Annotated in this window: 83 protein-coding genes and 1 pseudogene (1 of these 84 running past the window's edge); 37 read left to right on the top strand and 47 right to left on the bottom strand. The window is 61.1% G+C overall.

Annotated elements, in window-relative coordinates; genetic code table 11:
• Nucleotides 1-230, top strand: the end of a protein-coding gene (locus AB4Z20_RS13005) for an alpha/beta hydrolase family protein (protein ID WP_253478558.1). It extends 808 nt beyond the left edge of the window; only the last 230 of its 1,038 coding nucleotides appear in the window; the start codon falls outside the window, past its left edge; the stop codon is at nucleotides 228-230.
• A gap of 722 nt (nucleotides 231-952) precedes the next feature.
• On the opposite strand, the gene AB4Z20_RS13000 is transcribed toward AB4Z20_RS13005, so the two are convergent.
• The 3 genes from AB4Z20_RS13000 to AB4Z20_RS12990 all read right to left on the bottom strand — a co-directional run bounded on the left by AB4Z20_RS13000 (nucleotide 953) and on the right by AB4Z20_RS12990 (nucleotide 4,776).
• On the bottom strand, nucleotides 953-1,081 hold the full coding sequence (locus tag AB4Z20_RS13000) for a hypothetical protein (protein ID WP_301300454.1): 129 nt from the start codon (nucleotides 1,079-1,081) through the stop codon (nucleotides 953-955).
• Nucleotides 1,082-1,267: 186 nt separating this feature from the next.
• Nucleotides 1,268-2,461 (bottom strand): MFS transporter, encoded by a 1,194-nt coding sequence (locus AB4Z20_RS12995; RefSeq protein ID WP_028237511.1) that lies wholly within the window; start codon nucleotides 2,459-2,461, stop codon nucleotides 1,268-1,270.
• A 725-nt stretch (nucleotides 2,462-3,186) separates the two neighbouring features.
• Entirely contained in the window at nucleotides 3,187-4,776 is a 1,590-nt protein-coding gene (locus tag AB4Z20_RS12990) for an ABC-F family ATPase (protein ID WP_003181279.1), read from the bottom strand.
• Nucleotides 4,777-5,179: 403 nt separating this feature from the next.
• On the opposite strand from AB4Z20_RS12990, the gene lpxO reads away from it, so the two are divergent.
• Nucleotides 5,180-6,079, top strand: a complete 900-nt coding sequence (lpxO, locus tag AB4Z20_RS12985) for a lipid A hydroxylase LpxO (protein WP_442090049.1) — start codon at nucleotides 5,180-5,182, stop codon at nucleotides 6,077-6,079.
• 142 nt (nucleotides 6,080-6,221) lie between these two features.
• Here the strand turns inward: lpxO and ligD are convergent, their stop codons facing one another.
• Entirely contained in the window at nucleotides 6,222-8,189 is a 1,968-nt protein-coding gene (gene ligD / locus AB4Z20_RS12980; RefSeq protein ID WP_442090048.1) for a DNA ligase D, read from the bottom strand.
• 32 nt (nucleotides 8,190-8,221) lie between these two features.
• The gene (gene ku, locus AB4Z20_RS12975; RefSeq protein ID WP_253475222.1) at nucleotides 8,222-9,112 is read right to left on the bottom strand and encodes a non-homologous end joining protein Ku; all 891 of its coding nucleotides are present in this window, start codon (nucleotides 9,110-9,112) and stop codon (nucleotides 8,222-8,224) included.
• A gap of 261 nt (nucleotides 9,113-9,373) precedes the next feature.
• Here ku and AB4Z20_RS12970 point away from each other — a divergent pair, with 261 nt between their 5' ends.
• From AB4Z20_RS12970 to AB4Z20_RS12955, 4 genes are all read left to right on the top strand, one after another.
• A complete protein-coding gene (locus tag AB4Z20_RS12970; RefSeq protein ID WP_442090047.1) occupies nucleotides 9,374-9,715 on the top strand; it encodes a hypothetical protein in 342 nt (113 codons plus the stop codon).
• Nucleotides 9,716-9,762: 47 nt separating this feature from the next.
• On the top strand, nucleotides 9,763-10,911 hold the full coding sequence (locus AB4Z20_RS12965; RefSeq protein WP_442090046.1) for a PQQ-dependent sugar dehydrogenase: 1,149 nt from the start codon (nucleotides 9,763-9,765) through the stop codon (nucleotides 10,909-10,911).
• Nucleotides 10,912-11,237: 326 nt separating this feature from the next.
• Nucleotides 11,238-12,245, top strand: a complete 1,008-nt coding sequence (gene ilvA / locus AB4Z20_RS12960) for a threonine ammonia-lyase, biosynthetic (RefSeq protein ID WP_442090045.1) — start codon at nucleotides 11,238-11,240, stop codon at nucleotides 12,243-12,245.
• 389 nt (nucleotides 12,246-12,634) lie between these two features.
• Nucleotides 12,635-12,916, top strand: a complete 282-nt coding sequence (locus tag AB4Z20_RS12955) for a DUF1652 domain-containing protein (RefSeq protein ID WP_072346769.1) — start codon at nucleotides 12,635-12,637, stop codon at nucleotides 12,914-12,916.
• 98 nt (nucleotides 12,917-13,014) lie between these two features.
• Here the strand turns inward: AB4Z20_RS12955 and AB4Z20_RS12950 are convergent, their stop codons facing one another.
• The 10 genes from AB4Z20_RS12950 to AB4Z20_RS12905 form a co-directional block, all read right to left on the bottom strand.
• Nucleotides 13,015-13,953, bottom strand: coding sequence for a carbohydrate kinase family protein (locus AB4Z20_RS12950; RefSeq protein WP_253475207.1), 939 nt, complete (start codon nucleotides 13,951-13,953; stop codon nucleotides 13,015-13,017).
• A 12-nt stretch (nucleotides 13,954-13,965) separates the two neighbouring features.
• Entirely contained in the window at nucleotides 13,966-15,453 is a 1,488-nt protein-coding gene (gene xylB / locus AB4Z20_RS12945) for a xylulokinase (RefSeq protein WP_258688209.1), read from the bottom strand.
• Between the two features lie 259 nt (nucleotides 15,454-15,712).
• Nucleotides 15,713-17,194, bottom strand: coding sequence for a mannitol dehydrogenase family protein (locus tag AB4Z20_RS12940; RefSeq protein WP_253475201.1), 1,482 nt, complete (start codon nucleotides 17,192-17,194; stop codon nucleotides 15,713-15,715).
• A gap of 15 nt (nucleotides 17,195-17,209) precedes the next feature.
• Entirely contained in the window at nucleotides 17,210-18,313 is a 1,104-nt protein-coding gene (locus AB4Z20_RS12935) for an ABC transporter ATP-binding protein (protein ID WP_442090044.1), read from the bottom strand.
• 138 nt (nucleotides 18,314-18,451) lie between these two features.
• On the bottom strand, nucleotides 18,452-19,282 hold the full coding sequence (locus AB4Z20_RS12930) for a carbohydrate ABC transporter permease (protein WP_214510254.1): 831 nt from the start codon (nucleotides 19,280-19,282) through the stop codon (nucleotides 18,452-18,454).
• A 10-nt stretch (nucleotides 19,283-19,292) separates the two neighbouring features.
• Nucleotides 19,293-20,225: a carbohydrate ABC transporter permease gene (locus AB4Z20_RS12925; RefSeq protein WP_442090043.1), complete on the bottom strand. Its 933-nt coding sequence runs from the start codon at nucleotides 20,223-20,225 to the stop codon at nucleotides 19,293-19,295.
• 163 nt (nucleotides 20,226-20,388) lie between these two features.
• Nucleotides 20,389-21,699 (bottom strand): ABC transporter substrate-binding protein, encoded by a 1,311-nt coding sequence (locus tag AB4Z20_RS12920; RefSeq protein WP_442090042.1) that lies wholly within the window; start codon nucleotides 21,697-21,699, stop codon nucleotides 20,389-20,391.
• Nucleotides 21,700-21,891: 192 nt separating this feature from the next.
• Complete coding sequence (locus AB4Z20_RS12915) at nucleotides 21,892-22,797, bottom strand: AraC family transcriptional regulator (RefSeq protein ID WP_253475190.1); 906 nt, start codon at nucleotides 22,795-22,797, stop codon at nucleotides 21,892-21,894.
• Between the two features lie 70 nt (nucleotides 22,798-22,867).
• Nucleotides 22,868-24,160 (bottom strand): glycosyltransferase, encoded by a 1,293-nt coding sequence (locus AB4Z20_RS12910; protein WP_442090041.1) that lies wholly within the window; start codon nucleotides 24,158-24,160, stop codon nucleotides 22,868-22,870.
• Between the two features lie 76 nt (nucleotides 24,161-24,236).
• The gene (locus tag AB4Z20_RS12905) at nucleotides 24,237-24,611 is read right to left on the bottom strand and encodes a response regulator (RefSeq protein ID WP_253475184.1); all 375 of its coding nucleotides are present in this window, start codon (nucleotides 24,609-24,611) and stop codon (nucleotides 24,237-24,239) included.
• Nucleotides 24,612-24,870: 259 nt separating this feature from the next.
• Here AB4Z20_RS12905 and AB4Z20_RS12900 point away from each other — a divergent pair, with 259 nt between their 5' ends.
• The 5 genes from AB4Z20_RS12900 to AB4Z20_RS12880 are packed head-to-tail and all read left to right on the top strand — an operon-like array spanning nucleotide 24,871 to nucleotide 31,408.
• Complete coding sequence (locus AB4Z20_RS12900; RefSeq protein WP_442090040.1) at nucleotides 24,871-28,353, top strand: response regulator; 3,483 nt, start codon at nucleotides 24,871-24,873, stop codon at nucleotides 28,351-28,353.
• The gene (locus AB4Z20_RS12895; RefSeq protein WP_253475179.1) at nucleotides 28,353-29,168 is read left to right on the top strand and encodes a CheR family methyltransferase; all 816 of its coding nucleotides are present in this window, start codon (nucleotides 28,353-28,355) and stop codon (nucleotides 29,166-29,168) included. The genes AB4Z20_RS12900 and AB4Z20_RS12895 overlap by 1 nt, the downstream gene beginning before the upstream one ends.
• Nucleotides 29,165-29,752, top strand: coding sequence for a chemotaxis protein CheB (locus AB4Z20_RS12890; RefSeq protein WP_253475176.1), 588 nt, complete (start codon nucleotides 29,165-29,167; stop codon nucleotides 29,750-29,752). The genes AB4Z20_RS12895 and AB4Z20_RS12890 overlap by 4 nt, the downstream gene beginning before the upstream one ends.
• A gap of 5 nt (nucleotides 29,753-29,757) precedes the next feature.
• Nucleotides 29,758-31,038, top strand: a complete 1,281-nt coding sequence (locus AB4Z20_RS12885) for a hybrid sensor histidine kinase/response regulator (protein WP_253475173.1) — start codon at nucleotides 29,758-29,760, stop codon at nucleotides 31,036-31,038.
• Nucleotides 31,031-31,408, top strand: coding sequence for a response regulator (locus AB4Z20_RS12880; RefSeq protein ID WP_014338183.1), 378 nt, complete (start codon nucleotides 31,031-31,033; stop codon nucleotides 31,406-31,408). The genes AB4Z20_RS12885 and AB4Z20_RS12880 overlap by 8 nt, the downstream gene beginning before the upstream one ends.
• A 165-nt stretch (nucleotides 31,409-31,573) precedes the next feature.
• Here the strand turns inward: AB4Z20_RS12880 and AB4Z20_RS12875 are convergent, their stop codons facing one another.
• The 7 genes from AB4Z20_RS12875 to AB4Z20_RS12845 form a co-directional block, all read right to left on the bottom strand.
• Nucleotides 31,574-33,247 (bottom strand): response regulator, encoded by a 1,674-nt coding sequence (locus tag AB4Z20_RS12875; protein WP_258688195.1) that lies wholly within the window; start codon nucleotides 33,245-33,247, stop codon nucleotides 31,574-31,576.
• Nucleotides 33,244-34,746, bottom strand: coding sequence for an ATPase domain-containing protein (locus AB4Z20_RS12870; RefSeq protein ID WP_442090039.1), 1,503 nt, complete (start codon nucleotides 34,744-34,746; stop codon nucleotides 33,244-33,246). The genes AB4Z20_RS12875 and AB4Z20_RS12870 overlap by 4 nt, the downstream gene beginning before the upstream one ends.
• A 246-nt stretch (nucleotides 34,747-34,992) precedes the next feature.
• Nucleotides 34,993-36,051, bottom strand: coding sequence for a tetratricopeptide repeat protein (locus tag AB4Z20_RS12865; protein WP_214510263.1), 1,059 nt, complete (start codon nucleotides 36,049-36,051; stop codon nucleotides 34,993-34,995).
• Nucleotides 36,052-36,377: 326 nt separating this feature from the next.
• Nucleotides 36,378-37,799 carry an efflux transporter outer membrane subunit gene (locus AB4Z20_RS12860; RefSeq protein WP_003202299.1) on the bottom strand — a complete coding sequence of 474 codons (1,422 nt, stop codon included), beginning with the start codon at nucleotides 37,797-37,799 and terminating at the stop codon, nucleotides 36,378-36,380.
• A complete protein-coding gene (locus AB4Z20_RS12855; RefSeq protein ID WP_253475167.1) occupies nucleotides 37,796-40,975 on the bottom strand; it encodes an efflux RND transporter permease subunit in 3,180 nt (1,059 codons plus the stop codon). Before AB4Z20_RS12855 ends, AB4Z20_RS12860 begins: the two co-directional genes overlap by 4 nt.
• Nucleotides 40,976-40,990: 15 nt before the next feature.
• Nucleotides 40,991-42,244 carry a multidrug efflux RND transporter periplasmic adaptor subunit MexE gene (mexE, locus tag AB4Z20_RS12850; protein WP_092142931.1) on the bottom strand — a complete coding sequence of 418 codons (1,254 nt, stop codon included), beginning with the start codon at nucleotides 42,242-42,244 and terminating at the stop codon, nucleotides 40,991-40,993.
• 359 nt (nucleotides 42,245-42,603) lie between these two features.
• The gene (locus tag AB4Z20_RS12845; RefSeq protein WP_442090038.1) at nucleotides 42,604-43,368 is read right to left on the bottom strand and encodes a substrate-binding periplasmic protein; all 765 of its coding nucleotides are present in this window, start codon (nucleotides 43,366-43,368) and stop codon (nucleotides 42,604-42,606) included.
• A gap of 447 nt (nucleotides 43,369-43,815) precedes the next feature.
• On the opposite strand from AB4Z20_RS12845, the gene AB4Z20_RS12840 reads away from it, so the two are divergent.
• Nucleotides 43,816-45,753, top strand: a complete 1,938-nt coding sequence (locus tag AB4Z20_RS12840; protein WP_258688190.1) for a GGDEF domain-containing protein — start codon at nucleotides 43,816-43,818, stop codon at nucleotides 45,751-45,753.
• A 34-nt stretch (nucleotides 45,754-45,787) separates the two neighbouring features.
• On the opposite strand, the gene AB4Z20_RS12835 is transcribed toward AB4Z20_RS12840, so the two are convergent.
• Nucleotides 45,788-46,675 carry a LysR substrate-binding domain-containing protein gene (locus AB4Z20_RS12835; protein ID WP_253475158.1) on the bottom strand — a complete coding sequence of 296 codons (888 nt, stop codon included), beginning with the start codon at nucleotides 46,673-46,675 and terminating at the stop codon, nucleotides 45,788-45,790.
• Nucleotides 46,676-46,776: 101 nt separating this feature from the next.
• On the opposite strand from AB4Z20_RS12835, the gene AB4Z20_RS12830 reads away from it, so the two are divergent.
• The gene (locus AB4Z20_RS12830; RefSeq protein WP_018601473.1) at nucleotides 46,777-47,202 is read left to right on the top strand and encodes a VOC family protein; all 426 of its coding nucleotides are present in this window, start codon (nucleotides 46,777-46,779) and stop codon (nucleotides 47,200-47,202) included.
• A 37-nt stretch (nucleotides 47,203-47,239) separates the two neighbouring features.
• Here the strand turns inward: AB4Z20_RS12830 and AB4Z20_RS12825 are convergent, their stop codons facing one another.
• The gene (locus AB4Z20_RS12825; RefSeq protein ID WP_253475153.1) at nucleotides 47,240-48,178 is read right to left on the bottom strand and encodes an AraC family transcriptional regulator; all 939 of its coding nucleotides are present in this window, start codon (nucleotides 48,176-48,178) and stop codon (nucleotides 47,240-47,242) included.
• Between the two features lie 118 nt (nucleotides 48,179-48,296).
• Here AB4Z20_RS12825 and AB4Z20_RS12820 point away from each other — a divergent pair, with 118 nt between their 5' ends.
• The 4 genes from AB4Z20_RS12820 to AB4Z20_RS12805 all read left to right on the top strand — a co-directional run bounded on the left by AB4Z20_RS12820 (nucleotide 48,297) and on the right by AB4Z20_RS12805 (nucleotide 52,266).
• Nucleotides 48,297-49,175 carry an NmrA family NAD(P)-binding protein gene (locus tag AB4Z20_RS12820; RefSeq protein WP_053180084.1) on the top strand — a complete coding sequence of 293 codons (879 nt, stop codon included), beginning with the start codon at nucleotides 48,297-48,299 and terminating at the stop codon, nucleotides 49,173-49,175.
• Nucleotides 49,176-49,372: 197 nt separating this feature from the next.
• Nucleotides 49,373-49,993, top strand: coding sequence for a TetR/AcrR family transcriptional regulator (locus AB4Z20_RS12815; protein ID WP_003202289.1), 621 nt, complete (start codon nucleotides 49,373-49,375; stop codon nucleotides 49,991-49,993).
• A gap of 170 nt (nucleotides 49,994-50,163) precedes the next feature.
• On the top strand, nucleotides 50,164-50,943 hold the full coding sequence (locus AB4Z20_RS12810; protein ID WP_442090037.1) for a thioesterase family protein: 780 nt from the start codon (nucleotides 50,164-50,166) through the stop codon (nucleotides 50,941-50,943).
• A 51-nt stretch (nucleotides 50,944-50,994) separates the two neighbouring features.
• On the top strand, nucleotides 50,995-52,266 hold the full coding sequence (locus AB4Z20_RS12805) for an OmpP1/FadL family transporter (protein WP_442090036.1): 1,272 nt from the start codon (nucleotides 50,995-50,997) through the stop codon (nucleotides 52,264-52,266).
• A 67-nt stretch (nucleotides 52,267-52,333) separates the two neighbouring features.
• Here the strand turns inward: AB4Z20_RS12805 and AB4Z20_RS12800 are convergent, their stop codons facing one another.
• Nucleotides 52,334-53,119, bottom strand: a complete 786-nt coding sequence (locus AB4Z20_RS12800) for an SDR family NAD(P)-dependent oxidoreductase (RefSeq protein ID WP_258688181.1) — start codon at nucleotides 53,117-53,119, stop codon at nucleotides 52,334-52,336.
• A gap of 63 nt (nucleotides 53,120-53,182) precedes the next feature.
• Nucleotides 53,183-54,643: an efflux transporter outer membrane subunit gene (locus AB4Z20_RS12795; RefSeq protein WP_442090035.1), complete on the bottom strand. Its 1,461-nt coding sequence runs from the start codon at nucleotides 54,641-54,643 to the stop codon at nucleotides 53,183-53,185.
• A 209-nt stretch (nucleotides 54,644-54,852) separates the two neighbouring features.
• Between AB4Z20_RS12795 and AB4Z20_RS12790 the strand changes: the two genes are divergently transcribed.
• The 9 genes from AB4Z20_RS12790 to acuI all read left to right on the top strand — a co-directional run bounded on the left by AB4Z20_RS12790 (nucleotide 54,853) and on the right by acuI (nucleotide 69,815).
• Entirely contained in the window at nucleotides 54,853-55,962 is a 1,110-nt protein-coding gene (locus AB4Z20_RS12790; protein ID WP_442090034.1) for an efflux RND transporter periplasmic adaptor subunit, read from the top strand.
• Entirely contained in the window at nucleotides 55,959-59,039 is a 3,081-nt protein-coding gene (locus AB4Z20_RS12785) for an efflux RND transporter permease subunit (RefSeq protein WP_442090033.1), read from the top strand. Before AB4Z20_RS12790 ends, AB4Z20_RS12785 begins: the two co-directional genes overlap by 4 nt.
• 53 nt (nucleotides 59,040-59,092) lie before the next feature.
• On the top strand, nucleotides 59,093-60,379 hold the full coding sequence (gene fabF, locus AB4Z20_RS12780; RefSeq protein ID WP_442090032.1) for a beta-ketoacyl-ACP synthase II: 1,287 nt from the start codon (nucleotides 59,093-59,095) through the stop codon (nucleotides 60,377-60,379).
• An 853-nt stretch (nucleotides 60,380-61,232) separates the two neighbouring features.
• Nucleotides 61,233-62,948: a type I secretion system permease/ATPase gene (locus tag AB4Z20_RS12775; protein WP_442090031.1), complete on the top strand. Its 1,716-nt coding sequence runs from the start codon at nucleotides 61,233-61,235 to the stop codon at nucleotides 62,946-62,948.
• Between the two features lie 19 nt (nucleotides 62,949-62,967).
• Entirely contained in the window at nucleotides 62,968-64,278 is a 1,311-nt protein-coding gene (locus AB4Z20_RS12770) for an HlyD family type I secretion periplasmic adaptor subunit (protein WP_250886112.1), read from the top strand.
• Nucleotide 64,279: 1 nt separating this feature from the next.
• On the top strand, nucleotides 64,280-65,587 hold the full coding sequence (locus AB4Z20_RS12765) for a TolC family protein (protein WP_442090030.1): 1,308 nt from the start codon (nucleotides 64,280-64,282) through the stop codon (nucleotides 65,585-65,587).
• A gap of 122 nt (nucleotides 65,588-65,709) precedes the next feature.
• Nucleotides 65,710-67,530, top strand: a complete 1,821-nt coding sequence (locus AB4Z20_RS12760) for a M10 family metallopeptidase C-terminal domain-containing protein (RefSeq protein ID WP_442090029.1) — start codon at nucleotides 65,710-65,712, stop codon at nucleotides 67,528-67,530.
• A gap of 381 nt (nucleotides 67,531-67,911) precedes the next feature.
• Complete coding sequence (locus tag AB4Z20_RS12755) at nucleotides 67,912-68,745, top strand: oxidoreductase (RefSeq protein WP_442090062.1); 834 nt, start codon at nucleotides 67,912-67,914, stop codon at nucleotides 68,743-68,745.
• An 83-nt stretch (nucleotides 68,746-68,828) separates the two neighbouring features.
• Nucleotides 68,829-69,815 (top strand): acrylyl-CoA reductase (NADPH), encoded by a 987-nt coding sequence (acuI, locus tag AB4Z20_RS12750; RefSeq protein WP_442090028.1) that lies wholly within the window; start codon nucleotides 68,829-68,831, stop codon nucleotides 69,813-69,815.
• Between the two features lie 240 nt (nucleotides 69,816-70,055).
• Here acuI and AB4Z20_RS12745 read toward each other — a convergent pair whose 3' ends face one another.
• From AB4Z20_RS12745 to AB4Z20_RS12735, 3 genes are all read right to left on the bottom strand, one after another.
• Nucleotides 70,056-70,619, bottom strand: a complete 564-nt coding sequence (locus AB4Z20_RS12745) for a cytochrome b (RefSeq protein ID WP_442090061.1) — start codon at nucleotides 70,617-70,619, stop codon at nucleotides 70,056-70,058.
• 98 nt (nucleotides 70,620-70,717) lie between these two features.
• A complete protein-coding gene (locus AB4Z20_RS12740; RefSeq protein ID WP_442090027.1) occupies nucleotides 70,718-72,172 on the bottom strand; it encodes an aldehyde dehydrogenase family protein in 1,455 nt (484 codons plus the stop codon).
• A 45-nt stretch (nucleotides 72,173-72,217) separates the two neighbouring features.
• Nucleotides 72,218-73,591: an aspartate aminotransferase family protein gene (locus tag AB4Z20_RS12735; RefSeq protein WP_442090026.1), complete on the bottom strand. Its 1,374-nt coding sequence runs from the start codon at nucleotides 73,589-73,591 to the stop codon at nucleotides 72,218-72,220.
• Nucleotides 73,592-73,805: 214 nt separating this feature from the next.
• On the opposite strand from AB4Z20_RS12735, the gene AB4Z20_RS12730 reads away from it, so the two are divergent.
• From AB4Z20_RS12730 to AB4Z20_RS12715, 4 genes are all read left to right on the top strand, one after another.
• On the top strand, nucleotides 73,806-74,774 hold the full coding sequence (locus tag AB4Z20_RS12730; RefSeq protein ID WP_253475113.1) for a helix-turn-helix domain-containing protein: 969 nt from the start codon (nucleotides 73,806-73,808) through the stop codon (nucleotides 74,772-74,774).
• Nucleotides 74,775-74,832: 58 nt separating this feature from the next.
• On the top strand, nucleotides 74,833-75,573 hold the full coding sequence (locus AB4Z20_RS12725) for an IclR family transcriptional regulator (RefSeq protein ID WP_442090025.1): 741 nt from the start codon (nucleotides 74,833-74,835) through the stop codon (nucleotides 75,571-75,573).
• A gap of 206 nt (nucleotides 75,574-75,779) precedes the next feature.
• Nucleotides 75,780-77,228, top strand: a complete 1,449-nt coding sequence (locus AB4Z20_RS12720; RefSeq protein WP_442090024.1) for an APC family permease — start codon at nucleotides 75,780-75,782, stop codon at nucleotides 77,226-77,228.
• Nucleotides 77,229-77,341: 113 nt separating this feature from the next.
• On the top strand, nucleotides 77,342-78,064 hold the full coding sequence (locus AB4Z20_RS12715; protein ID WP_442090023.1) for a haloacid dehalogenase type II: 723 nt from the start codon (nucleotides 77,342-77,344) through the stop codon (nucleotides 78,062-78,064).
• A gap of 224 nt (nucleotides 78,065-78,288) precedes the next feature.
• On the opposite strand, the gene AB4Z20_RS12710 is transcribed toward AB4Z20_RS12715, so the two are convergent.
• Nucleotides 78,289-79,203 carry a LysR family transcriptional regulator gene (locus AB4Z20_RS12710; RefSeq protein WP_072405519.1) on the bottom strand — a complete coding sequence of 305 codons (915 nt, stop codon included), beginning with the start codon at nucleotides 79,201-79,203 and terminating at the stop codon, nucleotides 78,289-78,291.
• A gap of 257 nt (nucleotides 79,204-79,460) precedes the next feature.
• Here AB4Z20_RS12710 and AB4Z20_RS12705 point away from each other — a divergent pair, with 257 nt between their 5' ends.
• From AB4Z20_RS12705 to pgm, 4 genes are all read left to right on the top strand, one after another.
• Complete coding sequence (locus tag AB4Z20_RS12705; RefSeq protein WP_003202189.1) at nucleotides 79,461-80,486, top strand: zinc-dependent alcohol dehydrogenase family protein; 1,026 nt, start codon at nucleotides 79,461-79,463, stop codon at nucleotides 80,484-80,486.
• 678 nt (nucleotides 80,487-81,164) lie between these two features.
• Complete coding sequence (locus AB4Z20_RS12700; protein ID WP_253475092.1) at nucleotides 81,165-82,655, top strand: hypothetical protein; 1,491 nt, start codon at nucleotides 81,165-81,167, stop codon at nucleotides 82,653-82,655.
• A 96-nt stretch (nucleotides 82,656-82,751) separates the two neighbouring features.
• Entirely contained in the window at nucleotides 82,752-84,149 is a 1,398-nt protein-coding gene (locus tag AB4Z20_RS12695; RefSeq protein WP_442090022.1) for an aminotransferase class I/II-fold pyridoxal phosphate-dependent enzyme, read from the top strand.
• A 91-nt stretch (nucleotides 84,150-84,240) separates the two neighbouring features.
• On the top strand, nucleotides 84,241-85,887 hold the full coding sequence (pgm, locus tag AB4Z20_RS12690) for a phosphoglucomutase (alpha-D-glucose-1,6-bisphosphate-dependent) (RefSeq protein WP_442090021.1): 1,647 nt from the start codon (nucleotides 84,241-84,243) through the stop codon (nucleotides 85,885-85,887).
• 70 nt (nucleotides 85,888-85,957) lie between these two features.
• Here pgm and AB4Z20_RS12685 read toward each other — a convergent pair whose 3' ends face one another.
• The gene (locus AB4Z20_RS12685) at nucleotides 85,958-86,653 is read right to left on the bottom strand and encodes a pirin family protein (RefSeq protein ID WP_053180015.1); all 696 of its coding nucleotides are present in this window, start codon (nucleotides 86,651-86,653) and stop codon (nucleotides 85,958-85,960) included.
• A gap of 237 nt (nucleotides 86,654-86,890) precedes the next feature.
• Between AB4Z20_RS12685 and AB4Z20_RS12680 the strand changes: the two genes are divergently transcribed.
• Together AB4Z20_RS12680 and AB4Z20_RS12675 are read left to right on the top strand one after the other, a co-directional pair.
• A complete protein-coding gene (locus tag AB4Z20_RS12680) occupies nucleotides 86,891-89,377 on the top strand; it encodes a UvrD-helicase domain-containing protein (RefSeq protein ID WP_442090020.1) in 2,487 nt (828 codons plus the stop codon).
• A 311-nt stretch (nucleotides 89,378-89,688) separates the two neighbouring features.
• Nucleotides 89,689-91,038 (top strand): hypothetical protein, encoded by a 1,350-nt coding sequence (locus AB4Z20_RS12675; protein ID WP_442090019.1) that lies wholly within the window; start codon nucleotides 89,689-89,691, stop codon nucleotides 91,036-91,038.
• Between the two features lie 160 nt (nucleotides 91,039-91,198).
• Here the strand turns inward: AB4Z20_RS12675 and AB4Z20_RS12670 are convergent, their stop codons facing one another.
• Complete coding sequence (locus AB4Z20_RS12670) at nucleotides 91,199-91,636, bottom strand: Lrp/AsnC family transcriptional regulator (RefSeq protein WP_018601377.1); 438 nt, start codon at nucleotides 91,634-91,636, stop codon at nucleotides 91,199-91,201.
• Nucleotides 91,637-91,769: 133 nt separating this feature from the next.
• Here AB4Z20_RS12670 and AB4Z20_RS12665 point away from each other — a divergent pair, with 133 nt between their 5' ends.
• Complete coding sequence (locus tag AB4Z20_RS12665) at nucleotides 91,770-92,663, top strand: DMT family transporter (protein ID WP_253475077.1); 894 nt, start codon at nucleotides 91,770-91,772, stop codon at nucleotides 92,661-92,663.
• A 19-nt stretch (nucleotides 92,664-92,682) separates the two neighbouring features.
• On the opposite strand, the pseudogene AB4Z20_RS12660 reads toward AB4Z20_RS12665, so the two are convergent.
• The 15 genes and pseudogenes from AB4Z20_RS12660 to AB4Z20_RS12590 form a co-directional block, all read right to left on the bottom strand.
• Nucleotides 92,683-94,230 (bottom strand): annotated as a pseudogene (locus tag AB4Z20_RS12660) (NADP-dependent glyceraldehyde-3-phosphate dehydrogenase); the annotation flags it as partial.
• An 80-nt stretch (nucleotides 94,231-94,310) separates the two neighbouring features.
• Nucleotides 94,311-95,228 carry an autotransporter domain-containing protein gene (locus AB4Z20_RS12655; protein ID WP_253475071.1) on the bottom strand — a complete coding sequence of 306 codons (918 nt, stop codon included), beginning with the start codon at nucleotides 95,226-95,228 and terminating at the stop codon, nucleotides 94,311-94,313.
• A 294-nt stretch (nucleotides 95,229-95,522) separates the two neighbouring features.
• Nucleotides 95,523-97,946, bottom strand: coding sequence for an autotransporter family protein (locus AB4Z20_RS12650; RefSeq protein ID WP_442090018.1), 2,424 nt, complete (start codon nucleotides 97,944-97,946; stop codon nucleotides 95,523-95,525).
• Nucleotides 97,947-98,126: 180 nt separating this feature from the next.
• Nucleotides 98,127-98,927, bottom strand: a complete 801-nt coding sequence (locus tag AB4Z20_RS12645) for an endonuclease/exonuclease/phosphatase family protein (RefSeq protein WP_253475065.1) — start codon at nucleotides 98,925-98,927, stop codon at nucleotides 98,127-98,129.
• A 200-nt stretch (nucleotides 98,928-99,127) separates the two neighbouring features.
• Entirely contained in the window at nucleotides 99,128-99,892 is a 765-nt protein-coding gene (locus AB4Z20_RS12640; RefSeq protein WP_258688136.1) for a PIG-L deacetylase family protein, read from the bottom strand.
• A 250-nt stretch (nucleotides 99,893-100,142) separates the two neighbouring features.
• Complete coding sequence (glgX, locus tag AB4Z20_RS12635) at nucleotides 100,143-102,302, bottom strand: glycogen debranching protein GlgX (RefSeq protein WP_253475059.1); 2,160 nt, start codon at nucleotides 102,300-102,302, stop codon at nucleotides 100,143-100,145.
• Between the two features lie 243 nt (nucleotides 102,303-102,545).
• Complete coding sequence (locus AB4Z20_RS12630; RefSeq protein ID WP_320388672.1) at nucleotides 102,546-102,890, bottom strand: DUF2934 domain-containing protein; 345 nt, start codon at nucleotides 102,888-102,890, stop codon at nucleotides 102,546-102,548.
• Between the two features lie 20 nt (nucleotides 102,891-102,910).
• Entirely contained in the window at nucleotides 102,911-105,697 is a 2,787-nt protein-coding gene (locus AB4Z20_RS12625; protein ID WP_253475053.1) for a malto-oligosyltrehalose synthase, read from the bottom strand.
• The gene (gene malQ, locus AB4Z20_RS12620) at nucleotides 105,694-107,772 is read right to left on the bottom strand and encodes a 4-alpha-glucanotransferase (protein WP_223473300.1); all 2,079 of its coding nucleotides are present in this window, start codon (nucleotides 107,770-107,772) and stop codon (nucleotides 105,694-105,696) included. Before malQ ends, AB4Z20_RS12625 begins: the two co-directional genes overlap by 4 nt.
• A complete protein-coding gene (gene treZ / locus AB4Z20_RS12615; RefSeq protein ID WP_253475049.1) occupies nucleotides 107,769-109,571 on the bottom strand; it encodes a malto-oligosyltrehalose trehalohydrolase in 1,803 nt (600 codons plus the stop codon). Before treZ ends, malQ begins: the two co-directional genes overlap by 4 nt.
• Before the next feature lie 7 nt (nucleotides 109,572-109,578).
• Entirely contained in the window at nucleotides 109,579-111,150 is a 1,572-nt protein-coding gene (gene glgA / locus AB4Z20_RS12610) for a glycogen synthase GlgA (protein ID WP_214510334.1), read from the bottom strand.
• 634 nt (nucleotides 111,151-111,784) lie between these two features.
• Complete coding sequence (locus AB4Z20_RS12605; protein WP_442090017.1) at nucleotides 111,785-112,747, bottom strand: D-2-hydroxyacid dehydrogenase family protein; 963 nt, start codon at nucleotides 112,745-112,747, stop codon at nucleotides 111,785-111,787.
• An 11-nt stretch (nucleotides 112,748-112,758) separates the two neighbouring features.
• Nucleotides 112,759-113,790 (bottom strand): alpha/beta fold hydrolase, encoded by a 1,032-nt coding sequence (locus tag AB4Z20_RS12600; protein ID WP_253475043.1) that lies wholly within the window; start codon nucleotides 113,788-113,790, stop codon nucleotides 112,759-112,761.
• Nucleotides 113,791-113,875: 85 nt separating this feature from the next.
• Complete coding sequence (locus AB4Z20_RS12595; RefSeq protein ID WP_057450667.1) at nucleotides 113,876-114,310, bottom strand: YqaA family protein; 435 nt, start codon at nucleotides 114,308-114,310, stop codon at nucleotides 113,876-113,878.
• Nucleotides 114,310-114,756 carry a DUF411 domain-containing protein gene (locus tag AB4Z20_RS12590; protein ID WP_320388664.1) on the bottom strand — a complete coding sequence of 149 codons (447 nt, stop codon included), beginning with the start codon at nucleotides 114,754-114,756 and terminating at the stop codon, nucleotides 114,310-114,312. The genes AB4Z20_RS12595 and AB4Z20_RS12590 overlap by 1 nt, the downstream gene beginning before the upstream one ends.
• Nucleotides 114,757-115,343: the final 587 nt, after the last annotated feature.

Raw genomic sequence — 115,343 nt, 5'->3', positions numbered from 1 at the left:
GCAAGCTGCCCACTGCACCGGACTTCAAGACCCTGGCCGGTGCGGGGCATTTTGTTTTCCTGGCACCGTGCACCGACGAGCAGATCGCCGCGATGCCGGCGCTTTGCACGGATGCTGACGGTGTCGACCGCAAGGACATCCACCGCACCATGATCTCCGAGGCCAGCCGCTTCTTCGGCGAGGCTTTGGGCAAGCCGACCCGGGCGGGGATGAGGACGGCTGATCAATAAGCTGTTCACTTAAGCGTTCCCGGAGATTCTGATCTTCTGTTCCGAGGGGCATGGTTTTTACGTAAGGATGGTGTGTATATCCATTTCTGCGGTAACGGCGGCTTAGGGTTCCGCCCTGACGGCGGGTCACTTTTGAGAAGCGCAAAAGTAACCAAAACGCTTCTGCCCCACCACTCGGTGCCTCGCTTAGGCTCGGCATGCCTGAACGAAGGCATTGCTCCGTGGGCCGCCGCGAAGGGCCATCCATGGCCCAGCGCGGCTAACCCGGCATCCATGCCGGGTTGCCCACTGCGCAATACCTTCGTTTAGCCAGCGTGGTTAACGGGGCGCCGAGATCAACGTCAACCGCGAGGCGGCCTAACAGCCGACCTGACTCTTGATGGAGACCGCGTTTCTCCTGTGGGAGCGAGCCTGCTCGCGAAGGCGAAGTATCAGTTTGCGGCGATGTTGGATGTACCGGCCTCATCGCGAGCAAGCTCGCTCCCACAGGTGATCTTGGGTGTTTATGAGTCTTGTGTTCATCACAGGCCCCACAGGTTTTGCGGTGCACATGGATTTTGTATCTGATGAAGATCCAATGTGGGAGCGAGCTTGCTCGCGATGGCGGTGGCTCAGCTACATAGATGCTGGACGTGTCGCGCTCTTGCTTTGCTTTGCTTTGCTTTGCTTTGCTTTGCTTTGCTTTGCTTTGCTTTGCTTTGGATCTTGATCTGGACGCCCCGTTAAACCACGCTGGCCGAACGCAGGCATTGCGTAGTGGGCACCTCGGCATGGATGCCGAGGTAGCCGCGCAGGGCCATGGATGGCCCTTCGCGGCGGGCCCACGGAGCAATGCCGGAGTGAGGGCACACCGAGCCTAAGCGAGGTGCCGAGTGGTGGGGCAAAGCGCTTTTGGTTACTTTTGGCGCTTTTCCAAAAGTGACCCGCTGTAAGAGCGGAACCCTAAGCAGCCGTTACCGCAGCAACGGATATACACACCAGAGCAAGTAATACCGAGCCTAATCAAAACAAAAAAACGGCAGTGAACAGTATTACGATCAATAAGGTGCGCTTACGGCTCGGCGACGCAGCAGCAGAGTCAGACCCAGCCCGGTAAGGGACAACAAGGCAGCACAGAAGAAGATCGACGAATAGCCCAGGTTCAACGCTACTGCCCCCATCAACGGACCGGCAATCGCCAGCGCCAGGTCAAAGAACACCGCATAGGCGCTCAAGCCGGCCCCCCGGCTGGTGTTAGGCACTTGCTTGATGGCCTCCACCCCCAGCGCCGGGTATACCAACGATAGCCCGAAACCGGCCAGCCCGGCACCGACCAGGGCGAACGCTGTGGACGGCGCCAGCCATAGCAATACCAGCCCGAGGGTTTCGATGCTCATGCAGGCAATGGCCGAGTTGAAGCCGCCGAAACGGGCGATGCTGGAAATGAACAGCAACCGCGCCAGGATGAAGCAGACACCGAAAACTGTCAGGCACCAGGCCGCCCCGGTCCAGCCGCGACTGATATAGAACAGCGTGATAAACGTGGTAAGCGTGCCGTAGCCGATCGACGCCAGGCTCAGGCCCGCCCCGAACGGCGCAATGCGCCCAAACACCGCCCAGAAAGGCAAGCGCTCGCCACGAATGACCGGCACCGACGGCTTGTTGCGAATGATCAACAGTGCCGCCCCGGCCAGAAGCGACAACGCGACGCCCAGGCTGGCGAACCCCAGTTCACCGACCATCACCACGCCCAGCGGGGCACCGATGGCGATGGCTCCGTACGAGGCGATGCCGTTCCAGGAAATCGAGCGGGCGGTGTGCTCCACACCCACCTGGCCCATGCACCAACTGATGGTGCCCACGCCAATCAGCCCTTGGGCCACGCCAAGCAGCAAGCGCCCAACAATCAGGATCAACAGGCTGGGCAGGGGGAAGCTTTGCAGCAAGGTCGAGAGCAGCGTCAGCACGCCGCTGAGCACAATTCCCGACAGCCCGTAGACGATTGCCCGCTTGGTGCCAACGCTGTCCGATAGCCGCCCGGCCATGGGGCGGCTGAGCAGGGTCGCCAGGTACTGTGAACCGATGGTCAACCCGGCCACCACCGCGCTGAAGCCCAGCTGTTCGTGGACATACCCGGGCAACACGGCAATCGGCAGGCCGATGCAAAGAAAGGCGATGAAGGTGTAGAAAACGATGGAGACGATCTGCAGGGTGATCGACAGGGAGCTGGAGGCAGGTGAGGGCGTGGGCATAGGGCTCGTTCGCGGGCAGCGGTAAGAGAGCCTCATCATGGCGCGAGGAGGGGATAAAAGAAAGCAGGCTAACTAAATGTGCTTGGGGACCCGGATGTGCAGTTTCAATTGAGGTTGTATGCACCGGCCCCTTCGCGAGCAAGCTCGCTCCCACAAGGGATTGGGTTCACCAGGGAGAAACAGGTCGGCTGTAAGGCCGTCTCGCGAGCAAGCTTTGCTCCCACAGGTCCAGCTCAAACAGAGCTGATGGGTGTACGACTGCAAGAGCCAGGTCGGCTATCAGGCCGCCTCGCGGTGGACGTTGATCTCGGCGCCCCATTAACCACGCTGGCCGAACGCAGGCATTGTGGAGTGGGCATCCCGGCATGGATGCCGGGATAGCCGCGCTGGGCCATGGATGGCCCTTCGCGGCGGGCCCACGGAGCAATGCCGGAGTGAGGGCACACCGAGCCTGGGCGAGGTGCCGAGTGGTGGGGCATGAGCGCTTTGGTTACTTTCGACTGGGCCGGCTTCCGGGCTTTTCGAAAGTGACCCGCTGTAAGAGCGGAACAATAAGCCGCCGTTACCGCAGCAATGGATATGTACCCCGCCAACAAAATCCTGGTCGGCTGTCAGGCCGCCATCGCGAGCAAGCTCGCTCCCACAGGTCTTTACCCTTGGAATACAAAAAGCCCTGTCACAGTGGACAGGGCTTTGCTTTTGCAGCGAACAGCCAAGGGCTGTCCTTAGAACACCACACCCTGGCTACGCAGGTAGTCGTCATAGGTGCCGCTGAAGTCGACCACGCCGTCGGCGCTGAGCTCGATGATGCGGGTGGCCAGGGAGGAAACGAACTCACGGTCATGGCTGACGAAGATCAGCGTGCCCGGGTAGTTTTCCAGCGCCAGGTTCAACGCTTCGATCGATTCCATGTCCAAGTGGTTGGTCGGTTCGTCCATCACCAGCACGTTGGGTTTTTGCAGGATCAGCTTGCCGAACAGCATGCGGCCTTGCTCACCACCGGAAATGACCTTGACCGACTTGAGGATCTCGTCGTTGGAGAACAGCATGCGGCCCAAGGTGCCACGAACCAGTTGTTCGCCGCCCTGGGTCCACTGGCCCATCCAGTCGAACAGGTTGACGTCGTCTTCGAAGTCGTGGGCATGGTCCTGGGCGTAGTAGCCCAGTTCCGCGGCGTCGGTCCATTTTACGGTACCGGCATCGGGTTCCAGCTCATTGACCAGGGTGCGCAGCAAGGTGGTCTTGCCGATACCGTTCGGGCCAATGATCGCCACGCGTTCACCGGCTTCGACGGTGAAGCTGAAGTCCTTGAACAGCGGCTTGCCGTCAAACCCTTTGGCCATGCGCTCGACAATGACCGCCTGGCGGTGCAGTTTCTTGGTCTGCTCGAAGCGAATGAACGGGCTGACGCGGCTCGATGGCTTGACCTCGGCCAGTTGGATCTTGTCGATCTGCTTGGCGCGAGAGGTGGCCTGCTTGGCTTTCGAGGCGTTGGCCGAGAAACGGCTGACGAACGATTGCAGTTCGGAAATCTGTGCTTTCTTCTTGGCGTTGTCCGACAGCAGTTGCTCGCGGGACTGGGTCGCCACGGTCATGTACTCGTCGTAGTTGCCCGGGAACAGGCGCAGCTCGCCATAGTCCAGGTCCGCCATGTGGGTGCAGACGCTGTTCAGGAAGTGACGGTCGTGGGAGATGATGATCATCAGGCTCGAACGCTGGGTCAGCACGTTTTCCAGCCAGCGGATGGTGTTGATATCCAGGTGGTTGGTCGGTTCGTCGAGCAGCAGCACTTCCGGGTCGGAGAACAGTGCCTGGGCCAGCAACACACGCAGCTTCCAGCCTGGCGACACTTCGCTCATCGGGCCGAAATGCTGTTCGATGCCAATCCCCAGGCCCAACAGCAGTTCACCGGCACGGGATTCGGCGGTGTAGCCGTCCATCTCGGCAAATTCGGTTTCCAGCTCGGCCACGGCCATGCCGTCTTCTTCGGTCATTTCCGGCAGCGAATAGATGCGATCGCGCTCGGCCTTGACCTTCCACAGCTCTTCGTGACCCATGATCACGGTATCGATCACGGTGAATTCTTCGTAGGCGAACTGGTCCTGGCGCAGTTTGCCCAGGCGCACGTTCGGCTCGAGCATGACCTGGCCGCCGGACGGCTCGAGGTCGCCGCCGAGGATTTTCATGAAGGTCGACTTGCCGCAACCGTTGGCGCCAATCAGACCGTAGCGGTTACCCGCGCCGAATTTGACAGAGACGTTTTCGAACAGTGGCTTGGCGCCGAACTGCATCGTGATGTTAGCTGTAGAGATCAAAGGTTTATCCTGCGGAACATTCAGAGTAGCTAAGGGTGCGGCAGTACCTGTTCAGTACCTGTTTGCGCACGTCCCGACCGCGCAAAGGCGTCGCGGTCGCAAGCGCAAGGGTCCATCCGGCATAAGAGGACAGCAGCATACGTAGCGCCTGGCCCGGTAGACGTGCACCGAAGCCGCGTTTGCGGTATCGGCCAAAGGGGGCGCGTAATAGTGGCGGCGATTGTACTGGTCTGGCCGCATAAACGATAGGGTATTGCCCGGGCAAGACAGTTTTTCACAGTTGGAGGATAACTTTCGGTTACAAACTGTGGCTAGAATGCCATCTCACCCTATGCCATCTCCCTTGCCGCTTGGCTGGCCCGGGTAAACAATCCAGTTCACCCCAGAATTGTGACGGTTTTTCGTGAAACTCATTATTGTCGCGCTCTACGTCTTCTCCATTGGCTACGTTCACCTGCGCGGTCGCGTGCGGCATAAGTTCGGACGTCAGCTGAGCGATCATTCGTCGTTTCTCGCGCCGATCAATTGCCTGCTTTACCTGTGCTCGAAACTGCCCAACAGGCCGTTCCTGAGCCCGGCGCAGTTTCCGGACCTGAGCCCGTTGCAGGCCCACTGGCAAGAGATCCGGGCCGAAGGCCAGAACCTGCTGCACGCAGGGCAGATCAAGCGTTCCGATCAATATGACGATGTGGGCTTCAACTCGTTCTTCAAGACCGGTTGGAAGCGTTTCTACCTGAAGTGGTACGGCGACAGCCATCCTTCGGCCATGAAGCTGTGCCCCCGCACCACCGAACTGGTACAGAGCATCGGCTCGATCAAGGCGGCGATGTTCGCCGAGTTGCCGCCGGGCTCGAAGCTGGTCCGGCACCGCGACCCATATGCCGGGTCCTATCGGTATCACCTGGGCCTGGAAACGCCCAACGATGCTGGTTGCTACATCAATGTCGATGGCGAGCCCTATCATTGGCGCGATGGCGAGGTAGTGATATTCGACGAAACGTTCATTCATTACGCCCAGAACACCACCGACCATAATCGCATCATCCTGTTCTGCGACGTGGAGCGGCCGATGAAGTTTCGCTGGGCTAGCGCGTTCAACCGCTGGTTCAGCCGCACCGTGATGGCAGCGGCCGGTGCGCCCAACGACGCGGGCGACAGGACGGGCGCCTTGAACCGGGCGTTCTCCAGGCTCTACAAGATACGGTTGCAGGGCAAGGCCCTGAAAAAACGTAACCGTGCGCTGTATTACCTGCAGAAATGGGCGTTCTTTGGCGGCCTGCTGGTGATCTTTATCTGGATGTAGGAGCTGGCGAAGCCTGCGATCTTTTGATCTTTTGATCTTTCGCTCTGGACTCAATGGGTTGTGGAAAGATCGCAGCCTCGTTGCACTCGACAGCTCCTACGCTCCTACGCTCCTACGCTCCTACGCTCCTACGCTCCTACATTCAGTCGGTGGGCTTTTGCGCATCCAGCTGTTCCCACATCCTGGCGGTGATCCGCTGACGGTGGTTGTAGCCTTCCCAAGGATCGGCGCCCAAGCCCTTGGCCCGTTCCAGGGCGGTATGGATGTCCCATTGCTGGGCGTTGCGCAGGGTCTGCAATTCGGCCCGGGCGATTGGCACCGAGACCGGCAGGCCTGGCCTGGCGCGCACTGAGTAGGCGGCCACCGTGCTGGCGCCGCGGGCGTTGCGCAGGTAGTCGACGAATATTTTCCCGACGCGGTTCTTCGGTCCCATGGTGGCCGTGATGCGCTCTGGCATTTGTCGGGTCAGGAACTGCGAGATGGCTTTGGCGAACGCCTTGGTGGTGTCCCAGCCTTCACTTCTCGCCAATGGCACGATCACGTGCATGCCTTTGCCGCCGCTGGTCTTGAGAAAAGCCTGCAAACCCAACGCGTCGAGCACCGCCAAGGTCATGTGGGTCGCCTCGATCATGGCGCTCCAGGGCAGCGACGGGTCCGGATCCAGGTCCAGGACAAACAGGTCGGGTGTCTCGATCCGGTCGTGGGTCGCGGTCCAGGTGTGCAGTTCCACCGTACCCATCTGCGCCGCGCTGACCAGGGCGTGGATGTCACTGATCTCCATCAGCGCTGCATGGCCCGGGTCCAGTCGCGGATCCAGCTGTTTGATATGGGGAATGTCCAGGCGATCGGCGTGTTTTTGGAAGAACTGCTCTTCGCCGATACCGTCCGGTGCCCGCAGCAGCGCGACCGGCCGCTGCTTGAGGTGCGGCAGGATCCACGGGGCGATGTCCAGGTAATACTGCGCCAGCTCGGCCTTTTGCACACCGCTGACACTGTCGATGACCCGATCGGGGTGGGTGATCGTCACACCGTCGACTTTGGCCGCGCGGGCTTTGCTGCGACGCTTGGGTTCTGGTGTCGTGGGCTTTATCGGCAGGGGTTGCTCGCGAACCACCTTGTTGGCCGGCATAGTGCTCGACAAGTCCAGGAAAATAGCCTGGCGCATCTGGTTGTCGCGGGTCCATTCAGTGAACTCGATCTCGCAGGTCAGGTCAGGCTCGACCCATTGCACGCCGCGTCCCTGGACACCGTTGAGTGGTAACGCCAGTGGCGAAGTCTCGCGCTGCTGCGCACACAGTTGCGCATGTAATTGTTTGATTTGCGTCTGGCTGAATCCCGTGCCGACCCGACCGGCGTACACCAGCCCCGACGGCCCGTTGACCGCCAGCAACAGCGCGCCGAAACCGCTGCGCCTGCCTTGGGGGCGGGTGAACCCGACGATGACGAAGGCTTGGCGCAACCGGCACTTGAGTTTTACCCAATCGGCGCTTCGCTGGGACATATATGGGCTGCCCAGGCGCTTGCCGACCACGCTGTCCAGTGAGAGCGCGATAGCGCTTTCGAACATGTCGTGCTGGCTGGCCGAAAACGACTCGGAAAAGCGCAGGCGCTTGCTGGCGTTGTTGCCAAGGGCGTTTTTCAGGGCCGCACGGCGTTCCTCCACCGGCGCCTGGCGCAGGTCGACACCATTGAGGAACGGCGCATCGAACAGGAAATACACCATGTCGACGGTGCGGCCGATGTCGAAGGCCTGGCGCAGGGCCGCGAAATCGGAGTGGCCGGTCTCATCGAGCAGGACCAGTTCGCCGTCGAGCCAACTGTCCCCCAGGTTCAACCCGGCCAGGGCGTCGGCATGCAGCTTCAGCCGCTCGGTCCAGTCCTGGTGATTGCGATTGAACAAGCGGACTTCGCCATGTTCGATGCGGGTCAGCAGCCGATATCCGTGGAATTGGACTTCATAGCGCCATTCGCCGGTGGGCGGTTCTTCCACGGGCGTGGCCAATTGCGGCGACAGGCGCTCGGGCAGGCGGTTTTGAGGCGCCTTTCGGGCTGTGGTGGCGTCCGACTTGGCGTTGGGCAAACGAGCAGATTCACTCTCGGCATTGGCCATGACAGATTCCCTTGTATTGCGCACGCCAGGGTTTACCCCCGGGAGGCCTTGGTGGCTTTTTTGGCAGGAGCGGATTTGCCGGCTTTCGCAGGTTTTGCAGGGGCCTTCCTGGCGGATTTGTCGCTGACCTTGCCCTTGCTGCCCAGGCTGCGCTTGAGCAACTCGGTAAGGTCGATGACATCGGCGGTCTTGCGTTGTTCTTCGCCCGGGTCGGTCTCCACCGCTTCGAGGCGGCCTTCATTGGCCTTTTTCTCTACCAGTTCCATGATTTTGTCTTCGAAACTGTCCCGGTACTCTTGCGGTTCCCAGTCGGCGCTCATGTCTTCCACGAGACGCTTGGCCATTTCCAGCTCGCCCTTGGCCAGGGTTGGGTTCGTCACCTCGTCGCCCAGCTCCAGCACGTCAAGGTCGCGCACCTCCGCGGGCCAGCGCAGCATCACCAGTACCAGCGCCGATTCCAGGGGCATGAGCGCCGCCAGGTGCTGGCGGGTATGCAGCACGACATGGGCCAGGGCGACCTTGTGGGTCTTGACCAGGGTTTCGCGCAGCAGGGCATAGACTTTGCCACCGCGTTTGTCGGGGGCGAGAAAGTAGGGCGTGTCGATGTTCTGCAAGGGGATCTTCTCGCTGTCGACAAAGGCAAAGATATCGATGGTCTGGGTGGACTTGGGGTGGGCGGAACGGATTTCTTCCTCGCTGAGCAGTACGTACTGGCCTTTCTGGTACTGGACGCCCTTGACGATGTCGTCCTTGGTCACTTCCTTGCCCGTGGCCTTGTTGACCCGTTTGTAGCCCACCGGGTCCATGCTGCGTTTGTCCAGCCAGTCAAAATCCACGCCCTGGGACGAGGTGGCCGACACCAGCGCGACAGGAATGTGGACCAGTCCGAAACTGATTGCGCCTTTCCAGATTGCCCGTGCCATGGTGGTGTTGTCCTTGCCGGTGGATGTCTTTCTGGTGACCTTTGCGCCTTGGGAAAAGTTTCCATTGTGGGAGCGAGCTTGCTCGCGATGGCGACGGTACAGGCGCTATTGATGCAAGCTGACCCACCGCTATCGCGAGCAAGTTCGCTCCCACAAGGGGCGGAGACTCTTGGTTACATCTTCACCGGGATATTTCGCTTAACAAGGGCGAACCTGCGGCGTAGCGTGCTTTCGATATGCCTGAACTCAAGAGGTGTCCGAATGAACAGGCTGATAGTTGCCATCATGACGCTATTGCTGACCGCCGCCGCCCAAGCCGCCACGTCGGGCACAGGCCCCGTGGTCCTGGCCCAGAATCTGCCGGGCAACAACAATCCCTATAACAGCCCGACACGGCGGGCCAATCCCAACAGCATGCAGGGCACCCGGCCCAACGTGCCGACGATTCATGACAACCCGACGGTGCCGGTACCGCGCCCACCGACCCTGGAAAACGGCGGCATCGGCAATGGTTATCCCCGGTCCGGCCAGCCATCGGGTTCGCCGCGCCCCACCATCGAGTCTCCTACTCCGCCCAGGAACAGCCAAAATGGCAACCGCTAGGTTCTGGAGACCGTCGCTCTCTTTTCACACCACAGAAGGAATTGTGCATGTTGCGTAAAACACTCCTGGCCGCCTGTTGCGCCAGCGCTGTCCTGACCTTTGCCACGCCGGCTGCTGCCGCGCCGACCCAATCATTCAAGAGCGAGGAGGGCACCCTGGAGGTGATCACCCTGGTCAAGGGGCTGGAGCACCCTTGGTCTGTCGCATTCTTGCCTGGCCAGCAGGGCATGCTGGTGACGGAGCGACCGGGCAACCTGCGCGTGGTCAGCCCCGACGGTCAATTGTCCACACCCTTGAGTGGCGTGCCACAAGTGTGGGCCAAGGGCCAGGGCGGTCTGCTGGACGTGGTGCTGTCGCCCGACTTCAAGCAGGACCGCACCGTCTACCTGTCTTATGCCGAGGCGGGCGCAGACGGCAAGGCCGGCACCGCCGTGGGGCGCGGGCAACTGTCCGAAGACCTCAAGAGCCTGAAGAATTTCGACGTGATCTTCCGCCAGCAGCCCAAGCTGTCCACGGGCAACCACTTTGGCTCGCGCCTGGTCTTCGACCGCGACGGTTATCTGTTCATTACCTTGGGGGAAAACAACGAGCGGCCCACCGCTCAGGACCTGGACAAGCTGCAAGGCAAGGTCGTGCGCATCTACCCCGACGGCAAAGTGCCCGACGACAACCCCTTCGTCGGCCAGAAAAACGTCCGTCCCGAGATATGGTCCTACGGCATGCGCAACCCCCAGGGGGCGGCCCTCAACCCTTGGAATGGCACGTTGTGGGAGAACGAACACGGGCCCAAGGGCGGTGATGAGATGAACATCATCGAGCGCGGCAAGAACTACGGCTGGCCATTGGCGACCCATGGCATCAACTACTCCGGCGCTCCGATTCCCGAAGCCCAGGGCAAGACTGTCGAGGGTACCGTTGGCCCACACCACGTCTGGCAGGTGTCACCGGGGCTCAGCGGCATGGCGTTCTACGACCATGACCGTTTCAAGGCCTGGCAGCGCAACGTGTTCATCGGGGCGCTGGTGCCCGGGGAATTGATCCGCCTGCAATTGCAGGGAGACAAGGTCGTCCACGAGGAGCGTTTGCTGGGTGAGCTCAAGGCGCGAGTCCGGGATGTTCGCCAAGGCCCGGATGGTTACCTGTATGTGCTGACGGATGAGGACGACGGGGCGTTGTATAAAGTCGGACTCAAATGACGCAACGCCATGTAGGTGCCATGTAGGAATGTAGGAGCTGTGTAGGAGCTGTCGAGTGCAACGAGGCTGCGATCTTTCCCCAGAAATTGAATCTCAAGCGAAAGATCAAAAGATCGCAGGCTTCGCCAGCTCCTACAACTTGCAATTGACTTGCCGCCAACACACCGCTAATTTCCAGGCATGAACTCAACCGTACTGCGCAGCCAGCCAAGCATTATTACCGCCATTCCTTATTTGGCGGGTTAGCTGACGGCTGCACCCAACCCGCCCTGGAGGCGGGTTTTTTCTTTCTGTCTCCTGGGCTCCGCCCGAACCAGGAGATCGCCATGACCGTTACCCGCACCGAGCAAGCCCTGCTTGAGCACTATGTTAAGAAGATTCTCGCCGCGCCGGTCTATGAGCTGGCCGTGCGTACGCCGCTGCAAGCGGCTCCCGCATTGTCCGAGGCCTTGGGTAACCGGATCCTGCTCAAGCGCGAAGACCTGCAACCGACCTTTTCCTTCAAGATCCGCGGTGCCTACAACAAACTCGTGCAACTGACCCCGGAGCAGCGCGCCCGTGGCGTCATCACCGCGTCTGCCGGCAATCATGCCCAGGGTGTCGCGCTGGCGGCACGGGAATTGGGGATTTCGGCCAGCATCGTCATGCCTGTGACCACTGTGCAATTGAAGGTGCTGGGCGTGCGTAACCGAGGCGCCGAAGCGATTCTGCACGGGGAAAGCTTTCCGTTTGCCCTGGCGCACGCGCTGGACCTGGCCGAGCAGACCGGACGGGAGTTCGTCTCGCCCTTCGATGACCCGGACGTGATCGCCGGGCAGGGCACCGTCGCCATGGAAATCCTGCGCCAGCACCCCGGCCAGCTGGATGCGATTTTTGTCCCGGTCGGTGGCGGTGGGCTGATCGCCGGGATCGCGGCCTACGTCAAGTACCTGCGTCCGGAGGTACGCATCATCGGCGTCGAGTCGCAGCACTCGGCCTGTCTCCAGGCGGCGCTGGCCGCCGGTGAGCGAGTAACCTTGCCAGAGGTGGGAACCTTCGCCGATGGCGTGGCCGTGGCGCAGATCGGCGCCCATGGCCTCGATATCTGCCGTTTCTGTGTCGATGAGGTGATGACCGTGAGCAACGATCAACTGTGCGCCGCGATCAAGGACATCTATGACGATACCCGCTCCATCACCGAACCGTCGGGCGCACTGGCGGTGGCAGGCATCAAGCAGTACGTGGCAGACACGGGGACGCGAGGCCAGACGCTGGTGGCGATCGATTCCGGTGCCAATATCAATTTCGACAGTTTGCGCCACGTCGCCGAGCGTGCGGCGGTGGGCGCGTTTTGAGTTTTTTACGCTACGTCACACTTTTTTTGAAGCAGGCGACGGATGCCCACTTGCGTCTTCGTATTAGGGGCTACTCTAGGTTGCGAACAGGATAAAAGCGATTGCAGTTTGCATGGAAAAAGTACCGTTTCCTTGCATTTTGCACGAGCTCTGCGGCGCGGGACGAAGCTAAGCGCTTGATTCAGATCAATCGGCAAGGTCTTCAATGCAGGCATACTTCTTGCGGGATGATTCCAGAGTTCGCCCGGCGAACTCGTTGACTGAAAACGCTAAAAAGAACGAACGAACGAACGGCACGGTATTCGTAGTCCCAGTCCGCAGGGAAGAAAACGGACGAAAATACCGCCGGCGTGAACATAAGTTGGCCGCCTCAACAGGAGAGAGTCGCCATGTTTCTATCTGCCCTCGAAATGCGAAACATCATTGAAAGCAGCTTGTTGCCCAAGCGCTCGCAGTGCACCTTGTCACCTGAGCTCAAGATGACGGTCAAGATTTACGACGATCACGCAACCGATCGCGTGGCGTTGGTCAAAACCGACATCGATGCCAATAAGCTCACCGGTTGCCGGGCCATCAACGACCTGATCGCCGAGCTGCGTACCGAGCTCGACCACAACCCTGCCGCTGGCAATCACTTTCATCAGCAACACCAGCGGATGACTGGCCGCTGATAACGGCCTTGTCCTTGTAAGGCTGACGCTCGGGTCCGGTCATGTCCGAACCCGGCGTCCAGTTTTTTAGCTGCGATTTTTTAGCAGCGATGCGCCATTCAGTTCAATTGTTGCCTGTATGGCAGGTCTGGTCCGGTTTTGCCGCAAGTCAGGGCGGCGGCGCGAATGGCGAATTCAAGCATTGCGCTGATCTGTTCCCGGGTCAGGGTATGCAACCCCTCGACCGAATCCAATTGTTGTTCAGTCAACCACGCAATCAGCGCGGCCTGGAAGGTGTCGCCTGCACCCACGGTGTCGGCGATCTTCACCGGACAGGACGGGAGTGACCATGAGCCATATTGGCGACTGAAGACCGTAGCGCCCTGGCCGCCACGGGTCAGGAAGACCAATTGGCAGCGGTTCCCCAGCCAACCTTCAATGATCGCTTCGGGCGCCTTTGCGGGGTAGAGCAGGTCCAGGTCTTCGTCACTGACCTTGATCAGGTCGGCATATTGCACCAGCGTCGCAATCCGTGAGCGCCACAGCTCGATATCCGGCTGCGGGTTGAGTCGCACATTCGGGTCGAGGCTGATCAGGCGGCGGCCGCTTTCGCGTTGCATCAGGGCCAGGAGCGTGTCGGCGATGGGCTGGACCACCAGCGAGAACGAGCCGAAATGCAAGCCGCGCACCTCGGGGCCCAGGTCCGGTAGATGTGCCAGGCTCAGTTGTCGGTCCGCACAGCCTTCGCCGCGAAAACTGTAGTGGGGCGAACCATTGGCGCCTACGGCAACCATCGCCAGGGTGGTCGGTGCGTCGAAGTCCACCAGGTATTGGGCGCTGACACCTTCATTGAGCAGCACCTGCTGCAAGCGTCGGCCCAAGTAGTCGGTGGACAACCCGGTAAACAGCGCCGACTCAACACCCAGGCGACGCAGCCCCACGGCCACGTTGAACGGTGAACCACCGGCAATGGCCTTGTACTTCACTTGTGAGGCCGGGCCATCCGCCTCGGTCTCACTGAAAAAATCAAACAGCGCTTCACCACACACCAAATACATAGTTTCCCGCTCTCAAAGGGTTGCGACGTGTTGTCGATAACGTTCATAAGCATGTTGCGACGCCGCGACATGCGCGGCGATTGGCCGGGTTTCGCTGGTCGGGTCGAGCTTGACGCAGCGCTCGCACAGCTCGGCCAAATCCGTCTGTGACCCCGAGTGACACCATGCTGCCTGAATCGCCGCGCCCAAGGCAGCGGCTTCGCTCTGTTCGGTGCAAATGACCGTGGTGTCCATGGTGTCGGCGACGATCTGCCGCCACTCCGCGCTCTTCGAACCACCGCCGATCAGGCGAATGCTCTGGGCCTGGAGTCCGTTGGCTCGTAGCAAGTCCAGGCCATAGCGCAAACCGAAGGTCGTGCCTTCGACCACGGCGCGACACAGGTTGGCCCTGGTCAGGTTGGTGGTGGTCAGGCCCAGCAGGCTGCCGGTGGCATGGGGCAGGGCGGGAACACGCTCGCCGTTGAGGAACGGCAGCATGCACACGCCCTCGGCGCCAATCGGAGCCTGGACCACCAGGGCGTTGAACGTGTCGATGTCCAACGCCAGTAATTCGCGAATCGCCCCGGTGGCGTTGGTCAGGTTCATGGTGCAGATCAGCGGCAGCCAGCCACCGCTGGAGGAGCAGAACGTCGCCACGGACGGCTGCGGACTGACCGCAGGTTCGGCGGCATAGGCGTAGACCGTACCGGAGGACCCGAGGCTCATGGTGATCACACCGGGCTGGATGTTCCCGGTGCCGATGGCGCCCATCATATTGTCGCCGCCACCACTTGCCACCAGCGCCTCGGGGTTGATGCCCAGGTGCGCAGCAATGGCCGGCAGGATGCGTCCGACCGGCTGATGGGCCTCGATCAGTTCTGGCAGCGCCGCTTGCAAGCGTGCGCTGGGGTCGATGTGTTGTAACAGTTGCACGTCCCATTGGCGGGTGCGTACGTTGAAATAGCCGGTTCCCGAGGCGTCGCCGTATTCGCTGCAATGGCGGCCGGTGAGCCAGTAGTTGAGGAAGTCGTGGGGCAGCAGGACGCTGGCGATGCGTTCGAAAACCTGGGGATGCTGCTCCCGCGTCCAGAGCAGTTTGGAAACCGTGTAGCCCGGCGCGATCACCACACCGAGGCGTTCGAGGCTGCCGTCTTCACCGCCCAGGTGCGCCAGGAGCCGATCGTTTTCCGGCGTTGTTTCGGTGTCGCACCACAGTTTGGCCGGGCGCAGCACCTGGCCTTGGTCATCGAGCAACACCAGGCCGTGTTGCTGGCCGGAGACGCCGATGCCGAGGATCGCCTGGCCATCGACCCCAGCGTCTGCCAAGGCTTGGTGAGTCGCCTGGGTGAATGCATCGAGCCATTGCTGGGTGTCTTGTTCGCGGCGACCGTTGGGGCCGCTGATCATGGCGTGCGCTGCGGCACCCTGGCCCAGGACCTGGCCACTGGTCGCGTCCAGGATCAGCGCCTTGGTGCCTTGGGTGCCGCAGTCGATGCCCAGGAACAGTTGTTGGTTTGCCATGGAAATCCTTGGTCGTCAGATCAATAGCAGCAGGTAATAGCCGCTCGGTCAGAAAACACACAGCCCGTGGCGAGGGAGCTTGCTCCCGCTGGGCTCTGTAGGAGCTGGCGAAGCCTGCGATCTTTTGATCTTTCGCTTGAGATTCAGGTGTCAGGGGAAAGATCGCAGCCTCGTTGCACTCGACAGCTCCTACACAGCTCTTACGGACGCAACCCAGCGGGAGCAAGCTCCCTCGTCACAAGAGCAGATCGCGTCGAGCTTAGTTCAAGTCAGCCAGTATCCGCTCAAGCGTTCGCGTTACCCCGTGCTCGCGCAAGCTGTTGCAACACCATTGGAATGCTGCCACGAACTCCGGCGAGCGGGGAATGGCGGTGCCAAAGATTTCTTCCACCTCCAGCACCCGCTGGGTCACCAGCGCATCGTCAGCCACCAGTGCCTGGCAAAACGCTGCCCGTGGGTCCGGGATTGAATACGTCACGCCATTCTCGTCCACGCCCTTCAGGTACACGGCCCAGGCGGCCACCACCAGCGCCGCGCGACGGGTTTCGCCACCGTCGGCGATCAAGCGGTTAATGGTCGGCACAGTGAATTTTGGAAACTTCGACGAGCCGTCCGAACAGACCCGTTCCAACTGGTCGGCAATCGCCTGGTTGGAAAAACGCGCCACCAGGGTGTTCTTGTAGTCGGTCAGGTCGATGCCCGGCACCGGCGCCAGTTGCGGCGTCACGTCGAGGTCCATGTAGGCGCGCATGTAACGCACGAACAGCGGGTCGTTCATGGTCTCGTGGACGAAGCGATAACCCTTGAGAAAGCCCAGGTAGGTCAACGCCAGGTGGCTGCCGTTGAGCAGCTTGATTTTCATCTCTTCATAAGGTGTGACGTCATCGGTGAACTGCACGCCGACCTTTTCCCAGGCCGGGCGACCGTTGACGAACTTGTCTTCCAGGACCCATTGCACGAACGGTTCGCAGACCACCGGCCAAGCGTCGTCGATGCCATGTTCGTCATGCAGTTGCAAGCGATGGGCCACGCTGGTCATGGGCGTGATGCGATCAACCATGGCATTGGGGAAACTGACATTGCGCTCGATCCACTGCCCCAGCTCCGCGTCGCGCAGCGCGGCGAAAGCCAGCAACGCCTTGCGGGTCACGGCGCCGTTGTGGGGCAGGTTATCGCAGGACATCAGGGTGAACGCCGGGGTGCCGGCCGCGCGGCGCTTGGCCAGGGCGGCGCAGAGGAAACCGAAGACGGTTTTCGGAGCGTCAGGATGGGCCAGGTCGTGCTGGATCTGCGGCAAGTGGGCCATGAACTCGCCGTTGCTGTCGTCGATGCAATAGCCGCCTTCGGTGATGGTCAGCGAGACGATGCGGATCTGCGGATCGGCCAGTTTGTCGATCAGCGCCTGGGCGCCATCTTCAGCCAGCAGCATGTCATTGATCGCGCCGATCACCCGGACTTCGGTGTCATCGGTGTCACCCAGTTCGTACAGGGTGAACAGGTAGTCCTGGCCGGCCAGGTCATCCCGGGCACGGCGATCCTCGGCCCGCAGGCCCACGCCGCAGATGGCCCAGTCCAGGTCGGCGCCGGTATTCATCAGCGCATCGGTGTAGTAGGCCTGGTGAGCCCGGTGGAAACCGCCAACGCCGATGTGGGCGATGCCCTGGCGGATGTCGCCCAAAGGGTAGGCGGGCAGGGCGACGTCAGGCTTGAGGTTGTGCAGGTTTTGTCGGTTGAGTTTCATCGCAGGTCTCGGCAATCAGGCGGCGGCGCGCAGCGCGCGGGTCACCGCAACGCCCTCGGCATCGAATAAGTGGCAGTGTTCAGCGTCCAGGTGCAGGCTCAGTTGCTCGCCGAAACGGCTCGCCAGGTCGCCGCGAACGCGCATGGTCAAGGCTTCGCCGGAGGCCGTGACGACGTGACAGAAGGTGTCGCTGCCCAGCCGCTCGCTGACGTCGGCGGTGACTTGCAGCGTGCAATCACCCGGTTGCGCCAGGTTCAAGTGTTCCGGGCGAATCCCCAGGGTCACCGCGCCGCCGACGCTCAGGTTGGCACCGCTCAAGGGCAGGCTGATGCGCGTGCCGGCGTCCAGCAGCACTTCACAGCCCTGGCTGTCCAGGCCGGTGACCTTGCCTGTGAGAAAGCCCATTTTCGGCGTGCCGAGGAACCCGGCGACAAACAGGTTGGCCGGCTGGTGGTACAGCTCCAGCGGTGAGCCGACCTGTTCGATGCGTCCGCCATTGAGCACCACCACCTTGTCGGCCAGGGTCATGGCTTCGACCTGGTCGTGAGTCACGTAGATCATGGTCGCCTGCAACTCTTTGTGCAGGCGTGCCAGTTCCAGGCGCATCTGCACTCGCAGGGCGGCGTCGAGGTTGGACAGCGGCTCGTCGAACAGGAAGATTTTCGGGTTACGCACGATGGCCCGGCCAATCGCTACACGCTGGCGCTGGCCGCCAGACAGTTGCTTGGGCTTGCGCTCGAGCATCGGCCCCAGTTCAAGGATGCGCGCCGCTTCGTTGACCTTCTTCTCGACCTCGGCCTTGGGTACGCCGGCCAGGTCCAGGGCGAAGGACATGTTCTTGCGCACGCTCATGTGCGGGTACAAGGCGTAGGTCTGGAACACCATCGCCAGGTCGCGCTTGGCCGGGCTGACTTCGGTAATGTCCCGGCCATCCAGTTCGATGGTGCCGTCGCTGACTTCTTCAAGGCCGGCGATCAGCCGCAGCAGCGTGGACTTGCCACAGCCCGACGGGCCGACGAAGACCACGAACTCGCGGTCGTTCACCTCAAGGTCGATGCCCTTGATAATGGAGAAGCCTTCGAAACCCTTTTGCAAATTCTTGATTTTCAGGTTGGCCATGATGATGGGCCTCCACTTGTCATTTATTCAGTTGGCTGGGAAAGATCGCAGCCTCGTTGCACTCGCCAGCTCCTACAGGGATCGCGAGGGCTGTGAGCTGTGTGTAGGAGCTGGCGAAGCCTGGGATCTTTTGACGGTTCATTTCACCGCGCCGAAGGACAAACCGCGCACCAGCTGTTTCTGGCTGATCCAGCCGAAAATCAGGATCGGCGCGCAGGCCAGGGTCGAGACGGCCGACAATTTGGCCCAGAACAAACCTTCCGGGCTGGAATAGGAGGCAATCAACGCCGTCAGTGGTGCGGCTTTGGAGGAGGTGAGGTTCAGCGACCAGAAGGCCTCGTTCCAGCACAGGATCAGTGACAGCAGCACAGTGGAGGCCAGGCCGCCCTTGGCAATCGGCAGCAGCACACGGACCATTTCCTGCCACAGCGTGGCACCATCGAGGCGTGCAGCCTCGAGGATGTCGCGGGGAATGTCCTTGAAGTAGGTGTAAATCATCCAGACCACGATGGGCAGGTTGATCAACGTGTAGATGACGATCAACGCGAGACGCGTGTCCAGCAGGCCAAATTGCTTGGCCAGCAGGTAGATCGGCATCAGCACGCCCACTGGCGGCAGCATCTTGGTGGAGAGCATCCACAGCAACGTGCCTTTGGTGCGCTGGGTTTCATAGAACGCCATGGAGTAGGCCGCCGGCACTGCAATCAGCAGGCACAGGGCGGTGGCGCTGAAGGAAATCACCACCGAATTCCAGGCGAAGCTGAAGTAGTTGCTGCGCTCATTGATGTGCAGGTAGTTCTCCAGCGTGGGCGCGAAGATGAACTGCGGCGGCGTGGCGAACGCATCGATTTCGGTCTTGAAGCTGGTCAGCACCATCCAGAAGATCGGGAAGAAGATCAGGATCGCGATGGCCCAGGCCAGCGTGCCCAGCAGCAGGCTTTGCAGGCGACGGGATTGTTGAAGAGTCATGGCGACGGCCTCAGTGCTTGTCGGTGAGGTTTTTGCCGATCATCCGGACCAGGATGATGGCGGCGATGTTGGCAATGACCACGGCAATCAGGCCACCGGCCGAAGCCATGCCGACGTCGAACTGCACCAGTGCCTGGTTGTAGATCAGGTAGGCAAGGTTGGTGGAGGCGTAGCCTGGGCCACCGTTGGTGGTGGTAAAGATCTCGGCGAACACCGACAGCAGGAAGATCGTCTCGATCATCAGCACCACGGCAATCGGGCGGGCCAGGTGCGGCAAGGTCAGGTGCCAGAAAATCGCGATCGGGCCGGCACCGTCCAGGCGCGCGGCTTCTTTCTGTTCCTGGTCCAGCGACTGCATGGCGGTCATCAGGATCAGGATCGCGAAGGGCAGCCATTGCCAACTCACGATGATGATGATCGACAGCAGCGGATAGTGGGCGAGCCAGTCCACTGGCTGGGCGCCGAACAGTTTCCATACCGAGGCGAGGATGCCCGAGACCGGGTGGAAGATCAGGTTCTTCCAGATCAGCGCGCCGACGGTGGGCATGATGAAGAACGGCGAGATCAGCAGCACGCGGACGATGCCGCGACCAAAAAACTCACTGGCCTCCAGCAGCGCGCTGATCAACACCCCCAGCACGATACTGATCAGCAGTACGCTGCCCACCAGCAACAAGGTGTTGGTGGCACCGGGCATGAAACCCGAGTCGGTCAGGAAGTAGGTGAAGTTCTCCAGCCCGACGAATTCGTTTTCGCCGGGGTAGAGCAGGTTGTAGCGGATCAGCGAGAAGTAGACGGTCATGCCCAGCGGCACGATCATCCACAGCAGCAACAAGGCCACTGAAGGACTGACCAGGAACCAACCGGGGTTCGCCAGGCGGATCTTGCGTGCCGGCGGGGCAATCTCGATGGAGGCTTTGGCAGTTGTTGTTGAGCTATTCATGAGTGCTTACTCTTATGCGACGCATTCCCTGTGGCGAGGGAGCTTGCTCCCGCTGGACCGCGCAGCGGGCCCATGCCGATAGGCAATCCTTCTGATCGCCAGGGCGGGCTTCGCCCGCCAGCGGGAGCAAGCTCCCTCGCCACAAATGGATGTCTACAGGTCTCTACTTGGGATACCCAGCGCGTTTCATCTCGCGTTCGGTGGTGGACTGCGCGGCGGTCAACGCCTGGTCCACGGTCTGCTGGCCGGTCAGCGCGCCGGAAAAGAACTTGCCCACCTGGGTGCCAATGGCCTGGAACTCGGGAATGGTCACCAACTGGATGCCGATATAGGGCACAGGCTTGAGGGTTGGCGCTTTCGGGTCGGCGACTTTCAACGACTCCAGGGTCACCTTGGCAAACGGCGCGGCCTTCATGTACTCGTCGCTGTAGGTCGAGGTGCGGGTGCCTGGCGGTACGTTGGCAATGCCGTCGGTCTTGGCGACCAATTGGCTGTATTCCTTGGACGTCGCCCAGGTGGTAAAGACCGTGGCCGCGTCCTTGGCTTTGGAGCTGGTCGGGATGGCCAGGGACCAGGAGTACATCCACGAAGTGCCCTTGTCGGTTTTTTCGTGGGGGGCGAAGGTGAATCCAACGTGATCGGCCACCTTGCTCTGGGTCTTGTCAGTGATGAACGAACCGGCGACGCTGGCATCCACCCAGATCGCGCATTTGCCGCTGTTGAACAGCGCCAGGTTTTCGTTGAAGCCGTTGCTGGAGGCACCCGGCGGGCCGGATTTCTTCATGTTGTCGACATAGAAATTGAGTGCGTCTTTCCACTCTGGCCCATTGAATTGCGGCTGCCACTTCTCATCGAACCAGCGCGCGCCATAACCGTTGGCCAGGGTGGTGATGAGCGCCATGTTTTCGCCCCAACCCGCCTTGCCCCGCAGGCACAGGCCATATTGTTCCTTGGATTTGTCGGTGAGTTTTTCGGCGAACTCACCGATCTGGGTCCAGGTCGGGTGTTCGGGCATGGTCAGCCCGGCGTTCTTGAACAGGTCCGTGCGGTAATAGGTGATCGAGCTTTCGGCATAGAACGGCAGGGCGTACAGCGAGCCTTTGACCGACAAGCCATCGCGCACGGAAGGGAAAACGTCGTCCAGGTCGTAGGAGGCCGGCAGGTCCTTCATTGGCTCCAGCCAGCCCTTGGCGCCCCAGAGTGCAGCTTCGTACATGCCAATGGTCAGCACGTCGAACTGTCCGCCCTGGGTGGCGATGTCGGTGGTCAGGCGCTGGCGCAGGACGTTTTCTTCGAGCACCACCCAGTTGAGCTTGATGTCCGGGTGCTCGGCCTCGAAGGTTTTCGAGAGCTTTTGCATGCGGATCATGTCGCTGTTGTTGACCGTGGCAATAGTGAGGGTCTGGGCGCCAAAGCTGACGCTGCTGAGGGTCATGCAGGTGGAGACAAGCAGAGCTTTTACCGAAGGTTTCATCGCGCACTCCTTTTCCGCGCCCGAAGGCTGCAGAAGGACAGTTATTGTTTTTGTGTCTTCCGGATGAAGGGAAGAATGTGCGCTGATTACAGCCCTCAATGGACGGCGTGACAAATCATCCGTCGCACTTGTGCTGATACTTTTTTGCACTGCAGAAAATTCTTGAGGGGAGAATCATTTGTGGGGAGGGGGTCAGCCCAGGTTCTGCTCGGTCAACCGCTGCACCGCCAGCCGCCGGTAGTGGGATGGGGTCATGCCCTTGAGTTGCTGGAAACGCCGGTTGAAATTGGAAATGTTGTTGAAACCCGATTCAAAGCACACGTCCGTCACCGGTTTATCACCGTCGGCCAGCAACTCGCAGGATTTGCTGATGCGCAGGCGATTGACGAATTCGATGAAGCAGCGACCGGTGGCCTGTTTGAACACCCGGCTGAAATAGGTGGGTTTCATGCCCAGGTGCTCGGCCACTTCTTCCAGGGACAGTTCCCGGGCGTAGTGGGCAAAGATGTAGTCCACCGCGCGGTTGGTGCGATCGACACTGTGTTCGTCCGCCGCTTGCGCAGAGGTCGCGCCGGAAAGCAGTTGGTAGTCATCCGTGGCGGCCAGCAGCTCCATCAGGATGAAAAAATGCCCCAGGCGGCTCATACCTTGGGAATCGGCGATGCGCTGCATCAGTGTCATGGCCTGGCGGATAGTGCGCTTGCAGCGGAACTCGATGCCGTATTGGGCACGCTCGAGCAGCGGTGCGACCGTCTTGAGTTCGGCGAATACCTGGTGGCCGCTTTCGAACAACTCGTCGGTGAAGTTCACCAGCATGTCGCGCTTGTGCACCACTTCGTCCTCGGCCACCTGGCTGATCCAGTTATGGGGCAGGTTGGGGCCGGTGAGGAACAGCGACTGGGGATAGAAGTTGCCGATGTAGTCGCCGATGAACACTTTGCCGGAACTGGCGACGATCAAGTGCAGCTCGTATTCCTTGTGGAAATGCCAGCGCACCAGCGGGCAGGGAAAACCGTGCTGACGGTAGATGATGGACAACCCGTTATGGTCGTCCATCAACTCGTAGGAGGGGTCGGTGATTCTGGCTGTTCGGGTCATGGGCCTGGCGCTTTTATTGTTATCGCCGTTGGATAATGCCCCCTTCGCCAGGCGGCTGCCACTCTGACGTCTAACCGTTGCGGTTTTTTTCTTCGATCCACTGGGACATGTATTGGGTGCTTTTGTGCTGGTGGTGACGCAGCATGCTGCCAGTGAAGTTGTCCCGGCGTCGTTGCGCCAGATCCGCCCGGCAAGCGTTGATGCTGTCGATCAGCGCCGGGCCGTGCACCTGTTGCCGGTAGCGGCTCGCCAGCAGGGCGAGGCCCGCATCCTGGGCCTGGGTCCAGCGCGCCTGGTCGCGATACAGCTGCACTGCTGCGTCGGCGATGCCTTTGGCGCTCTGGGCAATCGCGCCGGGCCAGGGCATGTCGCCGTGCATGGCTTCGGCTCCCACAGGCGTGGTGACGTTGGGTGTGCCGCAGAGCATGGCATCGATCAGCTTGCCCTTGATGCCGGCGCCGAAACGCAGCGGCGCCAGGCAGATACGTGCCGCCGACATCACCTGCAAGGCGTCCTCCGCCCAGTTCATGATGTGAAAACCCTGGGCCGGGTTATGCAACGCGGCGGCCTTGGGCGGGGTGTAGGCACCGTACAGGTGCAGCTGCGCGCCGGGTAATTGTTGGCGGATCAGTGGCCAGATGGCGTTTTTCATCCAGAGCACGGCGTCCCAGTTCGGTGCGTGGCGAAAGTTGCCGATGCTCAGGAAATGCGCCCGGTCCTCGAACGGCGCCGACGGTTCGCCGGGCAGGTCCAGCATCAACGGGCACCAGTGCAACAGGTTGCGGGGCAACTTGAAATGTTCCACCAACAGTTCGATTTCAACCTCGGACACCATCAGGTTGAGGTCACAGCGGTACAGTGCAGCGATTTCCCGTTTGGCCAGGTCGGTGTCGGCCATCCGCTGGAACTCCTCGCCCAGGGCCGGGGCGAAGAGGTTGCTGAAGTCCTCGCCAGCCTCATCGTGCTTCAGGCGGTCCTTCAAGCGCTGGTGCCGGGCGTGGCGCAGGCTCTGCAAGTCTGACGTCTCCAGCACCCGCAGGGCGCCGGGGCAGTGCTTCTCGACCCGCCAGCCGAACTGTTCTTCCATCATGAATTGGTCGAACAGCACGATGTCCGGCGCCAGCTCGCTGATGAAGGCGTCGAAGCTGCTGCTATTGAGTTCGATCGGCACTTCGCGGATACCCAGCGCGACCAGGTCGGCGCGCTGTTCGCCGGGGCCCGCCGGACTGCTGAAGGTGATATCCCAGCCTTGCCCGAGGAAGGTGTCGAGGATCTGCATGACATGCCCGCTGGCAGCCGATGAGCGCGGCTCGGGCCAGACATAGCCGATAACCAGGACCTTGGTGGCGGTGGGGTGATGCATGAGCAGGGGTTCCTCGAGGCGGATCAGGCGCTGTCGGCGCGCAGGGCGCCGATAGTGACCAAGAATACGATCCGGCTCAAGAAAGAATGCGTTTGACCTTGTCTCGCAGCTGATCGATGGAGAAAGGCTTGCCGATCACCGACATGCCTTCTGGCACATCGATACTTTCGGCGTAACCACTGGCAAACAGTACAGGCAGCTGTGGCCGCACGGCTCGGGCCTGTTTCGCCAATTCGCGCCCGTCCATGACCGGCAGGCCGACGTCGGTCATCATCAGTGCGATGGGCTGCGCGTCGTTGCGCAAAAACGCCAGCGCCTGTTCACAACCGTCCGCCTCCAGCACTTGGTATTCCAGCTCCTCCAGCACGTCGACGATCAACATCCGCACAATGTCATCGTCTTCGACGACCAGGATAGTGGACTGGGTGGCAGGAGGAGGAGGGGTGGACATAGTAGACATTCTCGAAGAAGGGAGCGGGAGGGAGACTCGAAAAAAAAGCCTCTTTCATGAGTAAGCTCCGAGGCGGCACAAGTTCCCAAGGTTGTACAAGAAAGGATCTATAGTACAAGAGCTGACAAGGATAGTCGCTTCCTTGCTACAAGGTAGATCGTCGCGGGAGTTGCGCCTTTGACTCGTCAGATAATGTGGATCCAAGCGCCGTTTTTCGGGCAAACTCCATGGTTTTCAACTGTCCACCAAGGCCCTTTCCATGACTCCTTCGTCTTCGGTCGACGAGCAAAGTTTTCGCAAGCTCCTGAGCCGCAATATCAGCCTGCCGCTGGGCATGGGCGCCCTCAGCGCGGTGTTTTTTATCATCCTTGTCACGTACCTGCTGTCGGTGATCCAGTGGGTCGGGCATACCGACCGGGTGATCAATAATGCCAATGAGGCGCTCAAGCTGAGCGTGGACCTGGAAACCGGCATGCGTGGCTACCTGTTGAACGGTGACGAGCACTTTCTCGAGCCCTATGAAGTGGCCAAGCCGCGAATCGCCGTCGCGTTGGATACACTGCTGGAATTGACAGCCGACAACCCCGTCCAGACCGACCGGCTGCACAAGATACAAGCGCTCCAGACGGAATGGTCCACGTACGCCCAGGGCATGATCGACCTGCAACGCAGCAGCGGGGATTACCGGAGTGCGGTGAGGTCCGGGCGCGGCAAGCGCTTGACGGACGAGATCCGCCAAACCTTCGAGGAAATCGTCGATACCGAGCAGCAACTGCGTGCGGCGCGTAGCCAGGACGTGCGCACCACCACCGTCTGGAGCATTGGCCTGTACCTGCTGTTCGTCGCCGCAGTCAGCGGGTTGCTGGCCTACGTCGGCCGCCGGGATCTGTTGAGCTTGTCCGAGAGCTACGGCGCCAGCCTGAAGGTCCAGCAACGCAGCGCATTGCACCTGGAGAAGCAGGCTTGGCTGCGCAATGGCCAGACGCAGTTGGCCGAGCAGGTCCTGGGGCAGTTGTCCCTGAACCTGTTGGGCCGCAACATCTTGCAGTTCTGTGCAAAGTACCTGGGTGTGGCGGTCGCTGCGCTCTATGTGCGGGAAGAAAATGGCGTGCTCAAGCGCGTCGCCAGCTATGGCTTGTCCCGGGAGGATGACGCGCAGCAGCAGGTGATCGTCGACGGTGAAGGTATCGCTGGCCAAGCCGTCCGACAGGGGCGTCTCATCCGGTTGGATGACGTACCGGACGATTACCTGAAAGTCAGCTCCGGCTTGGGGCAAGGGCTGCCCAACAGCGTGCTGGTGGCGCCCACCAGTGACGATGACCGGATCAACGGTATCATCGAGTTGGGCTTCCTGCGGCCATTGACCGAGCGCGACATTGAGCTGCTGGAGCTGATTTCCGGCAATATCGGCACCTCCATCGAGGCCGCGCGTTATCGCCAGCGCTTGCAGGAGGTGCTGGCCGAAACCCAGCAGTTGAACGAAGAACTGCAAGTGCAGCAGGAAGAGCTCAAGACCGCCAATGAAGAATTGGAAGAGCAGTCGCGCATTCTCAAGGAATCCCAGGCCCACCTGGAAGCCCAGCAGCAGGAACTGGAGCAGACCAACGAGCAATTGGCCGATCAGCGCGACGCCATGGACCAGAAGAACAGCGAACTGAACCTGGCCCAGATCCAGTTGCAGGAGCGCGCCGAAGAGCTGCAGCGTTCGAGCAAGTACAAATCCGAGTTCCTGGCCAACATGTCCCACGAGCTGCGTACGCCGCTCAACAGCTCGCTGATCCTGTCCAAGCTGCTGGCGGAAAACCCGCAGCAGAACCTCAGCGAGGAACAGGTCAAGTTTGCCGAGTCGATCTACTCCGCCGGCAACGACCTGTTGAACCTGATCAACGATATTCTCGACATCTCCAAGGTCGAGGCCGGAAAGCTGGAAGTGCGCCCGGAAAACACCAGCGTGCAGCGTCTGGTGGAAGGCCTGCGGGACATGTTCGAGCCGTTGGCGGCCGACAAGGGCCTGGATTTCGAGGTCCAGGTGCTGCCCGATGCGCCAGCGATGCTCTACACCGACCGCCAGCGCCTGGAGCAGGTGATCAAGAACCTGCTGTCCAATGCCGTGAAGTTCACCGAGCAAGGCACCGTCAGCCTGTTGGTGGCCGGGCAGCCGGGCTCGGGCATCGCGTTCATGGTGCGCGACTCCGGGATTGGCATCGCCGCCGATCAGCAGCAAAGCATCTTCGAAGCATTCCGCCAGGCCGATGGCACGACCAATCGTCGTTACGGTGGCACCGGCCTGGGCTTGTCGATTTCCCGGGACCTGGCCACGTTGCTGGGCGGCTCGATCTGCGTTTCCAGCGAGCCGGGGCAGGGCAGCGTGTTTACGCTGGTAATGCCTGAGCGTTATGTCGAGCCCGGGGACTCGCCGATAGAACCGATGACATTCACCCCCACGGCCACCGCGCCAGCGCCGGCTGCGCCAACAGCCGCACCGGCACCGCTGATCGCTGAAGTGGAGACACCGATTGCCCGCTTTGCCGACGACCGCGACAAGGCGCCGTTCGACACCCGGTGCATCCTGGTGATCGAGGACGAGCCCAAGTTCGCCCGGATCCTGTTCGACCTGGCCCATGAACTCGGGTACCAGTGCCTGGTGGCCCACGGTGCCGATGAAGGCTTCGACCTGGCTTCGCAACTGGCCCCCGACGCGATCCTGCTGGACATGCGCCTGCCGGACCATTCCGGGCTGACGGTGTTGCAGCGGCTCAAGGAGCAGGCCGACACCCGGCACATCCCGGTGCACGTGATTTCCGTCGAAGACCGCGTCGAAGCCGCCATGCACATGGGCGCCATCGGCTATGCCGTCAAGCCGACCACCCGCGAAGAACTCAAGGATGTGTTCGCCCGCCTGGAGGCCAAGCTGACCCAGAAGGTCAAGCGGGTGCTGCTGGTGGAGGACGATGACCTGCAGCGTGACAGTATTACCCGGCTGATCGGCGACGATGACATCGAGATCACCGCCGTTGGCCTGGCCCAGCAAGCCCTGGACCTGCTGCGGACCAACGTCTACGACTGCATGATCATCGACCTCAAGTTACCGGACATGCTCGGCAATGACCTGCTCAAGCGCATGTCCAGCGAAGACATCTGTTCCTTCCCGCCGGTGATCGTCTACACCGGGCGCAACCTGACACGCGACGAAGAGGCCGAACTGCGCAAGTATTCGCGCTCGATCATCATCAAGGGCGCCCGTTCGCCAGAGCGCCTGCTGGACGAGGTGACACTCTTTCTGCACAAAGTCGAATCCCGGTTGTCCCATGAACGGCAGCGGATGCTCAAGACCGCCCGCAGCCGCGACAAGGTGTTTGAAGGCCGCAAGGTGCTGCTGGTGGACGACGATGTGCGCAACATCTTTGCTCTGACCAGCGCCCTGGAGGCGAAGGGGGCGATCGTTGTCATTGGCCGTAACGGCTTCGAGGCGATCGATCGCCTGAACGAATTCGACGACATCGACCTGGTGCTGATGGATGTAATGATGCCGGAGATGGACGGTTTCGAAGCCACCGCGCTGATCCGCAAGGATCCGCGCTGGCGCAAGCTGCCCATTATTGCCGTGACGGCCAAGGCCATGAAGGATGATCAGGAACGCTGCCTGGCGGCGGGTTCCAACGACTACCTGGCCAAACCGATCGATCTGGATCGTCTGTTCTCGCTGATTCGCGTGTGGTTGCCGAATATGGAAAGAATTTAGTGGAACGTGACACCGACATTGAACTTCGTTTGTTGATCGAAGCGATCTACCTCAAGTACAGCTACGATTTTCGCGACTATTCCGGTGCGTCCATCAAGCGCCGGGTCCACCATGCGCTGAGCCAGTTCGAGTGCAAGACCATTTCGGCCTTGCAGGAGCGTGTGCTGCATGACCCGGGGGCGTTCATGCAGTTGCTGCAACTGCTGACGATCCCGGTCAGCGAGATGTTTCGCGACCCCTCGCATTTCCTCGCTATCCGCGAGGAAATCGTGCCGCTGCTCAGGACGTATCCGTCGATCAAGATCTGGATCGCCGGTTGCAGCACAGGGGAGGAGGTCTACTCCATGGCGATCCTGCTGCGCGAAGAAGGCCTGCTGGACCGCACGCTCATCTATGCCACCGATATCAACCCGCGCTCGTTGGAAAAAGCCAAGCAGGGGATTTTCTCCCTGGAGAACGTGCGCACCTATACCCAGAACTACCAGGCCGCCGGAGGCCGGCGCTCGTTTGCCGATTACTATACCGCCGCCTACGATTATGCGATGTTCGACAAAACCCTGTGCGAGAACGTGACCTTTGCCGATCACAGCCTGGCGACCGACAGTGTCTTTTCAGAAACTCAGTTAATTTCCTGTCGTAATGTATTGATATATTTCAATAAAAAACTACAGGATCGGGCGTTTGGATTGTTTCATGAGTCCCTTTGTCACCGTGGTTTCCTGGTATTGGGCAGTAAGGAGACGTTGGATTTCTCGGCTTACGGCCATCGATTCGAGCCGTTGGTCAAACAGGAACGGATCTATCGCAAGTTATGAACCAGACGAAGGACAGATCCAACCCGCCCATCGAGGCCATTGTCGTCGGTGCATCGGCCGGTGGCGTCGAAGCGTTGCTCAGGGTCTTCGGACACCTGCGCAAAGGCTTTGGCGTGCCCATCCTGGTGGTATTGCATTTGCCGGACGAGCGCGAAAGCCAGCTGGCCCGTGTCTTCGGACATCGTCTGGCGGTGCCGGTGGAGGAAGCCCGGGACAAGCAAGACATCGTGCCGGGAACCTTGTATGTCGCCACGCCTGGCTATCACTTGTCGGTCGAGGCAGACCGTAGCCTGTCGTTGAGCCTGGAGGAACCGGTGCATCATTCGCGGCCGTCCATCGATGTGTTGTTTGAATCGGCCGCCGATGTCTATGGCCAGAAACTGCTGGCCGTGGTGCTGACCGGCGCCAACAACGATGGCGCCTGTGGCTTGGCGAAGGTCAGGGCGCTGGGCGGGATCACGGTGGTCCAGGACCCCGATGAAGCCCAGGTCTCGACCATGCCCGAAGCGGCGCTGGCCCTGCACGAGCCCGACCATATCCTTACTTTGCAAGGCATCGGCCAATTGCTGGCCGGGCTGGAATGAACCACATGCCAAGAGATATTCAAGCCAAACTGCTGATCGTCGATGATCTGCCTGAGAATCTGTTGGCCCTGGAAGCGTTGATCAAGGGGGGCGACCGCGAGGTCTTCAAGGCCCTGTCGGCGGACGAAGCTTTGTCCCTGCTGCTGCAACACGACTTTGCCCTGGCCATCATCGATGTGCAGATGCCGGAGATGAACGGTTTCCAACTGGCCGAGCTGATGCGCGGCACGGAGAAGACCCGCAGCATCCCGATCATTTTCGTCAGTGCCGCAGGTCGTGAACGCAATTATGCCTTCACCGGTTATGAAAACGGTGCGGTGGACTTCCTGCACAAGCCGCTGGACACCCAGGCGGTCAAAAGCAAGGTCAATGTGTTCGTCGAGTTGTACCGTCAACGAAAGGCCATGAAGGAGCAGGTCGTAGCCCTTGAGCAGAGTCGCCGCGAGCAGGAGGTTCTGTTGCAGCAACTGGAGGCCACCCGTGGCGAGCTGGAGCAGGCTGTGCGCATGCGTGACGATTTCATGTCCATCGTCGCCCACGAGGTGCGCACGCCCCTCAATGGCCTCATTCTCGAAACACAACTGCGCAAGATGCACCTGGCCCGGGACAACGCCGCAGCCTTCAGCCTGGACAAGGTGCGGGCGATGGTCGAGCGCGACGAGCGGCAGATCAAGAGCCTGATCCGGCTGATCGAGGACATGCTGGATGTCTCGCGGATTCGCACCGGCAAACTGTCGATCCGTCCAACCCGTTTCAACCTGACAGCATTGGTGGAAAACCTGCTGCGCAATTTCCAGCCGCAGATCGCCGTCGCCGAATGCTCGTTGACCTGCTTGGCCGAACCCTCGGTGGAAGGGCTTTGGGATGAGTTTCGTATCGAGCAGGTGATCTCGAACTTGTTGACCAATGCGTTGCGCTACGGTGGCAAGGGCCCGATCGAGGTGCGCGTCTACAAGACGCCCGACCACGCCTGTATCGAGGTCCAGGATCATGGCATCGGTATCAGCGAGGAAAACCAGAAACGTATCTTCCAGCAATTCGAGCGCGTATCGTCCAAGGCGGCCGCTGCTGGCCTCGGGCTGGGGCTGTTCATTTCCGAGCAGATTGTCGCGGCCCATGGCGGGACAATCACGGTCAACAGTCGCCTCAATGAAGGGGCCTTGTTTCGTGTTTGCCTGCCTTTGCAGAAAACTGTCTTGGACAAAACCGCCGAACAGACGCAACCTCTGCGAGACCCCAAGGTCGTATCAGCAGCTATTGATCGAACAAAGGCTTCTCATGAGTGAAGATGCGCAAGATGTTGTATTGATCGTCGAGGATGACCCATCGATCCTGATGGTGTTGTCGGCCTACCTGTCGGGCGAGGGATACCGGGTGCTACAGGCCGAAAACGGTGCCCAGGCGTTCGAGATCCTGGCGAGCAAGCCTCATCTGGACATGATGATTACCGATTTCCGCCTGCCGGGTGGTATCTCCGGGGTGCAGATCGCCGAGCCTGCGGTCAAGTTGCGTCCAGAGCTGAAGGTCATTTTCATCAGTGGCTACGCGCAGGAAGTGCGCGACACTGACAGCCCCATTACCCGCAAGGCGCCGATCCTGGACAAGCCGTTCGACCTGGATGAGCTGCAGAGCATCATGCAGTCGATGTTGTCGTAGGTTTCAAAAGTATTGTTTGGATTGGGCAAGGCTTTTGTGGGAGCAAGGCTTGCCCGCGATGAGGGCTGCTCGGTCTTTCTGAAACCGAGGTGACTTCATCGCGAGCAAGCTTTGCTCCCACAGAATCAAGGATCTTCCCACAGAGTTAAGGACCTTCTCACTGAATCAAGGAACCGTGATCATCTCCCGCACCTTGGCCGTCAACAAATCAAACGTGAACGGCTTGGTTATCATCTGCATCCCCGGGTCCAGGAAACCGCCGCGTACCGCTGCATGTTCCGCGTAGCCGGTGATGAACAGTACCCGCAGGTCCGGACGGATCTGCCGGCCGATTTCCGCCAGTTGCCGGCCATTCATGCCGGGCAGGCCCACGTCGCTGATCAGCAGGTCGATGCGTTGGCCTGACTGGAGGATTGGGACTGCGCCGTTGGCGTCGGCCGCTTCCACGAAGGCATAGCCCAGTTCGCTCAACACCGCGCTCACCAGCACTCGCACCGCTGGATCGTCCTCGACGATCAGCACGGTCTCACCGTCCTGCGCATACGGTGCGTGTGGGGTGGTGACCTGGGGCTCGTGTATTTGCTCACCGCGAAAGCGCGGCAGGTAAAGGTTCACAGTGGTGCCTTTGTCGACTTCGCTGTCGATGGTCACATGCCCGCGCGATTGCTTGCTGAACCCATAGATCATCGACAGGCCCAGCCCCGTGCCCTGGCCGATTGGCTTGGTGGTGAAGAACGGATCGAACGCACGACCGATGATCGCTTCGGGCATGCCGCAACCGCTGTCCTGCACGCTCAGCACCACATAGTCGCCGGGTGCCAGGTTGGTGTAGGCGTCGGTGAAATCGGCGTCCAGGTGCTGGTTGCAGGTCTTTACCACCAGGTTCCCGCCATTGGGCATGGCATCCCGGGCGTTGAGGACCAGGTTGAGCAGGGCGCTCTCCAGTTGGTTGGGGTCGGCTTCGGCGACCCAGAGCTGCTCGTCCAGCTGCATGTCCAGGCGGATGCTTTCGTTGAGGCTGCGTTGCAGCAACTCGCCCATGGACAGCACCAGCGTATTCATCTGGACGGCCTTGGAGTCCAGTGATTGCCGACGGGAAAACGCCAGCAGGCGATGGGTCAGGCCGGCGGCGCGGTTGGCCGAGGTCACGCCCAGGTCGATGAGGCTGTCCAGGTCCTCGGTGCGGCCCCGGGCCAGGCGCCGACGCAGCAGTTCGAGGCTGCCGATGATCCCGGTGAGCATATTGTTGAAGTCATGGGCGATACCGCCGGTGAGTTGGCCGACCGCTTCCATTTTCTGCGACTGGCGCAGGGCTTCTTCGTTATGGCGCAACTGGGCGGTGCGTTCTTCCACCTGCTGCTCGAGGGTTTCAAGGGTGGTTTGCAGGCGCAGTTCGCTGTTGCTCAGGTCGATCAGGCGGTCGCGGGCTTCGTACTGCCTTCGACGGCCGCGCAGGGCGGTGGTCACCAGGCTGATCAGGGTCACTGGGTGGAAAGGGCGCTCGAGGAAGGTCACGTTGCCCAGTTGCGTACCGATACGCGCCGCCGGGTTCTGTTCCGGGCCGCCGTGATGGGTCAGCAAGACAATGGGCAGGTCAGACCAGGCCGGCTGCTGTTCGATGTGCAGGAACAGCGCTTCCAGATCGGGCCCCACCAGGGCTTCCGAGGAAATCACCAGCAGGCCGGCGCCTTTTTCCAATTCTTCGCACAAATGGCCCAGATGACGGCAAATGAGGCCGGCGAAACCGGCTTCATTGAGGATCATCAAGGCGATCTGGCTGTCCCGTCCCAGCGGCGCGAGGATCAGCGCCCGCTCGGACAGGGGCTCGGCCAGCGTCACCGGGGTTCATCCCCGAGCAGCGGGTTGCTCTCGCCCATGTAAGTGGGAACCCCTCGCAGGACGCCTTGGAACGCCTCGAGCGGCTCGCCGATGGTCATGCCCAAGCCGCTGATGCGATATTCGCGGATGGTCGACTCATGGCTGCCGGTGCGTTTCTTGATGATGGAAATCGCCCGGCGCACCTTGCCCAGTGCTTCGAAATAACGCAAAAGAATCACCGTGTCAGCCAGGTAAGTAATGTCCACGGGCGCCTGCATGTCGCCGACCAGACCGTGCTGTGCAACAGTCATGAAGGTCGCCGCGCCCTTGCGGTTGAGGTAGAGCAACAATTCATGCATGTGCAGGACCAGGGCGTTCTCTTCCGGCATGGCCGCCTGATAGCCATTGATGCTGTCGATGACTACGGTCTTGATATCGCCCTCATCGACACAACGGCGCACGCGGTGGGAGAACTCGCCAGGGGACAGCTCGGCGGCGTCCACTTGTTCGATCAGCAGGTTGCCGGTCTCTTGCAGGGCCTGCAGGTCGATGCCGATGTTTTTCATGCGTTCGAACAGCAAGCCCAGTTCTTCATCGAAGATGAACAGCGCGGCCTTCTCGCCACGATGCACGGCGGCTGCAGCAAAAATCAGCGAGATCAGCGACTTGCCGGTCCCCGCCGGGCCCAGGATCAACGTACTGGAGCCGGTCTCGATACCGCCACCCAGCAGCGCGTCCAGTTCGCCGATGCCGCTGGAGAGTTGCTGGCGCAGGTATTGGCCTCGGTGTTCGGCGGCCACCAGGCGTGGGAAGACGTGTACGCCGTCGCCCATGATGGTGAAGTCATGGTAACCGCCGCGGTATTTCTGCCCGCGATACTTGACCACCCGGATACGCCGCCGTTCGGCGCCATAGTTGGGGGTCAGTTCTTCCAGGCGAATCACCCCGTGGGCGACACTGTGGACCGTCTTGTCGAGGGACTCGGTGGTCAGGTCGTCGAGCAACAGGACCGTGGCGTCGTAACGCACGAAGTAGTGCTTGATCGCGAGGATCTGGCGACGATAGCGCAAGGAGCTTTGCGCCAGCAGGCGAATCTCCGACAGGCTGTCGAGCACCACCCGGGTCGGCTTGACCCGTTCGACCACTTCGAAGATCTGCCGGGTCGCCTCGCCCAGCTCCAGGTCCGAGGAGTACAGCAGGCTCTGCTGGTGCTCGGCATTGAGCAGGCTTTCGGGCGGGGTCAGTTCGAAAATATGAATGTTGTCGTCCAGCGTCCACCCGTGGGAGGTTGCGCCCTGACGCAGTTCACGCTCGGTTTCCGATAGCGTGATGTACAACGAGCGCTCGCCAGCCTTGGCGCCGGCCAACAGAAAATGCAGCGCGACCGTGGTCTTACCAGTCCCCGGTTCCCCCTCAAGCAGGAACACATGGCCGCGGGACAAACCACCGGAAAGGACATCGTCCAGTCCTTCGATGCCGGTGGCGGCTTTTGCACTGATCAACTCGTTAGATGTAGACAAAAATAGCCCTCTCATGACTAGGGAAGTGGGCAGCAGGCGGGGTAACGCCTGAATTCAACTGCCTGAACACTTGACCTTTGGCGGTGATGGCGGTTCCGCTTACATCGATAAAACGCGGTGTATTGCACAACTTTGTAGGAGCTGTCGAGCGAAGCGAGGCTGCGATCTTGTCCCGGACAATTGAGTCGCAAGTGAAAGATTAAGATCAAAAGATCGTCCGAACGCGGCCCGAGCCTTCGGCAGCTCCTACAGACCCTGTTGCAGCGCCGGGTCGTCGGGGTTCAACTGTTCAAGTTGCGCCAGCAGGATTTGAACATTCTGCAACTGGCCGGTCTCCTTCCAATAGTTGATCAGCAGCACCCGAGCCTTGCGGTCGGCGGGGTAGCGCTGGACGATTTCCTGCAGCTGTTTCTGCGCCGCTTCCACTTCCTGCTCGGCATGCAGGGTGGTCGCCAGGTCATAGCGGTAATGGCGGTTCTCGGGCTCCAGTTCCACCGCTTTTGCCAAGCCGAGCACCGCATACTCGTTCTGGCCGTGTTGCAGCAGCCACATGCCCAGCGCATGTTGCAGATAAGCCGACGCTGGCTGGGTTTGCAACTGTCGGGCGAGCAATAATCGTGCGGCTTCGCTTTGGCCCTGTTTGTCCAGCACCTCGATCTGCATGACCAGCGCTGGCAGGTTGTCCGGTTGCAGGCGCAAGGCCTGTTCAAGGGCCAGTTGGGCTTTCTTCAGTTCGGCGTTGTGCAGGTGCAGTCGGGCGAGCTGGTAGTGGGTCTCAGCGGTTTTCGGACCGTCCTCGAGCACCTGTTCCCAGGTGTCGATGGCTAACTGCATCGCCCCGAAATACAGGCCGAGATCATCCGGCGACAAACCCAGCAGCGCGTTCACGGCGGCGAACCGGACGTTCTGGTCGTCATCGTCCAGGAGCGGGCCGAGCAACAGGCTGCGCTGGCCTGTCGGTACCAGCCCGACAACGCTGCCGATGGCGGCCCGACGCACGTCCGGCGATTCGCTGTGCAGGTCCGCATCCGCCAGCTTCAGGGCTTGGGGGCTGGGGTAGTTGGGCAGTTCGGCGTGCAGCCACACGCGGCGCTTGGGCGAAAGGTCCGGACGCCCCAATTGCTGGTAAAGCATCCGCGCCGCTCCTGGCTGCCCGTTGCGGGCGCTTCCCAAGGCTTCACTGTAGCCTCGCTTGATCGCTTCGGGGATCTGCGGCGTGGTGCTGCGCAGCCATACCGCGACAAGACCAATCACCAACAGGACACAGAGGCTGAGGAGCAGATAGCGGCGGCGAGGCGAGGGCATGCAGGGAATCCATTACCAGAAGCGTGAAATGTCGCAAGCTTCGGTCAGGTGGGGGCTTGAGTCAAACCCTGTGAAGCATCTCATGCGCCCAGGGTAAGCTTGCCCGAGTCAATGTGGGAGCAAGGCTTGCCCGCGATGAGGGCGGCTCATTTAGCATCAACGTAACTGACCCGCCGCTATCGCGAGCAAGCTTTGCTCCCACAGGCGCTCCTACAGGAGGAGGTGGAGGTTAGCGCCAGCCGAAAAAAAGCCCCGCGTCCAAATGAGACGCGGGGCAAAAATTTGGCTGGTTGCGGCCAACCAAAGGAGCTCGGTCGAGAAGGCGATCAGTTGCTGGCAACGGTCTCCGGTTTCCAGCCGCCGCCCAGGGCCTTGTAGATCGCGACGATGCCGCGGTACAGGTCCACTTCGGCCTGGGCCTGGGTGTCTTCGGCGGCCAGGCGTTCGCGCTGGGCGTCGAGCAGCACGAGGAAATCCACAGTGCCTTCGCGGTAGCGAATCTCGGCGAGGTCGGCGGCGGCGCGGCTCGATTCACTCTGGCGGATCAGCGAGATCAACCGTTGTTGGCGCTTGCCGTAATCACTGAAGGCGTTCTCCGATTCTTCCAGGGCCAGCAGTACTTGCTGCTCGTAGGTCGCCAGGGCGCCATCCGCCTCGGCGTCGGCACCGCGCAAGCGAGCCCGCACGCTGCCCAGGTCGAAAGCGGCCCAGGTAATGCTCGGGCCCAACGCCCAGGCGTTGGCCGCCGAGGAGCCGATCTGCGAGCCACGTCCGGCGGTGAAACCGAGGAAACCGCTCAGGCTGACCCGTGGGAACAGGTCGGCCTTGGCCACGCCGATGCGCGCCGTGGCAGCGGCCAGTTGGCGTTCGGCACTGAGAATGTCCGGGCGCCGTTGCAGCAGTTCACCCGGGTCGCCGATGGGCAGGGCCTTGGCGATGGCTGGCAACTGTTTCGGGCTCAGGTCCACGCTGAGCTTGTCCGGACGCTCGCCCAGCAATGTGGCGATGCGATTGCGTTGGCGCACCTGTTCGGCCTGCAGCTGCGGCACGCTGGCTTCCACCGAGGCCAGGCGGGCATCGGCCCGCACCACATCGAGCTGATCACCGACGCCGGCATCACGCAGGCTTTCGGTGATCTTGCGCGAATCCTGCTGGTTCTTCAGGTTCGCCAGGGCGATTTTTTCCCGCAGTTGCGCACCGCGCAATTGACCGTAGGCGTCCACCAGTTCGGCGATCATGGTCACCTGCAACTGATAGAGATCGGCTTCGATCGCCTGCTGATTGGCATCGGTGGCTTCCAGGTTGCGCTGGATGCGTCCGAACAAGTCCAGCTCCCAGGCCATGTCCAGGCCCAGGTCGTAACGCTCGGTATTGACCCGGTCGGTGGTTTGCCCCGGGATCTGGCCTTTGCCCAGGTTGCTGCTGGCACGGCTGGTGATGGTCGGCATGGCGTCATTGCTGGCGTCATCGCGAATCGCCCGGGCGGCCCGCAGACGGGCGAAGGCTACGCGCAACTCGCGGTTGCCTTCCAGGGAGCGGGTCACCAACGCGTTAAGGGTCGGGTCGTCGAACTGCTGCCACCAGATGCCTTCGAACCGGGCACGGTCGAAATTCTTCTGGCCGGCGGCGCCGTCGGTGGCGGTGGTGATATTCGCCGCCTCCGTTTGCGGGGCCTTGTAGTCCGGGCCCACGGCGCAGGCACTCAAGGCCAATACCAGCAAGCTCGGCACAAACGCTTTCAAACTCATTGTTGCGCCTCCAGTTTCAAAGCCCGGGCCGCCTTGCGGGCCTCGCTGCGCTCGACGAAGTTGCGGATCAGTACATAGAACACAGGGGTGAGCAGCAGGCCGAAGAAGGTCACGCCGAGCATCCCGGAGAACACCGCCACACCCATGGCATGGCGCATTTCCGCACCAGCACCGCTGGAGAACACCAGGGGCACCACGCCCATGATGAAGGCGAAGGAGGTCATCAGGATCGGCCGCAGACGCAGGCGGCACGCTTCGAGGACCGCCGCCAGCGGCTTCATGCCTTCGAGCTGTTTATCCTTGGCGAACTCGACGATGAGGATCGCGTTCTTGCAGGCAAGCCCCACCAGTACGATCAAGCCGATCTGGGTAAAGATGTTGTTGTCGCCACCGGAGAGAATCACCCCGGTAATGGCCGACAGCAGGGTCATCGGTACGATCAGGATCACCGCCAATGGCAGGCTCCAGCTTTCGTACTGTGCCGCGAGCACCAGGAACGCCAGTAGTACGCAGAGCGGGAACACGAACAGCGCGGTGTTGCCCGAGAGGATCTGCTGGTACGTCAGGTCGGTCCACTCGTACGTCATGCCGTTGGGCAGTTCGTCCTTGAGCAGTTTCTCGATGGCTTTTTCAGCCTGGCCGGAGCTGTAGCCCGGGGCGGCGGCACCGTTGATTTCAGCGGTGATGAAGCCGTTGTAGTGCATCACGCGGTCTGGCCCCGAGGTATCGCTGACCTTGATGAAGGTCGCCAGCGGGATCATCTCGCCACGGTTGTTGCGCACCTTGAGCTGGCCGATCTGGTCTGACTCGAGACGGAACTGCTGCTCGGCCTGGACGTTGACCTGGTAGGTACGGCCGAAGCGGTTGAAGTCGTTGGCATACAACGAACCCAGGTAGATCTGCAGGGTGTCGAAGATGTCGCTGACGGCCACGCCGTGGGTCTTGGCTTTTTCACGGTCGATGGCGGCATCGACCTGGGGCACGTTCACGGTGTAGCTGGTGAACAACCCGGCCAGTTCCGGCACGCTATGGCTCTTGGTGATGATGTTCATGGTTTCTTTGTACAGCTCGTCGTAGCCCAGGTTGCCCCGGTCTTCGATTTGCAGGCGGAAACCACCGATCGTACCCAGGCCCTGTACCGGCGGCGGCGGGAAGATCGCCATGTAGGCTTCCTGGATCCCGGCGAACTGGCCGTTCAAGGCGCCGGCGATGGCACCGGCCGACATGCTCGGGTCCTTGCGCTCGTCGAAAGGCTTGAGGGTCACGAACACGATGCCGGCGTTCGGGCTGTTGGTGAAACCGTTGATCGACAGGCCTGGGAAGGCCACGGCGCTTTCAACGCCCGGTTGCTTGAGGGCCAGGTCCGACATGCGCTTGATCACGTCTTCGGTACGGTCCAGGCTCGCGGCGTCCGGCAATTGGGCGAAGGCCACCAGGTATTGCTTGTCCTGGCCGGGCACGAAACCGGTCGGGGTGGTGGAGAAACCGAAGAAGGTCAACACCATCAGGCCCGCATAGAGCACCAGGGCGATGCCGCTGCTACGAATCACTCGGGCGACGGTGCCCACGTAACCGTGGCTGGCGCGCTCGAAGAAGCGGTTGAACGGACGGAACAGCCAGCCGCCGAAGAGCTTGTCGAGGAACTTGGAGAAACGGTCCTTGGGCGCGTCATGACCCTTGAGCAATACGGCAGCCAGGGCCGGCGACAGGGTCAGGGAGTTGACTGCCGAAATCACCGTGGAGATGGCAATGGTCAGGGCGAACTGCTTATAGAACTGCCCGGTCAAGCCACTGATGAACGCTGCCGGAACGAACACCGCGCACAGCACCAGGGCGGTGGCGATGATCGGGCCAGTCACTTCGCCCATGGCGCGCTTGGTCGCCTCCACCGGGGTGAGCCCCAGTTCGATGTTTCGCTCGACGTTCTCCACCACCACGATCGCGTCGTCCACCACGATACCGATCGCCAGTACCAGGCCGAACAGCGAGAGGGCGTTCAACGAGAAGCCAAACAGGTGCATTACCGCGAATGTACCGATCAGCGAAACCGGCACCGCCACCAACGGAATGATCGAGGCGCGCCAGGTCTGCAGGAACAGGATCACCACCAGCACCACGAGAATCAGTGCTTCGAACAGGGTATGTACCACTGCCTCGATGGAGCCACGGACGAAGATCGTCGGGTCATAGACGATGCTGTAGTCCATCCCGGCCGGGAAGCCCTTCTTCAACTCTTCCATCTTCTCGCGGACGTCGTTGGAGATCTGGATGGCGTTGGAGCCCGGACGCTGGAAGATCGGAATCGCCACCGCCGGCTGGTTGTCCAGCAACGAACGCAGGGCGTATTGGCTGGAACCCAGTTCGACCCGGGCGATGTCCTTCAGGCGAGTGATCTCACCGTTGGCACCGGAACGAATGATGATGTTCTCGAACTCTTCTTCATTCACCAGGCGACCCTGGGTATTGATCGACAACTGGAAGGCCTGGGCATTCGGCGCTGGCGGTGCACCCAGGGCGCCGGCAGCCACCTGGCGGTTCTGTTCACGGATCGCGGTGACCACGTCGGTGGCGGTCAGGTTGCGCGAAGCGGTCTTGTTCGGATCCAGCCAGACTCGCAGGGAGTAGTCACCCATGCCGAACAGCTGCACATCACCCACGCCGCCCAGGCGCGCCAGCTCATCCTTGATGTTGAGCAGGGCGTAGTTGGACAGGTAGAGCATGTCGTAGCGTTTGTCCGGCGAGGTCAAGTGCACGACCATGGTCAGGTCGGGCGATGCCTTGTCCACCGTGATGCCGATCCGGGTCACTTCTTCCGGCAGCTTGGGCTCGGTCCGGGTGACGCGGTTCTGCACCTGCACCTGGGCGTTGTCCAGGTCGGTGCCCAGGGCAAAGGTGATGGTCAGGGTGATCTTGCCGTCAGCGGTGGATTGCGAGGACATGTACAGCATGTTCTCGACGCCGGTGATGGCTTGCTCCAGGGGCGCGGCCACGGTCTCGCCGATGACCTTGGGGTTGGCGCCCGGGAAGTTGGCGCGCACGACCACGGTCGGCGGCACGACTTCCGGGTATTCGCTGATCGGCAATTGGAACAGCGAGATGGCGCCGGCGATCAGGATCAGCAGCGAAAGCACTGCTGCGAAGATCGGCCGCGAAATGAAGAACTGGGAAAATTTCATCTTGGATTCAGTCCCTTAACCGCGTGGGGTGGCAGCGGCCAATTTGCCTGCCGCCCCTGACGCGTCCTTGGATGGCGCGACTTGGGGCAGGTTGCTGGCTTCGAGCGCTTTACGTTGTTGTGCCAGGGCGGCGATGGTTTCATCGCTGGCCATCGGCACGGTTTCAGGCGTGACCGGTGCACCTGGACGAGCTCGTTGCAGCCCTTTGACGATGATGGTGTCGTTCTTGCTCAGGCCGCTGCGCACGATGCGCAGGCCTTCGATCTTCGGACCCAGTTCGACGGCGCGATAGGCCGGCTTGTTCTCGGCGTCCATCACCAGCACGAATTTCTTGCCCAGGTCGGTGCCGACGGCTTCGTCGTTGATCAGCACGGCGGCGTAAGTGCCGCTGCCCACCAGCTTCAGACGGGCATAGAGGCCTGGGGTGTAGGCGCCGTCCTTGTTGTCGAACACGGCGCGACCGCGGATGGTGCCGGTCTGCGGGTTGACCTGGTTGTCAACGAAGTTCATCTGGCCCTGGTGCGGGTTGCCGTCTTCGTTGGACAGGCCCATGTAGACCGGTGTGGCCTGGCCGCGCTGGCCCTGGCGGGCAAGTTGGGTGTACTTGAGGAAGACACGTTCGTCGGCATCGAAGTAGGCGTAGACCTTGTCCGTGGAGACCACGCTGGTGAGCGGGGTGACGTCGGCGGTCACCAGGTTGCCGGCGGTGATGGCCGCCCGGCTGACGCGACCGCTGATGGGCGAGGTCACCCGGGTGAAGCTCAGGTTCAGCTTGGCCAGGTCCAATTGTGCCTGGATGGCCGCTGCGGCGGCGCGGGCTTCCTGGGCGGCGCTGGTGCGCGAGTCGGCCAGCTCGGCGGAAATGGCATTGCTCAAGCGCAGGCGTTCGCCACGCTGGGCTTCGTTCTCGCTGCGGGTGGCGGTGGCGCGGGCTTGGGCCAGTTGGGCTTCGAGACGACGTACTTCAGCCTGGAAGGGGCGTGGGTCGATCTGGAACAACAGGTCGCCTTTCTTGACCAGTGCACCTTCGGTGAAGGCCACTTCGTCGATCTGCCCGGAAACCCGTGGGCGGATCTCGACGGTTTCCGGCGCTTCAAGGCGCCCGGTGAACTCATCCCATTCGTTGACAGGTTGCTCCAATACCTTGGCCACACTGACTTTGGCCGGCGGCATGGACGCTGCCGTGTCGGGAGTCTTGCCGCAGGCGCTCATCACCAGCACCGCCAGCAGCGCGAGGGGAAAACGCAGTTTTGAAAGTGAATGTTCCATGGATAGCATCCGCCAATGTATTGAGAATGGGCGGATGATGCGTGGCGCAAGGCAGAGGAACGAATCGAATGAAGCAAAGGTAACTATCACTCAGAATGATATAAGCCATCGATAAGGCCTCTAGTCCGGGAGTGCGGGGCACTTTGGACAAAGCAAGGGAAGCCGTGGCGAGGGAGCTTGCTCCCGTGGGGTTCTGTAGGAGCTGGCGAAGCCTGCGATCTTTTGATCTTGATCTTTCGCTCTGGACTCAATGGGCAGGGGAAAGATCGCAGCCTCGTTGCACTCGACAGCTCCTACACAGCTCCTACGGTCGAACGAGAGTAAGAGCGCTTGCTATCAAATGTATTGATGATTGCAGTCTACTGCGGCAAATAAACATCATGGACCCGCTTGACTGTCCCATCCGCGCGAAGCGCTTCAACCGCTTCGCGCAAATCCTCGACCATTTTTGGCGAGCATTGCTTCGAGCAGGCCAGGTAAAGGTCAGCGCTGCTGCCGACCTTGCTCATGAGCAGTTTGCGCTTGGACACCTTCGGCCAGATGTACAGACTCTCCGGCACGCCGTTGAACCAGGCATCGATACGCCCCATCAACAGCATTTGGGCGGGGTTGTCGCCAATGGCCAGCGGATAGATCTGTTCATCGCTGAACCCTTCGGTGCGCAGGATATCTTCCTGTGCGCTGCCCAGGCCGACGCCGATCTTGCGGTAGGTTTCCTTCGCTTGGGCGAAGCTGCTCACGCGCCGCTCAAGGCTGAAAAAAGCGCGCTCCATGGGCATGATCGAGGCGATCCAGGTGAAGCGATCCTCGCGGGTGGGGATGCGCGAGAGGGGTGTGATCAAGTGGTCATGTTCTTCACTGACGTGCTTTTGTGCCCTGGCCCAGGGGAGCACATGGATTTTCACGGCATACCCGGCCTTGGTCATGGCCGCCACGGCGACATCGCCGACGATTCCGTGGCCCCTGGGGTCGTCGACGAATGTCAGCGGCGGTGCGTCGAGGATATGCAGTTCTATCTCCAAGGGTTCACCGCGTGCGTTGCTGACAACCAACAGCGGTAACAACAGACAAAGCCTGGATAGCGCTCTGGTGGGTGCATTCAAGACGCGTTTGCTCGGGCTCATGATCGATACTTCAGGCATGGAAAAGTGGGGGCGTCATTCTACGAGGCGGCGCCGGGAGCAGCGTGCTGCAGGCCGATTTTATGTGATGCGGCGCATCCCGCGCGGGTTCGCCGCAGTCGTTTATCTGGACACGTCAGTCTGTTGCATTGGCCTGACCGCGTGTCTCTGAAGGTATAGATCATCCCGTCGATAAAAACCTTGAGTCGATACCGGATCAAGGCGGTTAATTCAAAGGCCGTTAGCACCCATGCGGATGATTGGAATGTCCACCCACTTTATTTATCGGCAAACCGCTCAAGTAACGGAGCAACGGGTCCGTTACATATTGAGAGGGGGTAAATCTCTGGCCCTCGGCAGTAACCCAGTTTTACCGATCAAGCGTCATCGCCCTCTGCATAAAAGGGGGATCGCAGGTTTCGGTGCGGGGTCAGTAAAGGAAGTTGATAGATGGTGCAAGAATCCCCTGAGGTCGTATCCCGTAAGAACTCGCTCACCACGCGCGCACTGCGTCTTGCCATATTCCGCATTGGCTTGGTGTCGTTGAGCGCGGGGGCGATTTCCTATTATGTCAACTCGACCTCGATCGAAAGAGAGGTGACCGGGCAGTTGCTGTTGTCTACCGAGCAGTCCTTGCAGCGCGAAGCCTTGCCGTTTCGTGAAATCAAGGATCTGCAACAGAACTTTCTCAATGAGTTCAAGGAAATCCTGTCTCGCCCTGGCATGCAAGCCAGGCTGGTGAACGACTTCCAGCAGATATTCTACCGTCACGAAGACGGCTCCTATACGCAGCGCCCTCAGCTGTTCGAAGGCCAGCCGTTGGCCGACGGGCGCCGCTTTGCCGAGATGTCTGCGACCTACGCGCCTGACATCGCGCCCAACGACGACACCAAGGCGCGTTTTGCCCTGTCCTACATCCTGTCCCACAAGTACGGTTCCAGCACCAAGGGCCGTCTATTCAATTTCTACGGCGTGGTGCCCGAAAAAGGCTTCCCCATCTATCAGGACGCCGACATCGCCAAGGTATTCACCTACTCGGGGCCCGAAGCCCTCAAGCTGGAAACCTATGAGTTCTATGAGCGCGGATTCGGCACGCCCGGCAACGACACACTGTTTACCCGCATGTATTGGGATTTCTCCAACAATGCCTGGATGACGACCATCGCCACGCCCGATGTGGCCGATGGGTCCGGCAAGCACCGTATCCTGGCGTGTGTCGATGTGCTGCTTGATGAGCTGATGAAACGTACCGCCAAGCCCGCCATGCACGGTGCGTATAGCACACTGTTCATCGCCAATGATGAAGGCACGCTGATCTACCATCCGGGCGTCATGGAACAGGTCAAGAGCAGCGAGGGCAAGGCATCCATCCAGTCGCTCAAGATGGCTCAATACTACCCGTTGCTCGAAGCCGTTCCCGCGCTGGCGCCTGGCCAGGCGCGGATCGTCCAGACCCAAGACGACATCGTCGCGATAGGCCTCATTGCCGATACGCCTTGGGCGCTGGCTGTCCATTACCCGCGCAAGCTGATGACCCCGGCGGTGCTGGATAACCTGGCGATCGTGGTTATTCTTGGGCTGCTGACCCTGTTGGTGGAAATCTTCATCTTGCGTTCCATTCTGCAAAAACAGGTGGCGGCGCCGCTGTTCCGCTTGATCCAGGCGGCGCGACTCCTTGGGATAAGCAAGGAGCGCCTGCGTGCCCAGCAGTTGCCAACCCACTCCTCTGACGAAATCGGTGAGTTGGCCCGCGCCTTTGCCAAAATGGTCGAGCGGGTCCAGGACGCCCATGAACATCTGGAACTCAAGGTGCAGGGCCGCACCGCCGAACTCGAAAAAGCCAATCGACAATTGTATGAGCTGAGCAACACCGACGGCTTGACCGGTATTGCCAATCGTCGCTATTTCGATGAAGTGCTGCACAGTGAATGGCGGCGCAGCTTGCGTGCAGGCACCGTGCTGTCACTGATGCTGATCGACGTCGACTATTTCAAGAAATATAACGACCACTACGGGCATCAGGCGGGTGACGACTGCTTGCGCAGGGTCGCCCAGGCACTGAAGACCCATGCCCAGCGGGCGGGTGATCGGCTGGCGCGTTACGGCGGCGAGGAATTTGTGCTCATCACCAGCACCAGCACGGGGATCGACAAGGCCTTGGAGCATGCCCAGGCCATTTGCCAAGCGACGCAAGACCTGGCACTGCCCCACGAAATGTCACCGTTCGGCATGGTGACCGTGAGTATTGGCCTGGCAGTGATGGCGTTCATCAAGGAGGGGACGGCAGACGAACTGCTCAAGCAGGCCGATCAAGCCCTTTACAGTGCCAAGGAGCGGGGCCGCAATCAGGTGGTATTGGCCGATAGCTTCGTGAGGAAGATTGTTTGAAGGAAGTGCGCCACGCGTTCTTTTGCGGACAGGACTATGGGATGAGCCCAACGTCGGCCTGGGCTTGCGCCGCAATCAGTTGCACCAGTATCTCCGCCGGTTCGGCAAGGCTTGGTCGAGTTCGATGGACGAGCCCGACATCACGGTGGAAGGTGTGCTCCGCGAGGTCGAGGGCGCGTACACCCTCAGGCCATTTGCGGTGGGTCGCGGTTTGCGGCACCAGGGCCACACCGACGCCGTTTCCAACCAGCTTGATGATGGCCTCCAGTTCATCCAGCTCGCTGACTTCATGCAAGGCGAAATGCATCTTGCGCAGGAAACGGTCCACCTGCCGGCCGCCGAATGACGCCCGGTCATAACGAATGAAGGGTTGGCTGCCAAGCAGTTCGGCCCAGTCGTCTCCGGGGAGCGCGCTCGGAACGATCAGTCGATACGGCTCCAGCGCCAGCGTCATCCAGCGCAGATCGCTTTGCAGCGAGAAAGGCGGGCGGATGATGGCGGCCATGTCGATTTCGCCGGCATCCACCAGGTTGATCAACTCCATCGACACGCCGGGAAGGACCCGCGTGCGGCACTGCGGACATTGCTGGTGAAACCTGGCGAGCGCGTCTGGCAGGAAGGAGCGCTGCACCGAAGCGATAGCGCCAATGTTCACCAGGACACTGGGGGCAAGCCCGGCAGGGCTCGCGCCAAGATTGTCGTAAAGGCGCAACAATTCCTGGGCTTGCAAGAGTATTTGATGGCCCATCCGATTGAGATGAGCCGAGCGTCCCTTGCGGTCGAAAATCTCGAAGCCAAGCTCGGCCTCCAGACGCTGGATCTGCGCGCTGACCGCCGCCTGGGTGAGGCCGATTTTATTGCCTGCGGCAGCGAAAGTACCTTCCCGTGCTACGGCGATAAGGGTCTTGAGTTCTTTGATCATTCACAAATATTAATTGTGTTACTGAGAGAAATATATTGTTTTTCTTGTTTTTAGCCCGGCCTTACGATGGCCCGGTCCTTACAAAAGCAGCAGGAGCCCTGATGAGCCTTTCTCCCTTCCACCTCGCAATCCCTGTTTATGACCTTCCAGGCGCTCGGGCCTTTTATGGCGAGGTGTTTGGGTTGCAAGAGGGCCGCTCCAGCGCCCACTGGGTCGACTTCAACTTCTACGGTCATCAGTTGGTTATTCATGAACAGCCAAAGACCGCTTCCCAAGAGAGTGTCCACAGCAACCCGGTAGATGGGCACGACGTGCCGGTGCCTCACTTCGGCATCATTCTGGGTTGGCAGGAGTGGGAGGCGCTGGCCGAGCGGCTGAAATCCTTTGGCACCGAGTTTGTGATCGAGCCTTACATACGTTTCAAAGGGCAGGTGGGGGAGCAGGCCACGATGTTTCTGTTCGATCCTTGCGGTAATGCGCTGGAATTCAAGGCGTTCAAGGATATGAGCCAGCTTTTCGCGAAATGATCAAAACAAAGGCACGATGGTGTTGTGCCTTTTGATGTCAAGGGAGCAGCTGATTCTGCGCGGGGTTTGCCATTCGTGCCGCGTAGAGCCGGGGCGAACACCCCATGATGCGTTTGAAAGCGGTGCTGAACGCGCTGTCCGACTCATAACCGAGTGACAAGGCGATGGATGATATCGAGTCGTTGGCATTCAACAACTTGTCCGCCGCCAGCAGCATTCGCCAACGTCCCAGGTATTCCATGGGTGAGGTGCCGACCTTCGCCTTGAACCTGAGAGCAAAGCTGGACCGCGATAGTCCGGCGCGCTTGGCTAATGCCTGCAACGTCCAGCGATGGGAGGGTTGACTATGCATGGCTTCGATCGCGGTCCCGATGGTTCTATCGGCCAAGGCGTAAAACCAACCGACATGCTCTGTTGCTCCTTGCGCGAGGTGCGCTCGCAGGGCCTGAATCAGCATGATGTGCGCCAGGTGCTTGACGAGTAATGAACCTCCCGGTTGGTTTTCGCGCAATTCGTATCGCATCCGCTCCAGTGACCAGCGCAGATCGGCCTGCGCCGAGCTGTTGCGAATGTGCACGATAGGCGGGAGCTGGCCCATGAGGAACTGGGCATGTTCGGCGGCTAACGTAAAACGACTGCCGGCAAGAAAACAATCGCCACCGCCGTTGTAGGTCACGATGCCGTCGGCACGAGTCGCAGGAAAGAGGTTGCTGGCATCGACGGTGGGCAAGGCGAGATCGCTAGCCAGGCGAAACCGTCGTCCCCCTGCGGGTATCAGGAAGCAATCGCCGGTCTCCAGCCTTATAGGCTCGGGAATGCCGTCCATGACCAGCCAGCACCGGCCGGAAATAACGGCATTGAATTTGTTGGCGTCAAAGGTGCTGAACTGAATTGCCCATTCTCCGCCAGCGTCCAACCCCGCGGAGGAGTAACTGTGTGGCCTGAAGAGCGAGAGGAGGTCTGAAAGCGGATCCATGGGCATTCCGGACGATGGCAAAGAAACTTGGGACGCTGGAGCATAGATCGTATCGATCCTCGCGACTACTGTGTGCGCACTCAGGCCTGTTGATACGGCCTGTCGAATGGAGTGCATCATGATAGTTGTCACCGCCCCAACCAGTAATATTGGTAGCCAGGTGCTTGAACGGCTTCTCGCTGAACGTGCGTCGGTTCGTGTGATAGCCCGCGATCCTTCGCGGCTGCCCGCGCATACCCTGGAGCGCGTCGAAGTCGTTGCGGGTTCTCACAGCGATGACGAGGTTGTCGATCGTGCTTTTCGAGGCGCCGACTCGGTGTTCTGGCTGGTTCCCCCTGATCCTCGTGCGCTCAGTGTCGAGGCGGCTTACCTGGACTTCAGCCAGGCGGCTTGTCGCGCGATCAAGCGCCATGCTGTCGGACATGTTGTCGGTGTCTCCGGCCTGGGGCGCGGGGTTGCAGGTAATGCCGGCCTGGTGTCAGCCTCTCTGGCGATGGATGATCTCATCGCCAGCACAGGGGTAAATTATCGTGCACTGGCGATGCCGACGTTCATGGACAACATCCTGCGCCATGTTGACTCCATCAGAGACGCGGGGGTGTTTTACTCGCCAGTGTCAGGGGATCTGAAACTGCCCACCTGCGCCACTCGCGACATCGCCGCCGTTGCTGCCAAGCTGTTGATGGACCGAGACTGGACCGGTTACGACGACGTGCCCGTACTGGGTCCTGAGGACGTGTCGTTCAATGACATGGCGCAAATCATTTCCGAGGTGCTGGGCAAACCTGTGCGTTTCCAGCAAGTGGCCTACAACGATTTCAAGGATGGCTTGCTGGGGGCTGGCATGTCGCCCGCAATGGCGCAGGGTGTGCTGGATATGATGGTCGCGAAGAACAATGGACTCGATAAGGCTCAATTGCGAACGCCTCAATCGACCACGCCGACTCATTTCCGTCAGTGGTGCGAGGAGGTGCTCAAGCCTGCGGTACTGCGTTGAATGTTTCGGCCTCTGTCGTTGCATCCTCTCCAATATCGAAATAAGGCTCTCAGCGATAGGTATCGGTCTGGCCAGAGGCTAGATGGGAAAATAGGCAAATACATGCGAATGCCATTCATGAGTCTTGAGCGGTTTATGACTAAATTACAATTTGGTCACGGATTGTCAACCCTCCTCAGGATGCGTAAGCTGCTCCCATGAACCAGCCCTCAATACCTTCGCCCAGCACCCGCGGCCCCGCCGATCACGACATTCGAAACCAGATTGTCGCGGCGGCCAACGAGCATTTCAGTCAATACGGCTATGGCAAGACCACGGTGTCCGACCTGGCCAAGGCCATCGGGTTCTCCAAGGCCTACATCTACAAGTTCTTCGACTCCAAGCAGGCGATTGGCGAGGCCATCTGCAGCCAGTGCCTGGCAGAAATCGTCGCGGCGGTGGAGCAGGCCATCAGCGAAGACGGGCTTTCAGCGACGGAGCGTTTTCGCCGCCTGGTCAAGGCCCTGATCACCACAGGCGTAAATCTGTTTTTCAATGATCGCAAGCTCTATGACATTGCGGCGTTTTCCGCGTCGGAGCAATGGCCCAGTTCGCAAGTCTATAACGCTCGGATCAAGAGTTTCGTGTTGCAAATCGTGCGCGAGGGACGGGAATTGGGCGAGTTCGAACGCAAGACGCCACTGGACGAAACCGTAGACGCGATCCATCTGGCGCTGCGGCCTTTCGTCAATCCCTTGCTGCTGCAGTACAGCCTCGATTACGTCGAGGTTGCCCCCACGCTCACCTGCAACCTGATCTTGCGCAGCCTCATGCCTTGAGCTGTGGCTGAAGATTGCACCCAGGCCATCGCAGGCGACGCCTTTACCCATCCGATTCACCTCTTGCTCCAGCGGCTGATGGTCGCCTTTATTTATCCAGTTCGTGACTATTGACACAAATGGTCACATGAATAAATATGACGCATCTGCTCTTAGCCTGGGGCGTCGGTATGACGAGCTTTGCCAAACTGCTGCAGCAATTCGATCCAGACGCCCCCTTTGTTTCTCCGCCCAACTGGCAGCAACGTCGTACCATCTTTGGCGGGCTTTCAGCGGCGTTGTCGTTGCAGGCGGTCTTGCGGGAACGTCCGGCGGACTTCCCTGCGTTCAAGTCCGCCCAGGTGTCGTTCATCGCCCCGGTGACACAGGCCCAGACGTTCGATGTAAGCGTGTTGCGCCAAGGGCGATCAGTCACCTCGGTATCAGTCGACTGTCTGTCGGGTGATGACCTGGCGTTGCGCACGATCCTGCTGTTCGCCCAGCCCCGGGCGAGCAGGATTGCGCACGACTCCTGGGGCCGGCCGTTTGTGGCGGGACCGTCCCACTACGCCACCCTGGCGCTGGACAGCAAGATTGCTCCGGCCTGTGCTTATAACTTCGAGATGCGTCCTGCGGGCGGTTCGCTGCCGGTGTCCGGTGCTGAAAGTCCCGAATTATTGATGTGGGTACGCCATCTGGATGCCCAGGGCGTGGACCCGGCCGTTGCCCTGATTGCACTGGCTGACAGTTTGCCGCCGGCGGCCATGACCTGCTTTACCGAACCCGCCGCTATCAGCTCCGCGTCCTGGATGATTGACCTGCCGCAGCCAGCCGCTGTCGGCGAATGGTTTCTTGTCAGCTCTTTCAGCCAGCAGGCACTGGAAGGGTACTCGCTACAGGACATGGAAATATGGGACGAAAGCGGCCGCCGCGTGCTTTGGGCGCGCCAGACGGTGGCGATTTTTACCTAGTCCAAACAACCCAGGCTGCAGCCCCCAGAGTTCCAATCCAGAGTCCCAATAATGAAAAAAATAATACTCAAGGCCCCCGTGGGCCTCGTCGTTGCGTTCGCCACTTCTCATGCGCTTGCAAGCGGTTTTGCCCTCAATGAACAGAGCATCAGCGGGATGGGATCGGGGTTTGCCGGTCGCTCGTCCTCGGCCGAGGACGCGAGCACCGTCTTCGGCAACCCCGCGGGCATGTCTCGTCTGAAATCAGAGCAGGTGAGCCTGGGGGCGGCGACGCTCTTCGCGAAGAATGACATCAGCCAGACCCGCAGTACCTTTGGCGGCCAGGAGGACGGCGACGTCGTGCCCACGACCACCGTACCCATGGGTTACTACGTCAAGCCCATCGATGAACATTGGGCGTTCGGCGTGGGTTTCTATGTGCCGTTCGGCCTGATTACCGATTACGGCAGCGACTTTGCCGGGCGCTATTACGGCAACAAAAGCGAGGTCACGACGCTCACGTTCCAGCCCACCATCAGCTATGCCTTCAATGACAGGGTTTCGATCGGGTTCGGTCCGACGGTCAACCGTATCAGTGGCGAGATAACCGGCACAGTGCCCAACCCACTGAGTCCGGGTCGCAATGATGGAAAACTCAAAAGCAACGGCGACGATACGGCCCTTGGTTTCAATGCCGGAGTGCTGGTGCAGGCGACGGATCGAACCCGTGTGGGCTTGACCTACCATTCCAAGGTCAGCTACCACCTGGACGCCAAGACCAAGGTCAGTAACGGCATCTTCAGTGTGATAGGGCTTAGCGGGCGCAGCTATGATGCTTCACTGGATGTGGACACCCCGGAGTCCGTGGACTTCTCGGTGACGCACCAGCTCGACAACGACTGGACCCTGTACGCGGGCAGCACCTGGACACGCTGGAGTCGCTTCAAGGAGCTGACCATCGAGAATACGGGCTTGCCACCTTTATTGAGCGGTGCRCTGGGCACCATTACCGAAGAGCAGAACTGGCACGACACGTGGGCTCACGCCATTGGCACGGCGTATCAGTTGAACAGCCAGTGGGTGTTACGCGCAGGCTTCTCGGTCGACCAGTCGCCCGCCAACAACACCAACCGTGGGCCACGGATTCCTACTGGCGACCGAAAAATCGTCAGTTTCGGCGCCGGCTGGACGCCAGTGGACAACGTCACGATCGACGTCGCTTATTCCTATCTGTGGGAGGAGAGCGTACGGGTCAACGAAACCCCGCCAGCCCGAGGTGCCTACAGCTCCAAGTACAGGAACAGTGCGAGCGGCCTGGGTACTTCCGTTAGCTATCGCTTCTGATCGAGTGCCGCTTTACCGGCCGGGAGTATAGGCTGACTCCCGGCTTTCAGAGCGCTTCGCCATCCTTTCAGGCTCCCATGATGCGTGCCATGAGACCTTGGTGAAACCGACGCGGCGTGGCCCAGGTCAGGACGGTCATTGCCTTGTTGCCAAAGCCCGGCACGACACTCAATCGTCCGGCTTGCAGTGCTCGAATGCCTGCGCGGACCACGGGTTGTGGCTGCATCATGACCATTTTCAAGGCTGGCGTAATCGTTTGCCTGGCGCTTTGCGCAAACCCTGTATCCGACATCCCTGGACAAAGTGCCGTCACGATGACGCCGTCGCTTTTGAGTTCACGATGCAACGCATCAGAGAAGCGCAGCACGTAAGCTTTAGCGGCAGAGTAAACGGCAAAATTCTTCACGCCTTGAAAAGACAGCAGGCTGGCGACCATCAGGATGTGTCCACGCTTGCGGACTCGCATGTCTGCCGCGAAGACGTGAGTCAGGGCCGTCAGGCTGGCGATATCCAGATCAATCATGGCCAGGGAACGATCCAGAGGCTGATCCAGAAAAGGCCCTTGCAGTCCATGTCCCGCATTGTTGATGAGCACATCGACCACTATTTTTCGCTCGCTCAGACGCTTATGCAGTTCGATGACCGCGGGGATCGACGACAGGTCTACTTGCTCGACGAGCACATCAATGGCGAAGCGTTCGCGCAACTGAGCGGATAACGCTTCGAGCTTATCCAGCCTGCGCGCTACCAGGACGAGCGATTTCCCTTGTGCTGCGTATTGCCGGGCAAACTCTTCGCCAAATCCGCTTGAGGCGCCAGTGATGAGCACCCAGGAGCGTTCGTTCGGTTTCATGTCGTTGGTCTCTGGTTGTGAGCTGAAGGAGAAGGGCTGCAAGCGTTGGGTGATTTGGTCAACTCAGCGAGTCGCCACCGGCTGGGCCTCAGGAGGCTGCCAGCCACCACCGAGCGCCCTGAATGCGGCCACCGCCGCCCGTGCCGATTCTGTGCGTGCTTGCGCCCGTGCATCGGAGACTTGCAGCAGCGTCGCATCGGCATTCAGGACATCGATCAGGCTGGCTGTGCCTTTCTGATAGGCAATGAATGACGATTGGCGGGCCTGCGTCAGCGAGGTTTCGCCCTGGGTGAGGGTGCTCGCCTGGGATTCTCGATTCACCAGCGCGGAGAAGGCGTTCTCGACGTCCTCGGTGGCGCGCAATGCGGACTGGCGGTAAGCCGCCAGTGCTTCGGCTTCCTGGCCCTTGGCCTGATCGATTTGCGCATTGATGCGGCCAAAGTCGAAGAGTCTCCAGCGCAGGCCCAGAGCGCCAACCGCCTGGCTGGCGTCGCCGGTGAACAGGTTGCCCGCGGAAACCGCTGTGGCACTGCCCAGCAACGCACTGAGGGAGAATTTCGGGTAGTACTCAGCGACGGCTTCGCCGATACGTGCATTGGAGGCGGCAAGACGGCGCTCGGCCACGATCAGGTCTGGTCGGCGGCGCAGCAGGTCAGCGGGGGTGCCCATGGTCGTTATCTGTGGCGCCAGAGGGATGCTTCGTCCGTTCGCCAGTTGCGTGCGATGGGTACCGGGCGACGTGCCAAGCATGACATCTAGCGCATTCATGGCAGCGTCCAGGCCGGTCTGCAGCACGGGCACCGTCGCCTGGACCTGTGACAGGGCGCCCTCGACCTGATGAACCTGATAGCTGGCCGCAAGGCCCTTGCTGTAGAGGAGTTGGGCTTTCTCCAACAGATCCTGCTGCGTCTTGACTTGTCGATTGGCGATGTCCAGCCGCGCCTGCAACCCGCGGGCAGTGATGTAGAGATCGGCGGTCTGCGCGGCAACGACCAGTCGTGTCGCCGCGACGCCTGCCTCGCTAGCTTGGTATTGGGCCAATGCGGCCTCGCGTCCACGGCGCAGGCCGCCGAAGAGGTCGATTTCCCAGCTGGCCCCCACATTGAGTTCGTAGGCGTTCCCGTATCGATTGTATCCGGGTGTCGAGTTCAGCACTTGGCCAAGGGGAGTTTCCACGGATTGGTATGAGCGCGCGGCCTGGCCGTTGATGTTTCCAGAGGGCAATAACGCGGCATTTGCAGCACCCAGGCCTGCTCGTGCCTGGGTGACACGGGCCGAAGCCTGCGCCAGGTCCAGGTTCTGCTCAAGTGCCTGGGCAATCAGGTCGCTGAGCACTGGGTCAGCAAAGCCTTCCCACCACGTGACGAGGCTGGCCGATGTCGCTGCAGACCTCTGCTCGACAGACGCCTGGCCCAGGTAACGATGCGCCAGCGCAGCGTCCGGACGCTGGTAGTCCGGACCGACCGTGCAACCTGTCATCAAGCTGAAGCTCACCAGCAAAGCGGCGGGGTGGAGGGGCGACATTGAGACTCCTGGAGCCATGGATGGTTTGTGACCATATTATATTGTGGTCACAATCTGTCAATGAACACTCATAGGACGCAGCGGCAATATGATCTGTTAATCGACAAGCATTGCTGCAACCAATGCAATGTGATGGCTTGTGACGATTGACAGTAATGGTCACTAGATTGAGAATGAGGCTCCTGTCCTATCTGCCCAAAAGGGAACCTATGCTCCGGCTTCGACCTGTCACCTTTGCCGTTTGCTTGTTGCCTCTCGTCCTGACGGCGTGTGGCGACTCATCCACCGCTAAAGATCCACGCACGCTTGCGCCCTTGGTACGGGTCTCTGAAGTCCAGGGTTCGTCTGATCTCTCGCGATCTTTTACCGGCGTCGTGGCGGCTCGGGTCCAGAGCGACCTGGGCTTTCGGGTAGCGGGCAAGGTGCTTGAGCGCCTGGTCGATAGCGGGCAGGCCGTCAAACGGGGGCAGCCGTTGATGCGCCTCGACCCCATCGACCTGGGGCTGCAGGCGCGAGCCCAACAAGAGGCGGTCGCTGCCGCCCGGGCCCGGGCCAAGCAGACCGCCGATGACGAGGCACGCTATCGCGACCTGGTCGCCGCAGGTGCTATTTCTGCATCGGGCTACGATCAGATCAAAGCCGCTGCCGATACCGCCAAGGCACAACTGAGCGCCGCACAAGCGCAGGCCGACGTCGCCCAGAACGCGTCTGGTTATGCCGTGTTGCTCGCCGATGCCGACGGCGTGGTGATGGACACGCTCGCCGAGCCTGGGCAAGTCGTCAGCCCCGGGCAAACCGTGGTTCGACTGGCGCGGGCAGGGCAGCGTGAAGCCGTTGTGCAATTGCCCGAGACCTTGCGGCCTGCCGCAGGCTCCGCCGCACAGGCGACGCTTTATGGCGTTACCACGAGGGCGGTCACCGCGAAGCTGAGGCTGCTGTCGGATTCGGCTGATCGTGTGACGCGTACCTTCGAGGCTCGGTATGTGCTGGAGGGCGCGCTGGCCACTGCGCCGCTGGGTTCGACCGTCACCCTTCGCATCGCCGAAGACAGCGCGCAACGGCAGGCGCTGCAAGTGCCGATCGCTGCCGTTTTTGACCCGGGCACCGGCACCGGCGTGTGGGTCATAGACGGGGAACCGGCGAAAGTCACCTGGCGACCTGTGCAAATCCTGAGTTTGAGCGATGACGCTGCGCGAGTCGCCGGCAAGCTCAATGTGGGCGAGCGTATTGTCGGGCTCGGCGCCCACCTGTTGCGTGAAGGTGAGCAAGTGCGGCTGGCTCAACCGGGTGACGTGAAGGTTGCCGGGGGCCGTCCATGAGCCTCAACCTGTCGGCACTCGCTGTTCGCGAGCGCTCCATTACCGTGTTCCTGATCTTTCTGATTGCCGTCGCAGGCACCTTGGCGTTCTTCCAACTGGGACGTGCCGAGGACCCACCGTTTACGGTCAAGCAGTTGACCGTCATCACGGCATGGCCAGGCGCGACCGCCCAGGAGATGCAGGACCAGGTCGCCGAACCGCTTGAAAAGCGCCTGCAAGAGCTGAAGTGGTACGACCGCACGGAAACCTACACCCGTCCGGGCCTGGCTTTCACCATGGTGTCGCTGGTCGATCGCACGCCACCTTCGCAAGTGCAGGAGGAGTTCTACCAGGCGCGCAAAAAGCTCCAGGACGAAGCACTCAAGTTGCCAGCGGGCGTGATTGGGCCGATGGTCAATGATGAGTTTTCCGATGTGACGTTCGCGCTTTTCGCCCTGAAAGCCAAAGGCGAGCCACAACGGTTGCTGGTGCGCGATGCTGAAGCGTTGCGCCAACGCCTGTTGCACGTGGCGGGTGTGAAAAAGGTCAACATCATCGGCGAGCAGGCCGAACGCATCTTTGTCTCCTTCTCCCATGACCGGCTGGCCACTTTGGGCGTTTCGCCCCAGGACATCTTCGCCGCGCTGAACAGCCAGAACGTACTCACGCCCGCCGGTTCCATCGAAACCAACGGGCCACAGGTCTTGCTCCGGGTAGACGGTGCCTTCGATAAACTGGCAAAAATCCGTGACACGCCCCTGGCGATTCAAGGTCGCACGCTCAAGCTCTCGGACGTCGCGACCGTTGAGCGTGGTTATGAAGATCCGGCCACCTTCCTGGTGCGCAATAACGGCGAAGAAGCGCTGTTGCTGGGCGTCGTGATGCGCGAGGGCTGGAACGGCCTGGACCTGGGCAAGGCCCTGGACGCGGAGACGGCCAGGATCAATGAAGGCATGCCGCTGGGCATGACGTTGACCAAGGTCACCGATCAAGCCGTGAACATTGACTCGGCCGTCGGCGAGTTCATGGTCAAGTTTTTTGTCGCGCTGCTGGTCGTAATGCTCGTTTGCTTTCTCAGCATGGGCTGGCGTGTAGGCGTTGTGGTCGCAGCCGCCGTACCGTTGACACTGGCGATAGTGTTTGTGGTGATGGCGGCCACCGGAAAGAACTTCGACCGGATCACCCTGGGCTCGTTGATCCTGGCACTTGGGCTGTTGGTGGACGACGCCATCATCGCTATCGAGATGATGGTGGTGAAGATGGAGGAGGGCTACGACCGGATCAAGGCCTCCGCGTATGCCTGGAGCCATACGGCTGCGCCGATGCTGTCCGGCACGCTGGTGACGGCCATCGGATTCATGCCTAACGGCTTCGCCCAGTCGACCGCCGGTGAGTACACCAGCAACATGTTCTGGATCGTCGGCATTGCCCTGATCGCTTCCTGGGTGGTGGCGGTGGCCTTCACCCCTTACTTGGGGGTGAAGCTGTTGCCGGACATCAAGCCGGTCGAGGGCGGTCACGCAGCCATCTACAACACCCGCCACTACAATCGTTTCCGTCAGGTCCTGACCCGCGTCATCGCGCGCAAGTGGTGGGTGGCCGGCACCGTGATCGCGACATTTGTCGTGGCGATTCTCGGCATGGGGCTGGTCAAGAAACAGTTCTTCCCGACCTCCGACCGTCCCGAGGTGATGGTCGAGGTACAGATGCCCTATGGAACCTCTATCGAGCAGACCAGCGCCGCCACCGCCAAGGTCGAGGCCTGGTTGCAAAAACAGGATGAGGCAAAAATCGTCACGGCCTACATCGGCCAAGGCGCGCCACGCTTCTATTTGGCGATGGCACCGGAACTGCCCGATCCTTCGTTTGCCAAGATCGTGGTATTGACCGACAGCCAGGAAGCGCGCGAGATCCTCAAGTTCCGTCTCCGTGAGGCGGCTGCCGAGGGGCTAGCCCCAGAAGCGCGGATCCGGGTGACGCAACTGGTGTTCGGTCCGTACTCGCCATTTCCGGTTGCCTACCGGGTGATGGGGCCTGATCCGTCGAAATTGCGCGAGATCGCGGGCCGGGTCCAGGATGTCATGCAGGCGAGCCCGCTGATGCGAACCGTCAATACCGACTGGGGACAACTGGCGCCGACGTTGCATTTCACCCTGGACCAGGATCGTTTGCAGGCGGTCGGCCTGACGTCAAATGCCGTCGCGCAGCAATTGCAGTTCCTGCTCGCGGGGGTGCCGATCACGGCGGTTCGCGAGGACATCCGTTCGGTGCAGGTGGTCGGTCGTGCTGCCGGTGACATTCGCCTCGATCCGGCCAGGATCGAAGGGTTCACCCTGGTGGGCGCGGCGGGCCAGCGCATTCCGTTGTCCCAGGTGGGTGAAGTGGATGTGCGCATGGAGGATCCGATTCTTCGTCGTCGTGATCGCACCCCGACCATTACCGTACGCGGCGACATTGCCGAAGGCTTGCAGCCACCGGACGTTTCGAGCGCGATCATGAAGGCACTGCAGCCGGTCATCGAGACGCTGCCGAGCGGCTACCGGATCGAGCAGGCGGGCGCCATCGAGGAGTCGGGCAAGGCCGGCAAGGCGATCGTGCCGCTGGTGCCGATCATGGTGGCCCTGACGCTGCTGATCATCATCGCGCAGGTGCGTTCGATCTCGGCAATGATCATGGTGTTCCTCACCGCACCGCTGGGCCTGATTGGGGTGGTGCCGACCCTGCTGATTTTCCAGCAGCCGTTCGGGATCAACGCCTTGGTCGGCCTGATCGCACTCTCGGGCATCCTGATGCGCAACACACTGATCCTGATCGGGCAGATCCATCACAACAAACAGGAAGGGCTGGACCCGTTCCACGCGGTCATCGAAGCCACGGTTCAACGGGCCCGCCCGGTACTGCTGACGGCGCTGGCGGCGATCCTGGCCTTCATTCCGCTGACGCATTCGGTGTTCTGGGGGACGCTGGCCTACACGCTGATCGGCGGCACGTTCGTTGGCACCATCATGACGCTGGTGTTCCTGCCGGCGATGTATTCCATCTGGTTCAGGATCCGTCCTGACCCTTCAGCGCACGCTCAGACAGCTGTGCAGGCTTAAGCAGCGCACTTGTGCTTTTTAGTGAACATCGACTGAGATATGAAGAGGTTTCAATGATGACTTCCCAAGGTCAAAAACGCATCGTCGTCACCGGCGTGGGCATTGTCGGCCCGTTGGGTTGTGGTGTCGAAGAAGTCTGGCAGCGCCTGCTGGCCGGGCGCTCCGGCATTCGCATCCTGTCTGGCGATATTACCGAGGGAACTGGCGTGGCGGTGGGTGGCCAGGTGCCGTCGTTGGAGGAGGACGCCATCGCCGGTTACGACCCGGAGCGCATCATCCCGGTCAAGGATCGCAAGAAGATGGATCGCTTCATCGAGTTCGCTCTGGTAGCCGCCGACGAAGCCCTGGCCCAGGCCAACTGGCATCCGACCGAAGCGGCTGACCAAGAGCGGACCGCCACTATCATCTCGTCGGGCGTGGGTGGCTTTGGCGCGATTGCCGATGCCGTGCGTACCACCGACGCCCGCGGCCCACGTCGCTTGTCACCGTTCACGGCGCCGGCCTTTCTCGCCAACATGGCGGCGGGGCACGTTTCCATCCGCCATGGTTTCAAGGGGCCGCTTGGCGCGCCGGTAACGGCCTGCGCGGCTGGGGTGCAGGCGATTGGCGATGCGGCCAGGCTGATCAGGAGCGGTGAGGCGGATATCGCCTTGTGCGGCGGTACCGAAGCGGCAATCGATCGTGTCACCCTGGGCTGCTTCGCGGCGGCTCGCGCGCTGTCCACGGGATTTGCCGAGCGCCCGCAGGAGGCCTCGCGTCCCTTCGACCGTGATCGCGACGGCTTTGTCATGGCCGAGGGCGCCGGCGTGCTGGTGATCGAATCGCTGGAACATGCCCTGGCACGCGGGGCCAAGCCCCTGGCGGAACTGGTGGGTTATGGCACCAGCGCCGATGCCTACCACCTGACGGCGGGCCCGGAGGACGGCAACGGCGCTCGGCGTGCGATGGAACAGGCGCTGCGCCAGGCTGCTATCAGCCCCTCGGACGTGCAACATATCAATGCCCACGCGACGTCTACCCAGGTTGGCGATAGCGGTGAACTGGCCGCCGTTCGCTCGGTGTTCGGCACGGGCTCCGGTGTTGCGATTACCTCTACCAAATCCGCTACTGGGCACCTGCTGGGCGCGGCCGGGGGCATTGAGGCTATTTTTACGGTGTTGGCGCTTCGGGACCAGATCGTTCCGCCTACCCTGAACCTGGTTCATCCTGACGAGGCCGCTGCGGGGCTTGATCTGGTTGGCTTGGAGGCCAGGCAGATGCCGATTACCTATGCGCTTTCCAATGGGTTTGGGTTTGGTGGGGTTAATGCCAGCGTGTTGTTTCGTCGTTGGGGGGGCTGAGGTTTAGGGGGCGTGTGTATATCCGTTGCTGCGGTAACGGCTGCTTAGGGTTCCGCCCTTACGGCGGCTCACTTTTGAGAAGCCCGGGAGCCGGCCCAGTCAAAAGTAAGCAAAACGCTCATGCCCCACCACTCGGTGCCTCGCCTAGGCTCGGCATGCCTGAACGAAGGCATTGCTCCGTGGGCCGCCGCGAGGGGCCATCCATGGCCCAGCGCGGCTACCTCGGCATCCATGCCGAGGTGCCCAACAAGAACCTGTGGGAGCGAGCTTGCTCGCGATGACCTCGGCACCATCCAACATCACTGCAAACTGAACCACCGCTTTCGCGAGCAAGCTCGCTCCCACATGGGGTTTCGGGTGTTCACACTGTCTGAGTACGACACAAGGACCTGTGGGAGCGAGCTTGCTCGCGATGACGCCATCACATCCAACATCACTGCAAACTGAACCACCCGCTTTCGCGAGCAAGCCCCCTCCCACAGGGGAAACGCGATCATCAAAAAACAGGCGGGTTATAAGGTCGCCTCGCTTTTGCTTGTGCCTGGGCCGGCATTCCGGCATCTCAAAAGTAAGCCGCTGCAGCCCACACCGCAGAAATGGATATACTCACCAGCCCGCCTGGAAAAGCCAAGTCGCTACCAGGCTTCCCCAACCCAACCTCGACGTAATCGCATGGCCCATACCCGTTACACCAATGTTCCTTAAGAACCGCTCAAACGTGCCGATACAGCGCGGTAGAACCGATTGCGCGGGTGCCCCAGTGGTGTCCGTCGAAAGATATTCCAGGCGCTCACGCACCTGTGCCCTTGTGATTTTTCAGGTTTGATCAGAATCGGACCTCAGGTAATGAACCATGTCAGCCCACAACAGGACCGAGCTGGAAGGCGCCCTTGCCGTCTGCAAAGGTAGTTTTCTGTCCGTTGGTTTTTTCAGTTTTTTCGTCAACTTGCTGATGCTGGTTCCTTCGTTCTACATGCTGCAGGTGTATGACCGCGCGGTAGGAAGCGCCAGCCTGTCGACGCTGTTGATGCTGACGCTGATCATGTTGCTGTTGATGATCACAATGGGTGGTTTGGAGTGGGTCCGTTCGCGAATCATGGTACGGATAAGCACTCGCCTGGACACGCTGCTGAGCCAGCGTCTGTTCGACGCCAGTTTCAAGCAGGCGCTCAATACCAGCGGCATGAATGCCACGGCCCAGCCTTTGAACGACCTGAACGGTTTGCGCCAGTTCCTGACCGGCAACGGCCTGTTTGCGTTTTTTGACGCGCCGTGGATCCCGATCTACCTGGCTGTCATGTTCATGTTTCATTCCTGGTACGGCTGGATGGGGGTCGTGAGTGCCGTGTTGCTGGGCGCGCTGGCCTTTGCCAACGAAAAGCTTACCCACTCACCGCTGCAAGTTGCCAACCGCGAACAGATGGCCGCCACCGCCTTCACCAACAAGAGCTTGCGCAATGCCGAAGTGGTGCAGTCCATGGGCATGCTTGCCAGCCTGCGCCAGCACTGGAGCGGGCGGACCCATAGGATTCTCGCCCTGCAAAGCCTGGCCAGCGACCGCGCCGCGACCATGACCTCGGTGTCCAGGACGTTCCGGCAGATCGTGCAGTCGCTGGTGCTGGGCCTGGGCGCCTATCTGACGATCAATCACGAGATTTCGTCCGGACTGATGATTGCCGGCTCGATTTTGCTAGGGCGCGCGCTGGCGCCCATCGATCAGCTGATCGGCGTGTGGAAAGGCTTTCTGGGGGCCCGTTCGCAATATGCCCGGCTGCACGAATTGCTGCTCAAGATTGCCGCCGAACCTGAGCGCATGTCGCTACCGGCACCTGAAGGGGCGATTCGCGTCGAGGGCCTTTCGGCCGGATCCCCGGACGCTCGTAAGCCGATTATTCGCGGCGTGGGCTTTCAGGTGGCCGCGGGCGAAGTAGTGGGCATCATTGGTCCCAGCGGCGCTGGAAAGTCGACCCTGGCCAGGGCACTGCTGGGCGTCTGGCCTAGCCTGGCCGGCACCGTACGCCTGGACGGCGCGGACATCAGCCAATGGCGTCGGGAGGAGTTGGGCCAGTACATCGGTTATCTGCCCCAGGACATCGAGTTGTTCGAAGGCACGATCAGCCAGAACATCTCCCGCTTCGGCCCGGTGAACGCACCTGCCGTGGTCGCCGCCGCGCGCATGGCGGGTGTGCATGAGCTGGTGCTGCAACTGCCCGATGGCTACGACACTTTGATCGGCACCAATGGTGGTGGATTGTCCGGCGGCCAGCGGCAACGTATCGGCCTGGCGCGCGCCTTGTACGGTGAGCCGCGCCTGGTGGTGCTCGATGAACCAAACTCCAACCTGGATGAGGCCGGCGAAAAAATGCTCGCCGAGGCGCTGCAAAAGCTCAAGCAGAGCAGGGCCACGGTGTTTGTCATTACCCATCGACCCGGGGTGTTGGCGCAGGTGGATAAATTGCTGGTTCTCAATCATGGCGAACTCAGTCTGTTCGGGCCGCGGGATCAGGTCCTGGCCCGTTTGCGCGACGCAACACCCGCAGCCCGCCAGGCTGCCTCGATTCAACTGTAGGAAGCGGATGAGCGATTTCATGCAAAACAGTCAACACTCATCCACCGCGTTGCTTGTCGATGACACGCCGGTAAGACGCGTCGGCTACCTCATGCTGCTGGTCACCTTTGGCCTGTTCGGTGGCTGGGCTGCGTTGGCCCCGCTCGACAGCTCGGCACTCGCGCCCGGCGTGGTCACGGTCAAAAGCTACCGCAAGACGGTGCAGCACCTTGAGGGCGGCATCGTGCGCGAACTGCGTGTGCATGACGGTGACCTGGTCAAGACCGGCGATGTGTTGCTGGTGCTCGACAACACCCAGGCCCGTTCGGAAATGGAAACGACGCGCAGCCAGTTGATTGCCGCGCTTCAATTGCAGGCCCGGTTGGAGGCTGAGCGTGACGCACTGCCCGAGCCTCTGGCGGTGCCGGCCCTGGATCCCGCGGACCCACGAGTGCAAGAGGCCCGCGACAGTGAAGCCCGGATCTTCCAGACCCGACGGACCTCGTTGCTGGGCGAAATCGGCTTGCAAGAGAAGACCATCGGACAAATCGAAGAACAGATTCGCGGATTCAAGGCCATCATCGCCAGCAAGCAGGCGCTGGCGGCTTCCTATCAAGAAGAAATAGTCGATTTGCGGGCACTGCTTGCCGAAGGCTATGTGGACAAACAGCGACTGCGTGAGCAGGAGCGCAGCCTCTCTCGCCTGCAAACCGAAATAGCTGAAAGCCAGTCCGAGATTGCGCAAGCGCATGTCCATATCGACGAGGCGAGATTGAAGATACTGCAGTTGAAAAAGACCTTCGCCAGCGAAGTCGCCGGCCTGTTGGGCGATGCACGGACCAAGGTGTACGAACTGCGCGAGCGACTGGCCACCCTGCAGGACCGCGATCAACGTACCGATATCCTCGCGCCCGAGTCCGGAATGGTCATGGGCATGACGGTCCATACCCTCGGCGCCGTGGTCAGCCCAGGCACTGCGCTGCTGGACATCGTTCCGGCCAACGAAGAGCTGATCATCGAGGCGCAGGTGTCGCCGATGGACATCGACCGCATCGCGTTGGGCAAGCTGGCGGACATTCGTTTCAGCGCGTTCAAGAGCAGCACCACGCCCGTCATCGAAGGACGGTTGGTGCAGATTTCCGCCGACCGCCTGATCAACAAGGACACCGGCACGGCTTATTACCTGGCACGCGTGGCACTGACGGACAAAGGGCGTCAGACGCTGGGCAACCTGACCCTGGTACCGGGAATGCCGGTCGAAGTGCTGGTCAACACGGGCGCGCGAACGCTGTTGCAATACTTGATACAGCCGGCGAGCAATGTGTTCGCCCGTTCGTTGATCGAGGACTGAGATGAGGTTCCTGATTACGATGTGCCTGGCCTTCATGCCACTGGGAGCGCTCGCTGACGATACTTATGTCGACCTGTGGCAATTGCACCAGGAAGCGCAGGGCGCTGATCCGCGTGTCCTGCGGGCACAAGCCCTGGTTCGAAGCGGCGAGGGCAAGGAGCGCGCGGCCTTTGGTCAATTATTGCCACAGCTCAACGCCAGCGGCAGTGTCAACCGCGGCCGGCGCGACGACGACCTGAACCGTATCCAGTACAACGGCAAGCGCATGGCCGTGGTGCTCAATCAGGTGATCTACGATCCGCAGGTCTGGCGCAGTTACCAGAAGTACATCGAATTGACCCGGCAGAGTGGCTACGAGTCGACCGATACCCAGGTGCAGGCCAGCATCGATCTGTCCGAGCGTTACTTCGCTGTTCTTGCGGCCGAGGATGACTTGTCGCTGGTGCGCAGCGAGCTGGAGGCGACCGAACGTAACCTCAAGCGAGTCAAGGCCTTGTACGCGCGGCAGATGGCGATGGTGACCGACGCACTCGACCTTGAGGCGCGAGTGGATGCGCTCAAGGCTGACGAGATCGAAGCCAGCAACAAGGTTCTGGTCAGCCGTGAAGCGATTTCCGAATTGGTGGGGCGCGATGTCAGCGAGCGGTTCAAGCGCATCGGCGACAATCCAGCCTTCAGCCTGCCGGCGCAAGCGCAGGACTACTGGGTGCAGACGGCACTCGACAGCAACCCGGCGCTGCACGCCCGCGAGCACAGCGTCCGCGCCGCCGAGGCGGCTATCGATGAAAACAAGGCCGGGCATCTTCCTCGGCTGGGCCTGAACTTGACGGCGCAACGCAGCGATATTGGCTATGAAGGCGCCGTGACGCCTCGCTCGGACAACCTCGTCGCGTCCCTGGACTTGCAGATGCCGCTCTACAGCGGCGGTTCCACCCGCGCACGTGTATCGAGCTCCGAAAGCGACAAGGAAGCCGCCCAGCAGGAGCTGGAAGCCTTGCGTCGCCAGGTCATCAAGGAAACCCGCACCGCTTATCTCGGCATGACGGCCGAACTCAGCCGGATCAAGGCAACACGGCGTGCGCTGGAATCGGCTGAAAAGTCTCGGGTCGCCACGGAGAAAGCCTTCGGCTATGGCGTCAAGAATGCAGTCGATGTGCTGGACAGTATCAAGGACGAGTTTCGCGCACGGCGTGATTTCTATCAGTCCCAATACAAGTTCGTGACCAGCTTGCTGGTGCTGCATCGCTGGAGCGGAAGATTGGGAGATGGGGATATTCGCCAGGCTAATGGATGGCTGGTTGCGCCATAATTAGCGGATTCAAGGCGTCAAATAGTGGCTAAGTGATATCATTTTCGCTGTTTCTGATGCAAAATAACCCTTTGTAGCGGCCGCATTTCGGAAGGCCGCAGATCGTTCACAGGAAGCTTCGCATGCCTACTCCAGTTGGTTATTCATTTTCTTCGTCGGCAACGCTGACCGGCAATGCGCAAGTCGACAGCTTGCTGGTCGGTACCTATTGGATGGGCAACACCTGGAGCACCGGTACGTTCACCACGCCGCTGACGTACAGTTTCATGACTGAGACTTCGCGTTTTGCCAGCATCTACAGCAGTGAAAATGAGTATGAGGCCGGCTACGTCCTGACGTCAGCCCAGCAAAGTGGCATTACCAGTGCGCTCAGCATGTGGAGCTCGGTTGCCAATATCAAATTCACCCAGGTCAGCGAGTCCACCACCACCGTAGGCGATCTGCGATTCGGCGGTTATCTGGATATGGACAGTGACACCGCAGCCTGGGGCTATTTTCCCGCAGATACCCCCAGCGGCGGTGATGTCTGGCTCGGGCCAGTGACGAACAGCCCGACCCCCGACAAGGGCACATACGACTACCTGGTTTTTATGCATGAGATCGGCCATGCACTTGGCCTCAAGCACCCGTTCTCCCAAAGCCTGTCAAACGCCACGGTACTTGCAAGTCAGTTCGATGATGTCAGCAATACGGTCATGAGTTACAACACCTCGTATTCTTATGAACCGACCACCCCCATGCTGCTGGACATTGCCGCCATCCAGAGTCTCTATGGGGCCAATACTCAATGGCAGACCGGTAATAACACGTATAGCTGGGGGGCCAGCCAATCGGTTTTCGAGACGATTTGGGACGCCGGCGGCACTGACACAATCGATGCGAGCAATCAGAGCGCGGCCGTGCGCATCAATTTGAATGAAGGCCAGTTCAGCAAAATTGGCCGGGCGTTCATGGACCTCAGCACCCAGACGGCCTTCAATGAAGGGCTGGCGATCGCGTACGGCGCTAAAATCGAGAACGCCGTCGGCTCAGCCAATGACGACACCCTGATTGGCAATGCGCTGGGGAATGTCCTGAATGGCCTGGCTGGCAAGGATGTCATGATCGGTGGGGCCGGCAACGACATCTACGTGGTTGATAACATTGCGGACATCGCCAGTGAAACCAGCACCTTGGCCAGCGAAATCGATGCCGTGAGTTCTTCGGTGAGCTGGAGCCTGGGCGCTAACCTGGAAAACCTGATCCTGACTGGCACTGCCCACGTCAATGCCRYCGGCAAYACYTTGGGCAACGTACTCGYCGGAAATGCCGGCAACAACGTGCTCAATGGCCTGGGCGGCGCGGATATCCTGRACGGTGGTGCCGGCAATGATATCTACGTGGTCGATAACCTCGGGGACGTTGTCAGCGAAACCAGCACCTTGGCCAGCGAAATCGATGCCGTGAGTTCTTCGGTGAGCTGGAGCCTGGGCGCTAACCTGGAAAACCTGATCCTGACTGGCACTGCCCACGTCAATGCCRYCGGCAACACCTTGGGCAACGTACTCGTCGGCAATACCGGCAACAACGTGCTCAATGGCGGGGCTGGGCAGGATACGCTGATTGGCGGCATTGGCACTGATACCCTCATCGGCGGTGTCGGAGCCGACCGATTTGTTTTCAGTGCGTTGAATGAGCTGGGCATAGGCAGTGGTCGAGACGTCATTTCCGACTTCAGCAGCCTCCAGGGCGACAAAATTGACCTGTCGAAATTCGATGCCAATGTCCTGACCGCTACGCTCAATAAATTCAGCTTCATCGACTCGAATGAGTTCACGACCGCCGGACAACTACGCTTCGTCGACCATATACTTTACGGCAACGTCAACGGCGATCTGGGGGCGGATTTTGAAATCCAGCTCGTGGGCGTCAATACCCTCAATGCCACCGATCTGATCGCCTGATAGAGCGGCTCAAGGGCCTGGGTCTCTCCCGCCGGGTGCTCACTCAATAAAACGATGAGCGCCGTGGCGAGGGAGCTTGCTGCCGCAGGGCTGCTTAGCAGTCCTTTTGTGGGCGCTTCTCGCTGGAGCGGCAGCCCGCTCAAGCGGAACAAGCTCCTTGCCACAAGTTCGTCGACTGCTTTGTTAATTCATTGATTTTATGAGCACTGATTTATTCAAGTGCCAAGAACAATACGGCTATTGATCTTATTGATGTCGATCAGCATCAAAAACATTGACCGTTACGATTATGATCATCATCATAAGGCTGCCAGTCGATGATCCAGGACCACAGTTGCGATCTCTGACCGGATAACGTCGATAACCGGAAGGACATTCATGATGATCAACAAACGCGTAGCGTTAGTGACCGGCGCTTCATCCGGTATCGGGGAAGCCATTGCACACAAGCTCGTGGCCGCAGGCTACAGCGTCTACGGCACCAGCCGACGAGGCGGGCAGGCGGGACAGCAGGGGTTTCCACTGTTGGTGCTCGATGTCACTGACGATGCCAGCGTCGAAGCGGCCATCCAGGAGTTGCTGGCGTTGGAGGGGCGGATTGATCTGCTGGTCAACAATGCCGGCTTCGGCATCGCGCCGGCAGCGGCGGAGGAGAGTTCCGTCGAGCAGGCCAAGGCTCTTTTCGATACCAACTTCCTCGGCATCGTACGCACGACGCGCGCGGTGGTGCCGCACATGCGCCGCCAGGGTGCTGGCCGCATCATCAACATCGGCTCAATCCTCGGCGTCGTGCCTGTTCCTTACGCGGCCCTCTATTCAGCCAGCAAGCATGCGGTGGAAGGTTATTCGCAAGCGCTGGATCACGAATTGCGTACCCACGGCATCAGGGTCACCGTCGTCGAGCCCGGCTACACCAAGACTCAATTCGAGAGCAACAACCTCCAACCCGATGCCAAGCTCGACGTGTACGAAGACATTCGGATAAAAGTGACGAAAGTGGTGAACCAGGCCATGGCGACCGCCGACGGCCCCGACGTGGTGGCTGATGTGGTACTCCAGGTCGCGCGTGCCGAGCGTCCGAAGTTGCGCTATACCGCTGGCAAAGCGGCCGGCCAGTTGCAGTTCATGCGCAGTTTTGCCCCGGCGCGCTTGCTGGACACGGGCATCCGCAGGGCGCTGCAGCTCGAAACCAAGCGAGCTTCTCAGGCACACTGACTCGGCCTGGCATACCCGCTGCCGTGTCTGTTGCACCTGCAGGGCAGCGATGACGATCCGTTTGAACGAACAGGACAAAAACCATGACATTCAAGGCGCTGCTCACGACTAAAACCGGCGAAGCGATCTCGACCCATCTGATCGACTTCAAGGACGAGGACCTGATGCCCGGTGACGTTACCGTCGCGATCGAGTTCTCGACCGTGAACTACAAGGATGCCATGGCCCTCAGCGGACGCTCCCCGGTCATTCGCCAGTTTCCGCTGATTCCGGGCATCGACTTCGCCGGTATCGTCGAGACGTCCAGCCACCCGGGGTTCGAGGCCGGCGACCGGGTGCTGGTCAACGGCTGGGGGCTGAGCCAGACCCACCACGGTGGCTTTGCGCAGAAGGCGCGGGTGAGCGGTGACTGGCTGGTAAAAATCCCGGAAGTATTCTCGACCCAGGCAGCCATGGCCATCGGCACCGCAGGCTACACGGCGATGCTCAGCGTCCTGGCATTGGAGCATGGCGGGCTGACCCCTGATCGAGGCGATATCCTGGTCACTGGTGCCAGCGGCGGCGCCGGCTCGGTGGCTATCGCACTGCTGTCGGGCCTGGGTTATCGAGTGATCGCCTCGACCGGACGGCAAGAGGAAGGCGACTACCTGCGCGACCTTGGGGCGACGCGGGTCATCGACCGCAACACCTTGTCGCAGCCGGGCGCACCGATCGCCAAGGAACGCTGGGCTGGCGTCATTGATTCGGTGGGCAGCCACACCCTGGCCAATGCCTTGGCACACACCCAATATCGCGGCGTTGTAGCTGCCTTCGGCCTGGCCCAAGGCGCGGATCTGCCTGGCTCGGTGCTGCCTTTCATTCTGCGCAACGTGACCCTGGCCGGTATCGATTCGGTCAATGCTCCGCAAGCGGTGCGCCTGCAAGCATGGTCGCGACTCGCCCAGGACCTTGATTTGAGCAAGCTGGCCCGCACCACCCAGATGATTGGCTTGGCAGAGGTGCCGGCCGTTGCCGCTCGGGTACTGGAAGGCAAGGTGCGCGGGCGTACTGTCGTGGACGTGAATGCATGAGCAACGCTTCTCGCGCGTTCCGCTACCTGGCGAGCAGCCCTGGCGCTGGCATTTTTATTCGCCGTAAGTGGTGAGGGCAGGGCAAAGGCGCACGGGTAAACATCTGCGGATGAAAACGCTATGAGCCTTGGCGCCTGGTCACTTCATGTCCCTGGCCTGCATCCACAGCGGACTTTACCGGGCCTCTGCGGTCCGAGCCGTGAGTGAAGGCGTGGCATCTTTTGCCAACGCCTCATCAAGTCACAGCATACGGCGCAGGACGTCGCTTCGAGGGTCCCGGTCGAAGAGCCGGTGTTTGAGGGCGCCGGCAATATGCACCACGATCAGGCCGAGCAGGGTGTAGGCGAGCACTTTATGCAGCCATTGGAAGACAACGAACCAGTCGTCATTCTTGCTCAGCAGCTCGGGAAGGTTCACCCCAAAAAAGAACACCCCGTCACTCATCGTGTAGGTGCTCGACATCGAATAACCCATCAACGGCACGATCACCAGCAGTGCATACAAGGTGCGGTGCGCAAGCCATGAGCAAACTCTCTCATAGCGCGCCAGCGTCTCCGGCGGTTGCGGCAGCCTGGGGGTGCGCACGCGCAAGGTGAGCTGAATCAGGGCCAGCAGGAACGCCAACACCCCGAAGGATTTGTGCCACGGGTAATAGAGCTCATATTTGCTCGCCACTTCGTCATCGAGCCCGGTCATGTGCCAGCCTGCCCAGAGGAGGCCGGCGATGAGCACGGCGCGCACCCAGTGCAACATACGCAGGGACGTCGGATACCGATCAATTATTGTTTGATTTACCGGATTCATCGCGGTCTCTCCATCGATCATCAAGGTATCGAAAATGCACGTTTGAACGGCCACCCTCTATGACACAGGGGTGGTCCGGTCAGTGCGGTTTTTTGTTCTCAGTTGGGTAGCAGTACGGTGATGACTTTCTCCTCGGTATAGGCCAGCGCGCCGCTAAATCCGCCTTCACGGCCAACGCCACTGGACTTGACGCCGCCCCAGGGCAGGTTGGCGTCCAGCGGGCTCCAGCAGTTGATGCCCACGGCACCGGCCTTGACTGCTGCGGCGACGCGGTGCGCTCGCACCAGGTCGCTTGTCCAGACCGTTGCCGCCAGGCCATAGCTGGAATCGTTGGCCAGCGCGATCGCCTCGTCCTCGCTGTCGAACGTGATCACCGTGCCGACGGGGCCGAAGATCTCGTCCCGGGCGATCGCCATGTCATTGCTGGCATTGGCGAAGATCGTCGGCCGGACAAACCAGCCCTGTTCAGGGCTCGATACACCGCCGGCCAACAGGGTGGCACCTTGGTCGATGCCCAGTTGGATGTAACGGTTGACGCGATCCAATTGCGCCTTCTTGGCCACCGGTCCCATCTGTACGTCGGGTTGGCGAGGGTCGCCGACCTTGACGGCTCGCGCGGCATCGGCAAGCGCTGCGGCGAAGCGCTCAGCGATGTTGCGTTGGACCAGGATGCGCGAGCCGGCCGCGCAGATCTGTCCCTGGTTGGCAAACAGGCCGAGAGAGCAGCCGAACAGCGCGTCCTCGAACGAGGCGTCGTCGAAGACAATCTGTGGGCTCTTGCCGCCCAGCTCCAGTGCCACGTGCTTGAAAAGTACGCCAGCGGTGCGCTGGATTTCGCGTCCGGCCTCGGGGCTGCCGGTGAAGCTGATCTTGGCGACGTGCGGGTGCTCGCACAGGGCGCGTCCCACCTCGTTGCCATAGCCGGTGACCACGTTGATCACGCCGTCCGGAAAGCCCGCTTCCTGAGCCAGCGCTGCCAGGTGCAGGGCCGACTGTGGCGTTTCTTCCGAAGGCTTGATGACCACTGTACAGCCGGCCGCCAGCAAAGCGGCGAGCTTCCAGACCGTGATCATCAGCGGCGAGTTCCAGGGAGCGATGGCGCCGACCACGCCCACCGGCTCGCGGATCGTGTACGAGAGGGTCTTGGTGCCGAAGTAGCCGCCGGAGGGAATGGTGCGGCCCTCCAGCTGGTTGGCCCAGCCAGCGGCGGCGCGCAGGTTGGCGATGGCGTTGGGTACGTCCAGCCGGCGCGGCTCGATCGGTGAGCGACCGATGGCATTGGCGTCCAGGTCAGCCAGCACGTCGGTGTCGCGCTCCACCAGGTCCGCCAGCTTCGACAACAGCCGGCCACGCTGGGCGCCGTCGAGCTGGCTCCAGGCGCCACCCTCAAGTTGGCTGAGTGCCGCCGCTACGGCGCGGTCCACGTCCTCGGTCGTGCCGCGCGCGGAGCTGCCGTAGATCTGTTCTGTCACGGGGTCGACGAGCGTGATGCGACGCCCGTCGGAGGCCTCGAAGGACGCGCCTTCGATGAAGTGGTTCAAGTGTTGAGTCATTTTGCAGTCCTTCAAGTGATGTGGAGTAGTCGGGGTATGCCCACCTCATCCCTTGAGGGAGGCCAGGGCGTCGCCAAAGATGTCCAGTGCCTTGAAGAACAGCGCGCGTGAGATCGTCAGCGAGGGCATGACGCGCATCACGTTGCTGTAGCGACCGCAGGGAATCATCAGTACCCCGTGGTTCAACAGGTAGCCCATGAGTTGGCCGATCTTCTCCGGTGCCAGTGGCGCCTTGGTGACCGGGTCTTCGACCAGCTCGATCCCGATCATCAGGCCGCGACCGCGGACTTCACCGACCAATGGGCTGTCGAAGCCACGGATACGTTCCTGCGCTTCCAGCCCCAGCGTATGAGCGCGGTTGAGCAGATCGAGCTCCGGGTCCTGGAGGATGCTGATGTTGGTCAGCGCCACGGCCGCGGACAACGAGTTGGCGGCGAAGGTGTTGGGCATCGATCCGTCGGGAATCGCGGCTGCCAGGTCCGAACGCATGATCAGGCCCGCCATTGGCAGGTCGCTGCCGATGCCCTTGCCGAAGGTGAGCATGTCGGGCTTCACGCCTGAGTGCTCGACCGCCCACATCTTGCCGGTACGCCCGGCGCCGGACTGCACTTCATCGACGATCAGCAGCGCGCCACTGCGGTCGCAGGCCTTGCGCAAAAGCTGCAGGAACTCGGGTGAGGGAGGTACATAGCCGCCTTCGCCCTGCACTGGTTCCACGATCACGGCGGCCACGTCATCGGCGGCGGTGTAGGGGGTGTTCAGCAGGTAATCCACGTAGTCGCCGGCAATCTGCTCGGCGCTTTTGTGCGTGGTGTCGAAGGGGAAACGGTAGGCATAAGGGTAGGGCGCATGAATGACCCCGCCCATCTGGGCGCCGTAGCCCTTGCGGTAGGCCGTGCCTGTGGTCAGCGCACCGGAGGCGTTCCACACGCCGTGGTAGCCGCCGTGGAAGGCGATGATCTGGTGCCGCCCGGTGACGCGTTTGGCGAACTTGATCGCCGCCTCCAGCGCATCGCTGCCGCTTTGCGTGAAGAAGGTGATGCAGTCACCGCGCAAGCCGTCGGGCGCGATCTCGGAGAGCTTGGCGGCCAGTTCGGTGCGCCGGGTGCTGTTGACTTCCAAGGCATGCATCAGCACTTCGGACTGTTCGCGAATGGCCTGCACCACCTTCGGATGGCAGCGGCCTACGCTGCTGACGCCCACGCCAGCGGACAGGTCGATGTAGGTGTTGCCATCGGCGTCCTTGAAGGTCGCGCCGAAGGCCCGGTCCATGGCCACGGGCATGCGTGCGCCGCCGCGAGCCATCGACTCGGTACGCGCCGACAGCGCCAGGGCCTCGGTGGTCCTTGGGCCAGGAATGGCGGTGGTAATCCGCGGGGCATCGGCGAAATGGAGGGATTCTAGTTTGGCTTCACTCATGACGGTCTCTCAGGATGTCGGTTTCAGTGTCCCGATCATCCTCGTGGCCCGTTCCTGGCCGGTAGCCCGAATCGGCACATTGGGCGGGCCGCCTCGAGCGTCAGCAGCAGAGCACTGACATGACCAAAAGAGAATTTGCATAATTCTCTTATTGTGAGAATATCGCGCAACGAGGCATTCTAAAAACAAGAATATTGGCCGAGGCTGCATCACCATGAAAAACCTGAACATCAGCCATTTTCGTGACATCCATGTCCACGCCGCCACCGTCCAGGAATGGAACCAGGACTACAACCAGTTAACCGCCGGTTCGGCTGAGAGTTCGCTGATCCAGTTGTCGACAGGGCGTTGCCACGTATTCCGCGAGCAGATCAACCAACGCGTGGTGCAGCATGGCGTGGCCCCCCGAGGCAAGATGTGCTTTGCCGTGCCGATCACCGTCCCGGGTTCGATTCGGATGCAGGGTCGGGAGGTGGACGAGAGCAGCCTGTTCTTTCTTCATGGCGGCGAAGAGTTCATGTTCCACATGCCGATGGGCATGGAACTGCTGGCCATTACCTTCGAACGTGAATTGTTCGAACAGGCGTTGGCGCAAACCGCGTCGGCCAAGGAAATCAGCCAGCTACTCCGCCAGCCCGTAATCAGGCTCCCCACGCAACGCTACGCTGACGCTCGACGTCGGATGCTGGCGGCATTCTCCCAGGCGCTCTCGAACGCAGAGCTCGACAACGCGCAAGACCGGGAACTGGAATTGGAACAGGCCATGCTCGACGAGTTGCTGCAACTCATGACCGACCCGGCCTGCGACAAGCAGCAGCGTTCGCCAAGCTCCACGCGCAGCTTCATTGTCGAGAAATGCCATCGCCTGGCGACTGCGGAGCTGAACAACGTGCCCAGCGTCGACGAGTTGTGCCAGCGACTCCAGGTGAGTCGACGTACCGTGCAGAACAGCTTCCGCTCGGTTGCCGAGACGACCCCGCTCAATTACTTGCGCTCCGTGCGGCTCAACGGTGTACGCCGGACCTTGATGACCACCCAGGCGTCGCGTCTTTCGATCGGTGATGCCGCCGCCCAATGGGGGTTCTATCATCTCAGCCATTTTGCAGCGGAATACCAGGAACTGTTCGCCGAACTGCCGTCTCAAACCGCGCGCGCTGCCATCAGCGGTTGCGCGCTTGCTTGAATATCTGCCTGCTGCATTGCGCAACGGGCTGGCTTGACTTCACAAGGATGTAGAAACGATGAATAGCCTTCGCCGCCTGCTCCGGGTCTTCGACTTGTTTCGCCCTGAGCAGCCGGTCATCGACGTGGGCATCATTTGCCAGGAGCTCGGCTACACGCCTGCCACCGCCTATCGTTATCTGCGCGAACTCGGCGACGCGGGCTTCTTGAAGCGGTTGCCACGCGGCTACGCACTCGGCCCTCGAATCGTCACGCTGGAACATCAGATGGCGAACTACGATCCGTTGCTGGCGTGCAGCCGGGACCTGGTCAACAGACTGGTCGACGATACCGGCCTGGATGCGCTGGTCAGTGAGTGGCATGGCGATTCAGTGGTCAACGTGCTGATCCAGCGGGGCTCCGATGTCGGCCCGGTCGGTGGCGACAGGGGGCGGCCGATCGATCTTTTCCACAGCGCGACCTCGCGGGTCGTGTTGGCGTATCTGCTGCCGCGCCAGATCCGACGCATCTATGACGCTCACGCGATCCCGTCCGGATTGTTGCACCTGGGGTTGGCGTGGAAGCCGTTCACCAAGAGCCTGCTCGCTATCCGCAAGCAGGGCTACTGTATCAGCGAAAGCGAGTTGTACCCGGGACGCAGTGGTGTTGCGGCGCCGATCTTCGACGAAAAACAGCGCGTCCTTGGGAGCATGACCCTGGTCGGGCGCAGTGAACGGTTCCGGGCGTTTCAACCGGGCTACCTGTGCGACCTGGTTACCGGCGCGGCATCGGAACTGACGGCACGTATCGCCTTGCAATGAGGGGGTAGGGTGGGGATGGATGATGACCCGTCCGGTTTTTTCCGAGCACAGGTCTCTGGTTACCGATTTGGGATAGTGGGAGGTTCAGGGAGAGGCATAGGATCGAATCCAGCGTGCGACAAGAACAATAACGCTATCCGGTGACGGTGAGCGGTTGACTGCATCGATCCTACAACGCCTGCCTCATACAATAAGGTCAAGAAAACATGAGTGTACCTCTCCCGGTCAACAGCTCCACGGAGCTCAAGCGTGGGGCCCTGGGTGTCGGCTTCATCATCTTCTTCGTGGTTTCGGCGGCGAGCCCCTTGAGTGTCATCGCCGGTGGCTTCCCCATCGGCATCATGCTGGGCAACGGTGCCGGCACGCCGGCGTTGCTGATCCTGGCTCTGCTGGTGTTACTGGCGTTCTCGATCGGCTACACAACCATGTCCCGGCACGTCACCAACGCCGGCGGTTTCTATGCGTTCACCTCGCGCGGCCTGGGTGGCCTGGCCGGTGGGGCGGCGGGGGTGCTGGCGATGTTTGCCTACAACATCCTCCAGGTCGGCCTGTATGGCATGTTCGGTGGGGTGGTCAGCGGCACGATGGAAAGCGTGTTCGGCCTGGTGTGGCCTTGGTGGTCGTATTCGCTGATGGCGATGGCCAGCGTTGCGATTCTCGGCTATCGCAAGATCGATCTGTCGGCGCGGGTGTTGTCGGTCATTGTGATCGCCGAATACCTGGCGATCCTGCTGCTGGACTTCGCCATTCTCAGGACCGGCGGCGACAGTGGCATCAATCTCGACGCGTTTGCGAGCCGCCACGTGTTCAGCGGCACCCCGTCGATCGGCCTGCTGTTCTGTTTCGCCGCGTTCATCGGCTTCGAGGCCACCACGATCTACGGCGAAGAGGCCAAGAACCCGCAACGTACGATCCCGATTGCCACCTACTGTTCGGTCTTGCTGATCGGTGGTTTCTACGCGCTGTCGGTCTGGTCGATGGTGATTGGCGTAGGGGCGGACAAAATCGTCTCCACGCTTCAGGCCTTGCAGGACCCCACGACGTTTATCTATGGCATGTCCGATCACTTTGTCGGCCCGCACCTGACCCAAGTCATCCGCGTGCTGTTCATGGTCAGCATCTACGCCGGGCTGTTGGCGTTCCACAATGCCGCAGCCCGTTATTTCTACGCCATCGGGCGTGACGGCTTGCTGCCCAGCCGGTTGGGGACCACCCATCGCGTCCATCAGAGCCCGCACATGGGCTCGGCGTTGCAGAGCTTGATCTCCGCCGTGGTCGTATTGATTTTCGCCGCGACGGATGCCGATCCGATCCTGCAACTGTTCGCCTGGCTGTCCAACCTGGCGACGCTTTGCGTGATTTTGCTGATGGCGCTCACATCCGCGGCGGTATGGGCCTTTGCCCAGCGCCACCCCGAGCTCAAGCTGGGGATCTGGCGTGGGCGGATTTTCCCGGGGTTCTCTTGCCTTGCGCTATTGGCGGTGCTGTTTATCGCGGTGGTGCATTTCGATGTGCTGACGGGCGCGAGCAAGGCCTTGTCATACGGCCTCTGCGCGATCATTCCCGCGGCCTTGCTGGCTGGCGTGTTCCTCGCGGCACGACTGCGCAAAGTAGCGCCGCAGCGGTATCGGGTGTTGGGCAGTCACAAGCTATAGGAGCCTGCGCAGTATCGATGGCGCTTGAAAAGGATAAGGCTAAGCTCATTGGGGTCCAGTGTTCCCGTGCTTCAGCGGCCAGGCTGGACCTTAATTAGCAGAGGAGTCTTGCGATGACGCTTCCACGAGCGTTGGCATTCGATGTGTTCGGCACCGTTGTCGACTGGCACTCAGGCATCGCACGTGAGGCGAGTCCATTCGTATCGACCTACCTGCCCGCGGCCAGCCCTGCAGAGTTTGCAATGCAATGGCGCCGGTTGTATGCGCCAGCGCTGCGCGCGTGCATCAAGGGTCATGGAGGCTTCGTTGTCCTGGATACATTGCACTACGAGACGCTGGTCCAATTGTTGACGACTTACGGCCTGGAAGTCGACCAGCTTGCCCCCGAGGCATTGCACACGCTTGCCCATGCCTGGCGCCGCCTGGACCCTTGGCCTGACGTGGCCGAGGGCCTGGCCCTGCTGCGCCGACGCTTTGCGGTGGTGACCTTGTCCAATGCCAATGTGGCCTTGATGGTCGCCATGAACCGCTACAACGGTTTGCAGTGGGACGCGCTGCTGGGGGCGGAATTCGCGCAAACCTACAAACCGGATCCTGCGGCGTACCTGTCCACGGCAAGGGCGCTGGATCTCAAACCCAATGAACTCTGCCTGGTGGCCTGCCACCACAGCGACCTTGCGGCAGCCAGGGATTGCGGCCTGCTGACGGCCTATATCGATCGGCCCATGGAGTACGGTGGAGCGCCTGCCCCCGATGCAGCCCAAGCCCAGGATTGGGATTGGCAGGCCGATGGTTTCATTGACCTTGATGACAAGCTCCAGGTGATGTCTGGCTGACGAAGGTACTTGATATATATCAACGCCAAGGTTGCTCTGACGGAGGATGGTGAATCTACAGCGGAGGAGCCCGTAGCAGCGGCAATTACGACGGTGGCCCGCCGCACGTACTAGCCGTCTGGCGCGGCCAGGACCGTCCAGAACATCATTGCCCTTCGTTTTCGTCTCGAGCAAAAGTCATGTGCTCAATGGTGCCGGAGCCGCCGAGGCCTTAGGCAGGCTTTTCACAGGCTGTCCGGATCCCCAAAAAACATCTGAATCCGCGACCGCAACCAGCGCTCCCCAGGGTCATTGTCCTGGGAGCCGCGCCAGGCCATGTGCAGTTCGAAGCTGCGCACCGGTATGGGCGGGTCTTCGGCGCGTACGCCGCCGGCGGCGGTCAGCGCGTCGGCGGTGTAGTCGGGCACGGTGGCGATGATGTCGGTGCCCGACAGCAGGGTGCTCAGGCCGTTGAATTGCGGCACGGCCAGCACCACGTGGCGCTTGCGGTCGAGTTTCGCCAGCTCTTCATCGATGAAGCCGCTCAAGTCACCCGCGAAAGACACCAGGGCATGGGGGCGAGCGCAGAATTCGTCCAGGGTCAGTCGTCCTGGGGCGGTGTCAGCCCGTAATACTTTGGGCATGCTGCGCCGCAAGACCTTGCGCTTGGCGTTGGCCGGCAGGTCGTCGGTGTAGCTGACACCGATGGAGATTTCACCGGACGCCAGCAAACCAGGCATCAGAATGTAGTTGACCCGGCGCACCACCAGCACGATGCCGGGCGCTTCGGCCCGAAGGCGCTTGAGCAGCATTGGCAGCAGGGCGAATTCGGCGTCGTCCGACAGGCCAATGCGAAACACCGAGGTGCTGGTGGCCGGGTCGAATTCCGCCGCGCGGCTGACCGCCGTGGAAATCGAATCCAGGGCCGGGGAGAGCAGGGCGAAGATTTCGACCGCACGGGCCGAAGGCTCCATGCTGCGGCCGGTACGTACGAACAACGGGTCATCGAACAGGCTGCGCAGGCGCGACAGCGCGGCGCTGATGGCCGGTTGGCCTAGGAACAGTTTCTCGGCCGCGCGAGTCACACTGCGTTCATGCATCAATGTTTCGAACACGATCAACAGGTTCAGATCGACACGCCGCAGGTCATTACGATTCATCTGGGGTCCTGGCAGATTCGGCAAGCTTGACGTGAGCGGCCATATGGGAACAATGGCCGGCATGAATCTTACGGGGAAAGGCTGGTACTCTGCACCGGCTAATTGAGTTTTCTTAGGTTAAGTCCCACAGGATTGGTTGGTTTTTCTTACTGCGGAATCAATGACAGGCATGTCGACTATTAATAGCCACTGATGGTCTTGGGTACAAAGCCCGGATAGAGTTCATGGCATTAGAGGTTACTTTGACGAGGTTTGCGATGTCCCGCACGATCCGTTTTCACAAGTTTGGTGGTGCCGAGGTGCTCAAATGCGAAGAGCATGCGGCGGCTCTTCCTGCGCCAGGAGAAGTGCAGGTCCGCGTCGAAGCGATCGGCATCAGTTGGTACGACACCTTGTGGCGCCAGAACCTGGCCTCGTCCCAGGCGCGCCTGCCTTCGGGCCTGGGCCATGAAATGGCCGGCGTGGTAACGGCCGTCGGCGACGGCGTCGATGACTTGGCCGTGGGCGACAAGGTCGCCAGTTTCCCGGCCGAGAGCCCGAACGATTATCCGGTGTACGGTGAAGTCATCGTGCTGCCACGCACCGCACTGACCCGTTATCCCGACGTGCTCAGCCCGATCGAAGCCGCCGTGCATTACACGCCGCTGCTGATCGCCTATTTCGCCTACATGGACCTGGCGCGGGTCAAGCCGGGGCAATTCGCCCTGGTCACCGATGCCAGTCATTGCGCCGGTCCTTCCTTTGTACAACTGGGCAAGGCCCTGGGTGTGCGGGTGATCGCGGCCACCAAGACGGCTGACGAGCGCGAGTACCTGTTGTCGCTGGGCGCCGAGAAGGTCATCGTCACCGAAGAGCAGGACTTGCTGATGCAAATCAACAAGCTCACCGACAACCGTGGCGTCGACGTGGTCTTCGACGGCCTCGGCGGGCCGCAGATGTCGCTGCTGGGTGACGTGCTGGCGCCGCGTGGCAGCCTGGTGCTGTATGGCTTGCAGGGCGGCAACCAGACGCCGTTCCCAGCCTGCGCGGCGTTCCAGAAGAACATTCAGTTCTTTGTACACTGCATCGGCAATTTTACCGGCAAACCGGAACTGGGCATTCTCCAGGACCAGGTGGCCTTGCAACGAGCACTGCGCGATATCAATCAACTGACCGCCGACCGTGTGCTGTTGCCACTCAAGACTCGGGTCTTCCCGTTCTCCGAGTTTGTCGAGGCTCACCGTTACATGGGCGAATGCCCTTGCCGTGAGCGCGTTGCCCTTCAGGTCGTCGACCCGGCCTGAACCCTGTCTTGCGCAAGAGTCATCGCCCGGGCTCTTGCGCTGCCTTCGTCCTGACACCCCATCCTTTCTTACGGCACCTCCTGCCTGGCGGTGCTGCGTTCGCACCTCGCCTTTCGCGCCTTCAATGGCCTGTCCCGGTTCGCTCAAGACTGAAACGGTCTGCCGGCCAACATCTGAACTGGTTTTTGCTCTCAATCTGTATCTTCTAATCATTGTTTAAGTCTTGATAATTGAACGCTGATTTCAATATCAAGGAAGAAATCGTGGTGCGGTATAACTTTTTCGAAGGTCTTCATCCTTCAAGATGCATTCAAGGGGCAATAAACGTTAATGGGTGCGGAGCTATCTATCGACCCTGGGGAAAACAGGGCGGGGTAGAGGGCCAATTAAAGTTCGGCAAGTTCTTTATTTTTCGTACTCATTGTCTGTGGGACGTTGTCGGAATTCTCCTAGGACGTGCCGCTCGGTCGGTTAGGTCCCCTGTTTTCGCGGGTTTCGGCGGAGGTGCGGTGGGGCGCGAGCCTACTCTCAGTATATGTATCAAATAATTACAGCAAGCAATGCTCGAGCGTATTGCTAATACTCTTTGAGTGCTAGAACAACCATCTAGACCAACACGTCGCGCAGTCACGTTGGTGCGGGTGCGACGCCGATAGTTGAATTTCCAGGTAAATGGCTATGAGTGCAATTCATGAGCAGGCAATGACTCACGTGTATCAACAGATACTGCAACGACTGTCAGGTTTTTATTCCCGGGCAGAACGTACCGCGTTGCAGCTTTTGATCCAGCGTTTAATTGTCGCCGCCGGAGGCATCGAGCGGATTGGCGATTATCGCGTGTTGACGGTCCAGAACGGGAGCAGGGAAAGTTTTTATGTGCTAACCGCCTTGCGGGCCGCACAGCTGAGCATCGCGGGGCGGCATCCGGTGACCTTCACCTTGCGTGTCGCCACGCCACGCCTGAGCGAAACCACCCAGGCGACGCTGGAAAACATCCACCGCTGCTACAGCGCGCTGTTTGTCTACGATGATCCCCGGGTCGAATTACTGATGGCCGATAACCGCGAGGTGTTGCCGTTCAATCACCGGCAGCCGCTGTCGATGGCGGGGCACGAAGCCAATCGCACGGACCTGCTGGTTCTGGGGCACCTTCGTGCGGTCGACAGCCCCTTGGAGATTGGGGATGACGGCTACCTGGCGATGGCCGAGTTCTATCGGCACATGGCTCGCTGGGAGTCGGGCGTGGACTCGTTGGTCAGCAGCGATACACCGCGTCAGCAAAAACAATTCATATCGGGCCTGCGCCGCGCGACTCGCAAGATCGGCCTGCTGACCGAGCACGCCTGGGGTTTCGACAACCTCTTTGCCCACCTCGATACCCTGGGCGGTGATGTCTACCGGCATTTCTATGGGCCGGAGCGCCTCGAAGCCTGGAAGCCCGAGGGTCACTTCGAGGCCTGCCGGCGAGTGGGGCACGTCGGCATCGACGACCTGATCGTCGATCGTTCGGAGGGAACCAACTGGCCGCTCTTCAATGAGTTCCTGCGGGTGCAGACCGAGGGCCTTGTCCCATCGGCGCCTGAAAACGAATACCTCAGCCCGCTACTGTCGGCTCATTTGCACGGCCTGCAGGCCTGCTACCTGCACGGACGCAGCTATGAAACCGGCTACGGGGACTACGCGCAGCGGACGATCATGATCATGCACCGCAAGCAACTGCCGGAACACGCCTGCGAACAGGCTCGGGCGCTGTTCGGCTCACCGTCGTCGATTCCCGAGCGTCGCGCCTACGCCGCCCTTGAAGCGCAAAAGATCCTGGGGCTCAACGAAACGCAATTGGTGTGCATGCTGTTCGCGCCCTTCGTGGGGCAGGGCACGGGCCTGGAGCATTTCCTGCGTTGCTGCCACCCCGGCATGCTGGTGGCGATGCCGGACCTGCACAAGGCCATGCAGGGCGCGACCGTCGTCGATCAGGTTGCGCAGTGGATGGTCGATGTCAGCGGCCTGCCCATCGATATCCTTGGCAAGCTGTACCGGGCGAGTGTCTCACTGCCGGAACAACCGGAAATCGCCACGGGCGTCAATCCGCAGCAGGCCACCGATGGTGTTGACGCTGCAGAAGCCGGTTCATCTGCAGACGGGCTGCACGAACGCTCGGCAAGGCATTGAGGAACGAGGTTTGACGGACTCATCTACCTCGTCCCCAGTCCTTGTACCCGGCGCTGCGACTGGGTCGGCTGCGACCCGCTGTCCTGGCCTGAGCCGATGAAAAATTGCCGGGAGACAGACTTCGCCTATCAGGCGGTTTATCGCTACCTGACCACGCTGATCAACGAGCTGGAGGTTGATGCGCGGGTTCGCCTGCCGTCGCTGCGGCAACTGGCCGAGCGTCTGAACGTGTCGATATCGACCATTCAGTACGCGTATTCGTTGCTGGAAAAGGAAGGGCGGGTCTATTCGATCGCCAAGTCCGGTTACTACGCGCTGCCCGTGCCCAGCATGGCCACCCTGGACGGCGGTGACGATTTACTCGAAACCCTGTACGTCAATGCCCGACGACCCGGCATGCAGGTGCTCAGTGCGGACGAACCGGCCTCGATGCAGCCGTTGGACAGCCCGCTGTTGCTGCTCGAGCGCGAACTGCTGCGCCAGTACCCACGCTCCTCGCAGACACCCTCGCAACCCTGGGGCGAGCTGGAGCTTCGCACCGCACTGGCTGCCCGCTACACGTCTTCGCCGGCCCGTTGCTGGAATGCCGATGACGTCTACATTGGCGCCGACCTGCGGGGCGTCCTGGAAATTCTTATCGCGGTGCTGGCACTCAGGGGGGCCACCGTGGTGATCGAATCGCCCTGCGACTGGGCGGTGTTGCGCCTGCTGCAGGCGGCGGAGGTCAACGTCATCGAGCTGCCACTGTTGGCCGGCGGCGAGCTCAATGTCGAGCAACTGGAACAACTGCTGGTGAGCGAAACGGTAAGCCTGGTGGTGCTGTCGTCGGTCTTGAACATGCCGAGGGGGACGTTGGTTCCTGAAGAGAACCGGCGGGCCATCGCGCATCTGCTGGAACGGCACGGGACTTGGGTGCTGGAGAACGATAGCCATACAGAGCTGGCGTTCGAGGCAAGGATGACGCCTTTTCGAGACTTGCTCGATCCGGACCGGCTGATCGTCTATTCGACGTTCGAGAAAACCATCGGTCCAGAGGCGCCGTATGGTTACGTGCTGTCGCGCCAGTTGACCCTGCACCTGCAACGACATTTCCTGTTGCGTGCGTTTCGCTTGTCGCCGATTCGCCAGAAAGCCATTGCCCGGCTGTACAGCAACGGTCGGATTGACCAGCATTTGCTGGTGTTGCGGCGCCTGCTGCGCGAAAGTGCGGTTTCGACCACACAATTGCTGCGCGAACGGCTGGGAGACAGCCTGCAATGGGCAGACCCTCAAGGTGGCGCAACGATCTGGATGCAGCCGACGCGACGGGTCGACTTGCGACGGGTTTTCCATCGGCTGCTTGCCCAGCGAATCGTCATCGCGCCGGGGGAGTTGTTCAGTCTCCAGGGGCTGTACGCACAACATATGCGCCTGACCCATGCCCTGAACGGGCCGCAGGACATGGACGCTGCGCTCTGCGCGCTGGCCGACGCCTTGAGGCTCGAACAAGCGTAATCGGCGACAATGGATCGAACCCATCGCGCCATGGTCGAACTGTCAGTAAACTGCACTCCATTTACCGAGCCACTCCACTCAGAGGTTTTGCATGACAGTCAGTCCATTTGCGGGCAAGCCGGCACCGGCAGAGTTGTTGATCGATATCCCGCGACTGGTGACGGCCTACTACACCGGCCGACCCGATGCCTCGGTTGCGACCCAGCGCGTGGCCTTTGGCACCTCCGGGCACCGTGGCAGCTCCTTCGACCTGGGCTTCAACGAGTGGCACGTGTTGGCCATCAGCCAGGCGATCTGCCTGTATCGCGAAGCCCAGGGCATCAACGGGCCACTGTTCGTCGGTATCGACACCCACGCGCTGTCGACCCCGGCGGGTGCCAGCGCGCTGGAAGTATTCGCGGCCAACGGTGTTACCGTGATGATCGCCGAGGGCGATGAATACACCCCGACACCGGCGATTTCCCACGCCATTCTCTGCTACAACCGTGGCCGCACCTCGGGCTTGGCGGACGGTATCGTCATCACGCCGTCCCACAACCCACCGCAAAGTGGCGGGTACAAGTACAACCCTACCAACGGTGGCCCGGCTGATACCCACATCACCAAATGGATCGAAGCCAAGGCCAACGAACTGCTGGCCAACCAGCTCGCCGGCGTCAAGCGCGTCAGCTACGAGCAAGCCCTGAAGGCCGACACCACCCACCGTCACGACTACGTCAACACCTACGTGGCGGACCTGGTCAATGTCATCGATTTCGATGCCATCCGCGCCGCTGGGCTGCATTTGGGCGTCGATCCGTTGGGTGGCGCAGGCGTGCGCTACTGGCCGGCCATTGCCGAGCATTACCGCCTGGACCTGGAAGTGGTGAACACCCACGTGGATTCCACCTTCCGTTTCATGACCGTCGACTGGGACGGGCAGATCCGCATGGACCCGTCCTCCAGCCATGCGATGCAAGGGTTGATTGGCCTGAAGGAGCGTTTCGACGTGGCCTTTGCCTGCGACCCGGACCATGACCGCCATGGCATCGTGACGCCTTCCGGTGGCCTGTTGGCGCCGAACAACTATCTGGCGGTGTCCATCGACTACCTGTTCCAGAATCGCCCGCAATGGCGCGCCGATGCCGCCGTGGGCAAGACCGTGGTCAGCAGTGGCCTGATCGATCGTGTGGCCAAGCGCCTGGGTCGCCGTCTTTATGAAGTGCCGGTGGGCTTCAAGTGGTTTGCCGACGGCCTGTTCGATGGTTCCCTGGGCTTTGGTGGTGAAGAAAGTGCCGGTGCTTCGTTCCTGCGCAAGGACGGCGGCGTCTGGAGTACCGACAAGGACGGCTTGATCCCGGCGCTGTTGGCAGCTGAAATGACGGCGCGCACCGGTCGCGACCCGAGCCAGGCCTACCGCACGTTGACTGACGAGCTGGGCGAACCGTTCTCGGTACGCGTCGATGCCAAGGCCAGCCCACAACAGAAGGCGCTGTTGAGCAAACTGTCGCCCGATCAAGTGGCCTCCACCGAACTGGCTGGGGAGAAGATCCAGAACATCCTCAGTCATGCGCCGGGCAATGACCAGGCCATTGGCGGCCTGAAGGTCATGACCGAAAACGGCTGGTTTGCGGCACGCCCGTCCGGGACCGAGGATATCTACAAGATCTACGCCGAAAGCTTCATTGGCGACGCGCACCTCAAGCAATTGGTGGCTGAGGCGCAAACATTGGTGGATGGGGCTATCACCAGCAAGTGATGCAAGTGCAAGTGATGTGAACTTGTGGCTAGGGAGCAAGCTCTCTAGCCACAAGCTAGCGTCGCAGGGTTCAGGCCAGGTCGACGAGCACGATTTCGCTGTCTTCAATGGCGGTTACCCGCAATATCCCTTCATCTTCAATCGCAACACCGTCTCGAGCTTGTGCGCGCAAGCCATTGATTTCTATCAATCCTGTGGCTGGCACAAGATAAGCTCGACGTGCGGCGTCCAGTCGATACTCCGCACTTTCACCCGCCTTGAGATTGGCCGCTACCAGACGTGCGTCGGCGCGAATGCGCAGGCTTTGGTCATCGCCGGCCTTGCCGCTGGCCAACGTCACGAAGCCTTCGCGCGAGTCCTTGGGAAACGGCTTGGCGCCCCATGACGGTGCCAGGCCTTCTTCGTTGGGGATGATCCATATCTGGAAGATGCGGGTGGCCGTCGATTCCAGGTTGTATTCGCTATGGGCAATCCCGGTGCCGGCGCTCATGACCTGTACATCACCGGCCTCCGTGCGGCCCTTGTTACCCAGGTTGTCCTGATGGCTGATCGCGCCTTCGCGCACATAGGTGATGATTTCCATGTCCCGGTGCGGGTGTTGGGGAAAACCGCTGCCAGGGGCGATGACATCGTCGTTCCAGACCCGCAAGTTACCCCAGTTCATGCGCTGTGGGTCGTAATACTCGGCGAACGAAAAATGGTGGTGGGCATCCAACCAGCCGTGGTTGGCGGCGCCCAAGGTGGCGAAGGGCCTGAGTTCGAGCATGTTCGTGTCCTTTTCCGCTGAGCAGCGAAAGCGATGGTTGATGGGCTATTTTCGCCAATGAAAACATCGATAAAAAGCGTAAAAAACGCGTCAAAGCTATCGTCTATTTAGATATAAAACCGCGAGCCAACTTTCACTTCATCGCCTAAACCCATGACTTAAAAGCTTTTGGGTGGAACCTGGCGGCAAATACAGACACCATAGCCGTCATGGTTCATGAACACCGGAGTCCCCAGCGTGGCGCAACACACTCCCGATCTTCCCCCCGAGCTTCTATCCCTGGCCCAGATGCCGCTGTTCAAGCGCCTGGCCGCCCGGTTCTTCGGCCATGGCCTGACACGCCTGCGCGCCCAACATCGTGCCTCCTGGTTGCATGGCCAGGCCGACGGTTTCCGCAGCGGTCATACCGCCGGTTTTGACTATGGCTACAAGGAAGGCCGGGCCGAAGGGCTTGAGGAGGGTCGTCAGGTCCTGTTGATCCGTGATTCGCGCAGCACGGAGCATCCGGCGCCGCAGGTCGATGATTTGCTGTTCGATGACTGGCGCCTGCCGCTGACCGCCGAGTTGAAGAAACGCATCAAGGCAGATGTTGCCCGATTGCTACCGGCGCATGCACAACCGAGCGCCGCGCAATGGAAGATGATTTTCAGCGACACGCCCTCGACCTCGGTGGTCGCCGGGGCCGGGGCGGGCAAGTCCACCACCCTGGTGTTGCGCATTGTGCTGTTGTCCCATTACCTGGGTTTCGAACTGGACTCGATGACCGTGGTGACGTTTACCCGGGAGTCGCGCAAGGACTTCATCCAGAAACTGATCGAAGTGTTTGCCCTGTGGGGGCGTACCGTCAGCCTCAAGGAAGCCCGTGACCTGGTGCGGACATTCCATTCGCGCATCTTGCCCATGGTCCGCAGCCTGCCGGGGTTCGAACGGCTCCACGCGTTCGAGACCCTGAGCCATCGCGCCGAAGCGGGTGACGATGATGCCCAGGGCAATCCCTTTGATTTGCGCATCAACGATGCCCAGCGCCAGCAACTCAACGCCTGCTATTACAACCTTTACCAGCGTGACGGGCGTTTCCGTGAGCTGATCCTGCCGTTGTCCCGCCACGCGCTGCAGCTCAAGGAGTTGGAGCGCGATCACCCGGATGTGCAAAAGCGCGTCGCCGTGACCGAGCTGGCAGCCCAGCGCGACGAAGAATTGTGCGATGCCATCGAAGACCTTTGGTTTCGCGCCGGTGCCTGGCCGATCAAGGGTATCGAGCCGAAACGACAAACGTTCGAAATCAATGGTTCGACGTTCCACTGCCATGGCTACGCGCCTTCCCTGGATGCCTGGGTGATACTGGGGTTCGATCCACGGGAAGACGCCCGGCTCAGTCGTCCGGGCGCCAAGTTGAGTATCCGTGCGGAGTGGGCGGTAAAGCGCACCCTGTTTCAAGCTTTCTGTCGTAAGCCACTGATATGGCTGGAAAGTTATGAGGCATCCAAGCGTGTATTAGCGTCAATGGCCGGCGATGCCAGCGCCGGGCCTGGGTTCGACTACAAGGTCAAGGGCGAGCTGGGCTCAGCGCCTTTGCTGGACTGTTTTGTCGCGGCGGCAGGCTTTATCGAGAACCTGGGCCTGGACGTCCCGGATGCCGTGGGTCGGATGTCCTTTGCCCAGGATGACCCCGATCGGTATTTCTTCGAGGCGCTGAGTCGCTACTGGCGGGCATTCGAAGACCATCTGCTCGACCAATCGCCGCCGGTCATGACCTACAACCGCATGTTTGCGCTGTTCAGCGAGCACTCGCCGGAAAATTTCAAGTTGCTGGGGGATGCGTTGCTCAGGCCGCTTTCGCACCTGATGGTCGACGAATTCCAGGACGTGTCACCGCAGATCGTCTCCTGGCTGCGCGCCAGTCTTCGGGAAATACGCAGCCGTGGTCCCGCGATGCACGTGGGGCGCGGCGCCCAGCGCTCTTCATTGTTATGTGTTGGGGACGACTGGCAATCGATCTATGGCTGGCGCGGCAGTTCACCGAGCTATTTCATGGCATTCAACAAGCAATTCCCGTCGCCGACGACGACCCGGGTCATGCTCACTGACAACTACCGCAGCCACCAACACATCATCGATGCGGCCGAGCATATTGTTCGCGCCGCTGCGGCTATCCCAGGTAAAAAGGCCAAGGCCAGTGGCGTGTCTCGCTCGCTGAGCCCGGTCAATGTGTTGGATCGAGACGACGAAGGGCTGGCGCGGCGACTGGATGAGCACTATCGCAAGGGCGATTCGATCTTGATGTTGTATCGAAAAAGCAGCGATAAGCTATTGATAGAAAAGTATATTCAGTCAACAGTTAATGTTGATTCTAGCTTGCCGTACGAGGCACGGCGGCTCAGGCAAATGACTTATCACAGTGCCAAGGGGCTCCAGGCCGATGCGGTGTTCCTGCTGGGCGACTGCCAGCACCTGAGCAGTTCACCCTACAAGAACCAGGTCTATCGAATGGCCGGGCTAAGCCAGGATGGTGATGCCGAACCTTACGACTCGGCGCAAAAGGACGAAATCCTGCGCCTGGCGTATGTGGGTATCACGCGTGCGGTGCAGCACTGTTACTGGTACGTCGATGGCCAGGACGGCCAGGCGGCCAATGGGCCAAAGGCCTCGGATCGTATTGCCGGGGACAAGCCCTTTTTTGCTGATCATCGCCGGAGTGTGGCCAATGGCCGGCAAAAAGCCTGAAACATGATGGCACCTTTGGATAAATGATCTACACCTAAGGCAAGGGATTGCATTGCCAAGGTCGGCATGCGGTTGATCGGTCGATCACCGCGCGAAATCTTCGCCACACTCCCTCGATAACGTTCCCACCCGGCTGCCAGAGCCAGGCCTGACCGTGCCCACTTGGCGGGCGCCAAGGAGGTGCGTCACATCGCTGAGCGTGGACCGTGAGCAGGTCTGGCATCGTGCCACCGCCTGATAACAGAAGGAGGCCCTGCGCATCGCTCAACCCTTCGCTGGGACGGCAGGCGTCTCCCTATAAGGAGATATCGATGAACCATCCCCAAGGAAAGATCGCTGCACTACTGGCCCTGACAGGCGCGTTGTCCATGGCCGGCGCCCAGGCCGGGACGTTCCCTGATTACGGCTTCGCGCCTCCCAAGAGTTCGTATCCCTCCCCATTTTTCCGGCTCAGCCAGGACTACCCCACCGTGGCGCCGGGCCCGTCTTCGATACCGTCGTTTTTCAAGCAGCTGCCCGCCAATTTCAGCAATGATTTTGAAAGCTGGCGCACTTATATGAACGAGGTGAAGAACTACTGCCTGGAGGGCAATACGGAAGTCGGCTGGAACGTGCAGAAAAACAAGGTTCGCCAGTGGTATCACATGCCTTGGCAGCACTATGGCCCCAACGGTCGTGAAGCTATTCACGGGTTGACCAAAGAGGCGCCGATCCAGCCCAAACAGTTGGCGAGTACCCAAACCGGGAATGGCCAGACCTATGCGGTCGGCATCTATAACGATATAGGGGCGTACACCATCGGCCAGGTTTGGAAGGACCCACAGAACCCTGACCCGAGCTACACCTCGCAACCAAAGGGGTTTCCCAATGGCACGGTGGTGTGCAAGGCGTTGTTCGCAGACATCGATATCAATACGGTGCCCTCGCTGGTCAATCCGGTACTTTGGAGTGCCTACACCGCCAAGGACTTCTACTCAACCAAGCGAGCCATCACCAAAGTCGCGTTGATTCAGATGGACATCGCCGTCCGGGACACGCGCGTCAAAGACACCGGCTGGTTGTTCGGCACCTTTCAGTACAACGGTGCGATGACCGGTAAATCGGGTTGGGACAACCTGGTGCCAGTGGGAATCATGTGGGGGAACGATCCGAAGGAGAACGGTAACGCGTTCACCAACCCGACGCCGACTGAAACCAAGATCAACCCGGCGCTGAAACAGACCGCGATCAATGCCAACGCCAAGGAGCTGCCACCGACCCACCTGGGCTGGAACGGCCGCCTCAACGGCCCCGTGGACAACCCCCAGGCCTCCTGCCTGAGTTGCCATATGACCGCTGAATACCAGCAACTGGCGCCGATGAATCCGACCTTCCAAGCCAACCCGCCACCGGTGGGAGGCGAGGAATGGATGAAATGGTTCCAGAACATCCCGGCCGGACAGCCGTTTTCGCCGGGCACCCGGAGCACGGACTACAGCCTGCAATTGTCCGGCGCCCTGGCGAACTTCTATGAATGGAAATGCAACCTCAGCGGAATCTATGCCGACGGCAAGAATGCTTGCGCCAACGTAAAGGCCCTTAACCTGATGAAGGCGAGCAATGCGCCTGAACAAGAGGTGTTCAAAGTACAGCGCAGCCCTGAACTGGAAGACGTCAAGTAGCGTACCCCGGCCTCGGACAAGCGCCGAGGCCGGACCTCCTGTGGGAGCGAGCTTGCTCGGGAAGAGGCCGACACATCCAGCCTCGCGGTGACTGACCCGCCGCCATCGCGAGCAGGCTCGCTCTCACAGGGCAATGCGTTCGCTCGAACCAGGCAGACGCCTAAGCCATCGGCGGCAACCGTCGTTTGACGGGCGTCTTCTTGACGATGGCTGTATTGGTCTCGGCATGGACATTGAGTTTGTCCAGCAAGGTATCCAGCTGTTCCATCGAGCGCACGTGCAGGCGGGCGATGAAGCAGTCGTCGCCGGTCACCTTGTCGCATTCGGTGAATTGCGCGATGGCCTGGATCTGCCGCTCCACTTCCTGCAACTGCCCCGGCAGCGGGCGAATACGCACGATGGCCTGGAGTTGATAGCCGAAGCACTTGGGGTCCACCTCGACGGTGTAGCCCCTGAGCACGCCACGCTCCTCGAGCCGGCGAAGGCGCTCCGCGACACTGGGGGAGGACAAGCCACTGAGGTTTGCCAGGGCCTTGAGGGAGCGTCGGGAATCCTCCATCAGGGCACTGATGAGGATCTGATCAATATCGTCAGTCATATCAACTCCATTAGGCGAATGTGTGAGGTTGCCTTGATAAAAAAGGTCGAATCGCAGTTTAGCCTTTTTCAAGCCATGGAGAAGACCCCGGTCCGCTCGGCATACTGTGCCCACTTGCTGAAGGAGCCTGAAGATGGACAAGACCTTACGCCGCGGTTCGCTGGAAATGACTGCCGCCATGCTGATCTCCGGAACCATTGGTTGGTTCGTGCTGGTTTCCGGCCTGCCGGTGCTGGATGTGGTGTTCTGGCGCTGCGTGTTCGGTGCCGCGACCTTGCTGCTGATCTGCGCCGGTTTCGGCTTTTTGCGCCCCGGCATTCTCACCCGTACCACGTTCCTGCTGGCGGTACTCAGCGGTGTGGCGATCGTCGGCAACTGGGTACTGTTGTTTGCCTCTTATTCCCGCGCCTCGATTGCCATCGGCACGGCGGTGTACAACGTCCAGCCGTTCATGTTGGTGGGGCTGGCGGCGTTGTTCCTGGGGGAAAAAATCACCGCGCAGAAACTGTTCTGGCTGGCGGTGTCGTTTCTCGGAATGCTGGCCATCGTCAGTGCCCATGGTGAGCAAGGGCAGAGCGGCGGCGACTATTTGCTGGGCATTGCCTTGGCGCTGGGGGCTGCGTTGCTGTACGCCATCGCGGCGTTGATCATCAAGCGCCTGACCGGCACGCCGCCTCATCTGATCGCGCTGATCCAGGTCAGCACTGGCGTGTTGCTGCTGGCGCCCTGGGCGAACTTCTCGGCGTTGCCGCAGCAAACCGAAGCCTGGGCCAGCCTGCTGACCCTGGGCATGGTGCACACCGGCGTGATGTACGTGTTGCTGTACGGCGCCATACAACGCTTGCCGACTGCATTGACCGGTGCGCTGTCGTTCATCTACCCGATCGCGGCGATCTTCGTCGACTGGTTCGCCTTTGGCCATCGCCTGGAGCCGCTGCAATGGTTGGGCGTGGCGGCGATCCTGCTGGCGGCTGCCGGCATGCAACAGGGCTGGGGCATCAAGTCGCGGCGCCCAGCCCTGTCGTAGTCCAACGTTCGGGCGTGGATCAGAAGATGTAGTCCGTGGTCAGGAAGTTGGAATCCCGCTCACGGATAATGTCGCTGATCAACGCCTTGTTGCTGTCCTGGAACTTGGTCGCCACCAGCGTGCGAATGGAAAAGGTGCGCAGCGCATCGTGGACCGACAAGGTGCCCTCGGCCGAATTCTTCCGGCCATTGAACGGGAACGTGTCCGGGCCACGTTGGCACTGGGCGTTGATGTTGATGCGTCCGACCTGGTTGGCGAAGGTGTCCACCAGTTTGCCGACTTGTGCCGGGTTGGTGCCGAAAATGCTGAGTTGCTGGCCGAAGTCGGACTCCAGTACGTAATCGATTACGGTATTGAGGTCGCGGTACGGCACGATGGGCACGACCGGACCGAACTGTTCCTCATGGTAGACCCGCATTGCCGTGTTTACCGGGTACAGCACCGCAGGGTAGAAAAACGAGCTGCGCGATTCGCCGCCATGGGCATTCTTCACTTCTGCACCCTTGGCGAGTGCATCGGCGACCAGCGAATGCAAGTAATCGACCTTGCTCGCTTCGGGCAACGGCGTCAGCGCCACACCGTCTTCCCAGGGCATGCCGGGTTTCAGGGTGGCGAGCCTGGCATTGAACTTCTCGATGAACGCCGGCGCCACATCCTCATGGACAAACAGGATTTTCAGCGCCGTGCAGCGCTGGCCGTTGAATGACAGCGAGCCGGTCAGCGCCTCGTTGACCGCGTTGTCCAGGTCGACGTCCGGCAGCACCAGCCCGGGGTTCTTCGCATCCAGCCCCAGGGCGGCACGCAAGCGGTGTGGCCGCGGGTGGAGCTTCTTCAGGTCACTGGCCGCTTTGTTGGTGCCGATAAAGGCGAAGATGTCGATCTTGCCGCTGGCCATCAGCGCGCTGACAGTTTCGCGGCCGCTGCCGTAGATCACGTTGATCACGCCTGCCGGGAAGCTGTCGCGGAAGGCTTCGAGCAACGGCCGCACCAGCAGGACGCCGAGCTTGGCCGGCTTGAACACCACGGTGTTGCCCATGATCAAGGCCGGGATCAGCGTGGTGAAGGTTTCGTTCAGCGGGTAGTTGTAGGGGCCCATGCACAAGGCCACGCCCAGGGGCACGCGGCGGATCTGCCCGAGGGTGTCCTGTTCCAGCTCGAAGCGGCTGGAGCGGCGGTCCAGTTCCTTGAGGGCGTTGATGGTGTCGACGATGTAGTCGCAGGTGCGGTCGAACTCCTTCTGGGAATCCTTGAGGTTCTTGCCGATTTCCCACATCAGCAACTTGACCACGGCCTCGCGTTGCTCGCGCATGCGTGCCAGGAAGGTTTCCACATGGCGGATGCGCTCGGCGACGCGCATCGTGGGCCACTGGCCCTGGCCGCGATCGTAAGCCCGCACGGCAGCGTCCAGGGCGGTGAGTGCGGTCTCGGCATCCAGCAGCGGCGTGCTGCCGAGAATCACTTGTTCATCGCCCAGCTCACCCGCCAGGTAAACGGGGCTGCGGACGACGGCCAGTGGCCCTTGCCAGGTTTCCAGGACGCCGTCGACCAGGTATTCGCGCTCTTGAATCTCAAGCGAAGATCAAAAGATCGCAGCCTCGCTTCGCTCGACAGCTCCTACAGGTCAATCGGCGATTGGATATCGATAACTCACCAGCGCATCCGCACCCCCATGCTGGTAATGATCCCGTTTAGGTCGTTGTCGTCGACGTCACTGCTGTAATCGGCGCTGACATACAGGCTTACTGCCGGTGTAACCCGGGCCACCAGGCCCAGGCCGACTTCGACGGTGGAGGATTTTCGGCTGCTGCTGATCTTGTCGACCTTATCCAGGGACAACGTATCGGCGTTCTGGACGGTGTGCCACAGGTTGGTTCGCACATAGGGCTCCATGCCGAGACTGTTGACTCGGTAATTGCCTTTGAGTCGTGCCCCGACGCGGCCGCTCCAGCTGCTCAGTTCATTGCCGGTGCCGCTCTCGGCATTCGGTGTATCGAGGGTGATGCGTTGGTTGATCAGCTGGGCCTGGGGTTCGACGACCCAGTGGGTCCCGATGCCAATCGCAAAGCCGCCTTCGACCGACAGCGTCACCGCATTGCCTTCGGTGGCCTGGCGCTGGCCTTGTTCGGTGCGGCTGTAGCCATTGACCCGGCCGCCGCTGGCGCTCAGGTCCACGTGCCAGCCAGCTGGGCCGGTCAGGCTCCAATAGGCGCCGAGGCTCGAGCCTTTCAGGTTCAGGGCATCTTTGCCCGGTTCGGCCATCGCAGGCGTCACCAGCAGGCCGCTGCCCGTAGAAATAATCTGGTTTTGTCCACTGATCAGGCCCATGCGCTGGGTATGGCCGCTGTCGTTTCGCAATGTGAACAGGGCAGGGCTCTTGCCGGAAACGGGGTCGCTGCCGATGGCTGCGGTATTACGGTTGCTGGACTGCGCTGCGCCATACCAGGGCTGCGCTGCCTCCTCGGCAGGCCAGGCCTGTACCTCCATGGATGAGAGCAGTAGCAACGAAGTGGAGAGGGTGTGGAAGGTAGCGCTGGAGATCTCTTGTGGCCGGAGGGACGTTTTCATGGGGGCCTGCCTTGCAATCGCATGCGTTTCTCGCTTTTTGGCGTCTCTCCTACCCCGAATGAGGGGCGACCGAATGGATTGAGGCAAGCCTCTGGCGGCCCGTCTTGGCGGGTTCCAGAGGCCTGCCCCTGACTGTATTTCCGGGGGTAGTACGGTGTAGTCAAGAAGACCGATGGCAGTGCGTCAAGAAAATGAACGATGAATGGCAAGATGAAATCAGTGTCAATAAAACACTGATTTCAATTGGTTATTTAGACGCATATTTAGGCGTCAAATCATCGTCGCGGAACCTGTCTACCAGCTGAACCGCACGCCAAGATTACCCGCCACACTGCGTTGCTGATGGCTGTCGAGATTGCTGCTGTAGTCCGCTGCGGCGTACATGCTGACTGCGGGCGCCAGGCTCACGATGACACCCACGCCCAGGTCGCCGGTGGACGCGCGCTGTTGGGTCTCGACCCGTTCAGTGTCGTCGAACGTCACCGTATCGGTGCCGGAAAACGTGTGCCAGAGGTTGGCGCGCAGGTACGGTTCCACGGGCATGCCGCTGACCTGGTAGCGGCCCTTCAGGCGGGCGCCGAGACGGCCGGTCCAGGCACCGTCGGAGTCGAACTCGACCCTGGAGACCCCGTCGTCTTGCGTGTCCAGGGAGACCTTCTGGTGGATGATCTGCACCTGGGGTTCCAGGACCCAGTCGGTGGCCACGGCGAAGGGGTAACCGGCTTCCGCCGACAGGGTCAGGGCGTGCCCGCGATTGTCGATTTTCAGCCCACGCTCGGAGCGGTTGTCGCCGTCCAGTCGCGTGCCCATCACTACGGCGTCGACGTAGCCACCAGTGGGATCGGTGAGCGTCCAGTAGAGTCCGTAGCTGTCGCCGTCGAGTTCTATCTTGCCGGCGCGTCGGCCTTTGAAACCCAGGTTGAAGCCATCGACGTTGCCGTTCAATTCGGTATGGTCGACGAAGAAACCGATGCGCTGGGTCTGCCCATTGGCCAGCGGCGAGCTGTACAGGTCATTGCCCACCTGGAAACCCTTGATCGATCCATCGAACCGCGGCGTCACCGTGCCGGCCCAGGTTTGATCCAGGTCCTTGCCATAGACCCGGCCCCAGCCCGCGCCGAGCGCGCCGTTTTCGGTGAGCAGGCGCTGGTCGCCCTGGCGGTCATGGAACGTGCCCAGGGCCATCAGGGTCAGTTGTGCCGCTGCCGGGGGCAATACCGACCAGGTCGGCACTTCCGGGCGATACAACGGGATAGGCGCCGCGCCGGGCACCGCCGTTGGCAAGGGCGGCAGCGTTGGCACGGGGGCTGGAACCGGTCCGGCGACCACGGTGGAGCGCAGGTACCAGTTGTCTTTATTGCCGGTTACGCCGCCCTTGAACAAGCGATAATCAAATGCCCCGGCGGAGACCGATTGTGCCAGCGAAAAGGCGCCGCTATCACTGACCGCGCCCCCTTGGGCCTGGACCACTTCGATGCCATCCTGAGCCGTCTGTGCGCCCGTGCCGCCCAGGTTCGTGACCAAGATGGCGGTGTTGCCGGTAAGCGTCCCGCCATTGACCACCAGCTTGTCGCTGGGGGAGTCGTCGGCGCCGAGTACCGTTTGCAGGTGCAACTGGCCGTTGTTACCGACGTAGTTGCCCTGGACAGTGAGGGTGTCGTTGGTGCGGGTGTTGCCCTGGGTAAGGTCTATCGTGCCGGCGTTGTTGAGTGTCGCCAACTGACCGGCAGTAAAAGGGGCGATGACGCCTTGGGTCGCCGTCAACGTGCTGCCGCTTTCGATGTTGAGCGTCCCGGTGCCGGTGGCGCTGTCACCCAAGGTCAGCGTGTCGTCAAGGTCCAGTTGCGAGCCTCGAGTGAGGTTGATTGCTTCCCAATTGAGGTAACGGGCACCAGTGCTGGAGGTGCTGCCTGCAAAGGTCAGGACGTCCTGGCCCAACCCTCCGTTCAGGCTGGGCGTGGTGGCGAGCAGGCTTTCATCGAGGTTGCTCAACAGCGCCGTGTCGTTGCCGTCGCCCATCAAAATGGCCGAATGAATGAGGCCGCCGCTCCACTGCAACTGGTCATCGCCGGCACTGGCCCGGACCTCGCCGATGATTTCGCCACCGCTGACGGTAATGCTGTCATTGCCGCCGCTGACGCTGACATTGCCGCCGATGCGGCCTGCGGAGAGGATGATGGTGTCCTGGCCGAAACCGGTCACCAGGTTGCCGATGATATTTCCACCGGACATATCGAAAACGTTGTCATCGAGTTTCATGTCGACCCGGCCGATAGTGCCCCCGGTCATCTTCGCAACGTCGCCGTCTTCGAACGCGTCGACGATGGTGCCGCCGGTCATCAGGAACGTATCGAGACCGTCACCTTGTGCCAGGGACAGGATCCTGCCGCCATTCATGATGAAGTCGTCCGCGCCGGAGCCTTGCTGGACATCACCGTCAATCACGCCGTTGGCATTGATCACGATGCGGTCGACGCCGGTACCGAATGTGACGTCGCCGCTAATGACGCCACTGCCGTTGGCGGGCATTGTCAGGCTGTTGTTACCCGAAAGGTCCGTCAGCCCGGGGCTGGTGCTGCTGTCGCAGACATAAGCGTCATCGCCTGCGGTTGGCGTCAGCGTGCAAGCGGCCATGGCGGCCGGGACGGGTAACAGGAAGGGGGCTGATATCCACACAGCGTTGAACAGCCGATTGAATCCTTTATCGTGCCGAATCATGTGCTATCCCTCTGCATCGGCATCCCCGTGGACACCGGTTTCAGCATCGGTTGCACAACAGATGGCACACAGGGCCTGGCAACGCTCGCTGTATGGGATGGCACCCTAGCAATGAAAAACCAGCGTCGCTACTGTCAGAACTTACAGGTCCGCGCGTAGAACGCGCTGCAGAGGCCTACCCTACAAATGCACTTCCACCGAAAGCGGCAGGTGATCGCTCAGGTGCGTCCAGGGTTTGTTGCCCAGGATTTGCGGGGCGTGGCTGCTGGCGTTGCGCAGGTAAATGCGGTCCAGGCGTAACAGCGGGAAGCGGGCCGGATAGGTCCTGGCGGGGCGACCGTGGTGGTGCTCGAAGGCTTCATGCAGATAGCCACGGCGGGCGAGGGCGAGGTTGCCACGCAGCTGCCAGTCGTTGAAGTCGCCGGCGATGATCACCGGCTCGTCCTCGGGCAGTGAATCGAGCAGCTGGCAGAGCAGTTTGAGCTGTAATTGGCGATGGCTTTCCAGAAGACTCAAGTGCACGCAGATCCCGTGGACAGCGGCGTGCCCGGGCACATCCAGTACACAGTGCAACAACCCGCGCCGCTCCGGGCCGGTGATGGACACGTCGAGATTGCGGAACTGGCGGATCGGGTATTTGGAGAGCAGGGCGTTGCCATGGTGGCCATCGGGGTAGACCGCATTGCGGCCATAGGCGAAGTCGCTCCACATGCTGTCGGCGAGGAATTCGTACTGGGATGTCCGAGGCCAGTTGTCGTAGCGTGATGCGTGTCGGTCATGTTCGCCCAGCACCTCTTGCAGGAACACCAGGTCGGCACCGGTACTGCGCACCGCTTCGCGCAATTCAGGCAGGATGAAGCGACGGTTGAGGGCGGTGAAACCCTTGTGGGTATTGACCGTCAGGATCCGCAACCGATGAACCGCCGCAGGCAGCTCCGATGGCCTTGGTTCGACGGCCCGCCAATCGGGATCTTGAGTCACGTTCCCTCCTGAATCAGACGCACCTGTTCATGCGACTGACCCAAGGCGTCGGCAGTTCCGGATTTTTCATGTCCTTGTCGATCGCTATCGCGAGCAAGCTCGCTCCCACATTGGATTTGCGGGGTATGCAACAACTCCTGTGGGAGCGAGCTTGCTCGCGAAAGCGGTGTATCTGAACCAGCGCCATCACAGGCACGTGTTCAGATGAAGACAATCTCATACGGCATACCCATCCGATCCAGGATCACCCGGGGTACCAGCGGGGCGATGCCGCTCGCCGGTTCGCCGTTGAGTTGGCTGACGTACGCGTACATGGCGTGACGCTTGCGGGCGGTAGTCCAGACATCCAGGCGCAGTTTGCGGGCCCGGTGCCAGGGGATCTTGTTTTGCTCGCGGACCGGCCAGTGCCAGGCCCACACCGGCAGTTCGTTGAATGTCACCCCGATCCTGTCGGCGGCCAAGGCCCCGGCGCGCCCGACGGTCTCGTGGTCGCTGTCGCCATCCTGGCGCCATGTGCTGAACACCACGTCACCGGGGCGCAGGTGACGTGCAATAAATTCGGTGAGCTCGGCCTCGTGTTCGGCCAGGGCCTTTTCCGGGAAGCCGCCGCGCACCCATTGCAGGCCATGGGCTGCTATGCCCAGGCGATGCAGGGCGTCCACGCTTTCCTGCGGGTGAGGGCGGTGTGTACGCAGGCGCTCATCGGTCCACAACGGTGAACCGGGATGGATCAGGGCTCCATCGGAGACCGAGATCAGCAACATGGGTTGATCCAGGTTGTTCAGCAACTGCAGCAATCCGCCACAGGCGCCGATCTCATCGCCCGGATGCGGGGAGAGGACGACCGCGCGGGCGCCGGCGGGAATGAGCGTCTGGGTACTGATAATCGGGATATCGGCCAGTTGCGCAGCACTGTTCCAGATTTGCGGATGCTGCCGGCCGGGCAAGCGAGAGGCGGGTTTCATGAGAGACATCCTTGTGTGTATTCAATCTTTCAGCCATCTACCGGGCCTACTGTCCGATGACGCCCGCGTGGGTATGGCTGCGATTCACAGCGCTCCGAATCCTGGAGACTACCGCATGTGAAGTATTGACCATGGCGGCCGATTCGTCTTGCGAGATGTGTGTCTGAACTGCATTTTTTTCTTCAAACTGGGCTGTATGCATCGAAAAACCGCGTCCTTGCGGTTTCTCTGGCTGTTTACAACCGGTACTTCATTCCTCTTCTTCGCGTTGCAGCTCAAACAGCAGCAGCGAGCGCCCGGTGACGGAGTATTCGGAATCGAAATCGAAGCGCTCTTGTCCACGAACGGTCGGCTGGTTGGTGTCGACCATGCAGGTCCAGAAACTGCCCTCTGGGACTTCCGGCAAGCGGAAGTTGACGATGTCATGGTGGGCGTTGACCACCAGCAGCAGCGTCGCATCGCCGGCTTTGCGTCGAATGCCGGTCTCCTGGGCGCGGCCGTCCATCAGCATGCCGAGGCAGCGACCATGGCTGTCCTGCCATTGCTCAATGGTCATTTCGCTGCCGTCCGGGGCCAGCCAGGTCACGTCCTTGACGCCGATGTCCTCGTTGTAGTTACCCACCAGGAACCGTCCGCGTCGCAGGATCGGATAGGTCAGGCGCAACTTGATCAGGCGCTTGACGAACTTGAGCAGCGTCGCGCCATCCTCGCTCAGGTTCCAATTGACCCAGCCGATCTCGCTGTCCTGGCAATAGGCGTTGTTATTGCCGTGCTGGGTACGGGCAAATTCGTCGCCGGCGACGATCATCGGCGTGCCTTGGGCCAGCAGCAGGGTGGCGAAGAAGTTGCGCATCTGCCGATGACGCAGCGCGTTGATCTCTGGATCGTCCGTCGGCCCTTCGACGCCATGGTTCCAGGACAGGTTGTTATTGCTGCCGTCCTGGTTATTCTCGTCGTTGGCCTCGTTGTGCTTGTCGTTGTAAGACACAAGGTCATGCAAGGTGAAACCGTCATGGGCGGTGACGAAGTTTACCGAGGCGTACGGACGCCGGCCACGCTGGTTGAACATCTCGCCCGAGGCCGTCATTCGACTGGCGAAATCGGCAAGCTGGCCGTCGTCGCCCTTCCAGAAGGCCCGCACCGTGTCGCGGAACTTGTCGTTCCACTCGACCCAGCCCGGCGGGAAGCGTCCCACCTGGTAGCCCCCGGGGCCGCAGTCCCAAGGCTCGGCGATCATTTTCACCTGGCGCAGCACCGGGTCCTGGCGGCAGGCCACGAGGAAGCTGTGGCGCTCGTCGAAGCCGTCATGGTAACGGCCCAGAATGGTCGCCAGGTCGAAGCGGAAGCCATCGACGTGCATCTCCGTGGCCCAATAGCGCAGGGAGTCGGTGACCATCTGCAGAACGCAAGGATGGCTCAGGTCCAGGGTATTACCGGTGCCGGAATCGTTGATGTAGTAGCGTTTGTCGTCGGGCATCAGCCGGTAGTACGAGGCGTTATCGATGCCGCGCATGGACAGGGTGGGGCCCTGTTCGTTGCCTTCGGCGGTGTGGTTGTAGACCACGTCGAGGATGACTTCCAGGTTGGCCTCGTGCAGGTGGGCAACCATTTCCTTGAACTCGGCGATCTTGCCGCTGGCCAGGTAGCGTGGGTCCGGGGCAAAGAAGGCGATGCTGTTGTAACCCCAGTAGTTGGTCATGCCTTTGTGCAGCAGGTGCTGGTCATTGACGAAGGCATGGATGGGCAGCAGTTCCACCGAAGAGACACCCAGCTTGCGGATATGCTCCAGCACATCATCGACCATCAGCCCGGCGAACGTACCGCGCAGGTTCTCGGGCACCGAAGGGTGACGCATGGTGAGGCCGCGCACGTGGGTCTCATACAGGATGGTCTTGTCCCAGGGGACGCTGACGCGATGGTCGTGGCCCCAGGTGTGTGCAGGGTCGATGACTTTGCACTTGGGGACGAACGGGGCGCTGTCGCGCTCATCGAAACTGAGGTCGCCATCGGGATGGCCGATGGTGTAGCCGAAGAGAGCTTCGGACCACTTCAATTGGCCGACCAGTTGCTTGGCATACGGGTCGATCAGCAGCTTGTTCGGGTTGAAACGGTGGCCGTTCGCCGGGTCGTATGGGCCGTAGACCCGGTAGCCATAGATCATGCCCGGGTGGGCATCCGGCAGATAACCGTGGTAAATCTCGTCGGTGTACTCCGGCAGCTCGATGCGTTCGAGTTCGACTTCGCCGGCATCGTCGAAAATGCACAGTTCGACCTTGGTGGCATTGGCTGAAAACAGCGCGAAATTGACCCCGAGGCCATCCCAGGTTGCACCCAGTGGAAAAGGCAGCCCTTCACGAATCCGCGAAGCCTCGATCACGGGCGGCGGCGTGTTTTTTTTTGGACGGGTCATAGTTGCTCCTGCAAAAGACAGACAGATTCAGCGATACGGTTCACTTGGGGTGGGTGGCTCCACCCTTCACTTGTGGCGAGGGGATTTAGCGAAACGTCGCACCGCCCCGCTATGTGGGACAAAGTTGCTTCTCTAGGGGAGCAAGGCTTGCCCGCGATGAAGCGATGCGCGCCTGCAGAAATCGAGGCGCCTGTTTCGCGAGCAGGCGTTGCTCCCACCTGACGAGGAGACCGATAGGATGAATCAAGCCGCCGGCGGCTTGCGCGGTGCCCGGGGCTTCTTGTCGGCTGCTTTGTTGGCCGGTGGCACTACCGCTGCAGAAGGTTTGGCCGCCGGTTTGGCCTTGGGGGTCGTGCTCTTTGCGGCGGTCTTGGCCGTGGTGCTCTTGGTGGCAGCAGGCTTGGCGCCATCGGTTTTGCTGGCCGCTGATTTGCTCGCCGCCTTGGGTGGTTTGCTCGGCGCCAGCGCTTCGGCTTCGGCCAGTTTGCGCGCCATCTCCCAGTGGCGTTTCTCCTGCCCGGCGGGCTTACCCTCGGACTCCCAGATCTGATAGGCGAATTCGCGAATGCGTTTATCGTCGGTACTCATCGCAGTGCTCCTGATTCAACTCAAGGTTGGATAAAGACATTGACCGGGAAATTCCCCAGCGCGGTGCTGATCAGCAGCTCCCCTTGGGGTGTGACTGCTGCGCTTGAAAAAAGTCCCTTCAGTTTTTCATCCCCAGCGGCGAACGGTAACGACACACGGGTATCGCCCCAATCCGACGCAGCCACCAGCGGCACGGCACTGTTTTCCAGCAACGGCGCCGCATGGACAGGTACAACAATGATCGCCCGTTGTTGCGAGTCTTCACGCATGAAGGCCAATACTCGCTCGGCTTGCTCGCCGAGCACTTCCAGCGGCTGGTAGCGACCCTGGCGCCATAGCAGCGGATACTCGGCTCGCACGGCCAGTGTCCTGGCGATCAATGCCTGTTTGACTCGGCCGTCACGCCAATCGCGTATCAACGCGGCTGGCGTGCTGTCGGCCCCTAACGCCTCGCGGCGTGCCTGGAAATCCACCGGGCGACGGTTATCCGGGTCCACCAGGCTGAAATCCCAGAACTCGTTGCCTTGGTACAGGTCCGGTACGCCGGGTACGGTCATGCGCAGCAAAGTTTGCGCCAGACTGTTGAGGGCGCCCGCCGGGGCGATGGCCTGGACCGCCTCGGCGATGGCGCTACGCAAGGGCAACCCCTCATCGCCCAGCAGTAACCGTTCGAGGAACATCTGGGTGGCTTGTTCATAAGCGTCGTTGACCGCCGCCCAACTGCTTTGCAGCTTGGCTTCCCGCAGGGCCTTGCGTTGCCATTGCCACAGGCGCTCGTTGTATGCGGCCAGGGCCTTGTGGTCCTGGAGGTCGAGGTCCAGCGGCCAGCTGCCGAGCAAGGCCTGGTACAGAATCAGTTCATCACCGGCCGAGGGCGCCGCCGGGTCACTGTGCAGCGAAGGCGAAAGAATGCGCCATTGCTCCACGCAGGCGCTGTACCAATCGGCGCGTTCGCTGAGCACCGCCAGCCTGGCGCGGGTGTCTTCGCCGCGCTTGTGGTCGTGGGTGGCGGTGGTGATCAGGTTGTCGGGAAAATGCTCGAGCCGCTCGAGGCCGGCGTGGTGGAACACCTGAGGCGGGGCGCTGAAGCGCTCGGTGTCATAGCCCACGTCATTGCGTGACAACAGCACCGCCGAGCGATAGAGCGCGGTGTCCTCCACGGCTTTGGCGGCGGCCGGCGAGGTCAGTTGCTGGAAACGCACGCAGGCATGGCGCAGGCGTTTACGCTGGTTGCCGCGCGGACGTTGCCGCCAGGGCATCCCACCGAGCCAGCCGGCCAAGCAATCGAGCACCGGCCAGTCGGCTTCGCTGAGGGTTTGCCGGGCGCCTTCCAGGGCCTGGTTGAAGAACACCTCGTCTTCGGCCGAGCGCCCCAGAGGCGTGATGTAGGTGCGATACACCGGGAAATGCACGATCAGTTCCTGCAAGGCTCGTCGAATTGCGCCGAGGGTCAGGTCGCGGGTCATCACATCGTCCCGGGCCACTTGCAGCAGGGCCTGGGCGACGCTTTCGAAGTCTCCGGCCAGGGAGCCATTGAGGATCTGCTGGCGCGCCAGGCGGGCTTCTTCGATGAAGTGCGCTGGCCGCTCGCTATGCCGGCTCCAGAATTCGGCGAGGGGGGCGGCGCCGGCCGGGTCATGCTGGAGCAGCGAGACCTGGTTCATGAATTCGTAACCGGTGCTGCCGTCGATGCTCCAGTCCCGCCGCAAGGTCTCGCCATCGCCAAGAATCTTCTCGACGAAAATCGGCAGGTGTCGGGTCGGCGACAGCGAATCGACCCGTCTGCGCAATTTGCGGCAGTAACCGCGAGGGTCGGCAAGGCCGTCGATGTGATCGATGCGCAGGCCGTCCACCAGGCCTTCGCCGATCAATTGGAAAATCTTGGCATGGGTCGCCTCGAAGACCGCCGGACGCTCGACCCGCAGCCCACCCAGTTCGTTGACATCGAAAAAGCGCCGCCAATTGATGTCGTCCGCCGCCGTGCGCCAGCTGGCGAGCCGGTAGCTCTGGCGCTCGAGCAGTTGGTGCAGGCGCTCGAAGCCTTCGGGGGCGGTAGAGTCGTAGCCGCCCAGGTTGTCCTCGATGGCGGCGAGGATGCCTGCTTGAGCCGCCAGCTCCTGCAACTCTTTTTGCAACGGGCGGGCGAGGGTGTGGGCATCGGTCTGGTAATTCAGCGTGGTGAAGCGCTCGGCCAGGGCCTTGAGCGATTCGGTTTGCTCGGTGGGCAAGGTTTCGGTGGGTTTGAGCAGTTCGCCGTAGTGCATCGGACAAATCGGGAAACGGTGCTCATAGTGCTCGACGTAGAAGCTGCCTTGGCTGGCATCGAAGTGCAGTTGCAAGGTGCCTTCCTGCAACGCCACGCCGTAGTCACTGCCGAGGAACGGCAGCAACAATTGGCCTTCCATCAGTGGGTCGGGGGAGTGCCACTGGATGTCGAAGAACTCGCCGTAGGGGCTCAGGCGGCCCCATTCCAGCAAGTCCAGCCACCAGGGGTTGTCGTTGCCGCCGACGGCCATGTGATTGGACACGATGTCGAGGATCAAGCCCATCCGATGCTCGCGCAAGGTCGCGACCAGGCGCTTGAGCGCAGCTTCGCCACCCAGTTCAGGGTTGACCAGGGTAGGGTCAACGACGTCGTAGCCGTGCATGGACCCGGCGCGGGCCTTGAGCAGCGGCGAGGCATACAGGTGGCTGATGCCCAGCGAAGCGAAGTACGGCACCTGGGGGATGGCGTCGTCCAGGGTGAAGCCTTTATGAAACTGCAAGCGCAATGTTGCCCGCAGGGGTTGGATCAACGTCTGTTTCATCGGTCACGCTCGTTCGCCTGAAGTCTGGCACAGGCGAGTATTTCCAGACGCCGGGCAGCGTCCGGGTGATCCAGTAACGCCTGGCTTTGCCCGGCCAGGCGGCGGCGCCAATTGGGGTGGGTGTCGATGGTGCCCGGCAGGTTGGCCTGTTCCTCGATGCCCAGGGCGTCTTCGAGCGGCAACAACACCAGCGGCGCGCGGGTGTGACCGAGGAAGCGCACGCTGGCATCGAGCACCTGGTCGGTCTCGCGGTGTTCTTCGCGAAAGTTCTGCGGGTCCTGGTTCAGCACGTGACGCAGGCCTTCGCGTTCGCGCTCGCGGTGTTTGCGCCAGTCCATTTCGGTGTGGGAATCGATCAGGTCCAGCCGGGCGTTCCAGTCGATGTCGTGACCGTGCCACCAGCCATTGAGCGTTGGCAAGTCATGGGTGCTGGTGGTGGCCAGGGCATTGTCCGGCCAGTCGAGAATGGGCTTGAAGTGGGTGTTGTCCTGTTCGAACAACAGCACACGCATGCCCAGGATCGAGCGGGCAATGAGTTTGTCCCGCAGGCCGTCGGGCACGGTACCGAGGTCTTCGCCGAGCACGATCGCCTGATGACGATGGGATTCCAGCGCCAATAGGCGCAGCAGGTCGTCTACCGGGTAATACAGGTAGGCGCCATCGCAAGGGGGGGCGTCGTTAGGGATCACCCAGAGCCGTTGCAAGCCCATGACATGATCGATGCGCAAGCCGCCGGCGTGGGCGAAGTTGGCCCGCAGCATTTCAATGAAGGCGCGAAAGCCGTTGCGCACCAGGCCTTCGGGGGAAAATGCCGAGATGCCCCAGCCTTGGCCGGAGCGGTTGAGAATGTCCGGCGGGGCGCCCACGGTCAGGGAGGCGAGCAGTTCGTCCTGCCGGCTCCAGGCCTGGCTGCCACCGCCATCGGCACCCACCGCCAGGTCGGCGATCAGGCCGATGCCCATGCCGCTGGATCGGGCTGCGCTCTGGGCGCGCTCCAGGCAGCGGGCAATCAGCCATTGGCAAAAAGCGTAGAAGCCGATCTCATCGGCATTTTCCTCGGCGAAATGGGCCAGGGCGGGGCTGCGCGGATCGCGCCATTCTTCCGGCCAGTGGCGCCAGTCGAGGCTTTCACCCCGGGCGGCGCGTTCGGCCTGCAAGGCCTCGAAGCGGCAATGGTTTTCCAGGGCTTCGCCGCTGGTGTGACGGAAACTGCTGAAGTCCTCATGCAGTGGATGCTCACCCTGGCTGAAGCCGTCGTACAGGGCGCGGAGGATTTTCTGCTTGGCCTGGGCGGCGACCGGCCAGTCGATCAGCGGCTGCTCTTCCAGGGTGCGCAACTGATTGGTCAAGCCGGTGGCGTCGATGGCGGTGCGCAGCGCGCGTTCACCGAGGATGGTGCCCGGCGCGGCGTACAGGCTGTTGAAGAACAGTCGGCTCGACGGTGAGTAGGGGCTGTAGCGCCCGGTGTCGCTGCTGAACATCGCGTGCATCGGGCTGATGGCAACGGCCTCTGCGCCGCGCTCGCCGGCCACCCGCGCCAGCTCCTCCAAGGCCTGGGTGTCACCGAAGCCACCGTCACCGGGGCGGCGCAGGGCATACAGTTGCGCGCTCAGGCCCCAGGCCCGTGGCGTCGGGTCGTCCACCGCATCGGCCACGCTGTAGCAACGGGCCGGCGCGACGGCCAGGGTGAAATGCTGGTCCTGGATGCTGATGTGCTGATAACCCACCGGGACCATCCCCGGCAGCTTGGCATCGGCATCAAGGTTCAGGTTCAGTGTCGCGCCATCTTCGAGTTTGATTTCGCAGGGCGTTCCGGCCTCGAAGTAGCGGCTCAAGTCCAGGCTGACCCCGACGTCGGCGGTGATCAGCGGTGGCAATTGATGGTTCTGTTGAGCTTCCTGCAATTGCAGCAGGCTGGCGTCGATTTCCTGGGCGCTGCCGGCCGGATGGCCCAGGCCGGTGAGGACCGAACGCAAGACCGCCGGCGAGACTTTCTGGGCCCGGCCATTGGCGTCGATCCAATCCACCGCCAGGCCCGCTCGGCTGGCGAGGATTTCCAGTTGCGCATCGCTCATAGGCGCTCTCCAGTGATGTTGGGCAAGGTTGTCGCCTGCGTCAGACTGACCAGCGCGCTGTAGGGCGCAAGGGCGCCCTGTTGCAACAGACCCATGACCTGCTGCGGATGTTCGAAAAGAATGCGTGCCTCTTCCGGGGCATCGTGTTCGACGGGCTGATCGCTCAGGTTGAAGTCGATGCGCAACACGCTGCCATCGCCCAACCGCCAGCGTGCGCTGATGGCGCCATGGCCCAGCACATCGGTGCCCAGGGCCTGGGCACCGGGCAGGCGCGGGACGATCTCTTCACGGCGGATTTTCAGCAGTTGCCGATACAGCGCCTCGTTGGCCTGCTGCTCCGGGCCTCGCGACTCCAGGCTTGGGCGTGAAGCCTCGAAGGTGCTGGCGGCGTTGGGGTCGGGAATTCGTTCGCGCTGCTGCGGATCGGCAAAGGCACTGAAGGCCTTGAATTCGTTGCGTCGGCCTTCGCGCACCAGCTCTGCCAGCTCGCCGTGGTGGCTGGTAAAGAACAGGAACGGTTGTTCGGCCGCCACCTCATCGCCCATGAACAGCAGCGGGATCATCGGTGATAACAGCAACAAGACAGTCGCTGCCTGCAGGGCCTGGGGGGCGGCGAGCCGATGCAGGCGTTCGCCCAAGGCACGGTTGCCGATCTGGTCATGGTTCTGCAGGAACAGCACGAACGCGCTCGGCGGCAGGTGACTGCTGGGCTCGCCCCGGGCTTCGCCATGGCGATTGAGATGGCCCTGGAAGACGAAGCCCTGGCTCAGGCAACGTGCCAGTTGTTCGGTTGGCTGCTCGGCATAGTCGGCGTAGTAGGCGTCGGTCTCACCGGTCAGCAGCACGTGCAGGGCATTGTGCCCGTCGTCGTTCCACTGGGCGTCGTAGACATGCTCCAGCAGGTGGGCCTGGTTGTGTTCGTTTTCCACGGTCAGCCAGACATGCCGGATCGGGTCCACCTGCTCGCGCACCCGGGTCGCCAGCTCCTGGAGAAAGTCCGGGTCTTCAATGGCGTGTACCGCGTCCAGGCGCAGGCCGTCGAAACGGTACTCCAGCAGCCACATGAGCGCGTTGTCGATGAAGAAGTCCCGCACTTCGCGGCGGCGGAAATCAATCGCCGCGCCCCAGGGCGTGTGCTTGTCCTCACGGAAGAAGCCCTTGGCATAACGGTGCAGGTAGTTGCCGTCGGGGCCGAAGTGGTTGTAGACCACATCCAGGATGACGGACAGCCCATGGCCGTGGGCGCTGTCGATCAGATGCTTGAGCTGTTCGGGCGTGCCGTAGGAGGCCTGGGGGGCGTAGGGCAGGACGCCGTCGTAGCCCCAGTTGCGATCACCGGGAAACTGCGCCAGTGGCATCAGTTCGATGGCGGTGATGCCCAGCCCGGCCAGGCGTGCCAGATGCTGTTCGACGCCGTCGAAACCACCCAGGGCGCCGACGTGCAACTCGTAGATTACGGCTTCGTGCCAGGGGCGGCCGGACCATTGGGTGTGTCGCCATGAGTAGGCATGCGGGTCGACCACCACGCTGTGGCGGTCGATGTCGCCGGCCTGGGCGCGCGAGGCCGGGTCCGGCACCTCCAGCTCGCCATCGATGTTGTAGCGGTAGCGGGTGCCGGCGGGGCAACGGGTCTGGATCATGAACCAGCCGTCGGCTTGGGGCAGTAGCGGTATTGAATCTCCAGTGTCGAGCTCGACACTGACAAAAAATGCATCCGGGGCCCAGAGGGCGAAGCGGGTGTGCTCGTCATCCAGCATGACAGCCCCGTGGGTCCATGTCTCAGGCGTCCTTGACGTCATTGTTACCTCATTGTCTGGCCGATTTTCCCAGTGACTTAGCCACCAGCTGTTCGTAGAGTTCGGCGTAGGGTTCCACGGCCTGGCACCAGTTGAACGGCGCCGACATGGCCCGGCAGCGCATGGCGTTGAGCAGGTCGGGGAACTCGAAGACCTTGAAGGCGCGGCTCAAGGCCTGTTTGTAGCTTTCCACGGTGGACTCATCGAACAGGAAACCGGTGATGCCATCTTCGATGGTGTCCGCCAACCCTCCGGTATTGCGCGCTACCGGCAGCGAGCCGAAGCGCTGGGCGTACATCTGGCTCAAGCCGCAGGGCTCGTAGCGCGAAGGCATCAGCAGGAAGTCGCTGCCGGCGAACATCCGCCGCGCGTCGGTTTCGTTGAAGCCGATACGCACGCCGATGCGTCCGGGGAAGCGCAGGGCCAGTTCACGCATGGCCTGTTCTTCCTCCGGTTCCCCACGGCCAATGATGGCGATCTGGCCGCCGGACTCGACGATGAACTCGGCGACCGCTTCGGTCAGGTCCAGGCCTTTCTGGTAGACCAGGCGCGAAACCACGGCGAACAGCGGGCCAGTGGAGTCGTCGAGGCCAAAGAGTTCGCGCACATGGGACGCGTTGACCGCCTTGCCGTCCCAGTCGCCCATGGCGAACTGACGGAACAGGTGGGTGTCGGTGGCCGAGTCCCAGCTTTCATCGATACCGTTGGGGATGCCGCTGAGCAAGCCTTGTTGGGTCTTGGCAGCTAGGAAGCCGTCGAGCCCGCAGCCAAACGCCGGGGTGGTGATCTCCTGGGCGTAGGTGGCGCTGACGGTGGTGATATGGCTGGAGTAGGCCATCCCGGCCTTGAGGAACGACAGTTTGCCGTAGAACTCCATGCCTTCCTGTTGCAGGGCGTGTTCGGGGATGCCCAGTTCCGGGCAGGACGCCAGGCTGACGACGCCCTGGTAGGCCAGGTTGTGAATGGTAAACAGGGTCGGGGTGCGTTGCCCGCGCCAGTGCATATAGGCCGGCGCCAGCCCGGCTGGCCAGTCGTGGGCGTGGACCAGGTCCGGGCACCAGTGGATCTGCGCGAGGTTGGCGGCGATGTCGGCTGCGGCCAGGCCCAGGCGGGCGAAGCGAATGTGGTTGTCGGGCCAGTCGCGACCGTTGTTGGCACCGTAGGGGGAGCCTTCGCGGGCAAAAAGCTCAGGGCAGATCAGGACGTAGATCACCAGGCCGTCGGCCATGTCCATGCGTCCGATCTTGCAGGGCGGCAGTGCTGCGTGGCCGCCCAGTTCGCCGATGATGTGGATCGGATTGCCGCTGTTCATCACTTGCGGATAACCGGGGATCAGCACCCGGACATCATGCAGCCCGGCCATGGCCCGGGGCAGTGCGGAGGAGACATCGCCCAGGCCGCCGGTCTTTACCAGGTCGGCAATTTCCGAAGTGACGAACAATACTTTCTTGCGGTTGGGATTCTGTCGAACGACGGGGAGCAGTGCCTTGCCGCCGGTGGCCAGCACCGGTGCCGTTGGCGATTCAGCCGCGGGCGGTAGTTGCGAACGGACTTGTTGTGGTTCCAAGGCAGCACTGATCATAAATATCTCCCATTTTCTCGATCTGTTTCCGGCAAGCGCCAGAGCTGTTGTTTCATTGGCCAAATCCTGCGGCCAGGCGCACAAGCGCAACGCAAGGAAAGCGAACGGCTACCCAATGCGGCGAAGCGAATCAGCTGAAGGAGCTGTTGCAATGACTAGTGCAAGGACTGCACCAGTCGCGGTTGCCCTACCTCTAACCTGACCTGTCGCCGTTGCGAAAAGTTTCGACTTTTTTTCGTCTGGATGACCGGTTGGTTTTCCCCCCGGTTAGGCAGTCTAGGTCAGAACGTAGAGCGGTGCGGCTCGGTTCGTCGCATTGTCCGACAATCACGGTTTTTGTCGGCAATCTCTTACATGACGAAGGGGGATACGCACCGACGAAGTGCAGTTTTCTGAAACCAGAAGGGTGTAAGGGGAGCGGCGTTGTTTCATCGGCGTGCGCGATGGAATGGCGCGATGCACCATTGGAGGGCGGGTGGCATAGAGGCGTTTTAATGGCCAATAAAACACAATGTCTCCTGTGGGAGCGAGCTTGCTCGCGATAGCGGTGTGCCAGTCACAAACCGTGCAACTGACTCCGCCACTATCGCGAGCAAGCTCGCTCCCACAAGGGTGGTGTGTTGATGCTCTAGATTTAGCCTGCTGGCGTCAGCAACCGGATCGGCTGGCCCGCCGACCAGGCCAGCAGGTCTTCGATCATCAGGGAATAGAACCGCTGGTAATTCTGGCGGCTGACGTAGCCCACATGCGGTGTGGCCAGTACGTTATCCAGGGTTCGGAACGGATGGGCGGCGGGCAAGGGCTCCTGGGCGAATACGTCCAGGGCGGCGCCGGCCAGGCGCTTGTGCTGCAGCGCGTCGATCAGGGCGGTTTCATCGACGATCGGCCCGCGGGAGGTGTTGACCAGCAGCGCCTCGGGTTTCATCCAGGCCAGGGCCTGGGCATCCACCAGGCCGCGGGTGCGTTCGCCGAGCACCAGGTGGATCGAGAGAATATCGGCCTGCTCGAACAATGCCTGCTTGCATACGTAGGTCACGCCCACTTCGGCGGCGCGCTCGGCGCTGAGGTTCTGGCTCCAGGCGATGACCCGCATGCCAAACACCTGGCCGAACTGCGCCACCCGCGTACCGATGCTGCCCAGGCCGAGGATCGCCAGCGTCTTGCCGTGCAGGTCGCCGCCCAAGCCTTGCTGCCACAGGCCGGCGCGCAGGGCGTTGGCTTCCTGCACCAGGTTGCGGGTCAGGGCCATGATCAGTGCCCAGGTCAGTTCGGGCGTGGCGTGCTTGTAGCTGTCGGTGCCGCACACCTGGATACCCAGCTCGGCGGCAGCCTTCAGGTCCAGGGCGGCGTTGCGCATGCCGCCAGTGAGCAACAGCTTGAGATTGGGCAGGCGGCGCAGCAGGCCTTCGTCGAACACCGTGCGTTCACGCATCACGCAGATCACTTCGAAGCGCTGCAAGCGCTCGGCGAGGGTGTCGCGGTCAGCGGGATAGTCATGGAGAAACGTCACCTGGCCGACGCTGTCCAGCACCGACCAGTCCACCACGCCACGTGCCACATCTTGCCAATCGTCTATGACTGCTATTTGCACCGCCATGGAACACCTCGTCAGGGAATGGGTTTGTCCAGCCAGCCCAACAGGGCCTTGTGGAACCGATCCGGCTCTTCCATCTGCGGGGCATGCCCCAGATTGGGGAACTCCACCAGGGTCGAGCGGGGAATCAGCCGGGCGACCTGCTTGCCCAATACCTCGTAGTGGCCGAGCTTGGCCTTGACCGCCGGCGGCGCGATGTCGCTGCCGATGGCGGTGGTGTCCGAGGTGCCGATCAGCAGCAGGGTGGGTACTGTCAGGTCCTTGAACTCGTAATAGACCGGCTGGGTGAAGATCATGTCGTAGATCAGCGCCGAGTTCCACGCTACTTGCGTATGACCCGGGCCCTTGTTCAGGCCGGCGAGCATGTCTACCCAGCGCTCGAACTCAGGTTTCCAGCGGCCTGCGTAATAGGTCGTGCGCTCGTAGTTGCGAATCCCCTCGGCGGTGACTTTCAGCTCACGCGCGTACCATTGGTCCACGGTGCGATAGGGTACGCCCAAGGCTTTCCAGTCTTCCAGGCCGATGGGGTTGACCATCGCCAGGCGTTCGACTTCGTCGGGAAACTGCAAGGCGTAGCGGGTGGCGAGCATACCGCCGGTGGAATGGCCAAGGACGACGGCCTTCTGTACGCCCAGGGCCTTGAGCAAGGCCTGGGTGTTGCTCGCCAGTTGCTGGAAGCTGTACTGGTAATGCTCGGGTTTACTTGATGTGCAGAAACCGACTTGGTCCGCCGCGATGACCCGGTATCCGGCTTCGCTGAGCACCTTGATCGAATCGCCCCAGGTGGCGGCGCAGAAATTCTTGCCGTGCATCAGCACCACTGTGCGGCCATTGACCTTGCCTTGGGCCGGCACGTCCATATAGCCCATCTGCAACGACTGGCCCTGGGACGGGAAGGCGAAGTGCTTGAGGGTGTAGGGGTATTCGAAGCCCTCCAACAGCGCTCCGTAGGCCGGGCCTTCGGGCGGGTTGGCGGCCTGGGCGAGCAGGGGCAGGGCGGCGGTGAGGCACAGGCTGGGCAACCAGCGCGCGGTGGTGCGGGGCATGGTCAATCTCCTTGTGGCCGCCGCCGATCCTGGCGCGACCCGATTATGGCGACACTAACCACAGGCAACCGAACAGCCCGAACGTTCAGTCCATCCAGCCCAGTGTCGCCAGGGCCAGGACGCCATAGCGCAAACCCTTCGCAAGGCTCACGAGCAGCAGGAAACGCCGCCACGGCTCGCCCATCACCCCAGCCACCAGGGTCAACGGATCACCGATGATCGGTAGCCAGCTGAGCAGCAGTGACCAGTGACCGAAGCGTTGGTAATGCACGCGAGCCTTGTCCAGGTGGGCCGGGCTGACCGGAAACCAGCGCCGATCCTTGAAATGCTCCAGCCGCGTGCCCAGCCACCAGTTCACCAGCGAGCCCAGGACATTGCCGAGCGTGGCAACCGCCAGCAACAGCCAGACCAGATGGCGCTCGCTGAGCAACAAGCCGACCAACACCGCCTCCGATTGCAACGGCAACAAGGTTGCCGCGCCGAAAGCCGCCAGGAACAAGCCGATATAGGCTTCGCCCATCAGTGGGCCGGGTAATCCGCCACTACGGTTTGGGTCCCGTCTTTCTTCAGGCCGATCACTTGGTAGGCATCGCTCATGCCATCCATTTCCATGCCAGGCGAGCCCATGGGCATGCCCGGCGCGGCGACACCGAGCAGGTCATCGCGCTTGCTCAGCGCCAGCACCTGGTCGGCCGGGACATGGCCTTCGACGAATTTGCCGTTGATCTCGGCGGTGTGGCAGGAACGCAGGTTCGGCGCCACGCCCAGGCGCTGCTTGACCGAACTCATGTCGGCCTCGACATGGTCGTTGACCTTGAAGCCGTTTGCTTGCAGATGCGAGATCCACTTTTTGCAACAGCCGCAATTGGCATCGCGGTGTACATCGATGGTGACCGGTTCGGCGGCCTGGGCCAGGGTGGTCATGAACAGGGCGCTCAAGGTGAGCAGGTGCAGAGGATGGGCCATGGGGGTGGTCTCGTGTCGAACGGTTTGGAGGGAGGATAACAGAGTAGCGAGCGCGAGCTGACGGGGGGCTGAGGCGGGGATTACAGAATTGTCAGGTTGCAAGGGCGAATAAAGTCTTGTGGGCGAGCTTGCTCGCGAAGGCATCAGCCCATTCGACATCCATCGAGGCTGACCCCGCCATCGCGAGCAAGCTCGCTCCCACAATGGGATCTGAGTACGACCGGGAGAACCAGGCCGGCTGTCAGGCCGCCTCGCGAGCAAGCTTTGCTCCCACAGGTCCTGCTCAAACAGATCTGACGGGTGTACGACCGGGAGAACCAGGCCGGCTGTCAGGCCGCCTCGCTTTTGTTTTTGATCTGGGGCGCCCCGTTAACCACGATGGCCGAACGCAGGCGTTGTGGAGTGGGCAACCCGGCATGGATGCCGGGTTAGCCGCGCTGGGCCATGGATGGCCCTTCGCGGCGGCCCACGGAGCAATGCCGGAGTGAGGGCACACCGAGCCTAGGCGAGGTGCCGAGTGGTGGGGCAAAGCGCTTTTGGTTACTTTTGGCGCTCTTCCAAAAGTGACCCGCTGTAAGAGCGGAACC

This window comes from Pseudomonas sp. KB_12, from assembly GCF_052114545.1.
In the GTDB taxonomy this organism is placed as follows: Bacteria; Pseudomonadota; Gammaproteobacteria; order Pseudomonadales; family Pseudomonadaceae; genus Aquipseudomonas; species Aquipseudomonas brassicacearum.
This window is presented reverse-complemented; position numbering and strand designations above follow the sequence as displayed.

What these genes read in the sequence shown, in the direction of transcription:
- AB4Z20_RS12905 (WP_253475184.1), bottom strand. Translation starts at nt 24,611, where the DNA reads ATGTCCACCCCTCCTCCTCCTGCCACCCAGTCCACTATCCTGGTCGTC.
- AB4Z20_RS12640 (WP_258688136.1), bottom strand. Translation starts at nt 99,892, where the DNA reads ATGAAACCCGCCTCTCGCTTGCCCGGCCGGCAGCATCCGCAAATCTGG.
- pgm (WP_442090021.1), top strand. Translation starts at nt 84,241, where the DNA reads ATGACAGTCAGTCCATTTGCGGGCAAGCCGGCACCGGCAGAGTTGTTG.
- AB4Z20_RS12590 (WP_320388664.1), bottom strand. Translation starts at nt 114,756, where the DNA reads ATGGCCCATCCTCTGCACCTGCTCACCTTGAGCGCCCTGTTCATGACC.
- AB4Z20_RS12785 (WP_442090033.1), top strand. Translation starts at nt 55,959, where the DNA reads ATGAGCCTCAACCTGTCGGCACTCGCTGTTCGCGAGCGCTCCATTACC.
- AB4Z20_RS12795 (WP_442090035.1), bottom strand. Translation starts at nt 54,643, where the DNA reads ATGTCGCCCCTCCACCCCGCCGCTTTGCTGGTGAGCTTCAGCTTGATG.
- AB4Z20_RS12935 (WP_442090044.1), bottom strand. Translation starts at nt 18,313, where the DNA reads ATGGCCAACCTGAAAATCAAGAATTTGCAAAAGGGTTTCGAAGGCTTC.
- AB4Z20_RS12675 (WP_442090019.1), top strand. Translation starts at nt 89,689, where the DNA reads ATGAACCATCCCCAAGGAAAGATCGCTGCACTACTGGCCCTGACAGGC.
- AB4Z20_RS12730 (WP_253475113.1), top strand. Translation starts at nt 73,806, where the DNA reads ATGAAAAACCTGAACATCAGCCATTTTCGTGACATCCATGTCCACGCC.
- AB4Z20_RS12650 (WP_442090018.1), bottom strand. Translation starts at nt 97,946, where the DNA reads ATGATTCGGCACGATAAAGGATTCAATCGGCTGTTCAACGCTGTGTGG.
- AB4Z20_RS12705 (WP_003202189.1), top strand. Translation starts at nt 79,461, where the DNA reads ATGTCCCGCACGATCCGTTTTCACAAGTTTGGTGGTGCCGAGGTGCTC.
- AB4Z20_RS12925 (WP_442090043.1), bottom strand. Translation starts at nt 20,225, where the DNA reads ATGAATAGCTCAACAACAACTGCCAAAGCCTCCATCGAGATTGCCCCG.
- AB4Z20_RS12955 (WP_072346769.1), top strand. Translation starts at nt 12,635, where the DNA reads ATGTTTCTATCTGCCCTCGAAATGCGAAACATCATTGAAAGCAGCTTG.
- AB4Z20_RS12655 (WP_253475071.1), bottom strand. Translation starts at nt 95,228, where the DNA reads ATGAAAACGTCCCTCCGGCCACAAGAGATCTCCAGCGCTACCTTCCAC.
- AB4Z20_RS12965 (WP_442090046.1), top strand. Translation starts at nt 9,763, where the DNA reads ATGTTGCGTAAAACACTCCTGGCCGCCTGTTGCGCCAGCGCTGTCCTG.
- AB4Z20_RS12910 (WP_442090041.1), bottom strand. Translation starts at nt 24,160, where the DNA reads ATGCATCACCCCACCGCCACCAAGGTCCTGGTTATCGGCTATGTCTGG.
- AB4Z20_RS12820 (WP_053180084.1), top strand. Translation starts at nt 48,297, where the DNA reads ATGATAGTTGTCACCGCCCCAACCAGTAATATTGGTAGCCAGGTGCTT.
- AB4Z20_RS12915 (WP_253475190.1), bottom strand. Translation starts at nt 22,797, where the DNA reads ATGACCCGAACAGCCAGAATCACCGACCCCTCCTACGAGTTGATGGAC.
- glgA (WP_214510334.1), bottom strand. Translation starts at nt 111,150, where the DNA reads ATGATCAGTGCTGCCTTGGAACCACAACAAGTCCGTTCGCAACTACCG.
- AB4Z20_RS12825 (WP_253475153.1), bottom strand. Translation starts at nt 48,178, where the DNA reads ATGGATCCGCTTTCAGACCTCCTCTCGCTCTTCAGGCCACACAGTTAC.
- AB4Z20_RS12930 (WP_214510254.1), bottom strand. Translation starts at nt 19,282, where the DNA reads ATGACTCTTCAACAATCCCGTCGCCTGCAAAGCCTGCTGCTGGGCACG.
- ilvA (WP_442090045.1), top strand. Translation starts at nt 11,238, where the DNA reads ATGACCGTTACCCGCACCGAGCAAGCCCTGCTTGAGCACTATGTTAAG.
- AB4Z20_RS12710 (WP_072405519.1), bottom strand. Translation starts at nt 79,203, where the DNA reads ATGAATCGTAATGACCTGCGGCGTGTCGATCTGAACCTGTTGATCGTG.
- AB4Z20_RS12685 (WP_053180015.1), bottom strand. Translation starts at nt 86,653, where the DNA reads ATGCTCGAACTCAGGCCCTTCGCCACCTTGGGCGCCGCCAACCACGGC.
- AB4Z20_RS12830 (WP_018601473.1), top strand. Translation starts at nt 46,777, where the DNA reads ATGAGCCTTTCTCCCTTCCACCTCGCAATCCCTGTTTATGACCTTCCA.
- AB4Z20_RS12755 (WP_442090062.1), top strand. Translation starts at nt 67,912, where the DNA reads ATGATCAACAAACGCGTAGCGTTAGTGACCGGCGCTTCATCCGGTATC.
- treZ (WP_253475049.1), bottom strand. Translation starts at nt 109,571, where the DNA reads ATGACGTCAAGGACGCCTGAGACATGGACCCACGGGGCTGTCATGCTG.
- fabF (WP_442090032.1), top strand. Translation starts at nt 59,093, where the DNA reads ATGATGACTTCCCAAGGTCAAAAACGCATCGTCGTCACCGGCGTGGGC.
- AB4Z20_RS12840 (WP_258688190.1), top strand. Translation starts at nt 43,816, where the DNA reads ATGGTGCAAGAATCCCCTGAGGTCGTATCCCGTAAGAACTCGCTCACC.
- AB4Z20_RS12835 (WP_253475158.1), bottom strand. Translation starts at nt 46,675, where the DNA reads ATGATCAAAGAACTCAAGACCCTTATCGCCGTAGCACGGGAAGGTACT.
- AB4Z20_RS12800 (WP_258688181.1), bottom strand. Translation starts at nt 53,119, where the DNA reads ATGAAACCGAACGAACGCTCCTGGGTGCTCATCACTGGCGCCTCAAGC.
- AB4Z20_RS12855 (WP_253475167.1), bottom strand. Translation starts at nt 40,975, where the DNA reads ATGAAATTTTCCCAGTTCTTCATTTCGCGGCCGATCTTCGCAGCAGTG.
- AB4Z20_RS12665 (WP_253475077.1), top strand. Translation starts at nt 91,770, where the DNA reads ATGGACAAGACCTTACGCCGCGGTTCGCTGGAAATGACTGCCGCCATG.
- AB4Z20_RS12735 (WP_442090026.1), bottom strand. Translation starts at nt 73,591, where the DNA reads ATGAGTGAAGCCAAACTAGAATCCCTCCATTTCGCCGATGCCCCGCGG.
- AB4Z20_RS12700 (WP_253475092.1), top strand. Translation starts at nt 81,165, where the DNA reads ATGAGTGCAATTCATGAGCAGGCAATGACTCACGTGTATCAACAGATA.
- AB4Z20_RS12630 (WP_320388672.1), bottom strand. Translation starts at nt 102,890, where the DNA reads ATGAGTACCGACGATAAACGCATTCGCGAATTCGCCTATCAGATCTGG.
- ku (WP_253475222.1), bottom strand. Translation starts at nt 9,112, where the DNA reads ATGGCACGGGCAATCTGGAAAGGCGCAATCAGTTTCGGACTGGTCCAC.
- AB4Z20_RS12900 (WP_442090040.1), top strand. Translation starts at nt 24,871, where the DNA reads ATGACTCCTTCGTCTTCGGTCGACGAGCAAAGTTTTCGCAAGCTCCTG.
- AB4Z20_RS12940 (WP_253475201.1), bottom strand. Translation starts at nt 17,194, where the DNA reads ATGAAACTCAACCGACAAAACCTGCACAACCTCAAGCCTGACGTCGCC.
- AB4Z20_RS12715 (WP_442090023.1), top strand. Translation starts at nt 77,342, where the DNA reads ATGACGCTTCCACGAGCGTTGGCATTCGATGTGTTCGGCACCGTTGTC.
- AB4Z20_RS12740 (WP_442090027.1), bottom strand. Translation starts at nt 72,172, where the DNA reads ATGACTCAACACTTGAACCACTTCATCGAAGGCGCGTCCTTCGAGGCC.
- ligD (WP_442090048.1), bottom strand. Translation starts at nt 8,189, where the DNA reads ATGGCCAATGCCGAGAGTGAATCTGCTCGTTTGCCCAACGCCAAGTCG.
- xylB (WP_258688209.1), bottom strand. Translation starts at nt 15,453, where the DNA reads ATGGCAAACCAACAACTGTTCCTGGGCATCGACTGCGGCACCCAAGGC.
- AB4Z20_RS12950 (WP_253475207.1), bottom strand. Translation starts at nt 13,953, where the DNA reads ATGTATTTGGTGTGTGGTGAAGCGCTGTTTGATTTTTTCAGTGAGACC.
- AB4Z20_RS12970 (WP_442090047.1), top strand. Translation starts at nt 9,374, where the DNA reads ATGAACAGGCTGATAGTTGCCATCATGACGCTATTGCTGACCGCCGCC.
- AB4Z20_RS12790 (WP_442090034.1), top strand. Translation starts at nt 54,853, where the DNA reads ATGCTCCGGCTTCGACCTGTCACCTTTGCCGTTTGCTTGTTGCCTCTC.
- AB4Z20_RS12880 (WP_014338183.1), top strand. Translation starts at nt 31,031, where the DNA reads ATGAGTGAAGATGCGCAAGATGTTGTATTGATCGTCGAGGATGACCCA.
- malQ (WP_223473300.1), bottom strand. Translation starts at nt 107,772, where the DNA reads ATGAGCGATGCGCAACTGGAAATCCTCGCCAGCCGAGCGGGCCTGGCG.
- glgX (WP_253475059.1), bottom strand. Translation starts at nt 102,302, where the DNA reads ATGACCCGTCCAAAAAAAAACACGCCGCCGCCCGTGATCGAGGCTTCG.
- AB4Z20_RS12670 (WP_018601377.1), bottom strand. Translation starts at nt 91,636, where the DNA reads ATGACTGACGATATTGATCAGATCCTCATCAGTGCCCTGATGGAGGAT.
- AB4Z20_RS12595 (WP_057450667.1), bottom strand. Translation starts at nt 114,310, where the DNA reads ATGGGCGAAGCCTATATCGGCTTGTTCCTGGCGGCTTTCGGCGCGGCA.
- AB4Z20_RS12720 (WP_442090024.1), top strand. Translation starts at nt 75,780, where the DNA reads ATGAGTGTACCTCTCCCGGTCAACAGCTCCACGGAGCTCAAGCGTGGG.
- AB4Z20_RS12775 (WP_442090031.1), top strand. Translation starts at nt 61,233, where the DNA reads ATGTCAGCCCACAACAGGACCGAGCTGGAAGGCGCCCTTGCCGTCTGC.
- mexE (WP_092142931.1), bottom strand. Translation starts at nt 42,244, where the DNA reads ATGGAACATTCACTTTCAAAACTGCGTTTTCCCCTCGCGCTGCTGGCG.
- AB4Z20_RS12920 (WP_442090042.1), bottom strand. Translation starts at nt 21,699, where the DNA reads ATGAAACCTTCGGTAAAAGCTCTGCTTGTCTCCACCTGCATGACCCTC.
- AB4Z20_RS12860 (WP_003202299.1), bottom strand. Translation starts at nt 37,799, where the DNA reads ATGAGTTTGAAAGCGTTTGTGCCGAGCTTGCTGGTATTGGCCTTGAGT.
- AB4Z20_RS12815 (WP_003202289.1), top strand. Translation starts at nt 49,373, where the DNA reads ATGAACCAGCCCTCAATACCTTCGCCCAGCACCCGCGGCCCCGCCGAT.
- AB4Z20_RS12600 (WP_253475043.1), bottom strand. Translation starts at nt 113,790, where the DNA reads ATGCCCCGCACCACCGCGCGCTGGTTGCCCAGCCTGTGCCTCACCGCC.
- AB4Z20_RS12845 (WP_442090038.1), bottom strand. Translation starts at nt 43,368, where the DNA reads ATGAGCCCGAGCAAACGCGTCTTGAATGCACCCACCAGAGCGCTATCC.
- AB4Z20_RS12725 (WP_442090025.1), top strand. Translation starts at nt 74,833, where the DNA reads ATGAATAGCCTTCGCCGCCTGCTCCGGGTCTTCGACTTGTTTCGCCCT.
- AB4Z20_RS12695 (WP_442090022.1), top strand. Translation starts at nt 82,752, where the DNA reads ATGAAAAATTGCCGGGAGACAGACTTCGCCTATCAGGCGGTTTATCGC.
- AB4Z20_RS12995 (WP_028237511.1), bottom strand. Translation starts at nt 2,461, where the DNA reads ATGCCCACGCCCTCACCTGCCTCCAGCTCCCTGTCGATCACCCTGCAG.
- AB4Z20_RS12625 (WP_253475053.1), bottom strand. Translation starts at nt 105,697, where the DNA reads ATGAAACAGACGTTGATCCAACCCCTGCGGGCAACATTGCGCTTGCAG.
- AB4Z20_RS12605 (WP_442090017.1), bottom strand. Translation starts at nt 112,747, where the DNA reads ATGGCGGTGCAAATAGCAGTCATAGACGATTGGCAAGATGTGGCACGT.
- AB4Z20_RS12890 (WP_253475176.1), top strand. Translation starts at nt 29,165, where the DNA reads ATGAACCAGACGAAGGACAGATCCAACCCGCCCATCGAGGCCATTGTC.
- AB4Z20_RS12745 (WP_442090061.1), bottom strand. Translation starts at nt 70,619, where the DNA reads ATGAATCCGGTAAATCAAACAATAATTGATCGGTATCCGACGTCCCTG.
- AB4Z20_RS12770 (WP_250886112.1), top strand. Translation starts at nt 62,968, where the DNA reads ATGCAAAACAGTCAACACTCATCCACCGCGTTGCTTGTCGATGACACG.
- AB4Z20_RS12765 (WP_442090030.1), top strand. Translation starts at nt 64,280, where the DNA reads ATGAGGTTCCTGATTACGATGTGCCTGGCCTTCATGCCACTGGGAGCG.
- AB4Z20_RS12865 (WP_214510263.1), bottom strand. Translation starts at nt 36,051, where the DNA reads ATGCCCTCGCCTCGCCGCCGCTATCTGCTCCTCAGCCTCTGTGTCCTG.
- AB4Z20_RS12885 (WP_253475173.1), top strand. Translation starts at nt 29,758, where the DNA reads ATGCCAAGAGATATTCAAGCCAAACTGCTGATCGTCGATGATCTGCCT.
- acuI (WP_442090028.1), top strand. Translation starts at nt 68,829, where the DNA reads ATGACATTCAAGGCGCTGCTCACGACTAAAACCGGCGAAGCGATCTCG.
- AB4Z20_RS12810 (WP_442090037.1), top strand. Translation starts at nt 50,164, where the DNA reads ATGACGAGCTTTGCCAAACTGCTGCAGCAATTCGATCCAGACGCCCCC.